This is a genomic window from Stenotrophomonas sp. 22LJNL06-5-1 (assembly GCF_056861455.1).
The window spans coordinates 1,071,558-1,183,551 of the sequence record NZ_JBSPUE010000001.1 but is presented as its reverse complement, the minus strand read 5'-3'; the positions used below and the strand labels follow the sequence as shown (position 1 = coordinate 1,183,551).

The following is a 111,994-nucleotide window of genomic DNA, read 5'->3' as shown; positions in this document are numbered from 1 at the left end:
GGTGATCTTCATTCAGGAGTCTTGGCCCGCAGGCGCTGGATGTTGGTGATGCGGTCGATGTAGCGGACGGTATCGCTGGCCATCATCGGCTCCAGCGGTGTGACCGAAACACCATTGAGATGGGCCTGCACGCGCGTGCCGTCGGCGCCGAACCAGCTGCCGCCCGCGGTATCGTGGATCACCCACGTACGGCCGTCGACGTGGCCGATGGCCATCATCACGTGGCCGGGAATGTAGACCAGATCGCCCACCTGCAGGTCGGTGACGGCACGGTCGCGCAGTGCCTTGCTGTCCTTGCTGGTGAACGGCAGGCGATCCAGCGCCGGGCTGACCGCCTGTGCACTGGTATTGCGCGGCAGCAGCACCCCGAAGCTGCGGTAGATCTCGGATACGAAACCGCTGCAATCGCGGGTGTCGTAGTCGTGGCCCCAGCCGTAGCGCTCGCCAAGGAACTTGAAGGCCTGCTGCAGCAGCAGGCGCGGGGTCAGCGGCAGGTAGTCGGCGGCGGTGTCCTGTGAGCGCGGCAGCAGGGCCGGTACCAGCTTCAACCGACCATCGGCCTCCCGCACTGGCAACTGCACCACCCACGAGGCGTGCGCCTGCTGGCCGTTCACCGGCTCTGACGCGGGCCAGTCGGCCAGCACCGGCAGGCGCACGCCCATATCCAGCTGCAGGCGCGAAACGCGCGGTTCTTCCGGGGTGTAGACGGTCTGTGCGGTAGCGCCGGTGATGATCCGGTACGGTCCCTTCGCGCCGTAACCGAGCACCGTGGCCTTGTCGCTGCTGGCGATGGCATCGGCTTCGATCCACGCGCTGTAGCGCTCGCTGTGCACGAACAGCCAGTGGCCATCGGTGCTGCGGTGGACCACGGCGACCTTGTCGCCAGGGAACAGTGCCGATTCCTGGAAGCGGTCGATGTCGGTGTCACCGACGGTGCTGAAGACGCGCTCGCGGGTGGGGAAGGTGCGCAGTGCCGCACGCTTCACCACCAGCCCGTAAGCCGGTGCCACCTGGGCGGGAATCGCATCGAGGCCGAGGTTGGCTTCGATCGCGCTGCGCAAAGCGGGCGCGATCACCTGGCCCTTGTCGTTGTAGAGGGCACGCGTGGGCCAGCTCGACAGCGCGGTGATGCTGGCACGCACCGCCGCCGCATCAAGCTGGGCTGGCAGTGCGGCGATGTCCTGGATGTGGCTGTCCTGTGCCCGCATCCGTGCGTTCTGTGCCTCGATCTGCGCGCGATCCAGGATCGGCGCATCGGCGTTGTCCAGGCGTGCGGCCCAGTACTGCGGTGTGAGATAGGCCTCGTGCAGGCCGATCACATAGGGCAGCGGCGCGCCGGGGTCAGGTGGCGGTGCAGCCTGGGCGAAGGCCGGGGCGGCCAGCAGGCACAGGGCCAGGGTCAACCGGCGCGGCCACTGCCGGTCCGGTGCGCGGGAAGCCAGGATCATGCGCTGCATACCCTCCTCGAATGCCTTTAGGAATATTTATTCCTTTTGACCGCGAAAGCAAGAATAAATTATTGACCGGCATCCCGGCCCGTGTTACACAGCCGTTACCACCCGCGCTGGGGAAGTGTCGCTGTGGATCCTGCCGTTCGCAAACCGCGTCTGCCTGTTGCTGCCGGCATGTGTGCCGCGCTGCTGCTGTGGGCGTCGTCGGCGGGCGCGGAGCCGCCGCCCTCGGCCATCCAGTTTGCACGGGTCGTGCAGATGATCGACGCCGGACGGTTCTTCGAAGCTCACAGCGAACTGAACACCTGGTCGGCCGCCGACGCGGCGGAGCCTGGCGTCAGTTTCGACGACATCGCGTTCCAGGAAGAACGCATGCGCCGCATCCGCCTGGATTTCAGCCTGAACCAGGCAGCCGCGAAGGCGGCCGTGCGCCGCTGGATTCCCGATCTGACCGACGAGGAATTCGCGCGCTGGGATCAGCTCGGCCTGATCGAGCATCTCGATATCGATGGCACGCGTTGGTATTTCAAGCGCGCACCGTCGAACCTGTTCCTGCTCAGTGACGAAGCACGCGCACGCCGCCGCGCGGATGCACCGATGTCACCGCCGGGCCCGAACGAGGTGCTCAACGCGCACCACGCGCGCGTGCTTGCCGCAGCCGAACAGAGTGGCAAGGCGGCGGTGCTGCCGCAGCGCATTGAATTCACCCAGTCGCTCACGGTGAAAGCCGATGCCGTCCCGGCCGGAGAAACCGTACGCGCCTGGATTCCGTACCCGCGCGAGATCCCGGGCCAGCAGGAGCAGGTGCAGTGGTTGGGCAGCACGCCCGGCAAGGCACGCGTGGCACCGGCCAGCACCCTGCAGCGCACCGCCTATCTGGAAGCCAAAGCGGTGGCCGGGCAGCCGACCCGCTTCGAGATCCGTTACGCGGTCACGATCCTCGCCCGGCATACCGCGATCGACCCGGCCAAGGTACAGCCAACCCCGGCTGATCCGGTCTTGAAGCCCTATCTGTCCGAGCAGCTGCCGCATGTGCGCTTCACCCCGGCGCTGAAGCTGTTCTCCGACCAGGTACTGCAGGGCGAGACACGTCCGTATGAAGTGGTGCGCAAGCTGTTTGCTGCCGTGGATCGCATTCCCTGGGCCGGTGCGCGAGAGTACTCCACGATCAGCAACATCAGCGATTACGCGCTGCGTGCCGGCCATGCCGATTGCGGGCAGCAGACCCTGCTGCTGATTGCGCTGCTGCGCATGAACGGCATTCCTGCGCGCTGGCAGTCGGGCATGGTGTTCTCCGACGATGGCAGCGGCTACAACAACCTGCATGACTGGGGACAGGTCTACCTGGCGCCATACGGCTGGCTGCCGATGGACGTGACCACCGGCGCACTGGCCAGCGATGTGCCTGCACTGCGTGATTTCTATCTGGGTGGCCTCGACGGCTACCGCATCGCCTTCAACGACGATTTCGGCCAGGCCTTTGTGCCGGCCAAGCAGCACTTCCGCTCGGAAACGGTCGACTCGCAGCGCGGCGAGGCCGAGTGGGCAGGCGGCAACCTGTACTTCGACCAATGGAGCTACGACTTCCAGTGGCGGGTACTGCCAGCCAGGCAACGCTAGCGCGACACCTCGCATTCCACACCATTCAATTCTTGCAGGAGAGAGCAGGGGATGAAGGCATACAGCATCAAGCGGGCGGCGTTGTGCGTCGCCCTCGGGGCGTGTCTGGGCGTGATCGCGCCCAGCGCATTCGCACAGGATGGTTCGGTGGTCGGCCGGTTGGTCACGGATTCGGGCCAGCGCCTGGAGGCCGCTACCGTGACCGTGCGCAATCCTGCCACCGGTTTCTCGCGTTCGGTGAAGGCCGACGCCAGCGGCAGCTACCGCATACCGCAGTTGCCGGTAGGCACCTACACCCTGGAGGTGGCGGTGGCTGGCGGCGCGCCTGCGCAAGTGGGTGAAGTGACGGTGTCACTGGGCAACGCCACCACGGTCAACGTGCCGGTCTCGGGTATCAGCACGCTGGGCGCCGTGCAGGTGCGTGCACCTCAGGTCATCTCGATGGTGGACGTAACTTCCACCGACTCGTCCATGAACCTCAGCCGCCAGGATATCGAGCGGTTACCGGTCGACCAGGATCTGAAATCAGTGGCGATGCTGGCGCCGGGCGTGGTCTCGGGCAAAGGCTCGCTGGGTGCGCAGGGGATCTCCTTCGGCGGTTCGTCGGTGGCCGAGAATGCGGTCTACATCGATGGCCTGAACGTAACCGACTTCTACAACCGTGTCGGCTTCTCGTCGGCACCGTTCGCGTTCTTCCAGGAATTCCAGGTGAAGACCGGCGGTTACTCGGTGGAGTTCGGCCGTACCACCGGCGGCGTGATCAACGCTGCGACCCGCTCGGGCAGCAACGATTTCCACGCTGGCGTCGAGTACACCTTCGAGCCGCGTGCCTGGCAGTCCAGCAAGAACGATCACTACACCGTTGACGGTACGCCGTACATCATCGGCAGCCAGGACAAGCACACCACCAACCGCCTCAACGTATGGGGTTCGGGTGCACTGGTGCAGGACCGCCTGTTCTTCTTCGGCATGTACGAGATCCGCGACAATCGCGCCCAGTACACCAACAACGATGGCAACGTCTTCAACCAGGGCAGCACCAACGACCCGTTCTGGGGCGGCAAGCTGGACTGGCAGATCAACGACAACCACCGCCTGTCGCTGATGGGGTTCTCGGACAAGGACAACTGGGCTTACGACGTCTACGGCTTCGACCTGGCCAAGGGCGAGCCCACTGCCAAGACCAACGAGATCTACACCACCAACGGCGGCAAGAACTGGGCCGCGTCCTACAACGGCCAGCTCACCGAAGGCCTGTCGGTGCGTGCGATGTACGGCAAGAACCAGCGCTATGCCTCGCAGCGCAGCATGACCGACCTGGAGTGCAACCGCGTGGTGGCCGAGAGCGGACTGGCGCCGGCAGGCGTACCGCTGGGCTGTACCACCAACTCTACCGTGCAGTCGCGCGTGGATGACCGCGAGCAGGCGCGGCTGGATTTCGAGTGGCAGCTGGGCGCCCATCTGCTGCGCTTCGGTGTGGACCACGAGAAGAACGTGTCCACCTATGACCGCTATTATCCGGGCCCCGGTGCGTTCTACTACAACGTCTACAAGACCACCCCTGGTTCGATCCTGGAGAACGGCGGCGTGGTGCCAGCGGGCACTACCGCCTACGTGCGTGCGCGGCGCAATGAAGTGGGGGGTGAGTTCGAAAGCACCAATTCGGCGTACTACCTGGAAGACAACTGGTCGGTCACTGACAACCTGCTGCTGAACCTCGGCATCCGCATGGAGACCTTCGACAACAAGGATGCCGAAGGTCGCAGCTACATCAAGATGGACAACATGTGGGCGCCGCGCGCCGGCTTCGCCTGGGACATCAAGGGCGATGGTGCAATGAAACTGTTCGGCAACATCGGCCGCTACTACCTGCCGGTGGCCAACGTCATTAACATCAAGCAGGCCGGTGGCCTGCTTGATGAGCGCACCTACTATGCCTTCAACGGCTGGGACATCCGCGAGATCAATGGCAGCCGCTATGCCGTGCCGCGCACCGGTGCGCAGATCGGGCCGGTGGACAACTCGCAGGGCGATGGCACCGTGGGTGACCTGCGCTCGGAAGTGGACCGTGACATGGATCCGGTCTACCAGGACGAGCTGATCCTGGGCTTCCAGCAGATGCTCAACGAGCGCTGGTCCTATGGGGTGCGTGGCATCTACCGCAAGCTGCACAACGCCATCGATGACATGCATATCACTGCCAGCGCGCAGTGCGGCAACGCCGAAGTGGGCTGGGTGATGGCCAACCCGGGCAGGAAGGTCACCGTGTGGGGGGATACCAACTGCGACGGCACCTCCGATGGCTGGTTGACCGTGGACACCAGCAAGGAAGGCTTTGCCCAGTACGATGACAAGGGCAATTACATCGGCCAGATCGGTTGGGACAAGCCGCGTCGCGACTACAAGGCACTGGAACTGCAGTTGGACCGTGGCTGGGACGGCAAGTGGGCGATGAATGCCTCGTACACATTGGCCTATGGGCGCGGCAACGCCGAGGGGCCGGTCAACTCCGATACCGATTTCGCCGATACCGGCCGCACCGAGAACTTCGATGATCCATGGGTCAACCGTGGAGGCTATGGTTACCTGGCCAATGATCGTCGCCATCAGTTCAAGCTGCGCGGCAGCTATGCGATCACCGAGAACCTGCTGGTCGGCGCCACGCTTGATGCCCGTTCCGGCGGCCCGGTCACCGGATTTGGTGTGGGCAACCCCAGCGGCAATACCAAACCCTTCCACAGCTACTACATCTGCGTGCAGAACTGCACGTCCAGTGTTCCCTCCGAGCGTGTCTACGAACATTCCCCGCGTGGCGGCTACGGGCGCATGCCGTGGACCTACGAACTGGGTGCGAACATCACCTGGAACAAGCAGTTCGGCGAGGCCGACCTGAAGGTCAAGCTGTCCATCTACAACCTGACCAACCAGCAGAAGAAGATGTCGGTTGACCAGGAGAAGGAAAACGCCATTGGTCACATCAGCGACACTTTCCTGTGGCCGACCAGCTTCCAGTCACCGCGCTATGCACAGCTGACCGTGAGCCTGAACTACTGAAGCACGATCTGCGCCGTCCCGATGGGCGGCGCGGGTGCCGGGTCGCACCCGTGAGGAACACCCATGCATCATCTGCTGATCCTTGCGGCCGCATTGGCCGCACCCTCGGCATCGGCGACCGACACCGCCTCGATCGATGCCGATGTCGCCGCCGTGGTCCGGGTCGAGCATCTGCCCGGGCTGGCGATGGCGGTGATCGAGAACGGACAGGTGGTCTATCGCCATGTGGAGGGTGCGCGTGGTGATGGCGGCCGCATCAACGAGGACACGCTGTTCAAGATCGCCTCCAACAGCAAGGCGATGACCGCCGCGCTGCTAGCGCGGCTGGTGCAGCAGGGCACGCTGCGCTGGGACGATCCGGTGCAGCGCCATCTGCCTGAGTTCCGCATGCACGACGCATGGGTGGGCCAGCAGATGCAGGTACGTGACCTGTTGATCCACAACAGCGGCCTTGGCCTGGGCGCCGGTGACTTGATGCTGTGGCCGGAGCCGAACACGTTCACCCGCGACGACATCATTGCCGGGTTGGCGCACCTGAAGCCGGTCAGCAGCTTCCGCAGCCACTACGCCTACGACAACCTGATGTACGTGGTGGCCGGTGAAGTGGCGGCGGCAGCGGGTGGAAAACCGTACGACCGGTTGATGCGCGAGCAGGTGTTCGAACCACTGGGCATGACGCGCTGCCAGGTGGGTGCGTGGTTGGTGAAACGCGTGGGCAACGTGGCGCAGCCGCATGCCTGGCGTGGTGAACGCAACGAGGTGGTGAACGCCGAGGCTGCGATCAGCCCGGACCTGCCTTCGATGGCAGCGGGCGGCATCCGCTGTTCACTGCGCGACATGACGCGCTGGATGCAGGTGCTGCTGGATCCCGCGCTGGTGCCGGACTGGCTGGGCAGCGAACAGCGGCGCACGCTGTGGACCCTGCACATGCCGATGCCGCTGGGTGAGCGCCAGCGGCGCTGGGACAATGCGCATTTCTACGGCTACGGCTATGGCTGGCGCGTGTCGGACATGGACGGGCAGTGGAAAGTGGCGCACACCGGCACGCTGTCGGGCATGTACTCGTCGCTGGCGCTGCTGCCCGACCGGAAGGTGGGTGTGGTGATGCTGATCAATGGCGAAGGTGAGGATGCACGCACGGCCCTGATGCAGGCCGCGCTGAAACGCTTCACCACACCCGATGATGCGCGCCCTGCGATGGAGTACCTGGCGGAACTGAAGGCAGACCAGGCCGCTCGTGCGGCAACCGGCCATTCGCGGCCGTCCACCGTTGCGGCGCAGGAGACGAGCCGCACGGATCTGCCACGCTGGCAGGGCCGTTACCGCGATCCTTGGCTGGGCCCGGCTTCGCTGTGCCCGGGCAAGGACGGCCTGCGCTTCAGCGTGGACAAGTCGCCCAGGCTGCAGGCGGCCGTGCTGCAACTGCAGGGGCGCTGGCTGCTGCGCTGGGATACGCTGGGTGACGAGGCGCAGGCGTGGCTGCAGCCGGGCGAAGGCCCGGCACCGACATTGGACCTGCGCGCCATCGATCCGGACATCGACTTCAGCTATGACTTCCAGGACCTGCATTTCACTCGTACTGGCGACTGCGCTGGCAGCGACCACCAGCGCCGCTGAGCCACCGCGTGTTTCACCGGCCACCGACGCGGCCAGCGCTGGCTTGGTGGAGATCCGCACGTTGTCGCCAGGCATCGACATGGACATCCGCTACGCCGGCGCCAACAATTTCACCGGCGCGCGCGTGCCCGGCTACGAGGCGCCGTCCTGCTACCTGCTGGCGCCGGTGGCGAAGGCGCTGGCACAGGTGGAACAGGATCTGCGCGCGCAGGGCTTGGGCCTGCGCCTCTACGACTGCTACCGGCCGGTGCGCTCGGTGCAGGCGTTCATGGCCTGGGTGAACGATCCGCGCGAGCGCTCGCGCAAGGCACAGCAGTACCCGGACCTGGACAAGCCACGGCTGCTGGCCGACGGCTACATCGCCGAGCGCTCCGGCCACAGCCGCGGCGCCACGGTCGATCTGGGCCTGCTGGATTGCCGCAGCGGTGCGTGTACGCCGTTGGACATGGGCACCGACTTCGATTTCTTTGGCCCGCGCGCGCATACCCGGACGAGCGGGCTGAGCGCTGCGCAGCAGGCGAACCGCCAGCAGTTGGTGCAGGCGATGGCGCGCCGTGGCTTCGTCAACTATCCGCAGGAGTGGTGGCACTACACCCTGCAGCCCGAGCCGGATCCCGGCACCGCGTACGACGTGCCGGTGCTTTAGGGGTTATCGGCAGGGCTGCGCCCTCGACAATTTCCCGCTGCTCCTGGTAGGTATCGATCTTGGTCGACACGGTTGATCCACGGCATGCGTGGATGAATCTCCATCGACATCGAATATCTCGAAAATTGAACGAAGAGCATCCACGCATGGCGTGGATCTACTGGGGCTACCGGATTGGGTCCGGGGCAGATCCCTTACACTGGCCGCCATCCCACCGTTTCCCACCCGATGAACCTACCCCTGCACTTCGGCCTGCTCGGTACCCTGGAAGCCGGCGCCATCGCCCTGCTGGTCGGGCTGCTGGTGTACGTCCTGTGGTCGCAGCTGTGCCGGCTGCTGCACTGGACAGTGGGTCACGCGATCGGCTGGTCCTGCGTCATCGCCGTGATCATCTCCGCCGGCATCGACGCATGGAAGCTGTTCTACATGGGCATCGTGCGGCTGGAGTCGCCGCTGTACGCGCGCCTGTTCCTGGCCACCATCCATGATCCGAACGAACTCGGCAGCCGCGTGGTGCTGGAAATCGCCGGAGCGCTCGCCGGTGTTGCCCTCGGCTGGGTGTTGTTCAGTTCGCGGTCATTGGAAAAAACCGTCGACTGACGCAGGTTTTTCGTTGGTTGCCGGTTAAATCCGGCAGCGCTGAATGCGCATCTTATGAGCTGCTCACTTGCTGCTAACCACCGCGCTAATGCATGCGTGGAGGCGAGTGGTTAATCGTGTGTGTGCACGCCGGTCGCAACGCAAAATCGATTCAGAAAGGCGGTGGCAGGGTAGGTGCCGTGCGGAGACAACACGCCGCGCAACACCACCCAATTGGTAGGAGACACCCCTGATGACTATTCGCAACCGCAAGCCCCTGATCGCCCTGATCGTCGCCGCCGGCAGCGTGCTGGCCATTCCGGCGATGGCCCAGTCGGCCAAGCAGCAGGCCGCGCAGGCACAGAACGAAGCCGCGCAGGCGCAGCAGTCGGCGGCACAGGCAGGGCAGGCGGCTGACCAGGCGACCAATGCGGCCGCGGCGGCATCGGCGCAGGCCAATGGCGGTGGCCAGACCTGGGCCAGCATCGATACCGATGGCAACGGCACCATCAGCAAGACCGAGGCACAGGTAAACGCGGGCCTGGCCCAGGTGTTTGACCAGGCCGATACCAACAAGGACGGCGAGCTGAGCGCCGATGAGTACAAGGCTTACGTGGCCGCGCAGCAGGCCGGTGCGGGTGCCGGCGCGGCCCAGGGCCGCTGATCCACACCTGATTCGGGAAGACTGGTGCATGGGGACCCGGGCGGCTGCGGCCGCCCGGGTTTTTATCGTCACCAGCACCCCTGTATCCTTGCACGATGAACACCTCCACGCCTGCGCCGTCGCGCGCCATCGGCCTGGTCGGTTTTGACGGTGACGACACGCTGTGGAAGAGCGAGGACTACTACCGCAAGGCCGAGCAGGATTACCTTGACCTGCTGTCGCGCTACGTCGACGTGCACGACACCCAGACCGCACGCCACCTGCTGGAAGTGCAGCAGCGCAACCTGGCCGTGTTCGGCTACGGCGTGAAGGGCATGGTCCTGTCGATGATCGAAGCGGCCATCGACATCACCGGCCAGCGCATCGACGCCAAGGACATCCAGCGCATGCTGGACATCGGCCACGACACCCTGCGCCACCCGGTCGATCTGATCGACGGCGTGCGCGAATCGGTGGCGGCCATCGCAGAGCACTACCCGGTGGTGCTGATCACCAAGGGCGATCTGTTCCACCAGGAAGCCAAGATCAACGTGGCCAACCTGCGCGAGCTGTTCCCGCGTATCGAGATCGTCTCGGAGAAGGACCCGGAAACCTACGCCCGCGTGCTGGCCGAGTTCGATCTGCCGATGCGGCAGTTCGTGATGGTCGGCAACTCGCTGCGTTCGGATATCGAGCCGGTAGTGACCCTGGGCGGCTGGGGCGTGCATACCCCGTATGCAGTGACCTGGGCGCACGAGACCCAGCATGGCGTGGCCGACGACGAACCGCGCATGGTCACTGCCGATACCGCCCACGATTGGCCGGCCGCACTGGCGGCGATCGAGGCCAAGGCCGCTGCGGCGGCCTGACAGGGCCCGGCGGCTGCGGCAGAATCGGGGCATGAACGTCCGACTTCGCGCGCTGTTGTTGTCCCTGCTGCTGGTGCCGGCCACCGTGCTGGCCCAGCAGACCGCCGAGCGTTCGGCGGACTACACGGTGGGAACCGGTGACCACTGGGTCGATGCCCAGCTGCAGGACATCAATCACTACGCCGAGCGCTACCCCGACGCCTTCCTCGACGAAGTGTCGCGCTATGCCGAGGTGCCGCGCGGTTACATCAGCGCGCTGTTCACCACCCATGGCTGGCAGGCCGGGGACATCTACTTCGCCTGTTTCTGGGCCAAGGCCAGCGGCCAGACCTGCCGCGACAGCGTGCGCGCCTTCAGCCAGGACCCGGAGGGTGGCTGGGAAGCGGTGGTGAAGCGCATGCCCACCAAGCCGGACAACCTGCATTACCGCGCCGTGCGCCACGCCATCGTGGCCAGCTACCAGCACTGGGACCGGCCGATCACCCTGGATGCCACCCTGAAGCGCCAGCTCAAGCGGTAGTGCCGGCCGCTGGCCGGCAACTGCACCATTCCAGGCATCCGGAGGTTGCCGGCCAGCGGCCGGCACTACCGATTTCTTTCATGTTGCTCTGCATATCGCCGCCGCGCCGCGCTCCGGCGACAATACGGGTCCGAGCTGTTCCCCGTTCCCGTAATCGAGTGACTGATGAGCGCCTCTTTCGTTTCGCCTGATGTGATCCGCCGCCTGTTCGCACAGGCCATGTCCCGCATGTACCGCACCGAAGTGCCGCTGTACGGCACGCTGGTGGAACTGGTGGAGCGGATCAACGCGCAGGTGCTGGAGCAGGACCCCGCTCTGGCCGCGCAGCTGCAGCGCAACGACGAGCGTGCGCGCCTGGACGAAGAGCGCCATGGCGCGATCCGCGTTGGTACGGTGCAGGAGCTGGCGACGCTGCGCCGCCTGTTCGCGGTGATGGGCATGTTCCCGGTCGGTTACTACGACCTGTCGGTGGCCGGCGTGCCGGTGCACTCCACCGCGTTCCGCCCGCTGACCGGCGCCGCGCTGGCGCAGAATCCGTTCCGCGTGTTCACCTCGCTGCTGCGCCTGGAGCTGATCGAAGACGAAGCGCTGCGTGCCGAGTCCGCGCGCATCCTCGAACGCCGCCGTATCTTCACCGAAGGCGCACTGGCGCTGATCGACCAGGCCGAGCGTGACGGTGGCCTGTCGCAGGCCGATGCCGGGCGCTTCGTCGACGAAGCACTGGAAACCTTCCGCTGGCACGGCGATGCCACGGTCGACCTGCCGACCTACCACGCGCTGCACAACGCGCATCGGCTGGTGGCCGACGTGGTCAGTTTCCGTGGCCCGCACATCAATCACCTGACGCCGCGCACGCTGGACATCGACGCCGCGCAGGCCGCGATGATCGAGCACGGCATGGCGGCCAAGGCGGTCATCGAAGGCCCGCCGCGCCGTGCCTGCCCGATCCTGCTGCGGCAGACCAGTTTCAAGGCACTGGAAGAGGCCGTGCATTTCCCGGACGCGGAAGGTGGCGATGCCGGCACCCATACCGCGCGCTTCGGCGAGATCGAACAGCGCGGCCTTGCGCTGACCCCGAAGGGCCGCGCGCTGTACGACCAGCTGTTGTCGCAGGCCCGCGATGCCGGTGGCGAAGGCAGCACCGGTGGCGACTACGGCCAGCGCCTGCAGGCGGTGTTCGCCAGCTTCCCGGATGACCACGACACGCTGCGCCAGGAAGGATTGGGGTATTACCGCTACCAGCTGACCGATGCCGGCCGTGCCGCGCCGGAGCGCGTGGCCGATCTGCCGGCTGAAGTGCTGGTGGCTGCGGGGCTGGCCACGGCCGACCCGATCGTCTACGAGGACTTCCTGCCGGTCAGTGCCGCGGGCATCTTCCAGTCGAACCTCGGCGGTGAAGAACAGCGCGCCTACGCCGCCCAAGCCAACCGCGAGGCCTTCGAGCAGGCGCTGGGCGTGGCGGTGAATGACGAGTTCGAGATCTACGAGCGGCTGCAGGCTGAATCGCTGGTGGCGCTGCGCGCCTGATCGGGACCGCTTGGGTGCGTGTGGTGGGTGCGGACCTTGGTCCGCACTGATGTATCCGGGCTCCAGAGCAAATGCAGTGCGGACCAAGGTCCGCACCCACCGGACGCTGGTAGCGCCGGGCCATGCCCGGCGAACCGACAATGATCAACCCTTCATCGTGCCGGTATCCAGCCAACGCTGGTGCCACGACAGCGCTTCCGGCAGCAGGTGCGGGGTGTGCTTGCCGTAGCTCTCGCGGCTGGCGCGGTCGAAGTAATCCTGCAGCTGCGGGCGGAAATCCGGATGCGCGCAGTTGTCGATCAGCACCTGCGCACGCTTGCGCGGGGTCAGGCCACGCAGATCGGCCAGGCCCTGTTCGGTCACGATCACCGACACGTCGTGCTCGGTATGGTCCACATGGCTGGCCATCGGCACGATCGCCGAGATGGTGCCGTTCTTCGCGGTGGACGGGCTCAGGAACGCCGACAGGAAACCGTTGCGGGCAAAGTCACCCGAACCGCCGATGCCGTTCATGATCCGCGTGCCCATCACGTGCGTCGAATTGACGTTGCCGTAGATGTCCACCTCGATCATGCCGTTCATGCCGATGCAGCCCAGGCGGCGCACCAGTTCCGGGTGGTTGGAGATCTCCTGCGTGCGCATGATGATGCGCTCGCGGTAGAAATCGATGTTGTCCTTGAACGTCTCGTTGGCCTGCGGGCTCAGCGCGAAGCCGGTGCATGAGGCGTAGCTCAGCACGCCATCGCGCAGCAGGTCGAGCATGCCGTCCTGGATCACTTCGGTGAACGCGGCCAGGTCGCGGAAACCGCTCTTGGCCAGGCCGGCCAGCACGGCGTTGGGGATGTTGCCCACGCCCGACTGCAGCGGCAGCAGGTTCGGCGGCAGGCGGCCCTTCTTCACCTCGTGCTTGAGGAATTCGATCAGGTGCGAAGCGATCTGTTCGCTGGTCGCATCGATCGGGCTGAACGGGCTGTTGCGGTCGGGGCCGTTGGTGCGCACCACCGCCACGATCTTGTCCGGGTCGCAGCGCAGCGCGGTGTCGCCGATGCGGTCGTTGGCGTTCACCAGCGGAATCGGCTTGCGGTGCGGCGGCAGCGCGGTGCCGTAGTAGATGTCGTGCATGCCGTCCACGCCGGCCGGCTGCCATTCGTTGACCTCGACGATCACCTTCTTGGCCAGGTCCAACCAGGTCTTGTTGTTGCCGACCGAGGTGGAGGGCACCAGCGAGCCATCTTCGCGGATGGCCGAGACCTCGATCACGGCGGTATCGATCTCGCCGTAGAAGCCGAACCACACGTGCTGGGCAACGTGGCTGAGGTGGATGTCGATGTAATCCAGCTTGCCCTCGTTGATGCGGTTGCGCGCATCCGGGTCGCTCTGGAACGGCATGCGCATGGCGATGCCATCGGCCTTGGCCAGCGCGCCATCGAGTTCCGGCGCGGTGGAGGCGCCGGTCATCAGGCTGATCTGGAAGGGCAGGCCCTGGGCATGCACCGTTTCGATGCGGCGGGCCAGTTCGACGGGAACGGCCTTGGGATACCCGGAGCCGGTAAAGCCGCTCATGGCCACGGTTTCACCGGGCTGGATCAGCGCGGCTGCGGCCTCTGCGGAGACCACGCGGTCACGGAGACGCGCGTTGGCGATGCGATCAACAGACATGACGACACGTGTTGCTGGGGGGAATTCCGATTATCGGCCATCCTCATCCGTACGGGGGGTTCTACCTTCGTGGAATGGCTTTTCCCGCAGGGGTCACCCAAACCCGCCGGTTTTGTTTTGCAGTGCAGCGTGCAAAGTGCTTTCGCAGCCCGCACGATGGCCCTGCATCCCGACGTGGGGGAGGGAGCAGAGCCCGCTGGCAGTTCGCTGCAAGCGGGCTTTTTTATTGCCTGTCGCCCAGTATGAATGCGCGGTTCCCATCGGGGATCGGATCCTTTTGCCACAGGCAAAAGGCTCTGATCCCGCCAGCGGCACCAACCGGCGGTATCTCGGGGTCAGAGCCCCTCGCCGTTGGCAAAGGGATCCGACCCCGCGAGAATCAGCCCATGACCCTCGCCCCCGCTGACCTGCCCGCCTCCCTGCAGCCTCTTGTCGACCGCGCCCTGGCGCGTCTGGCCCAGGTCCTGCCCGAGCCGATCCCGGCCGACCTGCTGCCGTTGCTGACCCGGTTGGCGGTGACCAGCGACTTCGCGCTGGACACCCTGGTGCGGCAACCGGCGCTGCTGGCGCAGCTGGCCGCGCCCGGCTGCCCGCCGATCCCGGCCCCGGTGCTCGATCCGCTGCAGCCCAGCGACTGGCCGGCGCAGATACGGCGCTGGCGCACCGCCATGTCCACGCGGCTGATCTGGCGCGACCTGACGAGTCTGGACGACGTGGCGCAGACCCTGGCCGGTGCCACCACCCTGGCAGAGGATTGCCTGCGGCTGGCACTGGATGCCCTGCAGCAGGAATTCGCCCAGCGCCACGGCGTCATCGCCGATGAACAGGGTGCGCCGCAGCAACTGGTCGTGTTCGGCCTCGGCAAGCTTGGCGGTGGCGAGCTCAACTTCAGTTCCGATGTGGATCTGGTCTATGCCTACTCGCAGGGCGGCGAATCGGACGGACCGCGCCCGTTGGCGGCGGAAGAATATTTCGCTCGTCTCGGGCAGCGCCTGGCCAAGCTGCTGGATGAAACCACCGTCGATGGCTTCAGCCACCGCGTCGACCTGCGCCTGCGTCCGTTCGGCAGCGCCGGCCGCGTTGCGCTGTCGTTCGCGGCGATGGACCAGTATTTCCAGCGCGAGGGCCGCGATTGGGAACGCTATGCCTGGCTGAAGGCGCGCGCGGTGGCTGGCGGCATCGAGGCGGGTGAAGCGTGGCTGCAGACCCTGCGCCCGTTCGTGTACCGCCGCTACCTGGATTTCACCGCGCTCGACGGCCTGCGCGAGATGAAAGCGGCCATCACCGCCGAAGTCGCGCGGCGGGAACTGCATGAAGACATCAAGCGCGGCGCCGGTGGCATCCGCGAAATCGAATTCCTGTGCCAGGCGCTTCAGCTGATCCGGGGTGGCCGTGAGCCGGCACTGCGCGAGCGTCGCCTGCTGGTGGCGCTGGAGGCACTGGTGGCTGCCGGGCAGATCGCGCCCGAGGACGGCAGTGCGCTGCGCGAGGCCTACCTGTTCCTGCGCCGGTTGGAGAACCGCCTGCAGATGCTGCGCGACGCGCAGACCCACGTACTGCCCAGCGACGCGCTGGACCGCGAGCGCATCGCCGTCGGCCTCGGCTATCCGGACTGGGAGGTGCTGCGCGCGGCGTTGGCTGTGCAGCAGCTGCGCGTCAGTACTGAATTCGCCGCGCTGCTGGCACCACGCAAGGGCCAGGCCGCGCCCGACGCGCTGGCCAACTATTGGCGCAGCCTGCCCGAAGGCAGCAACGCACCACTGCTGGCCGAAGCCGGTTTCCTCGATGCCAACGGCGCCGACCAGTCGCTGCGTGATTTCGCCCAGGGCACCGGCGTGAAATCACTGTCTGATGCCGCGCGTGCGCGTCTGGATCGCGTGCTGCCTGCGCTGCTGCATGCGGCCACGCGTTCACCGCAGCCGGATGCCGCGCTCAAGCGCGTGCTTGGCCTGCTGCAGGCGGTGCTGCGCCGGACCAGCTATCTCGCGCTGCTGGACGAGCAGCCCAGCGCGTTGGCGCGGCTGGTCGATGTGCTGGCGCGCAGCGCGCTGCTGGCCGAGCGCCTGGCGGCGTATCCGCTGCTGCTGGACGAACTGCTGGACGTGCGCGTGTCCGGGCCGATGCCGGATGCCGCTGGCATGCTGGCGGAGTGCCAACAGGTACTGGCAGTGGAGGATCCCGAATCCGCGCTGCGTTGGCTCAACGAGACGCGGCTGGCGCTCAGCTTCCGCATGGCGATGGCCACGTTGGATGGCCGCCAGGGCGCGGTGGACAGCACCCGGCAACTGGCCGAGCTGGCGCAGGCGGTGGTGGTCACCGTGTTGGCGATGGCCGAAGCGGACATGCACGCCGCACACGGCGAGATTCCCGGCGGGCGCTTCGCGATCATCGGCTACGGCAGCCTCGGTGGGCTTGAACTGGGTTTCGGTTCCGATCTGGACCTGGTGTTCCTGCACGACAACCCGGCCGGGGTGGACGCCAGCGATGGCGCGCGTCCGCTGGAGCCGGGACGCTGGTACGCGCGCCTGGCGCAGAAGGTGATGGCGCTGCTCGGTGCAGTCACTGCTGCCGGGCGTCTGTACGATATCGACGTGCGCCTGCGCCCCGATGGAGGCAAGGGTTCGCTGGTGTCTTCGTTGGCCAGTTACACCGAATACCAGCGTGAACGGGCGTGGACCTGGGAACACCAGGCGCTGGTGCGCGCGCGCGGCGTGGCCGGCGATGCGAGCTTGCTGGCCGACTTCGAGCAGGTGCGTGCGCAGACGCTGGGGCGTGAGCGCGATCCGGCCACGCTGTATGCCGATGTGCTGAAGATGCGCGGCCGCATGCGCACCGAACTGGACCGCAGCGATGCCGCGCGGCTGGACCTGAAGCAGGGCGCCGGTGGCGTGGTGGACCTGGAGTTCCTGCTGCAGACCGGTGTGCTGGCGCGCAGTGCGCAGCATGCGGCGCTGCTGCAGCCGCGCGATACGCCCTCGTTGATTGATGCGCTGGCGGTTGCCGGTTTCCTGCCGGATGCCACCGCGCAGGCGTTGCATGGAGCACATGCCACGTTGCTGGATGTTGGCCTGGCCTGCACGCTGGACCGCCGCCCGCGGTTGGCACCGACCACACCGGCGATTGATGACGCGTGTGCAGCGATTGCCGCAGCGTGCAGAGCGGCAGAGCTGCCGTTCGCCTGAGTGGCGGATGGCGGAGGTCTGCAGTTGGTAGATGCCAACCTTGGTTGGCACAACCCGTCAGCGTTCATGACCCCGGCAACAGCGTGCCAACCAAGGTTGGCACCTGCCAGAGCTATGGCCTGGCGATGACCTGCTGTTGGTGGGTGCCAACCTTGGTTGGCACAATCCGTCAGCGTTCATGACCCCGGCGACAGCGTGCCAACCAAGGTTGGCACCTACCAGAGCTATGGCCTGGCGATGACCTGCTGTTGGTGGGTGCCAACCTTGGTTGGCACAATCCGTCAGCGTTCATGACCCCGGCGACAGCGTGCCAACCAAGGTTGGCACCTACCAGAGCTATGGCCTGGCGATGACCTGCTGTTGGTGGGTGCCAACCTTGGTTGGCACAATCCGTCAGCGTTCATGACCCCGGCGACAGCGTGCCAACCAAGGTTGGCACCTACCAGAGCTATGGCCTGGCGATGACCTGCTGTTGGTGGGTGCCAACCTTGGTTGGCACAATCCATCAGCGTTCATGACCCCGGCAACAGCGTGCCAACCAAGGTCGGCACCCACCAGGGCAATGGCGGTCAGCTGGTGGTGCGCAGCGGCGCCATCTTCCACAGCAGCGCACGGAACGGCGCGAGCAGGCAGACGCCGATCGCCAGCTTCACCGCCAGGTCGCCGGCGGCCCAGCTCACCCACGGCAGCGCCGAACCGGCAAATGCGATCGACCAGAAAATGGTGGTATCCACCGTCGCACTGCAGGTGGTGGCCACCATCGGTGCGCGCCACCAGCTGCCACGGCGCAAGCGGTCGAACACGGTGATGTCCAGCAGCTGCGCCACGATGAAGGCCGAGCACGAGGCAACGGCGATGCGCGGCGTGGCCACCCAGATCGACAGCAGCACCGCCACCAGGAAGCCGATCCACGCCACGCGGCGCGCCGGGCCCGGGCCGAAGCGGCGGTTGATCAGGTTGCTGACCAGGAACGCGACCGGATAGCTGAAGGCACCCCAGGTCAGCCAATCGTTGATCGGGTACTGCACCAGTACGTTGGACAGCAGCACCACCGCGCCCATCGCCAGCACCGCCAGCACCAGGGCGCGGGCGGTCAGCGGGGCAAACACAGGGGCAGGACGCACGGACATGGCGAGCCAGGGGGACAAAGGGGATCGCCCATTATCCGCCCGGCCCGCGGCAAAGCCAAAACCGGTCGTTCAGCTTTACAGCACTTCGCTCATCACGTCGCCGGCGGCGTAGGCGGTCGGCACATAGGCCAGCGCCTGGCCCTGCGCGCTCTTCACGGTCCAGCCGGCACCCGCGTCGGTCGGGTCGAAGCGCACCTGCTGGCCAACGACGAAGCCGGCGATCGGGTCATCGCCTGCAGCCGCCGGCCATTGCAGCGTTGCGGTCTGGTCGGCCTTGCCGGGCACCTGCAGGTGCACCTGGCGATCACCGGCTGGCGTGGTGGCGACCTGCTTCACCTCCATCGGCGGCAGCGGCACCGCCGGCGTGCGTGCGGCGACCTTGCCGTTGCGCTCGCTGGCCTTGAACGGGGCCTTGGACAGTTCGGCCAATCCCATCGACGTGGCCAACGGAATCGACAGCACGATCAGCGACGTGACCAGCACGCTGGTCTGGCCGCTGTTCAACTGTGGCGCGGCGCCGGCATGGACGGTGGGTACCACCAGCGCCGAAAGCAGCAGGGCAGTGGCGGGAACGCGCAGGCAACGGAACATGGAGACCTCCTGGTCAGGGGGGGACGGCGGCTCAGCGCCGGGTATCGAAGATGTCGCGCGGGCCGGTGGCCTCGGGCAGGTATTCCAGCGGGCGGCCCTGGTTGTCCTTCAGCTGCCAGCCCTGGTCGGCGCCGGTCGGCTCGAAGTTCACGGTCTGGCCCACGGTGAACTGCACGGCGGGATCACCGATGCCGCGCGGGTACTGCATCGACGCGGTGTTCTGCGGGTCGTTGGCATCACGCAGCAGCACTTCGCGGCGGCCATCCACGGTGGTGGCGATGGCGCTTACCTGCATCTGCGGCAGCTTGATCTGCTGCGGGCGCGCCAGCGGCTGGCCAGCATCGGCGGCATCCTGGGCTTCCTTCGCCGCCGCCGCGCGTGCCGAGGTCACCATCTGCGTGGACATCTCCAGGCTCGGCCCCTGCGGACCCGGGTCATGGATGATCACGATGCGGCGCTCCGCATGGGCGGCCGTGGACCAGGCCAGGCTCGCGACGATCAGCATCGGCATCAGGACGGCGGGCAGGGTACGCATGTCGTTCTCCTTGCTGGATTCAGGGCGTGGCGGCGGCAGCACCGGCTACCGGCACATGGGGGATCACCAGTTCCTGCTGCAGCTGGCTGCGCTGGTGCAGGAAATCGAACACCGATTCCACCGTCACCACCGAATAGTTGCCGGAGATGCGTTCGCCGGCCGGATGGTCGGTGGTGGTGGCGTTGGCCACGAACAGGCGCGCACCCACGCGCTTGCCCAGGCCGATATGCAGCACGCTGGGCTGGTACTTCTGCTGGCGCAGCCATTGCTGCGCCTGTTCGCGCTTGACGATGGCCGGCGCGCCTTCGATTTGCGCCATCGCCGCGGCCAGCACTTCCAGCACCCACTGGTTGGAGTTCTGGTAGTCGGTGGCGAAGGGGTAGGCGACCACGTTGTACCTGGTCTCGTGCAGTGCCTTGGGCTGGATCGACGGCGACACCAGCATCGCCTTCAGTGCGGCACGCAGTGGTGCCGACGGCACGCCGATGCGCAGGTCGGTATGGCCGCCGCTCTCGCCGACGAAGTTGCCCAGCCCTTCGTGGTACAGCTGCGAGCTGTCGGTCTTGCAGCGGTTGAGCAGGTGCATCGCGCGCCAGCGGCCGTCGTCCTCGCGCAGCAGGAAGGCCAGGTGGCTGTGGCGCAGGCCATAGCGGCTCAGGTCCTGGCCACCGCGTGCGGCCACCACCACGTCAACATCAGGCAGCGCGTCCAGGCGCTCGGCGGTGGTCCAGGCCACGTCCAGCATCGCCGCCTGCGACGCCACGCTCGGGTAGCGCTCGCGGCACTCGGTGCTGTTGGCCCAAGCGGATGCGGTCGCCAGCAGGCTGGCGATCAGCAGCGCGGCGCGGGGCAGGCGGGAAAAACGATCCATGTCGGTACCTTCAACGGCGGGCAGGCCCGCGCGCCGATCATACGCTGCTCAGCGCAGCGGACGATCCACGCCCTTGCGCTGGAGCTCCTTGTCGCAGGCATCGCTGATCGGCGCGATCGGCAACGGCGGGCGCTCGCCAGTCTTCGGATCGCGCAGCGCCGGCTGCTCGCGGTAAGCGTCCAGCTGCTGCTGGCATTGATACGAGATCGGATCCAGTTCGGTGGGCGCGGTGGAACACGCGGCGAGCAGGGCCAGGGGCAGCAGGAGCAGGGTACGCATGAAGACGTTCGGAGTGATGGGGGAAACCGGACTCTAACTGTGCAAGCGGATTGAAATGTTCAGAAATCGCTGCGCAATCGGGTAGTGCCGGCCGCTGGCCGGCAATGTCAGGATCTTCGGTAGCGCGTAGAGCGTTGCCGGCCAGCGGCCGGCACTACCGTGATGCCAGGCGCCCCCGATTGCCGGCCAGCGGCCGGCACTACCCCAGTGCCAGGCGCTGCTTCACTTCTGCCGCCACCCGCGCGGTCTCGCGCAGTGGCTCGATGCGGTCGTACTGCCAGTCCAGCCAGTGCGCCTGCAGCCGCCCACGCTCGCGCAGTTGCTGCTGGAAGCGCGCCAGCCGGCCCTGCACGGTATCGGCCAGCGCCACCATCACCGGCATGCGCGTGGCGCAGGCTTCGGACAGCAGGTTCACCGAATCGGGCGAGACCACCACGCGGTTGGCCCAGCCGAGCAGGCCGCCATAAGGATTGGTGCCGTCGCCGCCGTCGCCCCAGATGACATGCGGCAGGTCGGCGAACGTCGCGCGCAGGATCTCCGCCAAGGCCGGCGGCGTGCGTCGCGAGGTGGTGGCCAGCAGGCTGCCGCCCTCGCTGCGGATCTGCTCGGCCAGCGCCTGGAACACGCCCACCATCGCGGTCTCGTCCCAGGGCGCCAGCGGCGTCGGCCCGCCCACCAGCAGCGCGGTGCGCGGGCCGGGCAGGGTACTGAAGCCAGCGAACGCGGCGCGGCCCCAGGCCAGCCAGTCATCGTCCACCGGGTTGAGGCTGCCGAGCAGGGTCAGCACGTTGCTGCCACGCAGGGCATCGTGTTCGGGCACCACCACCACATCCCAGTGGCGGGCGTTGATGCGCGGGTCGAGGATCTGCACCACCTGGCTGCCACGTGCGCGCAGCACGCGCAGTGCGCCGGCGGCCTGACGGCCACAGCCGATCGCCAGCGGCGGGGCGTCCGTGGCCAGCGTCGCGAATGCCTCGCCGTAGCCGTTCACATCACCGGGCAGCCGCCGCGGCGACAGCCAGCGCCAGGGTGCGCGGGGCTGCAGGACCAGCGGCCGATGGGTGCCCTGGCGCAGCGCAGAGGCCAGCGCGACCGCCTGGCGGACATTGCCGGCACGGCCGTCCGTGACCGTCCAGGGCGCACTCGATCGTTTCACCTGTGGCATTAATTCGTTTCAGCCCTGCTGGGTGTTGCAACAGTCGCGACACTCTACACTGCGGCTCGTCGTTTCGCCCCGCGCCGCCCGCGGGCACTGACTTCCCTTAGCCGCCCTGGAGATCCACCGATGTCCCACGCGCTCGACGCTGCTGCCCTCGACCAGCTGTTCCGCACTGCCCGCACCCAGAACGCTTTCCTCGACAAGCCGGTCCCGGCCAGCCTGCTGCAGGAACTGTACGACCTGGTGAAGTGGGGCCCGACCGCCGCCAACACCACGCCGGCCCGCTTCGTCTTCGTCACCTCGAAGGAAGCCAAGGCCAAGCTGGCCCCGGCCCTGTCCGAAGGCAACCACGACAAGACCATGGCCGCCCCGGTCACCGTCATTATCGGTTTCGACCTGGACTTCCACGAGAAGCTGCCGTACCTGTTCCCGCACACCGATGCCAAGGCCTGGTTCGACGGCCCGCAGGAAGGCCGCCACGAAGCCGCCATCCGCAACGGCAGCCTGCAGGGCGCCTACCTGATCCTGGCCGCACGCGCGCTGGGCCTGGATGCCGGCCCGATGTCGGGCTTCGATGCAGCCAAGGTGGATGAAGCCTTCTTCGCCGGCACCTCCATCAAGTCGAATTTCCTGGTCAACCTGGGTTACGGTGACTCGGCGGGCCTGTTCCCGCGTCTGCCGCGCCTGTCGTTCGACGAAGCGGCGCGCATCGCGTAAGTCGCTGTATCGGTTTCGGGCCTGCCGTCCCGTGGCAGGCTCTTGCTGCACCGTGTACCCACCCTACGATCCGGAGAGTTCCTCAGATGAGCGCCACCCGTAAACTGCTGCTGCCGCTGGCCCTGACCCTGGCCATCGCCGCCTGCTCCAAGCCGGCCGACACCGCTGCCCCGGCTGCCGATGCCGCCGCCCCGGCTACCACCGAGCAGGCTGCCACCCCGGCCGCCGACGCCGCTGCCGCCGCGCCGGCCGCCGAAGCGATCCAGATCGCCTCGGGCACCTACAAGCTGGACCCGACCCACACCGACGTGCTGGCCCAGTGGAGCCACTTCGGCTTCTCCAACCCGAGCGCGCACTTCGGCAACGTTGAAGGCACTCTGGTGTACGACGCCGCCGACGTGACCAAGTCCACCGTGGAAGTGAAGCTGCCGCTGAGCGGCCTGAACAGCTTCACCGCCAAGTTCGACGAGCACCTGAAGAGCGCCGACTTCTTCGACGCTGCCAAGTTCGCCGATGCCACCTTCAAGAGCACCAAGGTGGAAGCGGCTGGCACCAACAAGCTGACCGTCACCGGTGACCTGACCATCAAGGGCATCACCAAGCCGGTCACCCTGGACGTCACCGTCAACGGCGGCGGCGAGCACCCGATGGCCAAGGTTCCGGCCGCCGGCTTCGATGCCACCACCACCCTGAAGCGCAGCGATTTCGGCGTCGGCGCCTATGCCCCGAACGTCAGCGATGAAGTGAAGATCCGCATCACCACCGAAGCCACCGGCGAAAAGCCGGCTGCTTGATGCATCCCACTCACTCGTCGTGAGAAGGCAGAAGGCCCGCTGAAAAGCGGGCCTTCTTTTTGGAGCGCGGGTAGAGCCGGCCGCTGGCCGGCCGCATGCGAGGTGCCCGATGATGATGGTGTTGCCGGCCAGCGGCCGGCACTACCCGGTAGGTGCCAGCCTGCATCTGGTGGGCGTGGACCGTTGGTCCGCACGATCCCTCAGCGCAACGCGCCCAACCAAGCCACGCACGCTTCGCTCGGGCTCTGCTTGGCCTTCACCGCCAGCCCGCTCATGCGCGCGAAGGTCTGCGCGGTCTGCGCCACCACCTGGCGTGCGATCAGCGCCGCCTGCTTGGTCGCGGCCTGCTGCTTGCGCAGCTGCACGATGTTGATCGAAGGCCGGCCCACTGGCGCGTATTTCTGGTCGCGGCGCAGCACGTCGGCCACCTGTGCTACTTCGAATTCGGCCTGCAGGTAGCGGTGCTGGGCCTCCACCAGCTCACGCAGCGGCGTGCGCAGTGCGGCGGTGTCGGCGAACGCGGCCAGAGCCGCATCGCAGGCGGCGTCATCGGCGAAGCGGGTACGCAGCGCGTCCACGCTGGCCAGGGTCAGTTTGGCCATGTGGGCCTCGTTGCTGCAGGAAAGGAGCGCGATTGTCGCATTGCTTGGCGTGCTCCGGGCCGGGACGCTTCCGCTTTGGTAGAGTCGACTGTTAGTCGACTGCTCTTGGCGCGATACCGGAAACCCCCGCGCTGCGCGCGATAGTCGACTAACAGTCGACCCTACCTGGCTGGCATTTCAGGCGCAGCCGCACCCACGGAAGGAAGACCCATGCAGGACGCGCAGTACTGGTTGAATGAATTCTGGTCGGGCCTGAGCGTGCTCGATCTGGTGGGCGGCAGCGTGCTCGGCACGTTGCTTGGCCTGGTGCTGGGCATCGTCGCCTGGCGCGGGCTGCACCGCCGGGGTTGGTTGCAGCGGCGCAAGCGCTGGCATCACTGGCTGCTGGCCAGCTACGTGGTGCTGCTGCCGCTGGCCACCGCCTTCTTCGGCCTGCAGCTGGGCTTCACCGCCGGTGCGCACCGCGCGCTGTTCAAGCAGCTCGATCATTTCCAGCCGCACCTGCAGACCCTGGTGGAAGGCTGGAGCGAAGGCTTCACCGACTCGCTGGACGACCCGCGCATGCGTGAGGCATTGCGCAGCCAGGGCACGGTGGGTGATGTGGCCGACACCATTGCCTCGGCCTACCTCAGCGAACATCCGCTGCCCGGCCTTGATCGTCTTGGCAACGGCCCGTTGGCGCGCGGCACCGGCTGGGTGATCGGCAAAGTGCGCGAAGGCCTGCTGCGCGGCATGGTGGAAGACACGCTGGTGGACAAGGCCGGCACCCTCGGCCTGGAACCCAAGGTGGTGCGCGAGGCGCTGTCCATGCATGTGGATGAGCTGCTGCACACTCGTGGCGTGCTGCGGCTGGTGAAGGCGCAGATCAACGGCATGATGCCCGGCGTGTACTTCGGGCTGCTGTTGCCGCTGCTGATCATCGCGCTGCTGGTGGCGCTGGAGATCTGGGCCGCGCAGCGGTTCGGGTGGATGCGGCGGGTGGCGTCCCGCGCGGTAGTGTCGGCCGCTGGCCGGCAATTGCAGGTTCCTGCCGAGGGTTCATGAGGTTGCCGGCCAGCGGCCGGCACTACCTGTTGCAGGGCGTGCGGACCAACGGTCCGCACCCACCGCCTTTTGATCAATCGCCGTCGGTTTCGTCCGGGTGGGCCTTCCAGTAGCCGGTCGAACGGATCCAGTCGCGCGGCACGCCCAGGTGGCCTTCGATGAACTTGCGCATCATCCGCGCGCGGCGCGATTCGGTGGCGATCCAGTAGAAGACATCGCCGTCCGGTGCCTCGAAGTCGGTCAGCATGTCTTCCAGCAGCGTGCTGCTGGCCGCCGGGAAGCCATTGCGCTCCAGCCAGTGGATGCGCACGTTCTCGTACTGCGGCAGGTCCTGGCGTTCGGCTTCGTCGCTCACTTCGATGAAGGCCTGCACCTCGGCACCGTCCGGCAGCACGTCCAGCCAGCGGGCGATGGCCGGCAGCGCGGTTTCATCGCCAATCAGCACATAGGCATCAAAGCTGTCGGCCACCACGAAGGAGCCGCGCGGGCCGCCGATCACCAGCGTATCGCCAGCCTTGGCCTGCTCGGCCCACGGCCCGGCAATGCCCTGGTCGTGCAGCACGAAGTCGATGGCCAGCTCGCCGGTCTCGTGGTCCCACCAGCGTGGGGTGTAGTCGCGGGCCGGCGAGGGCTCCTTGCCGGCCGGATAGCTGCGGCCTTCGGCAGTGACCACCGGCAGCACCATCTCGCCGCTGGCATTGGGGAAGAACAGCTTGATGTGGTCGTCAGCGCCGGGCGAATCGAAGCCGGCCAGCTCGGCGCCACCCAGCACGATGCGGCGCATGTGCGGGGTGACCTCTTCGGTGCGCAGCACGGTCAGTTCACGGAAGCGCACATCCAGGCGCAGGCGCGTGTTGTTGTGTTCGGTCATGGAGTTACCTGTAAAGGTGTCGCGCGGGGGCGCGCGGCGTAGGGGAGACCTGGCTGGATTCAGTCTGGCTGGGTCGTTGAAATGGGTGGGCTCTCGCTACCGGCCGTACCGTTGAGCAGGGCAGACGCCCGCGTCAGCAGCGCCGCTACTTCTTCCGCTTCGCCCTCGGCCCAGCGGCCGTGGTGATGCACCAGCGCCCGCTTGAACTCGCGCAGGGCACCGGCCAGCGGCGGCGGCAGCGAGGCCTTGGTGATCTCGCGGGCACGGTCGAAGGCACGCCGCTGCGCCAGGCGCACCTGGGTGCGCTGCACCTTCAGCTCGAACTCGCCGGCGGCGGTGATGCGGAAGATCCGCTTCCCATCCACTTCCTCGGCCTCGATCCAGCCGGCCTGCTCGAAGCTGGCCAGCAGCGGATACATGGTGCCGGCGCTGGGCGTGTAGGCCTGCATGAACTGGTTGCTGATCAGCTGCATCAGCTCGTAGCCATGGCGGGGTTGCTCGCCGATCAGGGCCAGCACCAGCAGGCGCAGGTCGCCGCGGCTGAGCACCCGCGGCTGGCCGTTGCGGCGCGGCACGGATGGGTCGGTGGAACGGGTTCTGGGAGAAGCGGTACGGCTCATTTCGATATATCGGTAAACGAGTGTGCAAACGATATATCGATATATCGAAGACGACAATCACCGATCCGGCCACAAGCGGGTCAGTTTTGGGCCACGGCCAGCCCCGCGCACAGCAAAAGGGGCGCCCCCTGCGAGGCGCCCCGGGCAACACTGTGGAAGGGAGTGAGGCAGGGCCAGACGGCGGACCGAAGCGGGCGAGGCCAACACTCGAGGCCTACCCTGAGGGCAGGGCGGGGGGCGATCCAGAGGCAGGTGCGACACGTTGTCGCCGGTTCAGCGCCGGCACGCGCAGCCGATACTGGTGGGCATGGCGCTGCCCTACAACCGTCATCGGCAGCGGTAACACTGCGTCCTGCACATGGGCGCAGCGGCCCGCAAGCGACAGCCCGCGCAGCCACCAAGGCCCGCCGCAGGGCCTTCAGCGGGCCTGGCAAGCCCCTTGCGGACACTGGCTGGTTGCATCCATACGCCTGCGTAGCCAAGTGACGAAAGCCCTTGGTGCGCTACACTTTGCGGTCTAGAAATCTATACAACAGTCGCGCGCGTGCGTGCGGTTATGGGAGCGCTAATGAACTGGTTGAACGAGGTGCTGAACAACGACCCGAATCCTGTGGAAACCCAGGAGTGGATCGAGTCGTTGAAGGCCGTTATTGATGTCGAGGGCTCCGAGCGCGCGCATCAGCTGCTGGAAGGCATGGTGGAACTGACCCGTCGTTCGGGCGCCTACCTGCCGTTCTCTCCCACCACCGAGTACGTCAATACCATCGAGCCGCAGCTCGAGGCCAAGAGCCCGGGCAATGCCGAGCTGGAATGGCGCATCCGCTCGATCATCCGCTGGAACGCGATGGCCACCGTGGTCCGCGCCAACCGCAAGCCGGGTGACCTGGGCGGCCACATCGCCTCGTTCGCCTCCGGCGCCACCCTGTACGACGTGGGCTTCAACCACTTCTGGCGCGCCCCGAGCGAGAGCCACCCGGGCGACCTGCTGTTCATCCAGGGCCACAGCGCCCCGGGCATCTATGCGCGTTCCTTCCTGGAAGGCCGCATCAGCGAAGAGCAGCTGGACAAGTTCCGCATGGAAGTGGACGGCGGTGGCCTGTCCTCGTACCCGCACCCGTGGCTGATGCCGGAATACTGGCAGACCCCGACCGTGTCGATGGGCCTGGGCCCGCTGGCCGCCATCTACCAGGCGCAGTTCATGCGCTACCTGGAAAACCGTGGCCTGATCGAGAAGTCCGACCGCAAGGTGTGGTGCTTCATCGGCGACGGCGAAAGCGACGAACCGGAAACCCTGGGTGCCATCGCCCTGGCCGGCCGTGAAGGCCTGGACAACCTGATCTTCGTGGTGAACTGCAACCTGCAGCGCCTGGACGGTCCGGTGCGCGGCAACGGCAAGATCATCCAGGAACTGGAAGGCGTGTTCCGTGGCGGCGGCTGGAACGTGATCAAGCTGCTGTGGGGCGGTTACTGGGATGCCCTGCTGGCCAAGGACAGCGACGGCGTCCTGAAGAAGCTGATGATGGAAACCGTCGACGGCGAATACCAGAACTGCAAGGCCTTCGGCGGCGCCTATACCCGCGAGCATTTCTTCGGCAAGTACCCGGAAACCGCTGCGATGGTCGCCGGCCTGAGCGACGACGACATCTGGCGCCTGAACCGTGGTGGCCACGACCCGCACAAGGTGTACGCCGCCTACCACCAGGCCGTGAACACCAAGGGCATGCCGACCGTCATCCTGGCCAAGACCGTGAAGGGTTACGGCATGGGCAGCGCCGGTGAGGCACTGAACCCGACCCACCAGACCAAGAAGCTGGACGACGAAGCGGTGCGCCACTTCCGCGACCGCTTCAACATTCCGGTGACCGACGCGCAGCTGGCCGACGGCCAGGTGCCGTTCTACCACCCGGGCCCGGATTCGGCGGAAGTGCAGTACCTGCAGGAACGTCGTGCCGCGCTGGGCGGTTACCTGCCGCAGCGCCGCCGCAAGGCCGACAAGACCTTCGTGGCACCGAAGCTGGAAAGCTACGAGCGCCTGCTGAAGAGCAGCGGCGAGCGCAGCTACTCCACCACCATGGCCTTCGTGCAGAGCCTGAACATCACCCTGCGTGACAAGGAACTGGGCCCGCACATCGTGCCGATCGTGGCCGACGAAGCCCGTACCTTCGGTATGGAGGGCCTGTTCCGCCAGATCGGCATCTACGCGCCGTTCGGCCAGAAGTACAAGCCGGTCGATGCCGACCAGCTGATGTTCTACCGCGAAGACCAGAGCGGCCAGGTGCTGCAGCAGGGCATCAGCGAGCCGGGTGCGATCAGCTCGTGGATGGCCGCCGGTACCAGCTACTCGGTCAGCAACGTGCCGATGCTGCCGTTCTACATCTACTACTCGATGTTCGGCTTCCAGCGCGTGGGTGACATTGCCTGGCAGGCAGCGGACATGCGTACCCGCGGCTTCCTGCTGGGTGGCACCGCCGGCCGCACCACGCTGAACGGTGAAGGCCTGCAGCACGAAGATGGCTTCAGCCATCTGGTGGCCGGTGGCATCCCGAACGTGCGCAGCTACGACCCGACCTTCGGCTTCGAAGTGACGGTGATCCTGCAGCACGGCACCAAGGCGATGATGGAAGATCAGATTGACGAGTATTACTACGTCACCCTGATGAACGAGAACTACACCCACCCGGAAATGCCGGAAGGTGCGGCCGAAGGCATCGTCAAGGGCATGTACCTGCTGACCGACGCCGGCAAGCCGAAGAAGGGCGAGCTGCGCGTGCAGCTGCTGGGCTCGGGCACCATCCTGCGCGAAGCCATTGCCGCCGCCGAGCTGCTGGACAAGGACTTCGGCGTGACCGCCGATATCTGGAGCTGCCCGAGCTTCAACGAACTGCGTCGCGATGGTTTCGACGTGGAGCGTGCCAATCGCCTGCATCCGGAAGGTGAGCAGCGCAAGGCCTACGTGACCGAGCTGCTGGAAGGCCGCCAGGGCCCGGCGATTGCCGCCACCGACTATGTGCGTGCGTATGCGGACCAGATCCGTGCGTTCGTGCCGATGTCGTACACCGTGCTGGGTACCGATGGCTTCGGCCGTTCGGATACGCGTGCGAACCTGCGTCGGTTCTTCGAGGTTGACCGTTACTACATCGCGCATGCCGCGATTGCGGCGCTGGCGAAGGAAGGGAAGATGACCGCGAAGGATGTGGCCCGGGCGATCAAGCAGTACAAGATTGATCCGGAGAAGGCTAATCCTGTCGGGGTTTGATGAAGAGTTGCGGTTGAATGCAGAAAAGGGGGGCCTCGGCTTCCCTTTTCTGTGTCTAAGGTCCCGCACTTCCAGAATATATGCTGCGCGGTGGAATGAGAATTCGCTGCTTGGCACCTCAGTATTGATGAATCCATAACTGTCATTCTCAAAGGAGGAGAAGATGGTTTCAATCAGAACGGCGGAGGTGAGGGGTTGCCAGCTTGATTTGTACGGGGACTACCTAGGCGACAATCGGGTTACGCTAGTCACAGGTCCCAATGGAGCAGGTAAAACCCACCTGCTTACATCTATAGCGGCACGCATCAAAAATGATGACTTCTCTACCGGTCAGATTGACGGAACGGTCGCGAGGCTAATCTGCCAAACATACAGTCCTTTTTCCAGATTCTCGAGTAAAGGGGAAAGGGGAATGAGTGTGGTGAGCTCATATCGCGACGGGGCTGACGATCTGTCATTCTATATTCCGCTTGGAGTTACGGCTGACAAGGCGTTCAGACCGAGGAGGGTGACGATCGATGTCCTCGAGCGAGCAATAATAGGCGTAAGTCAGAGTGATGAGAGGGCTGAGCACTTCTTTACCTTCTTGAAGGCTGCTGGGTTTCTCGAAAAATGCGAGCTCGCCTTCAATTTCCTCCCAAAGGCGCAGCAGTTCCTTGAAGCACTAAAGAGGGATCCTCAACAAACCAGATGGTTGTTGGAGTCTACCGATGCGTTTGCGCCCCTGCGTGAACTAAAGCGCCAATGTGCTGGCGATGATTGGGGGGAACTCGCGAACGTTATCCAAACGTCCGTCGATACACTTGGTGAAACGGTTCGTAAGGGTACCTTTACAGTCCAGTTCGGCAGAGATGTAGCCAGCTCCTCGCTGACATTTGCGAGGTTCCAATCCCTAGCCGTACTCCGGCGCTTGAAACTTGTGAGGGTGTCAAAAGCGGCGGTATTTAGGGGGAGCGGCGAGGCTCTGAGTGTTGCATCGGCGAGCTCTGGTGAGCAGCAGCTTCTTTGCTCTCTGTTGGGCCTCGCCGGAACACTGAGGAACAATGCTGTGGTTCTCATAGATGAGCCGGAACTTAGTCTTCACCCCAAGTGGCAGATAGACTACGCAAAGCACATGGCTCAACTGATGAGTATTGTTAAAGATTGTCATGTAGTGATCGCGACCCACTCTCCGCTAATCGCTCAAGGGTTCTCAAGCTATGGGTGCAGGGTAACCAAGCTTGGTAGTGGCAGGCATGGTGAGTCGGCTGACCATCAATTTGGCTCCGTTGAGAAGATATTGGTCGATGTTTTTGAGTCGCCCGTTCCATCTAGCTTGTTCCTGGCGGATGAGATCATGCGTGCTATTTCAGAAGCCGAAGAACGTCCGGCGGCGGCAACGGATGCTATCGATCGTCTCAAGGAGCTTTCAAAAACATACAGCGGAAATTACGAAGATCAAAGCCTAATCAATGAAGCGATAAGGTTGATGAAGCAATGAACAATGGACTAGTTCGGCCGCCGAGCGGAATGGACATTGGGCTTAGTACTGCCAAATACTTTGCATTAGTCTGCGGACTTACTGATCGGGTCCACTGGGAGGCGCCTCCAGCGCACTTGGAGGCGGACCTGCAAGCATTAAAGGCGAGCCTCAAGGATCATTTCTACTACGGGCAAGCACGGCGCTGTTGCTACTGCGGCATTGAGTTGCCTAATAACAAGCTTGCATACCAGCTGGATCACGTAATATCCAGGAACGATAGGGCGGACTTCATGGTCTGCTTGCTGAACCTGGCCGTCGCCTGTGGACCTTGCAACGGGGCAAAGTCTAAGAAGGCAGCATTGGCGACCGGGATTGTTGCGGCCGAACTTGCCGTGGTTCCTATGTCGTCGGAAGCGTACGCAATTGTTCATCCCCAGTTCGACGAGTGGGGTCTTCATCTGAGGTTGGACGAGTTCAATCGCGTGCTGCATCGAACGGAAAAGGGGCGGTGCACGATCAGTATCTGTAGAATTGATAAACTGAATGCGGCTAGGCTCTCCGACCATTTCGCAGTTGGGGATCGGCCAAAGGTCGTAGACCTCGTGGTAAGGGTTGGTTCGTACAAGCAAAAGGGTCGGAAGATTGCGGCAATCCAGTTGCTCGAGAAGCTCGCTGGGCGGGGATCGCATAGGGCGCGGGTAGCCGTTGGCAGAATCTCGCTTGAAGTGATGTAACGTCTGAAGGCCCGTTAGGGGCGCAAACCGTCCACGGCACTCCAGTGCGAAATGCAATCAAGTGCGACTTGTGGGGGTGCCAAGCTTTTTTGCTCCTAAGCAGGGAGTGCATAAAGCAACGAGGAAGCACGGAATCTCGTGCGTTATCGATCCGCGTTCCAGTCTGTATGCCTACAGGAGCTGAGCCGTCTTGGGTGAGGTCGTGGTGCGCCGCGCTCAGCTTGAGGCAGAATTGGGGAAAACAGTGGTCCGCGGGCGGCGGCTAGCTCTTAGGCCTGGGGCCTGTCAAAATGTCGGTGACTGCGTCTAGCTAGCCTCGTGTGGGGTGGGGCGGGGCAGTACAAGTTTGTGCACCTAAAGGAGCAGCTTAGGTCGCAGCGGCACGAGGCTCTCCATTAGAGGCCCATGACATGCCGCGGGGCGAGCTGGCGAGGCCTTCTAGGAAAGTAATTAGGTTGCGCCAAGGTTGCCCCTTGGCGGGACGATTGGGGACGACCTTGCAAAAGAAATTCTTGAGCGTAGTAGATCTGTTCGCAGGTTGTGGCGGCTTCGGCCTAGGGTTGGAGGAGGCTGGCTTTACTCCGATCTTTGTGAACGAGCTCAACGACGACGCACGTAGTACGTACCTGGTGAATCGGCGCCAGCGTTACGAGCACTTTCGTCATGAGATGGACGAATCCCGCTGGTTGAATCCGTTCAGCTCCTCCGATGCGCGGAAGATGACAAAGAAGTCCTATCTGGACGAGCTCGAGGGGCGCTTCCATTCAGCGTTCGGTATCTCCCACGGCGAAATTGACCTTGTCGTGGGAGGCCCTCCCTGTCAGGGCTTCTCGGGAATTGGACATCGGCGATCGTACGCGGTGGACAAGCACGATGTGCCCTCAAACCATCTATTCAAAGACATGGCGAGCATTGTTCGCCATTTGCAGCCAAAGGCTTTCGTCTTCGAGAACGTGCGCGGTCTGCTTACAAGCCGTTGGACGCCCGACGGTGAGAATGGCGAAATCTGGCACGCGGTGAAAAGGTCCTTTGCGAGGATCGGAAACTACAGGCTTGCATCTCAGCTGGTGCATGCAAAGGACTATGGGGTCGCCCAGAATCGGCCCAGAATCATGCTGGTCGGCATTCGAGAGGATATCGGCGGTGCCGCTACGCGCACCAATGAGGTCGACTTCATCGACGACACTGCGGTCGGCCTTGGATTTCTTCCCCGGCCAAGCGGTGGCGCCCCAGATCTGATCGATCTGTTAGGTGATCTAGTAGATCCGTCCCATTTCAATGGTGGGCGAACCGATGTATATCCAAGTCCTGCACTGACTGATGTCCAAATTCAGTTGCGGACAAATCTCGCGGGTAAGCTGTCGGGAGTGGGCGAGCCAGTCACTGATCACGAGTACAGCAAGCACAGCGAGCAAGTCCGGGCAAAGTTCCAGGCGATGATCAACCAAGAGCACTACATCGGTACTAAGAAGTTCGCGCAGCGGCTTTTGCCGGCGACTTGGGGGCGAAATGGACCCATGATTACTGCAACGTCTTTGCCCGACGATTACGTGCATTTCAAGCAGCCGCGGACTCTGACCGTGCGCGAGTGGGCACGTTTGCAGGGTTTCCCGGACTGGTATGAGTTCCGTGGTAAGCGCACCACCGGGGGAATCCGAAGGGCAGGGAATCCGCTGGAAGGAATTCACTTCCGCGAGCTGCCTAAGTACACCCAGATTGGCAACGCAGTACCAGTGCCGCTTGCACGCGCAATTGGTAACAACCTGGCCGGAATTCTACGCTGCGATGGTTAGGTTGCGATGATTCGTCGCTCTTCTATGGACTGAGGAACAGGGAATTATGGGAACTCTTAGTGTTGATGCCGAACGAGGCGGGGATGAAGAGTCAGTTCGAGATGGGGTCAACCGCCTACAAAGGCGCGCATTCGGCGGAGAGGACGTAGCCGTCAGGCCGAGCACCGAAGATGACATTTGGTGGCCCCGGGCTCCGCTGGTCCCTGGGGTGCAAGAGGCGATTGATAGATTTATCGCGAACAGCGCTGCGGACACTGCGTTTGAAGTGATATTCCTTGTCGGCGGCGCGGGCAATGGTAAATCATTTGCGGCGAGGTATCTGGGAGACCAGCTGGGTCTCAAGAGCCATCCTTCCGATCCCCTAGCGCACCGGATCTACTCAGGCTCAATCAAGGGCGCTGAGTTCCATCTTTTGAATGACGCCACGATAGCCCCCAGTAAAGACTACGAGAATCAAGATGCCGCGCTTGCGGAGGATTTGGCTAAGTGGTGGAGTACCTCCAAAGACACTCCGGTACGCAGTTTCTGCTGCGTAAATCGAGGGATAATCTCTGACGAAATTCGTGCATTGCAACACATGGCCGGCAGTGCGGATCTGCTCTCCCTCTCAATCCTGCGTTGGCTTGCCAATCCTCAGGAGGGCCATTTTGAAGCACTTGGCGCAGAGGATCTTTGCTCCCCGGGAGCCGACGGTGGGCACGCTGCCCACAATATCGAATTCAATTTGGACGGAAGGCGGATTCGTTTAATCGCACTGGCAGTTGACTCACATTCGCTCTTCGCACCCGATGGATCCGAGACATCCCGCGCTCAGGTACTTTTTAGTGAGCTGATTAGTCGATTCGACGCCGTTCGCGGTCATCGCCCAGAGCTCTGCCCTATTCGTGCAAACATTGAACAATGGCAGACAGGCGAGGGTATTCACGCTTGGCAAGAGTTGCTGTCGTCCGCTGAGATCGCGTCTGGCCGACTGTATAGCTACCGGGACGTATGGGGGGCGGCGGCCCTCTCCGTGCTAGGCCCGCGGGTTGACTACGGATCAGTGCATGGAGAGTTGCTTGATCATGTAGATGAGCTGCTCGGGGTGGCGGCCGGAAATGGGGAGCTGAGCATACGGCTAGCAGCGCTCGTCCGACTCTCTCGACTCAGGGCTCACAGCGCTCTGTTCCGAGCTCCATCGCCCATAGTCGGGGCGATGGGGATAGAGTACCCGCCCGCGACTCCAATTCACGCCGGACTCGCTCTTGTAGATCCCGCCGTATGGAGATCTACGGACTCGCGGTCGGTGGAGGCTGCCATGCAGCGTGTCGCGATGGGCGATCTCCCTAGTGGGGATGCTCTCGGCCTCCTCTCCGGTTCGCTGGCATGGTCTCCGTTCGACGCCTACCTCGAGGAGACGCTCTTGGAGTTCTTGGAATCCCCGGGCTGCGGAGATATCGAGCGCCGCAGGCTGGTCTCCTGGTACGGGGCTTACGTGGCAAGGTTAGTGGGCATCGGCACGAGTACCTATGGCAATGCGGAGATCATCAAGCAGTGGCGTAGGTGCAAGCGTAGCTGTGCGAACAAGCCGGTTGCCTTGCCGAGCGACCTGGAACGATCGATACGCTCATTGATCTTCCCGCAGCACCCAGATGGACCAGCGAACAGCATGCTGATGCCAGCATTCTCTGTCCGTGCCGAGCCCATTTCATCCTTGAAGGATCAGGTTCACCCCCGGCTTGTTGAGGTGGTGCCAATCAGTGCTGTATCCCTCAGGGTTCGTACGATGGGTGGGCGCCTACTCATTGAGTGCTATACCTCGGAAAATGCGGGCGTAATTGGACAGCTCGCACTCGACTTCGCGCTTCTGCGCGAGGCGCAGTCGTTTAGCGAGGATCGCTCTGGGCAAACGGAATCTACGGCGTACATTGAGCCGCGAATTGAGCGCTGTAGGTCATCAAGCATCGCAGCAATTGACCATGCGCAGCAAACACTGGCAGTGGTCGCGAATGGAAGGCATGAGGAGCTTGCGATATGAGCAGCATCTACTTCCCCGAGCTGAAGCGGCCGCAATACCCGTCTAGTCCCGAGATCCTACTCTCAGCCTTGGCATGGTCGGTAGTTGAACGTCCATCCAGCGCTCCGGAGGCTGGCCTCATTTATGTTCGCAAGGAAAGCAAGGCGAAACGTGGCGTACAGATCCGACAGACAAAGCCTAAAGATGGCGATGAGCTAGCGAGCTTCACCGCCGCGTTGCTAAACGCTGGCGTACGAACGAAAGACGGTGGACTTCCTTCGCTCGTAGTCGATGCCATAGCAGACTCGCTGGTAGGCGTTAGGTCAGATAAAGGGGTTGGATACACCTCATCAGCGATTGGCCTTTGCGGTGCGCTCCTTCAAGACCCGATTGGCGGCCTCGGTGCGGCAAATCCTCCGAATTTCGCTAACCTGCTCAATACGATGTATGCGTTGGGGGGAGGGAGCGGTTCGGCCGCGGAGCGCTGGTTCGACGTTGCGTCTCATTATGCCGGTGATCCAGTGCTCAGTCGCATTGAGGAGGCTCTCGCGAGCACTTCTCTGTCGGAGTATCTTCCCCAGGGGTGGCCTCAGGCTAAGGCGGTCTTGGCTGAAGGAGCCAAATCAACGACTTTGCCGGATTGGTGGACGGCTGATGTCTTGAACCAGCAGCTTGGCACACCCTTCTCTTGGTTCCGCGATAGCTGGGACAGATTGTGTTCCGAGCAGTGGTACACCGCGCTGTCGCCACGGAAGTGGTCAGCCTGGGCGGTGTGTGTGCTGCGCAATGCGCTTGGCTTCGCCTTTCTCTGGGAGGCAAACTTCTTCGCGGAGCTTGCCCGTGGAGTCCGAGATGGCAGTCGCGACGCCGCTAATGTGGCGCGACTCTCCTTGCTGCCAAGCCGGCCTTTGATCCCGTACCAAAAGGGCAGCATTGCCCAGATGGACGTCATGCCAAGCATGAGGCAGAGCCTGATTCATGGTTCGACCTGTCGCAAGGCAATCGAGGCTGTGCTGAAGGACGAGAAGGCAGGTTGCAAGCAGCTCGCTGACGTCATCACCATGCTGCGAACCAAGCATTCGAATGAACTGAAGGAGCGGCTGGAGGCATTTGATGACTCGGGCACCACCAACCTTGTAGAGACAGTGAGGTACTCGCTGATCGCACGTACGGGATCTGACGTTCCCGACCACTATGCATTCCTCAGGCGAGTCAACCGCAACTTCACGCACGTATCGCCCGGACCCGAGTGGATCGTTGTCATGGCGGCAATGTCGTCGAGTTCACCAGGTAGTGAGCTTCGGTTGGGTGATGTGCAGCGGCAACTGGACGCGCTAGGCTTGAAACCGCGAATCGATTTCCTGCTGTCAGAGCTCGAACGCGCGGGTCTCTGCGCGGGCGCCGCTGACGGGGACGAGGGAATCGAGATCAATCTTGGAATCGGGGGGAAGTAACGTGCCATTGATCGGCAAGGCCATTGCGATTGTCGCTGCAAAAATGGGCGGACAACTCATGCTTGAGTTGCCCGATGATCTGCCGCCTGACTTCATCAAGGATGTCCTGCAGGGCGCGAATTCGACTTTCCACCAGGTGCCTAGTTTCGCGATGCTCGTGCACGAGGAAGTGGACGATCTCGTGGGAGTTGAGCCTCGAGTAGACTTCCGCGAGTTGGCGATGTATCGGCAAGGGCAGCATCTTGCGGTGACGTATGCCAGCAAGAATCGAGGTATGGCCACCTACAGTAGCGTCTATCCTCTTCTACTGAGTGCTGGATTCCCGTCCACTCAGTCCGGCGAGATGGGCGCAGGCGTCGCCACGCTTGTTGATCTGTCGGCCGCTATTGCAGCCGTGTTGCTAGAGCATTGCGCCGAACTGGAGATCGAGGTCGAGGAGCTAGATTCCGTAACGCAGGAGATCCTGAAGTTCTTGGCTGACGTCTACGAGATCACTAGCGGCGGTCAATCGAGCGTTGCTAAGGATTGGTGGATCCACGTCGAAAGCTGGGTGGATAATGTGATCGCCCATGCCCGTAATCGTGGGTCGGATACGGCCGCGTTCCTCTACGGCGCAGCCGGGCTGCCAAATCCTGGTCGCAAGAAGACGCTGGGCATCAAGCCAAAGAACTACGTCAAGATCTTGCAAGACCGATGGGTGGATGCCGATGGCATCAGTGCAGAACTTGCACGGCTGCAAACCGGGCTTGGGGAAGACCAAGAGACGAGTCCGCTCGACCGGATTGACTGGGCAGCGACGGTTGAGCACGCTCAGTACGATAGTGATTCGGCAGTAGCTAGAGTCGCGCTAGCCTCGCGAGCCGACCAGAAGTTGAAGACAGAAGGATGGGCCGCACTCGACCAGACCGCGTTCAGTGCGCCGGTGGTCGACGATCGTGCTCAACTCATCATCCAACGAACTGGGGTCCCATTGCCACGCCCGTTTCCGCAGTCTCCCCCGGTGCTGGTAGCGACGGCCGCTGATTTCCACGATGAAATCTCCCGTCAGTCCATCTATGTTGGGGTGGAGCTCGTTGTTCCCTTGGAGCAGGATAAAGAAATTCCTGATTCACTTAGGGATGGGAAGGGGGTTCCGCGAATTGAGGTGTCGGGCGTGGGTACTTGCCGAGCCTCACTTGAAGTCAAGAAATATGAGGTCACTGCAGGAACCATTACTCTGGTTGGCGATCTAACGCTAACCCCTAGCAAGGCAAAGCCAAACAGCTTGGCGATCACGGTGAAAGGTCCGGAGTACGTGCGGGCAGTAGAGCCGCTCATCTTGGTCCAGATACGCCCGGACGAATGTCTTTTTTGGGCTAGAGAAGAGTCGGCTGGCCGAGGCCGTAGCCGCGCGCTTGGACCTTGGGTTTGTAAGGCCCGGGCAAACGAGTCGACGGTTGCGTTGATTAATAAACCGTCTCGGTACGAGATGTACGCCGCCTGGGGTAGCGATCTGGAGCTTAGTCAAACTGGCTGGTCGCTGGACGGCCAGCCGATGGAGTGTCTGGCGTGGGGTGGGACTAATGGCCAGTTCGCTAGTGCTATTGAGGACCTCACCTCCTCCGTGGACCTTAAGGCGAACTCCAACATCTGCTTCGCGCTAGACATTGCGTCCACCAGTAGTAGACCGATATCACCCTTTACCGCAGCAGCGAGCGGTGCGCGACCCGCGACGGACAAGCTACTTGAACCCTCAGTTTTGGGCCAGCTCGAGCTGGAGATGCAGCATATCCTCACGGAGCTTGGGCCTTGGCATGCACTGGGAGCCATCTCCGCGACCACCTCCAAGCAGGCGGAAGCGTATGGCGGTTCAATTCCAGGGTGTAAGTCCGCAGTTAGCCTACAGGATAGGCTGGATCTTTACCCAAGTGCCCCGAGTGGCGATCTCCTTAACCTGCCGGCGTACGCCTCTCTCAGAAACGCGTACCAAGATCTAGGCGTGTTCGAGCTAGTTACCACAATCGAGCAGCGAGAGCGATCTGGCGAGCTCACTGTCTCTCGGATTCCGCTTGATGCTCTCGACAAGAAGCGTGTGCACGCTGTTCTTGCCGCTTACTCAGTGCTTCTCCGATCCATAGCCGAACTTTCTGCATCGGATCAGTTCTGGGCACGGAATCCATTCAGTGCCGTTGCGTTCTCCGAGAAGAGCGGCCTTCAGAGCGCATCTGCGGTACTACTCAGCCCACTCCATCCCATTAGGCTTGCATGGGCGTGGAAGGTTCAGGTGGGTCTGAGAGAAGCATATGCTGACGGCGCCTTGCCCGCGGCTACGCTGTCCCTACTCGACGGAACGAATTTTCCTGCATTGGTGGCGGCACTGGACGTTTTCGATCAAGAGACCCCGTTCTTGCCCGTTCCCGTGGACGCGCGACCAAAGGATTTATACATCGGTTGGCACGTAAGCGTTCCGATCCTGGACGGGTCTCCAGTGATTCCTGACTGGTTGCAGGGTGAGCGGTTTCCGGCCGAGGGCCTGTCGACGCTGACTCCTTCGTCCATCTCGTCTGCGGTCGACGACTTTTTGCGTGTCTCTCCAGAAGTGCAGACACTGCAGATTGCCCTAACAAGCTCGACACAGTCCCGTAGATCCGCTGCAATGGACGAAGGGTTAATTGTAAAGCTGAAGGACCTCGCTGCTTCGAGCTCAGAGCTTGCAGGGGTAGCGGGGGTCACGATTAGAGATTCGAAGCACCGACTGGGTGATATTCCGGCGCTCGGCAGGCTCGACGAGGGTCTCCTTTCAGCGAGGCCGGGCTTCAATCTCACGTGGCGCTCCGCCCCAGATGGCGACACCAGCGAAAGCCATATCACGTTTGTTGAAGGTGGCGCCGCAAAGGCGGTGCTGGTTAAAGGCGGCCGCTCGCAGGGTTGGTTGCCGAGCCTTCCGTTGCGACGTACGCCCATCAGAAGAAGCCCCGGTCGATTCACCACACTGGACTACAGTCTTGAGCACAGTGACGAAACAGACTCTGATCTCTCTACCTTGTTGACCTGCTACGAAGGAGCTATGGGTGAGGCCTACATGGTCAACGTCATGGCGAACTTCGCAGTGGGTAAGGCAAATCCCAATTGGCTAGTCGCTGGAGACTTTGGGGTGGACCCCCAGGCACTCGCACTTGCTGCGTCCAGCCATGTCGGTGGTAGTTATGTTCTATGGGACTGGAGGCCAGCAACCACGGTAGGTGCATTCCGCGGTGAAGAGGCGCGGGTCCAGCCCTATTTCGTTCTCGCTAACGTCCCAGCCGCGCTCAGTGGAGCTATACGAGAGCGGCTTAAGCGTCTCAACCCTGCGGCGACGAACGGGGAGATCGATTCAAGGGCTCGGCTTCTGGTGTCAACTCTCGCGAGGCGAGCAATCGGTCTCAATACTTTGCTGTCAATCGGTCATCATCAGGCGACCGGGGCCATAGGGTTCTTCTTTGCCCTCAGATCGCTGCAGCGATGGGTAGATGAAGCGCTTCCAGGCGAGCTGCGGCTGATCGTGCCTGTAGACGCAGTGGATCCGTTCTTACGGGATACCGTTGGCTACGCGCGAGGTGACAGTAGGCGGCGCGCTGACTTGCTGGGAATAAGCGCGGTTGGCAGCGACGATGGCTTTTCGTGCGTCAACCTTATTCCAATTGAGATAAAACACTACGGCCTAGTGAAGTCCGAGGTCGAGACGGCGTTTCCAAAAGCCGGCGAGGAAAGCCTAAGGGAGCATGCCGAACAGCTGAGGGACTACAGCAAGCAGCTAGTGGAGCTGTGCTCAAACATCAGTTCGGCGGCAGGAAGCAAAGCGTCCATTCTTGGGCAACGTCTTCTGGCCGTGCTTGACGCCGGCCTTCAGCTGAATAGCAAGAGTAGCGAGCACGCAGTTGGCATCCTTCGTTCTGTAGCCGAAGGAAAGGCAAAATTCGCCACTGGCATGGGAATTCTGATTTGGTATCAGGCTTGGGCGAGGACCGAACAAGGCGAAAGCGCATCTTGGGATGAGTTTGGCGGAGAGTACGGTGACGAAGGCGATCGGCGAATTGAAGTTCGGATTGACCCTGCCGCGTACGATGCAGTGCTCTGGGGGGAGGAAGGCGGGGACGCTGAGTGCCATAAAGTTGTGGTAGCTGCTCTGGCACATTCAGTTGAAGACTTGTGCTCCCAGGGAACGAGTCCAAGTGAGCTTCAGACTGACGTGAAAGAGATGTCAGAGGGCAAACCTGCGCGTCTCGGTCAATCGAAAGTTAATCAGGACGTTGACTCTGGAGCAGATCCGGTTCTGAACTCGAACCCCGTTCACGCGCCGGAAGAGCTTGTCCCCGAGGTAGAGGCTGCAACCCCGCAATCATCTCCGTCCAATAAGATCGATCAGAAGACCCTCGAGCAGCGATATGACAAGCTGATTTCCTACTTGTCCGAGTTTCACGTAAAGGTTAACCGGCCAAAAGCCGAGTCGCCCTACAAGGAGGGCCCTGCTTTCGTTGAGTATGCGGTAGTTCCGGCGTACGGAGTCTCAGTGAGCAAGATTGAGGCGCAGGTCCAGAACCTGAAGTTGAGGATGCGCCTTGCTGCAGACATGCAACTTGGTTGCTCCACTCACAATGGCAATGTTGTCATCACAGTACCAAAGGCTGACTCTGAACGTTACTTCGTGGACGCCGAGGAAATGTGGAATAGGTGGCAACGACCCTCTAAGGGGTTCGCCGTTCCGGTGGGCGAGGACTCTTCGGGGGAGATCGTTGAAATTGACTTCTCCAGCTCAAACTCCCCCCATCTGCTAATGGCTGGTGTAACAGGAAGTGGTAAGTCCGAGGCTCTCCTGACCATCCTTCATGGTGCTGCACACTTCTATTCGCCAGAGGAGTTGAGGCTGAAATTGATCGATCCGAAGGGTACGGAGCTCAATTCATTGGAGGACCTTCCGCATACGGATGGCCCCATCGGCACTATGGCCGAGGATGCAATTGCATTGCTGGAGGAGGGCGTTCAGGAGATGGAGCGCCGATATGCCTTGTTCAAGTCGGAGTCTGGAAACGTGCGTAGCATTGCGGAGTACACTGCCTCCGGGAAGATGCTGCCGCGGTGGATCATAGTCTTGGACGAGTACGCGGATCTGACGAATGACGACGACGAGCGGAAGAAGGTCGAGTCGAATTTGAAGAGGATCTCCCAGAAGGCCAGGGCTGCGGGAATACACTTGATCGTCTCGACCCAGAAGCCAGTTGTGACCGTTGTTAATACCGTGGTTAAGGGCAACCTGCCAGGTAAGATCGCCCTAAGAGTGAATACGCTAGCCGAGAGTCGAGTTGTCTTGGACGAAGGCGGAGCGGAACAGCTCGTCGGCAAAGGAGACGCCCTCATTAAGACGGGTAGTGGAAAGATCCGTGTCCAATTTGCGAGGTACAGCCTCGATGCCTAGGTAAATAACGGGTCATTGCTGAGTGGCGCGCAGTAGGCGCGCCACCTTGGCGATTGACTTCTCACGAAGCGCGGGAGTTCTCAGGTGACACTCCCAGATCTTGAAAACCCTCCAGCCATCTTTCCGGAGTGCTCGGGCTACACGCACATCCCGCCTTCTGTTGTTCAGGAACTTCTCTTTCCAAAACGCAGAATTTGTCTGAGGAACGCGTCCTTGTTGACAGCCGTGTGCGTGCCAAAAGCACCCATGCACGAAAATGACTGCGTGATACTTCGGAAGCACAATGTCCGGTTTGCCGGGCAAGGTTCGCGCGTGAAGTCGGAACCTGAATCCCAACTTGTGAAGGTCTCGCCTCACAGCCAATTCCGGCTTTGTGTCACTCCCCTTGATTAGAGACATGCGCTCGCTACGCAGCACCTTCGTCAATGTATCGGCCACCCTTCACCCCCCATATCGCGATGATTGGAGTATCCAGCTGGGGGCGTGAGGGGGCCGCATAATCGCTATCAACATGCCGTGGCTGGTGCAGCGATCCATGCGACGTCCCCACGAGATCGAGTAGCGAGCCGGCTTGGAGTCCAATCCTCAATGACAAGGTGATTGGACGTGAAGGAGCGCTTCACCGAAGAACAGATCATTTGCTTCCCGCGCGAAGCTGAGGCCGGCATGCCCATCAAAGACCTGTGCCGCCAGCACGGCTGCAGCGAGTCATCGTACTACGTGTGCGCAGCAAGTTCGGCGGCATTGCGCGTGCCGCCGAACGGCTCAAGGGCCTGAAAGCTGAGGACACGCGCCTAGAGAAACTACTGACAGGTCTTCACCAGCCGTGACTACACGCGGCTGGTGCGGAGCTACGGCCTGAAACAGGAATTCATTACACCCCACTGCCAGCAGCAGAACGGAATGGTGGAGCGCGTCATCCGGACACTCAAGGAGCAATGCGTGCATCGCCACCGCTTTGAGAGCCAAGTCGATGCCCTGCGGATCATTGGCGACTGGATTGGCTTCTACAACCAACAGCGCCCACATCAGGCGCTGAAGATGATGACCCCGGACGCGGCTTATGCCGCTACGTTAACCGCATGACCTGAGCAGAAACCGGTGGGTCATTACAGTCGAGGCGTCACTAGTTTCGATTCCGCCTCGACAGTCGGCCACGAGGCATCGCCTTGACGGCACCAAATGCCACTCACCAAACCTCCTGCGCAGGATCACACTTGCTACGCCACGCATCCTGCAGCAACCTCAGACCATCAAGCCCTCTCACACCACCACTGAAGGTAGTGATCAACAACTGCCCAGTCGTGTTGTCCACAACAATCGTCGGCTCGGCGCCAACACTCAACTCAAAGAACATTTCCCGGTCGTGGCCCAGGCTGATCGCGGCATCTCCCCCAGCCTCACGCGCAACGCATGCAGCCTCTGCCCGCAGATCAGCGAACTCAGCAGCAGATATCGCAGGAAATTCCTGGAACACAAGCCCAACTCCCGGCGGGCGCCCCTCCCCAAAGAGCGCGCCCAGCCCCGCACCTACCAACGCAACAACAAACATCAACGTCCTCATCCGATCTCCTCACTGCAAGCCCTGACGACAGCAAATGCGCCCCTGCGGCTGCTTGCCGGTCGCGCGCAACGTCACCTGCGATCAATGGCTGTTTGAAGGCCCGCGTCCCCACGCAGGCCGTCATACGGCTGACTGAAACGCCACCGCTACCCGTCAGTCTGCAACCGCTCCACCACCTGCGCGGTCAGCGCCACGCACGCCATCATCAGGCCCTCCATCACCCGATCCCCCAGGTACTCCTCGGGCGCGCCGTTCTGTCGAGTGCGCTCGGCCGCCAGCAGCACTTCCTGCACCACGCGCAGCCCGGCCAGCGCGCAATCGGCGTCGGCCAATTCCATGCAGCGTGCGGGCATCGGATGCCGCTCGGGCCAGGGCTGGCCGTCGGCGGCGGCGCCGCTGCCAACGCGGTGCAGCGTGGCAACAAAGGCGTTGGGGTCTGCGGTCGGTTCGCGCTCGGGCTCGGCCTTGGCCGGGTCGCGGGTAGCGTGCAAAGGGCGTAATTTCGGTGCGTTCATGGCAGTGCTCCGTGCAGTACAAACGGCAGCGCCACCGATAGAGGTGGCGGACGGTGCGTGGCTCGAAAACCGGTGAATACCTAAGCCGGCGGGCCCGAAGGCCCCCACGCACCGCCCGCCATTGAACGCGAACGGATTGCCAGCCGGCGCCACGCAGAGGTGACGCCGGCTGACAAGCGTAAAGCACTAGGTATTCAAACGGGTTTTCGAGGCCCGCGCCACCGGTGCTAGGTGGCACGCCAAGGTGTACCCGTGCAGCTGCGAAATGCCAAGAATCCGCAGGCCAGAAAGGCCGCAAGTGCTGACGCTTACGGCATTGTCGCATAGCCGCCGATGCAGGAAAGTCTTGCGCGACAAAGGTTCTGACGAATTCGATTGTGTTTGCCATTCGCAGGTCGAGAGCGGCGACGCGCAACAACACGACAGATCAATTACGACAGATTGACGCCGGGGCGAGCGTGCGAACCAGCAGACGCGAAACCAGCGCGGGCATCTCAAGCACAAGAACTAAAGCAGTCTTGATTCGTGGGGCGGGTCTGATGCACCGCCCCGGTCGCGGCCACAGCGCATCGTCGCGCTCCAGGTCGTAGTCGCTACCGAACGCCAGCGCCGCCTCGCGCGGCGGCAGGTCTGCGTAGCAGCCGAGCAGATAGTCGTCCATGCCGGCATCGCTATGGTCGATGGCAAACAGGTGAAGAAGTTCTTTGTCGAAGGCGTGCAGCCACTCGGTACTAAAGGCGGTCATGGGAGCCCGCAGCAGGGAAACGATTTGGAAACATCTCATACGCTCGTACAAGGCGGCCCCGCTCCAAGCTGGGGCCGCCGCCCATGTCGCACTTGGCCAAGATCAGCTGGTATGGCACGCCGCAGCGCAGGTCGCGCAGCCGTTCGACTTTCGGTACAACCTCTGTGCAGCAACAACAGCGGACCACGGTGCAAGCAACAGCTGTATCGATTACACGTGGGGCGCGTTGAACCACGCTGGCTTACACCGCACCAACGCGATTTTCATGCAGGACAAGGATTTCCAGGGGGGCTCAAGCCACTCAGTAACGTCGAGTACATCCGAAGCATACGTGCCCCGTTTCCCGAAAGTGAGCTGAATTCCGAGCATTACAACCGCATGCCGGATCGCAATTGGAAGCGGCGCCTCATCAGCGAAGAGGAATTGCCGGGGAAGGATCGTGACATGCTTGATTCAATCCTTAAGGGCGTTGCGAACGTTGATGAAAGACATGGCCGCTCTTATGACGAGACCAGTGAGCGTATCTCTGTAGGCTTGTTGGCTACCGCCAAGGAAAACGGGCTTGAGCGCGTCGATCATGTTGTATTGGGAAATACGCCAGCTGATGGCTCAGCACAGCGATTGTTCGTAGTGCAGGGAGAGCTCAACGACCCTGCGCAGGTGCGAGGCTCCATGACGGCAGAGGAAGCAGCCCGAACGCCAGTGGAGCAGTCGTTCGCCAAGGTGGAGCAGATTTCGCAAAGCCAGCAGGAACGCGCCTTGGCGGCACAGCAGGAGCCCGTGCTGGAGCAGAGCCGGGCTCCCATGCAGATGGGCTGACCCGGGTCGAGTACTGCATGGTAGATCACAGTTTCGGGGGCTTCGGCCCCTGTGCTGCTTTTCTCTCCACCTGCCCGCGAACCCACCTATGCGATCATCCGGCCAGGACCGCAGTACCCAACAAGGCTGAGCAGGCATGGAGCAAGCAGCACGCTACACGGTAACCCTCTTTCTGGCCGCGCCCGGCACCCCGCTGAACAGCGGCGGCAGCTCACCGCGCGGCCACATGTATTTCCAGACCACCGCCGGCGAGGAAGCGCACAGCTACGGCTTCGCACCGCCGCGCCTGCCGTCCGGTGATGGCGCTGTCGGTGTGCAGTACGCCGAAGTCGTTCACGACGACGCCGACGAGCACCGCGACCCGTACTACAGCCGCACCCTGGAGATCACCGAGGAGCACTACGGCTGCCTGCGTGATTTCGCGGAGGAACCGGCTGAGTTCGAATTCGATGTGGATCGCCCGGCCACCATCAACCGTTGCAGTGATTTCGTATGGGCAGCGCTGCACTATGCCGGCCTGCATCCGCTGCCGGCGCCGCTGGATGGGGGCAGCAACCTGGGCGCGTTCGCGGTGCTGTTCAACCTGCCGGAAATCCAGTGCATTGCCGCGCCGTTCCCGGGCAGCGATCTGAATGCCGAAGCCCATCACGCGATGCCCGAGCGCGAGGCTGAGCATCATCGCCAGGGCGACCGCGCCAGCGATGAGCCGCCGCCGACGCCGATTGAAGTGGCCGGTACGCTGTTGGACCCCTCGCATCCAGACCATCGCCTGTTCTCCCAGCTGATCCAGAAAGTGGCCGAGCTGGATGCGGCGCATGGGCGCCCGTTCGATGCGGCCAGCCAGCGCATCAGCGCCAGCCTGCTGGTGCTTGCCAAGCAGAACAATCTCTCGCGCGTGGACCACGTGCTGCTCAGCCAGCCGACCAAAAGCAGCCATGCGGCCGAGAGCATCTTCATCGTGCAGGGCGATCGCAACGACCCGGGGCACCGCCGGGCCAGCATCGCCACCGAGGTGGCGGCCAAGACCGATGTGGCCGATTCGCTGCGCTTGAAAGAGCAGTAATCCGCGCGCTTGCCATGCGCGCGCCGGCGCACGCCACGCCCCCCACCTGCTACCATTCCCCCGCTACCCAGCCAGCCCAGCCCGCGCAGACAGATGCGGTGCGGGCCGTCGTAGAACGGCCCAGCGAGCCAGGACACCCTCCCGTGCCCATTCAAGGACGCTCGCATGTTCCGTAATCCTCTCTTCCGCTCGGCCGCCCTGGCCGTTGCCGTTTCGCTCAGCCTCGGCGTGCCTTCCGCGTTCGCCGACAACGCCCCCACCGCCAGTGCCACCGCCGCCGTGCAGCGCCAGACCGTGGCCAAGGGCCTGTACGAGCTGGCCTACAGCCCGAAGCAGAACGCCGTGTTCGTGGCCTCCTCCGGCGGCTTCGGCGATGACGCCGGTCCGGCCCAGGTGCTGCACTTGAACCCGGCCACGCTGGCTGTGGAAAGCCGCATCCCGCTGGAGCGCAAAGCCTTCGGCGTGGTGCTGGATGACGCCCACAACCGCCTGTACGTGGGCAACACCGTGGACCTGTCGGTGACGGTGGTCGACACCGCGCAGAACAAGGCCGTCGGCACCATCCAGCTGATGGAGAAGAAGACCGGCAAGGATGGCAAGGCCGCTTACACCCATGACCTGCGCGAGCTGGTGGTCGACAGCGCCGCAAACCGCCTGTACGTGACCGGCCACAGCAGCCAGCCCGACGTGAGCAGCGTGCTGTTCGTGATCGACACCAACACGCTGAAGGTGATCAACACCATCGACGGCCTGGGCAATGCCAAGGCACCGGGCCTGGCACTGGATGCGGCCAACAAGCGCGTCTACACCAGCAACCTGCTGGCCGATCTGGTGGTGGTGGGCACCGATTCGAACAAGGTGGTGGCGCAGCACAAGATCGCCGCCGAGCAGCCGATGAACATCGCCCTGGATCCGGCCGGCAAGCGCCTGTTCGTGACCGACCAGGGCTCGGAATTCCTGCGTGGCTACCAGGCCAAGAGCAGCGGCCTGGTCAGCAAGCATCCGGGCCAGCGCGTGCTGGTGCTCGACCGCAGCACCGGCAAGGAACTGGCCAGCATCCCGACCGACGCCGGCCCGCTGGGCATCCTGCTGGATGCACCGCGCAAGCGCCTGTACGTGACCAACCGCGAAGCCGGTACGGTGACCGCGTACAACAGTGACAGCTACCAGAAGGTGGCGACCTACACGGTGCCGACCCACCCGAACAGCCTGGCGCTGGATGCGAAGAACAACGTGTTGTTCGTGAGCATCAAGAACGGCGAGAAGGACGACAAGAGCGCTGACGAGAGCGTGGCGCGGATTCAGCTGTGATGCGATGACGCCGGGCCACGCCCGGCGGCGTGCGGCGTGAAGAAGGCAGGGTGCTGACCCTGCCTTTTTCTTTGGCGGGTTGCGGCGCCAGCAGCCGGGGGCTACGGTTGAACCCCATGGCAGGGAGCCAAAGGATCTGAATCATGCTGGATATCCATCGCTGGTTGCACGCCGGCCTGTTCTTCATGCTGGCGGGCGCGCTTGGCGCCTGTTCCGGGGGGGATCCCATCCCACCCGAGCCACTGGACCTGGCGCAGCCGATCGCTGTGGATCAGACGGGCCAAGTGGTGAATTTCGAGTTCGAGATGAATGCTCGAAACTACATTCCGCATCGCACCTATGCAGTGGAGTTGGAGTTGCGGCGCCGGGAGACCCAAAGGCCCGACGGGCCTGACGTGGGCACATTGAGGGTCCCGTTCGAGGTGACCCTGCAGCAATGGGTCGCCGATGCCTGGAAGGATGTTCCTACCTACGACAGCTACCAGGCCGGGGTACTTAATGCAGGTGAGCCGCTTCCAGAATGGCATGCATCCAGCGAATGGCGGTATACGTCGCCACACATGGGGGGTGACGGCCAATACACGCTGAGCCTGGTTGCTCTGCCAGTGGAGCCTGATACCCGCTATCGCGTACAGGTTCGCACTGTACGGGCCACGCCTGAACTGCAGCATTACTCGGCTCAGTTGCGGGTACATGCAGCCCGACTGCCAGGCAAGTAGTCAACCTCACCACGGGAAGGAACGAAGGAATCAACTTATGGACAAGCCACGCTATACCGTAGAGATCGTTATCGCCGCACCCGGCACACCGCTGATTGATCCCAGGACGCGCAAGCAAGCGGTCGACGCTGAGGGTATTCCGCAGACGTCGTCACCCGGTCATATGTTCTACGTCCTGCACGCACCAGGCGAGCCTGCAAGGAGCTATGGATTTGCTCCCAAGGAGCACGGAAGCATGAATGGCCCTGGTAGCATCATGGAGGATGACGCAAAGGTCTATAAAGACCCGCGCTATACGCGCACCCTCGAGATCAGCGAAGAGCAGTACAGAAAGCTCCAACAGTTCGGCTCGGACCCGGAAAAGTTCGGCTTCAGCAAGCACTATCAGGACGTGCGCCACAACTGCGTTGACTTCACCTGGGAAGCCCTGAACCACGCGGGCATCGAGCGGAAAAAGAGCATCGACGTGAACGCGCTGGGAGGTGGGATCGGCCAATTGCTTCCCGATGTCCGTATTCCCTTGGAGAGCAAGGGCGCAGGCAAGGATGGGTTCCGACCGCTGCGCAACATCCATGGCGTGGACAGCATTGATCCGCCGTTCCCCAACAGTGAGCTCAATCAAAGGAAAACCAATCCCCTGCCGGAGCGTAGTTTTCGACAACGCATCCTGAGCGATGCTGAGGGCATGGGCGAACGAAGCGATGATCGTCTGGCCCGCCACAGCAATGATCCGCTCCTATCGCAGATTCACCAGGGTGTGGCCCTGCTTGATGCAGAACGGGGCCGCACCTTCGATGCCACCAGCGAGAACATCAGCGCCAGCCTGTACGCCCTGGCCAAGGCAAGCGGCCTGACCCAGGTCGACCACGTGCTGTTGAGCGATCGCACGGCGCAGGCCGATGTGGCGCAGAACATCTTCATCGTGCAGGGCGAGCGCGACGACCCGGCACAGCTGCGTGCCAGCATGCCAACTGCGGTGGCCGCGCAGACACCGGCGGAAACCTCATTCGAGCGTGCCGAGCAGCTGTCGCAGTCTGCGCAGTCGCGCACGCAGGATGAGCTGCAGCAGCGCCAAGTGCAGGAGCAGTCCGGGCCGCGTATGGCCTAGGGCGGCAAGCGCCACGGCGAGCCAGCATTCTCGCGCTGGGCCGCCAGCAACGCTGGAGCCGGCTCAGCCCAGGCGGTGTGCCGGGTTCTGCTGCTGTTCCTGCTCACGGGCCTGCTGTTCGGGCAGCTGCCCCATGGCGTGCTGCTGCGGGGCAATGCCTAGCTTCTGCATCGATTGCTCCACCGGCGTCTGCGCCGCCACCGCGGTCGGCATCATCGCCCGCAGATGCGCGGGGTTGGCCGGGTCGCCCTGCACCACGAAGATGTTGTGCCCGGCCGGCTGGTTGGCCGTGGCGTTGCTGACCAGCACATGGTCGACCTGCTGCAGGCCCTGCTCGCGGGCGAGCACAGTCAGGCTGGCGGTCAGTCGCTCGCTGGTCTGGTCGAACGGACGGCCGTGCTGCGCGTCCAGTGCGGCCACGCCCTGGCGGACCTGCTGATTGAGGCCGTAGTCGGGGTGGTTGGGGGTGATCTCTGCCATGGCGATCGAACGGTAGCGGTGGGTCGTGGTGGGCCCGGTCAGTATAGATCCGGCCCGTGAAGCGCGCCCGAGGGGTCAGTCCGCCGGTCGATGGTCATAGCTGATCACCCGCTCGGCCAACCAGCGCCCGTCCACGCGACGCCAGATCTGGATGAAGCGGGCCTGGCCCACCCAGCGCTCCACGCCGTCCTTGCCGCGTTCATGGAAGCGGTGGTCGCCGATCTCCAGCGCCCGCTCGTCGTGCAAGGGGAACACCTGCAGCGAAGGCTCCATCAGCTCGCGGCGCAGGCTCCAGCCGCCCTTGCGTGCATTGCTGCACATGTTGGCGACGCTGCGACGGAAGTCTTCGCGATTGCTGGCCGACTTGCCGTCCTTGTCATGGAAGAACTCCATGTCTTCGGTGGTCATCGCGGCGGCCTTGTCGGCATCACAGGCCTCGAAGGCCACGGCGAACAACTGGGTGTCGGCCTGGCGGATCTGCTCGCGCAGGTCATCGGAGGACGCGGGTGCGGCGGCGAGGCCGGCGGCCAGCAGGGGCAGGGTGAGCAGCAGCATGGCGAGGCTCCAGGGATGGTTCACGCAGGCTCGCATGGCGTTTGGGCCGCTGCAGCCGGCGTCCGACGAAACGGTCCTTCCACGGAGTGAATGCCCGCATTGACGGCCCGGTTTCAGCGTCGGGGCTACCGTCTGTGCAGGCGATGTCATGGCAACCGGTGATTCCATCACGGTCGCGATAGGCGGCGGCCCATAGCCTGAAATCCTCCCCTTCCACAGGAGCTCCCATGCCTGCTTCCCGCATCCGCCTGCACGTTGAAGACACTGGTGGCGACGGCCGCCCGGTCATTCTGATCCACGGCTGGCCGCTGTCCGCCGATGCCTGGAAGACGCAGGTGTCGATCCTGCGCGATGCGCAGCACCGGGTGATCAGCTACGACCGTCGTGGCTTCGGCCGTTCTGACAAGCCGGCCGAGGGCTATGACTACGACACGCTGGCAGCGGACCTGGCCGGGGTGATCGAGGAGCGTGACCTGCGCGACGTCACTCTGGTCGGCTTCTCGATGGGCGGCGGCGAGGTGGCGCGGTATGTGGCCAACCACGGGCAGGAACGCCTGCAAAGCGTGGTGTTTGCAGCTGCGGTGCCGCCTTACCTTCTGCGCAGTGATGACAACCCGGAAGGCCCGCTCACCCAGAACAAGGCCGATGAGATGCGCAGCGGTCTGGAGAAGGATCGCGAGGCGTTCTTCGATGGCTTCACCCAAGATTTCTTCAGCGCGAATGGCCAGCTGATGGTGACCGAAGAGACGCGTCAGGCGGCGATTGCACTGTGCCATCAATCCGACCAGACGGCGGCGCTGGGGTGCATGCAGGCGTTTGCCACTACCGACTTCCGCGAAGACCTGAAGAAGATCACGGTGCCAACCCTGATCCTGCACGGTGACAGTGATGCCATCGTGCCGTTTGAAGGTTCTGGCCAGCGCACGCACCGGGCCATTCCAGGCAGCGAAGTGGTGATCCTTGAAGGCGCACCGCATGGGTGCAACACCAGTCATGCTGACCACTTCAACCTGGCGCTGCTGAACTTCCTGAAGCGGTAAGCATGCGGCCATGCGTGAGCCGAAGACACCGCCGTGGAAGAAGCCCAACCCCAAGGGCCAGACCTCGCAGCCGCTGTCGCCTGCGCAGAAAGAAGCGGCGCGACGGCGTGCAGAAGAGAATGGGCGGCGTTACCCGAATCTGGTGGACAACATGTGGGCGGTGAAGCTGCCTCGCGGGTCCTGATCTGTAGAGCTGAGCCATGCTCGGCTTGCGCGCGTAGCGCGTGCTTTTTCACGGGACAGCAGCCGAGCATGGGCTCGGCTCTACAGGTCGGCCAGCGGCTTCCAGCCGGGTTCCTGCCAGGGTGAGATCTCGCGCTGGCGGACGGTGATTGCCTCCGTCGGCAGCCCAGCCAAGCGCGCTAGCTCTGCACGCAGCAGCTCGGCATCCACCGACACGGCCGTAGCCACCTGCAGCCGATCACCTTGGTGCCTCACCTGTACCGGTAGTGTGGCGTGCGCGTCATGCTCGCCGCCGGTGCGACCGATCGGGTAGCGCATCGTTACCGGCCGCGACAGCTGCGCCAGTGCTGGCTGCCACGCCTGCAGCACGAGGGGCTGCCGGGCAGCGGGAACATGTACCTCAGCAATCGTGGCCGGGTAGCCGGTGATGCTCTCGACCATGACCTGGAAGCGCGCCCCATCCGGCATGACCAGCACGGCGGCAATCAACGCAGAGAACGAAACGAACACCGCCGCGAGGTTCCAGCTGCGCGGCGCGGTGGCCGGGCGCGTTGCGGTGCGCAGGCCCGGTTTGCGCCGCAGCTTGCGCGCGTAGATGCGCCGGTCCTTCCGGCGCGGGCTGCTGCTGTGCTCGGGCAGGTTCAAGGGAACGCGTGGAAGGCGCGCCACGCGGGCCTTGATCAGGCGCGACAGCAGCATCCAGGCGATCACGAACGCCAGCAGCGGAAGCAGCGTTCGCACCCACAGATACAGCGTGACCATCCACAACACCTCTACATACGACCATCCATGCTCATCCACATCCTACCGGGACCACGCGGCGGTTGTCGTATCCGCCAGCCGACAAGCACAGGGCGCTTGGTTAGGATGGTCCTTTGTTGTCACGGATGAACCGATGGTCTCTGCTGCTACCCGCTTCTGTCGTATCTGTGGTCCTGGCCCGATCCTGCTGGCCCTGCAGGTGGTGGCGCTGCTGGCGGTAGCCCTTGCAGCTGGTTTCTTCCACTACCGTGTGGGATTGCTGCTGGAGCCAGTGGATGACGCATGCGGTGGGCCCGACCCGGTCGCACGCATGCAGGTGGCCGAACAGCTGCTGGCGCGGTCCACTGCGCTTGCACCATGGCAACCGTTGCAGTGGATTCCGATGGCGGGCGTGGTACTGGCGCTGCTGGGCGCGATGTCGATCAGCGTCTACCGCCTGGGTCGCCTGTCGGAACGCCTGCGACGCGCCAACTGGGGCGTGATGGCCCTGCACGCCGCGATCCTGGCGCTGGCCCTCAGGGCATTGCACCTGTACGACAGGGCGTGGACCAGCGTAGCCAAGCTGTCCCCGGCGGCATGCCTGGTTGAACTGGGCGAGCAGGGCCGGCTGCCGCTGGCACAGGCGCAGCAGGTGGTGTTCGAGATCCTCACCCATGAGCATGCGCCGCTGTTGCGCAATCCCGATGATCTTGCCCTCGTGCTGGTCGCATTGATGCTGATGGCGATGGCAGCAGGATTCATGCTGTGGCGGGCGATCGTGCGCGAACGTCAGGTGCAGTCGCCCAGCTCATAACGGGTGTGTGACCGACCACGCGCCCGCAATCGCGCTACAGTCTGCGCTTCGCCCCTGCAAGGATGTGCTGATGCGTTGGTTGCTGCGTGCTGTGCCATTGCTGCTGTGTTCGTTGGCGGTGCACGCCGCTGAAGTGGATCGCCGGCTTGCGGTGACCATCGACGACCTGCCCTGGGCGCGGGTGGACGAGATCGTTCCGCCGGATCTGAAGTCGCGGCACGAAGCGCTGATGGCGCAGCTGCATCAGGCAGGCGTGCCGGTGGTCGGCTTCGTCAACGAGAACAAGCTTGAGATCGACGGGCAGGTGCAGCCGGCGCGGGTGAAGATGCTGCGCGACTGGCTGGATGCTGGCTATGTGCTGGGCAACCACACCTACTCGCACATGGATCTGAACGCCAAGGGCGTGCCTGCGTTCCAGCAGGATTTCCTGCGTGGCGAGACGGTGCTGCGGCCGCTGCTGGCCGAGCGCGGACTGAAACCGCAGTGGATGCGCCACCCCTATCTGCGTGCTGGGCGCACGCCGGAAGAACGTGTGGAGATGGACGCGTTCTTCAAGACGCATGGCTACCGCGTGGCACCGGTGACCGTCGACAACGGCGAGTGGGTGTGGGCGTTCGCCTATGCCAACGTGATGAACGAGCAGCCGGATTCCCCGGCGCGTGAAGCGACGCTGGCACAGCTGCGAAAGGGCTATGTGCCGTACATGCTGAACAAGCTGGATTACTACGAGAAGCAGTCGCAGGCGCTGCTGGGCTACGCGCTTCCGCAGGTCTGGCTGATGCATGCGAACGAACTCAATGCAGCCGCGTTTGCCGAACTGGTGGCGGCGACGAAGCGGCGCGGCTATCGCTTCATTTCGTTGGACGAAGCGATGCGTGACCCGGCCTATGCACGTGGTGCCGAAGGCTACAGTGGCCGTTACGGCCCGAGCTGGCTGCACCGCTGGGCGATGGCGGAGAAGAAGCCGAAGGACTTCTACGCCGGAGAACCGGAAGTGCCGTCGTGGGTGATGAAGCTGGCGAAGGTAGACTCGGAATGAGGCTCAGCGCTTGACGGCCAGCACGCCGTCAAGCGCCAGTTCGGCCTTGAAGCCGGCCTTTTCCAGGCGCTTGGCCACTTCACGCGGCACATCGCGGCCGCTGGTCAGCTTGTTCGGCGCGCCGGTGTAGTGGAACAAGCGCCCGCCCTTGCGGATGACGCGGGCGAGGTGGTCGTAGAACACCTGCGAGTACAGTTCGCCGGCGATGCCGAAGCGCGGCGGGTCGTGCAGGATCGCGTCGACGCTGTTGCTGGCCACCTGTTCGATCTGCTGCGAGACATCGCCGTTGCTGAACTGCAGGCGGCCACCGGCCGCAGCCGATTCCGGATCCGGTGACCACGGGTTGAGCGTGCGCAGCCACATCACGTCGGCATTCTTCTCGAACGAGCGGATCTGGCCAACACCGGCCTCCAGTGCGCAGGCGGCGAAGTAGCCCAGGCCGCCGCAGGTATCGAGGATGACCTTGCCGGCCGGGGCGACCAGCTCGACCTTGCGGCGCGCGTCCTCGAACGGTGACAGCTTGGAAGTCGGCAGCATCTTGATGCCGTCGATCTCGAAGGTCGGTGCGCCCCATTCGGTCGGCACCAGCTTGATCAGCGAACCGCTGTAGCGCGAGATCCGCGCGAAGTCCTCGCCGTCCCAGTAGTACAGCGTGCGGTCCTTAAGCTTGCCCGGCCACGGGTAGCGCTGGCCACGGAAGTGGAAGCCGTCGGCATCCAGCGCCACGCCGTCCTCGCTGCGGCCAAGGTCGAGCGAGCCCTGCCATTCAGCAGCGCCTTTGTCATGGGCACGGCGCAGGGTGTCAGCGCTGTCGCGGGTCAGCAGGGGGCCGGTGTAATGGGGCACGGCGGGTACCGGGGCGGTTCGGGGGAGGGCATGGTACCGCAGCTGTTGCCGGGGCCACGCGTGGCTGCTGCAGTAGATCCACGTCATGCGTGGATGTAGACGGGAGGAGCCGAGCGTGGGCTCGGCTCTACCGCTGGCTGGTGCAGCTGAAGCCGTGTGTGGCTCCTTCTCCTGAGATCATGCCGACGCCACGTGATGGCTGCATGCCCTGCAGCGCGCACGACCGACGATGGACGTCCTGAGTTTCCGGTGGCTGCCGATCAAAGTCGTAGCGCAGGCTGCCGTCTTCCTGCAGCAGCCAATGCACGGTAACGCGTTCGTAGCGACCATCACCGAGATCCCAGTCCAGGGTGCGCATGATCAGGGTCTGGCCATCGGGCAGCTGCCGGACTTCGTCATAGGCACCCTGGGTCTTCGGTGCGCTTACCGCAAGCAGCAGAAACAGCAGCATTGGCATCGCTCCTCAAAGAAGACAGGATGTGCCCTTAGTGCCCTGAGTCGCCATCAGAATCATTGCGTCTTACGGGCATTTGACCGCATACACCGGCCCAGCCCCGATCAGCATCAGCGCCATGTAGTCACTATCACTGGCCTTGCCCTTCAACGTCGCGTCCTTGTTGAAGTGGAAGATGCCGAAGCCACCAGCCATGCGGATCAACGCGCTGTCGATCTGCTCGGCGTCATCGCGGAAGTAGCGGCTGATCTCGCTGCGGGTGGCCTTGTGCAGGGCATTCGGCTCGCGCTGCCACTGCTCGCCGCGGCTGAAGGAGACGAAGTACTGGCCGCCTTCCTTGTCGATGCGGAAGTCGGCCGGTTTGCGCGCGCCGGTGGCGAAGCAGCCCTGCAACGGGTCGGCGCTGAAAGGAAGCCCGGCATCGCCACCGCAGGCGGCGAGCAGCAGGACGGCACCGGGCAGCAGCAGGCGGAGCGTGCGCATGGGATGTCCCGACGGGGCAGGTGCGACTAGTGTAGGCAGCACACGGGCGTGGTCCGTACAGAAATTCGGCAAGGACACAGGGGTTTTCGGATGGCGCAGGGCAAGGCACCGTGGTGCGGCATGGCCAGTTGGCTGGGGATCGTGGTCGGCTGGGGGGCAGGCAGCCTGGCTGCGCAGGCGGCGGTGGCCGCAGGCGGTAATGGCATGGCCGCAGGGCTGGGTGTGGGCGTGCTGGGCGCGGCACTGGTGGGCTGCGGTCTGGCGGTGGCCTCGCGCGTGCGCGGCGAGCGCTGGCCGTGGATCGGCATCGGTGGTGCGGTGCTGAGCGCGCTGCCGCTGCTGATGTACCTGCTGCGGATGATGCTGAAGCTCTAGCGGTAGTGCCGGCTGCTGGCCGGCAACGCTGGATTGTTTCCGGAGCCCATGAGGTTGCCGGCCAGCGGCCGGCACTACCGGATGCGGGTCACGCGCTGCGGTGGATCTCCACCGTTACATGCACCAGCTCTTCGTGGATGGCCAGTGCATTGCGCACGGTATCGGCATCCAGACGGGCGTCGCTGGTGACCACGCTGGCGCTGACCGCGTACTTGCCGCGACCGACCTGCCAGACGTGCAGGTCGGCCAAACGTGCCGGCCACGGACCTTGTTCGATCACTTCGCGCACTTCGGCCACCACCGGTGCGTCCATCTGCGCGTCGAGCAGGATGCGGCCACTGTCGCGCAGCAGGCCCACCGCCCACACCGTGACCAGCACGGCGCCGACCAGGCCCATCACCGGGTCCAGCCAGGTCAGGCCCAGCAGCTTGCCGCCGAGCAGGGCGACGATGGCCAGCACCGAGGTGGCGGCGTCGGCAAGCACGTGCACGTAGGCCGAGCGCAGGTTGAGGTCGTGACCGTGCGCGTGGCCGTGTTCGTGGTCATGCCCGTGATGATGGCCATGGTCATGCCCGTGGTGGTGATGCGCGTGGCCCGGGCTGTCGTGCAGCCACCATGCGCAGAGCAGGTTCACGCCCAGGCCCACCGCAGCGATGGCGATGGCTTCGTTGTAGTGGATCGGCGCCGGCACCCACAGCCGCTCCAGTGACTGCACGGCCATCAGCGCGGCGACGCCGAGCAGGGCGATGGCGCTCGTATAGCCGGCCAGGATCTCGATCTTCCAGGTGCCGAAGGCGAAGCGCGGATCGTGCGCGTAGCGGCGCGCGCAGCGGTAGGCGAACACCGAGAGGCCCAGCGCCAGCGCGTGCGAACTCATGTGCCAGCCGTCGGCGAGCACGGCCATGGAGTTGAACCACCAGCCGCCGACGATCTCCACCAGCATCATGCCGACGGTGAGCCACAGGGCGCGGCGGGTATTGCGTTCGGCCAGCGGATTGCCGTCGTCGAAGCGGTGTTCGTGGCGACGGGCGGCGGCGAGGGCGTCCAAGTGCATGGCGGCGGGAGCTGGAGTGGATACCCCCATAGGGTATATGATCCCGCCATGGCGCATGTACACAAGAATCGAAAGCAGCTGCTGACCCGGGTGCGCCGCATCGCGGGTCAGGTGGCGGCGTTGGAGCAGGCGCTGGACCAGCCCGAGGGTAAAGCCGGCGACTGTGCGGACGTGCTGGTGCAGGTTGCCGCCGTGCGCGGTGCCGCCCACAGCTTGCTGATGGAGCTGCTGCACGAGCACCTGCAGGAACACGTAGTGGGTGCCGATGACCCGCAGCAGCGGGCGGACGAGGCCGCGGTGCTGGTGGAGCTGCTGCGCCGCTACGGCAAATAGCAGGGGGATTGCCGGCCAGCGGCCGGCACTACCCGTGGCGTCCGAAGTTCATGCGGTTGCCGGCCAGCGGCCGGCACTACCCGTGACGGTGCCGCGCGTTCCAGATATGCGTGGCGGCCAGCAGCAGGCTGCCGGTGACGGTCATCGGCGTTTCCCAGTCATGTGAGGGCAAGGCCAGCGCGCCGGCCAGCAGCAGGCCGAGCCCGGCGCCGGCGGTGGCCCAGGCCAGCACCGGCAGCGGGTGACGGCGCTCGGCCCGCCACAGCGCGTAGCCGGTCAGCGGCAGGGCGATGGCCACGAACAGCAGGTGCACCCATTCCGCTTCGGCCCACGTGCCGAACAGGGGGAGCGCGGCGGCCAGCAGGGGCAGCGCCAGGCAGTGCAGCAGGCACAGGCTGGACAGGGCGACCGCGCCAGCATCAAGCAGGGCGGCAGAAGGCGACTTCATCGGGGGAGGTTCCTTGCGCAACAATTGTTATACAGTAACATTTCCGTTCCGCAGCCAACCCGCTCCGACATGAACACTGTTTCCCGCGCCGACCGTCGCCTTCCGGTCACCGTGCTGTCCGGCTTCCTGGGGGCCGGCAAGACCACCCTGCTCAACCAGATCCTGCGCAACCGCGAGGGCCTGCGTGTGGCGGTCATCGTCAACGACATGAGCGAGGTCAACATCGATGCGCAGCTGGTGCGAGAAGGTGGCGCCGAGCTGCGCCGCACTGAAGAGACGCTGGTGGAATTCAGCAACGGCTGCATCTGCTGCACGCTGCGCGATGACCTGCTGCAGGAAGTGCGGCGCCTGGCCGATACGGGCCGCTATGACTATCTGCTGATCGAATCGACGGGCATCGGTGAACCGATGCCGGTGGCGGCCACCTTCGCGGTGCGCGACGAGCATGGCTTCAGCCTGAGTGATATCGCGCGGCTGGACACGATGGTGACGGTGGTCGACGGCAGCGCGTTCCTTGCCGACTTCGGCTCGACGTCGCGACTGGCCGAGCGCGGCCAGCAGGCCGGCCCGGAGGACGATCGAGGTGTGGTTGACCTGCTGTGCGAGCAGGTCGAATTTGCAGACGTGATCGTGGTCAGCAAGGTGGACCAGGTGGATGACGAAGTGCTGCAGGACACGCTGGCCGTGTTGCGTGGCCTGAACCGCGACGCGAAGCTGCTGTTGTCCAGCTTCGGCGATGTGCCGCTGGCCGAGCTGCTGGATACCGGTCGCTTCGACATGGAGCGTGCGCAACGTGCGCCGGGCTGGGTGAAGGAACTGCGGGGCGAGCACACACCGGAAACCGAGGAGTACGGCATCGGCAGCTTCGTCTACCGCTCGCGACGTCCGTTCCACCCCGCGCGCTTCGCCCGCGCGCTGCAGTCCGGCATGCCGGGCGTGATCCGCAGCAAAGGCTGGTTCTGGCTGGCCAATCGCATGGACTGGGTGGGTGAGCTGAACACCGTGGGCGCCGCGACGCGCACGCAGGCGGCGGGCTTCTGGTATGCCGCGCGCGACCGCGTGCGTGCCGGGCTGGAAGACACCGCGCCGTTGTTACCGCCGACACCGCTGCCTTACAGCGACCTGGGATGGGCGCGACAGCAGGCCGATTGCTGGAGCGCGCCGCTGCCGGGGCTTGAGGAATTTCCGGACTCGGCCGCGCATACGGCGATGCAGCGGCTGTGGCACCCGTTGTGGGGGGATCGGCGCCAGGAGCTGGTGGTGATTGGCGTGCACATGGATGAGCGCGCCGTGCGTGCGGAGCTGGATGCCTGCCTGCTCAATGACCAGGAGCTGCGTGCGGGGCCATTGCTGTGGCAGCAGTTGCCGCAGGCGTTCCCGGTGTGGAAGCGCTGAGCGGGCGCTGAGGGTTTGGGGTGTGCCGGCCAGCGGCCGGCACTACCCGTCCTGCATCGATCCACCCATGGCGCGGATCTACAAGGCGTCACGCCACTGCCAACCCCCGGTGCTCACCTGCAGCACGTGGGTCGGTCGCAATGCCTGCAGCAGGTGCCGGTCGTGGCTGACCATCACCAGCGCGCCCGGCCACGCCGCAAGCAGTTCCTCCAACGCCTGCAGCGCGCTCAGATCCAGCGCGTTACCGGGCTCGTCCAGCAGCAACAGTTGGGGCGCGGGATCGGCATACAACACGCTGGCCAGCGCACCCTTCACCCGTTCGCCATCGCTGAGGCTGTGGGCTGCCCGCTGGATGCGCTGTGCATCCAGCCCGAGCAGGGCCAGCCGCGTGCGCAGCTCGCCTGGGTCCGCGCGCGGGTTGGCGGCCTGCACGGTGTCGAGGATGCTGCGCTCGCCGGACAGCCCCAGCAGCTGCTGGTCGAGCAGGGCCAGTGGAGCATGCCGTTGCACGGTGCCGCTGCCCGCAGGCAGCTGGCCGGCCAATACACGCAGCAGGGTCGATTTTCCGCTGCCGTTGTCACCGACCACGGCGATGCGCTGCCCCCGGCGGATCTCCAGCTGCAACGGTGCGCTGCAGCCATGGGGCAGGACCAGCGAATCCGCCTGCACCAGCCGCGCGCTGCCACGCTCGCCTGAACCGGCAAACAGTGCCAGTTCCGGGGCGGCATGCATTGCGGATGCCGCTGCGCGCAACTGCTCTGCGCTGGCCTGCAGGCGCTCGGCCTGCACCTGCTGTGCGCGGCCGTGGCTGGCCTCGGCGCGCTGCTTCTGCCGGCCGAGCAGGATCGGGGCCTGGTTGGCCTGCTTCGCATCGCGATTGCCACGTGCCTGGCGTTGCTGCTGGCGTTCGTGTTGTTCGCGCGCGCTGCGTTGCTGCTGCCGGTGCTGGGCGCGCGCATGGTCGAGCTGTGCAGTAGCGGCTTCGCGTTCGGCGGCGCGCGTGTCGGCGTAGTGCTGCCACGGCCCACCATAGCGATGCAGCCCGCGCCCATCGAGCTCGACGATCTGCTGCATGTGCGCCAGCAGTTCGCGATCATGACTGATCGCAAGCAGGCCACCGCGCCACTGCTGCAGCTGTTCGTACAGCTGTTGACGATGGCGTGCGTCGAGGTGGTTGCTGGGTTCGTCCAGGATCAGCCAGTCCGCACCGCTGGCCCAGGCACCGGACAGCGCGACCTGCATGGCCTGGCCACCACTGAGGCGCGCGGCCGGCTGGGCGGGATCGAGGTCGTCGGGAAGCTGCAGCGCCCGCCATTGCTGCTGCAGGCGTTCGCGCAGATCCCAGCGGTCGCCGACGCAGGCGAAGTCGGCCTCGTCCACGCTGCCAGCTTCGATGCGTTGCAGCGCGGCCAGTTCCGCGCCGACACCGGCCAGTTCACCGACCGTGCCGGCGGGTGGATAGCCGGGCGTCGGCAACAGGAACACGCGGCCACTGCCGCGAACCTGGCCGTTGTCGGGCAACAACCGGCCGGCCAGCAGGCGTGCGAGCACGCTCTTGCCGGCGCCATTGGCACCGACCAGGCCGGTGGCGACCGGTTCGAAAGAAAACGTCAGATCGGAAAACAGCGGGCGGCCGTCGGCCAATCGATACGACACGCGATCGAGCGTGAGGGAATGCGGGGTCATGCGACCTCCATGGATGCCGGGTTCTCCCCTGCGCGCAGGGGCGGGAAGAGTCAGGCCGTCTAGTGGGAAGACGGCGGCATCAATGGCGCATTGGTCGCGAGCCTCTGGGAGGAATGAGGGGAGATTATACCGCCCGCAGGGCAGGCGAATTGTAGAGTCGAGCTTGCTCGACTGTTTTTGAGGAGCAGTCGAGCAAGCTCGACTCTACGTGGCACGGCCATCGAGCGCGGATCTACCGGCCTACGGCACGGTTTCCAGGCGCGCGCTGACGAAGTCGATGAATACCCGCAGCTTCGGAAGCACGTGGCGGCCCGAGGGCCACAGCAGGTGGAAGATGCCGCAGGAATGCACATGCTCGTCGAGCACGGTTACCAGCCGGCCGTCGGCCAGTGCATCGCGCACCGAGTGCACCGGCACGAAAGCCAGGCCGATATCGCGCAGTGCCAGCGCTACCCGCGCTTCGATGGTGTTGGCCACCATGTGCACAGGCAGCTCCTGCGGTGTTTCATGGTCGGGCCAGTGGATCGGCCACAGTTCCAGCTTGCCGGTGCTGGGGAAGCGATAGTGCAGCAACGTGTGCTGCAACAGGTCGGCCGGCGTGCGTGGCGTGCCGCGGCGCTGCAGGTACGCCGGCGAGGCAACGATGCGGCGTGGAAAAACGCCCAGGCGACGTGCGTTCATGCGTGAATCGCTGGGTTCGCCGACACGCAGTACAGCGTCAAAACCTTCCTCGATGACATCGACCAGCCGATCGCTGAAATCGAGGTCGAGGCGGATGTCCGGATACGCGGCCATGAACTCGGCCATCAGCGGCAGGGTCAGGTCACCCACCAACGGCAGGCCGATGCGCAGCGTGCCGCGGGGCGTGGCGTGCGGCTGCGCCAGCTCGGTGCGCGCGGCATCGCGCTCGTCGAGGATGCGCCTGCAGCGTGCCAGGAACAGCTGGCCTTCGGCAGTGAGGGTGATGCTGCGCGTGCTGCGGTGGAACAGGCGCACGCCCAATGCCTGTTCCAGCCGCGCAACGCATTTGCCGGCGGCCGAGGCCGAGATGCCCTGCAGGCGCCCGGTCTCGACGAAGCTGCGGGTATCGGCCGCGTGCACGAAGGTCTGCAGATTGGCGAGGTTGTCCAGGACTGACATGGGCGTGCGGGCAATGAAAGCGGCAGGGTAGATTGGCGCGGCCGTAGCGGGCGGTTCCGCCATCGCAACACTGTGGTGCGGGGTGGCGTGGAGACCGTTGCGGCCTTGCGGTTCCGGCCATCATGCCGATTGCGGACTGCACGGTCCATGATGCCCGGAGCGGCAACCGGCTTTTTGCGCTGGGCCGTGCTGCCTAACGTGGCGGGCCTCTCCCCACGGATTCCCACGATGAATGCCGCTCCTTCCCTTGAACCCACGCCGACGCTGCCATCGGTGCAGCGGCTGCTGCAGCAGGTGCACCCGCAGCGCCTGGTCGGTGCGGTGGTGCTGGTGCGCGAACACGGTGTGCTGCGTCATGCCAGCGCCAGCGGCCTGGCCGATCGTGAGTCGGCCACGCCGATGCAGCGCGACCAGCTGTTCCGGCTGGCATCGGTCAGCAAGCCGCTGCTGACCACGGTGATCCTGCGCCTGGTAGCAGAGGGCGCGCTCGACCTCGATATGCCGGTGCAGCGCTGGCTACCGGACTTCCGCCCGGCACTGGCCGATGGCAGCACGCCGGCGATCAGCCTGCGTCAACTGCTCAGCCACAGCAGCGGGCTGGGCTATCGCTTCCTCGAAGCCGATGCCGACGGCCCGTATGCGCGTGCTGGGGTCAGCGATGGCCTGGACGCGAACCCGCTCTCCCTGGCCGACAACGTGCGCCGCATCGCGCAGGCACCGCTGCTGTTCGCGCCGGGCAGCCAGTGGCTGTACTCGTTGGGCGTGGACGTTGCCGGCGCCGTGGCCGAAGCAGCGACGGGTGAAACCCTGCAGGCACTGTACGAGCGCGTGCTGGCCGCACCGCTGGGCCTGCGCGACACCGCCTTCGCTACGCGCAACGCGGCACGGTTGGCCACGCCCTATGTAAGCGACGCGCCGCAGCCGCATCGCCTGCAGGAAGGCGAGGTGGTCGCTCCGTTCGCGGGTACGGTTGGCATCGAGTACAGCCTCGCGCGCGCCACTGATGCGAGCCGTTTCCCTTCGGCCGGGGCCGGTCTGGTCGGTACCGCCGATGACGTGATGGCGGTGCTGGAAGCCTTGCGTGACGTGCAGCGTTCAGGCCTGTTGCCGCCCGTACTGGCAGCGGAGATGGCCAGCCCGCAGGTAGGCGAACAGGGACCGCCGGAACCGGCCGGCTGGGGCTTCGGCCTTGGCTTTGCGGTGCTGCGCGATGCGGCCGCAAGCGGCACGCCGCAGAACACAGGTACATGGCGTTGGGGCGGTGCCTACGGGCACAGCTGGTTTGTCGATCCTGTGCGCGGGCTGAGCGTGGTGGCGCTGACCAACACGCTGTACGAAGGCATGGACGGTGCCTTCGTCGATGAGCTGCGTGATGCGGTGTACGCCGATCTGGAGACTGCCTGATGAGCGGCCATGCCATCGATGCGGCCAGCCCGGCCGGTGAAGCCACGCGCCTGCCGTGGGCGGGACTGCTGGCGCTGGCCGGTGGCGGCTTCATCACTCTGCTGACCGAGACCCTGCCGGCCGGTGTCCTGCGGCCGATGGGCGAAAGCCTCGGCGTGAGTGATGCGGCGGTCGGCCAGTTGGTCAGCGTGTATGCGCTTGGCTCGGTGATGGCCGCATTGCCGATGACCGCGCTGACCCAGCGCCTGCCGCGCCGTCCCTTGCTGCTCGCTGCGATTGCCGGCTTCGTGCTGGTCAACACGCTGACCGCGCTGAGCAGCAGCTATCCACTGATCCTGGCCGCACGTTTCCTGGCCGGCGTGAGTGGTGGCCTGCTGTGGTCGCTGGTGGCCGGTTACGCGGCGCGGATGGTGGTGCCGTCGTTGCAGGGCCGGGCCATTGCGGTGGCGATGGTCGGATCGCCGTTGGCGCTGTCATTGGGCGTACCGGCGGGCACGCTGCTGGGCCAGCAGATCGGCTGGCGCTGGGCATTCGCGCTGATGAGCGTGCTGGCGGTCGTGCTGCTGGCCTACGCGCGCTGGGCGTTGCCCGCGTTGCCGGCGGCGGCTGCCGGTCAGCGTACGTCGTTGGCTACGGTGTGGCACATGCCCGGCGTGCGCAGTGCGTTGGCGGTGATGGTGCTGTACGTGCTGGCGCACAACGTGCTCTACACCTACATCGAACCGCTGGCGGTGGAGGCCGGCGCCGGCCCGTGGCTGGACCGCCTGCTGCTGGCCTTTGGCGTGGCCGCCATCGCCGGCATCGGCCTTGCCGGCTGGGGCGTGGACCGTCATCTGCGCACGCTGGTGTGGGCGGCGGTGATCGGTTTCATCGTGCCGGTGCTGACCCTGCTGTTGTGGCCGGGCCAAGCGACGCCGCTGCTGCTGGCAACGATCCTGTGGGGCGTGGCCTTCGGCGCGGTGCCCACGTTGTTCCAGACCGCATTGGCACGGCGTGCGGGTGCCGCCGCGGATCTGGCGCAGTCGATGCTGGTGACCGGTTGGAACCTGGCCATTGCCGCCGGTGGCGTTGCAGGGGGTGTGCTGCTGCAGGCGGGCGGCCCGAACCAGTTGGGATGGCTGCCGTTGCTGCTGCTGGCGGTTAGCGTGGCGTGGCTGCTGGCACGGCCGAAGGCCTGGGCGTAGGCGGCGATCAGTGATGGCGCGGTGCCGGCCAGCGGCCGGCACTACCGTGGTCCACGCCATCCACGCATGGCGTGGATCTACCGAGCGCATCGACCCGCGTTTGCCTTTGCTTTTGCTTTCTTCCGTTGATTCCGTGGCGGGACGCCGCCGCAATGTGTCCGTGGCCGGGTGGGTGGGTTGCGCAGGGGCGTGAGCCGCATGGATGCGGCGACCGAGCTTACATGGACGTACTTGCAGCGCCCCCTGCGCGACCCATCCACCCGGCCCCAACTGATGGATTCACCGGGCGCGACCCACCACGAGGGGCTCCGCCGTTCGCCGTCCTACTCCACTCCCTCACGCTCGATCGGCACGCTGCGCGGATTCTGCATGTGCTCCCGCGCCGCGCCATAGCGCTGCTGCCGCTTGTGATGGAACACCACGAACTCATCCCGCGGCAGCGGCCGCGAGAACAGCCAGCCCTGCGCGAACTCGACCTTCCGGGTATGCAGATACGCCAGCTGTGCCTCGGTTTCCACGCCCTCGGCCACCACCCACAGGCCCAGCTCCTTGGCCATGTCGATGATGTGTGGCGTCACCGGGCTGGTCGCGCTCTCGGTGCCGATTGCATCGATGAACGACTTGTCGATCTTCAGCGCATCCAGTGGCAGCTGCTCCAGGTACTGCAGGCTGGAGAAGCCGACGCCGAAATCGTCAATGGCCACGCTGTGCCCGGCGCGACGTGCCTGCGCCAGCATCGTGCGGGCGCGGTCCAGATCGAGGAAGCCGCGCTCGGTGGCCTCCATCCAGATCTGCTGCGGCAGGATGCCGCTGCCGGCCATGTGCTTGGATATCATCTTCAGCGCACGGCCGCTGCTGATGTCTTCGGCAGCCAGGTTGATCGCGATGTGCGCGCTGCGGTCGGCCACCAGCAGCTCGCGCATGTCACGCACCACGTTCTCGATCACCAGATCGGTGACCGCGCCGATCATGCCGGCCTCTTCGGCCAGCGGAATGAACAGGTCCGGCCGCACCTGGGTGCCATCCGGGCGCTGCCAGCGCACCAGCGCTTCGGCGCCGACGCAGATGCCGGTATCCAGTTCGATGATGGGCTGGTAGTGCAGGTACAGTTCGCGGCGGCGGATCGCCGTGGCCAGCTCGCCGCGCAGGGACAGGCGGCGACGCGACAGCCAGATCACCAGGCCGGCACCGACAGCGGCCAGCAGAACGCCGATCGGCACGAACAGCCACGCCTGCTGGCGGAAGGTCGCGGCGAGCGCGGTACGCGGCGTGGTCGCGATCGCCAGCCACTCTTCGTTGCGGGCGGTGGCGTACAGGGTGTTGTGGTCCAGGCCTTCACCGGGCGCGCGCAGCAGGGTCTCCAGCAATGCCGGATCCATCCCGTCCTGCCTGGCCAGGAGGCGGCCGTCCGGACTGGCCAGGGCAAGGCGCACGTTCGGGTCGGCGATGACATCGACGAAGCGGCGCGGATCGACCAGCACGTCGTAGTTGCCATACAGGATCGACAGGACCTGGCGCCGTCCGCTTGCCTCGGGGCGCACATCCACGGCGATGCCGGCGCCATCACTGGTGACGTGGTCGGACTTGGGCTGGTTGACGTCTGACAGGAACGGCCCCCACGACGTGCAGCGCAGCTTGCCACCCTCGAAGTAGCCCATCTGGTCGACCGACGGCGAGGTCATCACCAGCGTCTGCATGCGCCGGATATGGTCGGGCCCGCAGGCGTCGTGGGCACCGACCTCGGCCGACTGCAGTGCCGCCAGTGCTTCCTGGTAGGACTGGTCGGCGCGGCGCAGGGCGCGGCCGGCGATGTCGCGCAGGCGCTGCTGCTCGACGCTGACCGCACGGTCCCAGGTGGCATAGGCCATCACCGCGATCGGCACGGCCGCGGCCAGCAGCGCCAGTGCGGTGCCACCAATGATGACGCGCAGCCGGCTCATGGCCGGGGCTCCAGCGGGGCGGGCAGGGCAGGGCACATGGTCGGGCCGATCCTTGGGCAGGTGCGGCTATCTGAGCATGGCGCCGGGCCGGGCGGAATGGGATGAATCCGGTATTCGGTCACATTGTGATGAAAGCGGCCAAGTTTGACGGGATTGGCCCATCCGACGCTGGCGCTCCGGCCTGTGGAGGACTACCGTCGAACGCTTCGCCCGCCATTTGCCCGCGCCCATGACCGAGCCCGCAACGCCCCCCGAGCACCTGCGCCGCAGCCTGTCCAACCGCCACCTGCAACTGATCGCCATCGGCGGTGCCATCGGCACCGGCCTGTTCATGGGGTCGGGCAAGACCATCAGCCTGGCCGGCCCGTCCATCGTCTTCGTCTACCTGATCATCGGCGCGATGCTGTTCTTCGTGATGCGCGCGATGGGCGAGCTGCTGCTGTCCAACCTGCAGTACAAATCCTTCATCGATTTTTCCACCGATCTGCTCGGCCCCTGGGCCGGCTTCTTCTGTGGATGGACGTACTGGTTCTGCTGGATCGTCACCGCCATCGCCGATGTGATCGCCATCGCCGCCTACGCGCAGTTCTGGTTCCCCGGGCTTGAAGCCTGGAAACCGGCGCTGGCGTGCGTGATGCTGCTGCTGTCACTGAACCTGGTGACGGTGAAGCTGTTCGGCGAGATGGAATTCTGGTTCGCGCTGATCAAGATCGTGGCGATCTGCGCGCTGATCATTACCGGCGCCGGGCTGGTGGCGTGGGGCTTCACTTCACCCAGCGGCCACACCGCGTCGCTGTCGAACCTGTGGAATGACGGCGGCATGTTCCCGATGGGGCTGGTCGGCTTCTTCGCCGGTTTCCAGATTGCGGTGTTCGCCTTCGTCGGCATCGAGCTGGTCGGCACCACCGCCGCCGAAACGGCCGACCCCGAGCGCAACCTGCCCAAGGCGATCAACTCGATCCCGGTGCGCATCATCATCTTCTACGTGCTGGCGCTGATCGCGATCATGGCCGTCACCCCGTGGCGCCAGGTGGTGCCGGACAAGAGCCCGTTCGTGCAGCTGTTCGTACTGGCCGGCATTCCCGCCGCGGCCAGCCTGATCAACTTCGTGGTGCTGACTTCGGCCACGTCCTCGGCCAACAGCGGCATCTTCTCCACCAGCCGCATGCTGTACGGTCTGGCCGAAGAGGGCCACGCCCCGCGCGGGCTGTCGAAACTGTCGCGCGCCGCCGTGCCGGCCCGTGGCCTGCTGTTCTCGTGCCTGTGCCTGCTGGGCGGCACGCTGCTGATCTACCTGATTCCGAACCTGGTGACCGCCTTCACCCTGGTGACGACGCTGGCGACGGTGCTGTTCATCTTCGTCTGGTCGCTGATCCTGGTGGCCTACATGGCCTATCGCCGCCGCTACCCGGAGCGCCACGCTGCCTCGATCTTCAAGATGCCTGGCGGCGTTGCCATGTGCTGGGCCTGCCTGGTGTTCTTCGCCGCCGTGCTGGTGCTGCTGAGCCTGCAGGCCGATACCCGCCAGGCGTTGATCGCCAGCCCGGCGTGGTTCGTGCTGCTGGGCGTGGGGTATTGGGTGCGTCGGAGGACCGCGAAGTAGCCCGGCGTTTTCGTTCCATTGATTGATCCATTGTCTCCAGACGTTTCATCCACGCATGGCGTGGATCTACTGTCAGCCGCAGGAAACTGTCGAGGGCGGGCGGGTATGGCCCGGCAGGACCGTTGGCGCCATGGATGGCGCCATCGAGCCCCCATGGGTGAGGGCGCTTTGCTTGCGAAGCACTGCTTCGCAAGCGCCCGAACGCACAGCCGCCGGCGGCTGGGCCGGACCGCGGAGCGGGGTTTACGGCGCAGCCCTGCCGGCCCCCATTCACCCAGCATTAGCGGGCGCAGCCGGATGATCCGGCCGCCATGCCCCGTCACCCTCTCCTGCTTGCGCTGTTGCTGCTGCCCAGCCTGTGGCCCGGGCTGGCCGCCGCGCGCACCGTCTACCGCTGCGTGCAGGGCAACACCGTCAGCCTGGCCACCGCGCCGGAACCCGGTTCACGCTGCACGCCGAAGGAAATCGACGACAACGCCATCCAGACCCCGAACCTGTGGGGCAACATGGGCGTGTTCAGCGGCGTACTGTACGAGCGCGAGCAGGATGGCGCGCTGGTCTACTCCACCCGCAACCTGCCCGGCTCGCGGGTGTTCCTGAAGTTCACCATGGCCACGCCGCCGGGCGAACCTGCCCACGAAGGCCTGGGCAAGGTCGGCAAGCCGCAGCTGGCGCAGCATGCCAAACAGTTCAAGGCTGCCGCCAAGGCCACGGGTGTCGATGACGCATGGCTGCGCGCGATTGCCCATGCCGAAAGCAACTTCGATGCGCTGGCGGTGTCCAGCAAGGGTGCACAGGGCGTGATGCAGCTGATGCCGGACACTGCGCAGGAGTACGGCGTGAATGATCCGTTCTCGCCGCAGCAGTCGATCGATGGCGGCGCCCGCTACATGCGCGCGCTGCTGCGTCGCTACAACGGTGACCGGCCGCTGGCAGCGGCTGCCTACAACGCTGGCATCGGGGCGGTCACCCGCTACAAGGGCGTGCCGCCCTATGCCGAAACCCTGGCCTACGTGGACAAGGTGATGGCCCTGTACGCACGCTACCGCGAGGCGATGGGCATCCGTACCGAGGTGCCGGCGCGCTAGGCGGGCGGTGCTGCACGCACGTGGCGTTGTGGAGCCGAACCCATGCTCGGCTCCACAGGACATCCGCTCAGCGCGAGGTGGAGGTGCTGACCAGTTCGTAGCGTTCGATGCGGCCCAGGCGGGCAACCTCGGCCTGCACGTCGGCGCGCTGCTTCAGCGCACGCCAGGCTGCATCGATCTTCACGTCACCGGGCAGCGACGGATAGGTGCGCATGTCCTGCAGGGAGGCCAGTGTCTCGCCGCGCTCGACGGGTGAGCGCAGCTGTTCGATCAGCACGGCTGCGGCGCCATCGAGATTGCCCTCGTCCAGCAGCATCTCACGCTGGAACAGGCGCGCGTCATCGCCCTGGGCCAGGATCGCTGCACGCGCGGCCTGTTCGGCCTTGGCATCACCACGTTCACGGGCGGCAACGAACTGCAGCAGTGCCTGGGCCGCCTTGCCGTAACCGGCCAGGCCCGGCATGTCATTCACCGCGGTGGCGGCATCCTGCATGCGGCCCAGCGAACTGAACACGAAGCCGACGTTGAACTGGTGCTCGGCACCATCCGGGCCCAGTGCGCCGATGCGTGCGGCCAGCTTGGCTGCGGCCAGCGCATCATCGGTACGGCCCAACCGGCGCAGCGCCGTAAGCCGGCTGTTGAGCAGCCACGCCACCCATTCGGCTTCCGCCGCCGAAGGCGACTCACCTTCGGCCGCCGCATCGGCCATGCCATCGGTCAGTGCCAGCACTTCCTCGTTGCGGTCCAGCATCAGCAGCGTGCTGCTGAACTCGGCCATGCGCGCGTCCAGCGCCCGGTCGAGCAGGCCGGAAACCCGCAGTTCGTCGAGGTGCTTCTGTGCAGCCTGCACCGGATCGAAGCGGGCATCGGCGCGGTCGACATAGCGATCAAACCGCTTGTCACTGCGCAGGCGGATGATCTCGGCGGGGCCGGTGATGCGCGCCAGCGTGGCGGGAATGTCGTCGCCACGGCCGTTGTCGGCCTGCAGCGTGGCCAGTGCCAGCCACAGTCCGGTGGGTTCCAGGCCGCCGCTCTTCCAGCCGTTGTCGAACAGCGCCTGCAGCAGTTCCATGCGCTGCTGCGGCTGGTCACGCAGGCGGAACTGCAGGTAGTTGATCGCGTGGCGGTCCACCGGCAACGGCGCGTCGGCATGCTTCAGCGCCTGCACCAGGTGCTTCGTGGCAGGTGCTGGTTGGTTCTCGGACAGTTCCACCGAGACCAGGGTCAGTAGGATCTGCGCATCGTCCGGCAGTGCTTCCTGTGCGCGCTGCAGGTAGCGGCGGGCCTGGTCCGGCTTCTTCTGCACCATCGCGGTCCAGCCGGCCACCTGCGCGGCGCGGCCGCGATGTTCGGCATCGAAGTCATCCAGCATCGGATCTTCCATCAGCCGTTCCATCGCGATCAGCGCGCCCAGCGTGTTGCCACTGCGCGACTGCTGGATGGCTTCATCCCATCGCGTGGCATAGGCCTGGTGCATCGCATCGGCGGTGACGGACGGCTTCTGTGGCGCCACCGTGATCGAAGCGGTGGCGGATGAACTGGCCAATGCGGCAATCAGCAGGGCGGCGAGGGGGAGGATGCGGGGCATGGAGGATCTCCATCCGTGGGAACCGCATTGAACCTGCTGGAGCCAGCGAGAACAAGCGCGATGGATGGAACTCTGGCGTTTGACCGCACGATTGGCCATGGCGGATCGTGCGTTCAGCGTCTATTGTCGGTGCCTCTTCAGACAGCAGGCAGGCAGCGCAGCACGATGGCACGGTGGCAATGGATGGCGGCAGGCGTAGCGTTGGCGACGGTAGTGGCATTGGCTGCGACCTGGTGGGAGACACCGCTGCATACGCTGGCTGAACCGGCGGGTCCGGTTCCAACGCCGTTGGCGTGGACCGCGCAGATCGAACCGCTGGCCGGCGATGGCCAGCCGGGTGACCGCGATGGCGCGTCCGCGCAGGCACGTTTCGCCGATCCGTACGCGCTGCTGCGCGGCGCCGATGGCAGCGTCTATTTCACCGATGCCGGTGACAACAACCGGATCCGCCGCCGCTTGCCCGATGGCCGCGTTGAAACGGTGGCCGGGCAGGGCGAGGGGCGCGTTGATGGCCCGGCACTGCAGGCCAGTTTCAACACGCCCTCGGGCATTGCCGCCGACGCGCAGGGCAACCTGTATGTGGCCGACACCGGCAACCATGCCATCCGCCGCATCGGCACCGATGGCCAGGTGACCACGCTGGCCGGTGGCGAACAAGGCTACGCCGATGGCCCTGCCGCGCAGGCACGCTTCGATGCGCCGATGGGCATCGCAGTGGATGCGCAGGGCCAGGTCTACGTGGCCGATACCTTCAATGACCGCATCCGGGTGATCGGTACCGATGGCAACGTACGCACCCTGGCCGGTGGCGATCGGCCGGGCCTGGCCGATGGCACGGGCGCCGCTGCGCGCTTCGATACGCCTGTGGCCCTGGCCTTCGATGCGCAGGGCGCGCTGCTGGTGGCCGATCTGTTCAACAACGCGGTACGCCGCGTAGGCGCCGACGGTACGGTCAGCACCGTGGTCGCCGCCGGTGGCGTGATCAATGGGCCGCTGTCGCTGGCCACCACCCACGACGGCGTGCTGTACGTGGGCGATCTTGATGGCCGCATCGTGCAGGTGACGCCGCAGGGCCACCAGATCGCGCTGGTCGGCAATGGTCGCCTGCCGCGCCTGGCCCGCCCCAGCGGATTGGCGATGGATGCCGATGGCAGCGTGCTGGTGGCCGACGCCGCCAGCTACCGTCTGCATCGCCTGCGGCCGCTGCCGGTGGGCGAGCTGCCGGCACCGGCACTGGTCGGCCCGGCCGCCGATGCCGCGTTGCCGAAGACGGGCGGCCGCTGGCCGCTGGCACCGCAGGACGGTTGGCATGAAGTGGTCGGTACGCTGGGTGAGGTACGCGGCAACTTCACCGGCGAGAGCCGCCACCACCTGCATGGCGGCTTCGACGTGCGCGGTGATGTGGGCCAGACCGTGCTGGCGATTGCCGAGGGCAAGATCAGCAGCCCGGTGGCTGCCTGGAACCTGGGCGAGCAGGCCGAGGGCCTGGCGGTGGACCGCCTCAAGTACATCCACATGCGGGTCGGCCGCACCCCGCGCGATGAACCCTACGATGCGCGCTGGCAGGCGCTGTATGACGAGCAGGGCAAGCTGCAGCGGATGCGCGTGCGCCGCGGCATGCGCATCCACGTCGGCGATCGCCTGGGCAGCATCAACAACCAGGCGCACGTGCACCTGGCGGTGGGTACCGGCGGCTTCGAGACCAACGCGGTGGCGCTGGGCTTCCAGGGCTACGCCGACCACTTCGCGCCGCGCATCACCGATGTAGCGTTGCTGGACGACAACGACCAGCCGATGACCGCCGGCACCGATGGCGTGGTGATGGTGGCGCGCCAGGGCCGCGGCGTGCAGATCGTGATCGAGGCCTGGGACCAGGTCGACAACAACCTGCCGCGTCGTCGCCTGGGCATGTACCAAGTGGGTTACCAGATCCTCGATGCCAGTGGCCGGGCGTTGCAGGGCTACGAACAGCCGCGCTGGAACATCGTGTTCAACCGCATGCCGCCGCAGAAGGAAGCGGTGCGCGTGGCCTACGCACCGGACAGCGGCATCACCGTGCATGGCAGTGCAGTGACCCGGTTCCGTTACCTGGCCACCAACACCGTGCGTGATGGCCTGATGGAAACCGGGCGCTGGCAGCCGGCGGCGCTGCCAGCGGGCGAGTACATCGTGCGCGCCAGCGTGCGCGACTACAGCGGCAACGAAGGCGTCGGCCCGCGCGAGATCAGAGTACGGCTGCTGCCATAGCCGCAGCCGGGGCGCCGCAGCGTTCGCGCTCGGCGTCCATGTCTTCCAGCGGCCGCACTTCGATGCTGCCGAAGCGTGCCCACGGGAAGTCGCGGGCGATGCGCATGGCTTCGTCGCGATCGCGAGCCACGATCAGGTTGAAGCCGGCCAGCAGTTCGCGGGTTTCGGCGAACGGGCCATCCAGTACACGGCTGTGGCCATCGCGCACGCGCAGGGTCTGCGCGGTGTCGACCGGCTGCAGCTTCTGCGCCGCCAGCAGCGTGCCCTCGGCCTGCAGCTTGTCGGCGTGGGCCAGGCAGTCGCGCATCAGCGCGTTGAATTCTTCGGTGGGCAGGGCCTGCAGGAGGGAAGGCTCGATGTAGATCAGAAGCAGGTACTGCTGCATGGCACGGTCCTGGCGGGGGCGGGGGTCCATGATCGCGCAGGTTTGCGCACGGGCATGTTGCAGCGCGGGAGGCGGCGCCTTCGGCGGGGATCGGCGAACGGCGGAGCCCCTCCGTGGTGGGTTGGGTTTGGTCGCTGAAAGCTGGGTTCCTGGCGGTTGGCCGGGTGGGTAGGCGGGTCGGGGGACGCCGTAAACCCATCCTTGGGGGCTTGGCCGCGGCATCCATGCCGCGGACACCCCCGCCCCGCCTACCCACCCGGCCTTGGACAGATCTCTGCAGCTGATCCACCACGGAAAATCACAAACAAGAGCAAAAGCGGGTCGCTCCGCTCGCAAAGCCGAGGCCGCCAGCCAACCGCGGTTGCTGTTGCCTTTGCTTCTGCCTTTTCTCTTGATTTTCCCGTGGTGCGTGCCGGAGGCAGGAAACTGTCCAAGGCCGGGTGGGGAGGCAGGGCAGGGGCGTGAGCCGCATGGATGCGGCGACCGAGCTTACATGGACGTACTTGCAGCGTCCCCTGCCCTGCCTCCCCACCCGGCCAAACCCATGAACCCGAGCTTTCAGCGACCAAACCCAACCCACCACGGAGGGGCTCCGCCGTTCGCCGACCTCCGCCGAAGGCACGCTTTCCGCGGAAGAAAAAATTTCCAAAAGACGTGTCGATTCCCAGCCCCCTGGTTCGTTGTACCCAGTGAAGGGCACGCACCACGCGTCCCCACGGGAGACCGCAATGAAAGTGATGGTGATCGTGAAGGCCAACGCCGACTCCGAAGCCGGCCGCATGCCCAGCGAACAGGAATTGTCCGAAATGGGCGCCTTCAACGAACAACTCGTGGCCGCCGGCATCATGCTGGCCGGTGAGGGCCTGCATGCCACCCAGCGTGGCCGCCGCATTCACTTCGGCGGCGGCACACCCAAGGTCGAGGCCGGTCCGTTCGGTCCTGCCAGCGAACAGATCGCCGGCTTCTGGCTGTGGGATGTGCGGTCGCTGGATGAGGCCGTTGAGTGGGCCAGCCGCGCGCCGTTCGGCAGCGGCGGCACGCTCGAACTGCGTCCCTTGATCTCCGCTGAAGACTTCGGTGAAGCCTTCACCCCCGAATTACAGCAGCAGGAACAGCGTCTGCGTGCACAGCTGGAAGGTTGACCCGATTCATCTCCCTGCCGGGCACGCCCCGGCGTTACTGCCCTGAACCACACAACGGAGTATTGCCATGAAACTGATTCCCTTCCTCGGCTTCAGCGGCCAGGCCCATGAGGCGATGGCGTTCTACGCCAAGGCACTCGGTGGCCAGGTCACGTCGGAAATGAAGTACCGCGACATGCCGCCCTCCGATGGCTCGCCGGGCTGCAATGAAATGCCACCGGAAACCCTGGACCACGTTGCGCACAGCCAGCTGGAAATCGGCAGCGCCATCGTGATGGCGGCCGACGGTCCCGGCGGTGGCGAGGGTGGTTCGACCACCATCAATGTCGACGTCGACAGCATCGAAGAAGCCGAGCGCGTGTTCGCGGCGCTGGCCGAAGGTGGCCAGGTGCAGATGCCGATCGCTGAAACGTTCTGGGCGCACCGCTGGGGCATGTTGATCGACCGCTACGGCAAGCCGTGGATGGTCAACTGCATGAAGCAACCCTGATTCCTCTCTTTCTTTCATCCACAAGGAGCTTCACCGATGAGTGCACCGCAACCGCAGATGATCTTCGTCAACCTGCCTGTGCAGGACCTGGAGAAGTCGAAGGCGTTCTTCACCGCGTTGGGATACAGCTTCAATCCAACCTACACCAATGACGATGCGGCTGGCATGGTCATCAGCGAGAGCATCTACGTGATGCTGCTGACCCAACCTTTTTTCCAGCAGTTCACCAACAAGCCGATTGCCGATGCGCACACCCACACGGAAGTGATCAATGCGCTCTCTGCACCCAGTCGCAAGGCAGTTGACGAGTTGGTGGACAAGGCACTGGCCGCCGGCGCCAGCGAACCGCAGCCGGCGCGCGACCTGGGCTTCATGTACCAGCGCGGCTTCCAGGACCTGGATGGCCATCTCTGGGAAATCGCACACATGGACGGCGAGCCGGGCTGACGGCCGCCGCAAGGGAGAACCCTCATGGCTTACGTGGATGCTTACGTGCTGCCGTGCCCACAGGACAAGGTGGCGGCCTACCGCCGCCTTGCCCGCAAGGCCGGTGCGGTGTGGAAGGACCATGGCGCGCTGCAGTACATGGAATGCGTGGGTGACGATGTGGAACCGGGACAACACACCTCGTTCCCGCGTGCGGTCAAGGCAAAGCCCGGCGAAACGGTGATCGTCGCCTTCGTGGTGTTTCGTTCGCGCGCGGCGCGCGACCGCATCAACGCCAGGGTGATGGCCGACCCGCGGCTGGCGTCGCTGGGCCCGAAGGACATGCCGTTCGATACCAAGCGCATGTTCTGGGGCGGCTTCAAGCCGATTGTTGAAGCGTGAGCTGCGGCGCTTGTGCGGGCCGGGCGTGCGTGCTGTGATCGGCGCATGCTCGATCCCGCACTGACGCAGCGTCTGGAAACCCTCTGGCGGATGGAGTCGCCGGTGTTGATCGCGCGCCTGGCGCGGCTGCTCGGGGGCGATGTCGGCCGTGCCGAGGAGCTGGCCCAGGACACCTGGCTGGCCGCGCTGGAGCGCTGGCCGGAGCAGGGCATCCCGGACAACCCCGGAGCCTGGCTGATGACCACTGCGCGCAACCGTGCCATTGATGTGCTGCGACAGCACCAGCGGGTGGCGCAGCAGCATGCGCAGTGGGGCGAGGAACTGCATCCAGCGGCGCTGCCGGCACCAGATGACAGCCAGGCGCTGGAGGATGACCTGGGTGACGATCTGCTGCGGCTGATGTTCGTGGCCTGCCATCCGGTGCTGCCGGCCGACGCGCGGGTGGCACTGACCCTCCGCCTGCTCGGTGGCCTGACCACCGTCGAGATCGCACGTGCGTTCCTGCAGCCGGAGCCGACCATCGCCCAGCGCATCGTGCGCGCCAAGCGCACCCTGGCGCAGAAGCAGGTGCCCTACGAGGTCCCTCGCGCAGACGCGATGCCCGAGCGGCTCGGCTCGGTGCTGGAGGCGATCTACCTGGTGTTCAACGAAGGTTACGCGGCCAGTGCCGGTGACGACTGGATGCGTCCGGCGCTGTGCGAGGAGGCATTGCGGCTCGCGCGCATTCTGGCGCACCGGCTGCCGGTGCCGCCGGTGCTGGGCCTGCTGGCGCTGATGGAGCTGCAGGCCTCGCGTGCCGCAGCACGGACCGATGCGCAGGGCGTGCCGGTGCTGCTGGACCAGCAGAACCGCGCGCGCTGGGACTGGCTGCAGATTGAACGCGGGCAGCAGGTGCTGGCGGGCGCGCTGGCCGCCGGTGGTGCTGATGATCCCTATGTACTGCAGGCGCGCATCGCAGCGTGCCATGCAGCGGCGCGTCGCCCCGAGGATACCGACTGGCCGCGCATCGCAGCACTCTATACGCAGCTGCTGCAGGTGCAGCCCTCGCCAGTTGTCGCATTGAACCGCGTGGTGGCGATACTGCGCAGCGACGGTGCCTTCGCGGCGTGGGCGCAGCTGCAGCCGTTGCTGGTGGATGCGCGACTGCGAGAGTACGCGCCGCTGCAGGTGGTGCGCGGGGAGCTACTACAGGCGCTGGGACGCGACCTGGATGCACGTCACGCTTTTGCGGAAGCCGCCAGACTCAGCCAGAACCAGGCAGAGCGCGGCCTGTTGCGGCAAAGGGCCGGTCTGCCCCCCACGGAGTGACCTCGACGAAGGCAGCACTTGTCGGCGGGCCCGCGAGCCGTTATGTTTCGCGCCCAGCGGACGCGTCAGCGTCCACTTTCCATGCGTATTGACCGAGGAGCGGTTGGATGTATTCAAGGACGAAGAGCGCATCGCGCGCTTTTGCGCGCCTGCTTGCCTGTGCCCTGTGCCTGGTCGTATGGCCGATGGCCGTGCAGGCAGCAGACAAATCACAGCAGGCCTATTGGGCCGGTTTTGCCTATACCGCTGATGCCGCTGCCGTGCAGGCGACCACGCCGCATGCGCATGCGGTGCTGGAACAGCGCGGCTTGATCCCGTTGAACCAGGCGCTGGCACAGTCGCTCAAGCGCCGCGCCCCGGCCCACCTGCAGCTGATCGACCAGCCGGTGGCGATGCTCGACGGCACCACCAGCGCGACCGTGCTGGCCGCGGCACTGGACCGCGAGCTGGTGTCGGTCGAACCGATCGGCAACCAGTACAAGGTGCTGGTGGAAGTGGCGCTGCAGGCGCTGTTCTTCGACTTCCGCGAACGCCAGGTGATCGCGTCCTATCCGCTGACCCTGCAGCGCATCGACGTGCAGGATTACCGGCCGGACAACGACGATATCGACGCGATCGTCGCCGATCTGCTGTACGGCAACGCTGCGACCAGCCTGTCGCAGGTACTCGCGGCCAGCCTCGCCCAGGCCAAGCTGCCCGACGCGGCGGTGCGCCGGCTGCAGGTCGGTGGCGTGACCCTGTCCGACGCGGTCCGCGCCAAGCTGCCCGACCCGAAGTGGGAAGCCCCGCTGCGCGCCACGCTGGCCCATGAGCTGTCCAAGACGCTGTCGTCCAATACCGGTGTCGGCCTGCTGCCGCCGGCCTCGGGCCAGGCGATCGGTGGTGCGATGGCGGCGCGCTTTGCCGACGGCAAGGTCTACCAGCTGAAGATCCCCGAGCCGGACTACGTCATCAACCTGCAGGTGGATGCGTTGAAGAACGGCGTGATCGAAGAAACCCCGGCGATGAAGACGATGCTGTTCGGCGCGTTCTTCACCGCCAAGGTGACCGAACCGTTCTCCGGCAAGGTCTATTTCGAACAGCCGCTGCGCAAGGGGGCCACCAAGGTGGTGCCGGTCACGCAGTGGCAGGTTGACCAGTGGTCGGCCAGCTACGAAACCCTGCTGGCCGGCTTCGACGCCTTCGCCGGCGCTGCCGCCAAGCGCGCCGATTCGCGCGGCTGGCTGGACGAACAGAAGCCGGGCGGCCGCCCGTTGCAGCAGCAGACCCAAGCCCTTCAGGAGTTGATCAAGTCATGTCGTTGATGCGTACCATCCTGCTCATCCTCATCGCCCTGGTGGTTGCCTCGCCGGTCGCTGCACAGACTGCCAGTTCGCGCGGTACCGGTTCGGCCAGCTACGGTCTGCGCCTGAGTGCCGACACCCGCGCCCAGGCCCTGAACAAGGCCAAGGTCAATGCACTGGAGGCGTACATCGCCGAAACCGGTGCGGCCAAGCTGCGCCTGTTCGAAGCGCGTCGCGACGAGTTCATCGGCGAGATCGACCGCTACGTGCTCAGTGCCGTGCAGCTGTCGGACACCGAAGACAAGAAGGCCAAGACCTACACCGTCACCGTCCGCGCCGAGATCAACACCACCCTGCTGCAGACCAAGCTGGATGCAGGTTCGGCCGTGGCCGGTGCCACCGCCGCCCAGCGTTCGCTGCTGACCTTCCTGTTCATGGCGCGCTCGCAGGACACCGTGCAGTCGTTCCAGGACAAGGAATACCGCCGTGTCGACGCCAGCAGCAGCTACAGCGAGAACACCCGTGAAGGCGACAGCTTCCGCGGCAACTCGGTGAGCACCAACGGCAGCATCAACCAGAACGGTTCGATGTCGGTCACCAGCGGTGGCAGCACCACCCAGCGCAGCGACAACATCAGCTGGAAGGTGGCCAACGCCGCCGAAGTGAACACCGCGATGACCGGTGCCTTCAGCGCCGCCGGCTACGAAGTGGTCGAAGCCGAATACGTGGAAGGTGAGTCGCGCGGCCTGCTCAGCATCGAGCGCATCCGCAAGGACTTCAGCACCGGCAACGACCTGGCCCCGGCCACCCTGCGTGATACCGCCAACGGCATCCGTGCAGCCAACATCCCGTACATCGCCGTCGGCACCCTCGACGTCGGCATGCGCGACCGCGATCCGGCCAGCGGCAACACCCGCGTGTTCGTCACGGTCACCGGCAAGGTGCTGGACGTGACCGGTCGTTTCCCGCGCACCGTGTCGTCGGTGGGCCCGGTGCAGTTCTCCGGTACCGGTCCGAACGAAACCGTCGCCCGTACCAACGCGCTGCAGCTGGCGGCTGAAAAGGCTGCCCAGCAGATGATCAACGAACTGAACGTCAAGGCGGTCCGCTGATCCGCCACCCCGGTGGGTGCCGAGCTCGCTCGGCATCGCCCTGGGGTTACCGATTCCCACGTGCCGCTTCGCGGCCGTCTCTCCCAAAGGACACTCATATGATCCGCAATACTGCTCTTGTCGTGGCCATCGCTGCCGCCACCCTGTCGATGCCGGCCCACGCTGGCCTGGGCAAGCTGAAGGACCTGGCCGGTGCCGCCACCGGCACCTCCAGCAGCAGCGCTTCCAGCGCCGCCGCCCCGGACGAAGCCGCGCAGGAAGCGCTGGTGCGTCGTTTCGTTACCTCGCAGTCGCACTCGCTGCAGGCCCAGACCTCGTTCGCCCGCGCCTTCGGTCTGGCCGAGCAGGTGCAGCTGCTGGAAGCCGAGCGCCAGGCGCTGTCGTCGGGTTCGGTCAGCGTCGATGCGATGAAGAAGTCGGTGTCGGTCAGCGAAGCTGCGCAGGCGGCGATCAATGAGCGCCAGGCCGCACAGCCGGAACTGAACGCTGAATCCAAGCAGCACTACGCCGAAGGCCTGGTCTCGCTGCTGTCCTCGGCGGCCGAAGCACAGAAGCTGGGCGGCGAAGCCAGCAACTTCACCGCCGGCATGAAGAACCTGGGTGCGACCCAGCTGGCCACCGTCGGCCGCAAGCTGGCGGCAGGTGCATGGGTGGCCAAGGAATCGCCGGGCTTCATCCAGGGCCTGTACGGCTCGACCAAGTCGGCCGTGACCTTCGCCAAGAAGAGCAAGGTGAAGGTGCCGTCCAACGCCGATTCGATGCTCGACAAGCTCTGATCCGAGGCGAATCTCCATGCGTATGACCTACCGTTTGATCGGCCTGGGCCTGGCTGCCACGCTGCTTGCAGCCTGTGGCAAGCAGGACACCCCGGCCGCCGCGCCCGCCAAGGACAAGGCAACCAGTGCACTGGCCAGCAATGCGCCAGTGGAAGCAGCGCCCCTGCGTGGCACGCCGGATTTCGGCGGCACCACCCAGGTCGCGCGCGAAGCCGACGGCATCGGCAGCACCCCGGAACTGGCGGTGCTGGCGGCATTGCAGTCGGCGGTGGCGCAGGTCAACGGCGTACGCGTGGCCAGCCAGATGCAGAGCCTGCGTGCAGGCCTGCATGTGGATGTGGATGGCGAACACGTCGGCGATATCCGCGCCGACGCGTTCACCCAGCAGATGATTGCCGGCTCGCAGGGCGCGGTGCTGGGCTATGAAATCCTGTCGCAGGATGAAGTGCGTCAGCTGGACGAGGAAACCATCGCCCGCGTGCGCGCCAGCGATGAAGGCTGGAGCTTCAAGGGCTCGGCGTCGGCCAGTGCGTCCGGCGAAGCCTCGGCCAAGGGCGGCTCTGCTTCGGCCAGCGTCAAGCAAAGCTACGACGAGAAGGTGAGTGTCGATGCCAAGCGTGGCGCCAGCTCCTACGATTCCGATGTGACCCATCGCAGCATGCGCAGCTACTGGAAGGTGCGCGTGCGCGCGCAGATCGCCCAGTACCGCGCACCGGACGAGCAGGGCAAACCGAAGATCGTGGTCGCCCTGCCGCGCACCAAGGCCGGCAGCTACGCCGTGGGCGACGGCCGCGTGGACGCCGATGAAGTGGCCGACGCGATCCGCGCACGCCTGTCCGACACGCTGACCCAGACCCAGCGCTTCATCGTGCTGGACCGCGAGTTCGGCGACGAGCTGCAGGCCGAGATCGACCACATCAACAGCGGCAACGTGCGCCTGCAGGACACCGCACGCGTGGGCCAGCAGCTGGCGACCGACCTGATCCTGATCCCGACCATCGAGCGCTTCGAATACCCGCGCAGCGTGCGCAACCTGCGCATGTCCGACCGCCAGGTGACCTCGTACTCCGGTGGCGGCCGCATCACCCTGCGCCTGATCAACGCCACCACCGGCCAGGTGGTGATGTCCGACAGCTTCGACCACCAGCTGGCCTCGACCGGCCCCAGCACCCTGCCGCGCGTGGTCAACGGCCGCAACATGGCCGCGGCGATGATGGAGTCGCTCTCGGGCCAGATCGGTACCACCATCGTCACCACCCTGTTTCCGGTGTCGGTGGTTTCTGTGGACGGTGACCAGGTAGTGCTGAGCCAGGGCGGTGACACCGTGCAGGCCGGCCAGCGCTGGCAGGCCGTGCGCCTGGGCGAAGAACTGAAGGACCCGCAGACCGGCCGCTCGCTGGGCCGCAGCGAACACCCGTGCTGCACCATCCGCATCGACCGCGTGGCCGCACAGACCTCGTACGGCACCATCGAAGACGGCGTCGACGCGATGCGCGGCGGCTTCCGTCCGGGCCAGATCGAACTGCGCCAGAAGCTGGGCAGCAAGCCGGCTGCCGCCGCCTCAGGTGCGACCGCCTCGGCCGCTCCCGCCGCCGCCGCACGCCCGGCCGCCAAGCCGAAGCCCAAGCCCGCTGCCGCCCCGGCCGAAGACCCGAACTGGTAACACGCCCAAGCAACACACAGATGGGGTCAGATCCCTTTCCCGCCGGGAAAGGGATCTGACCCCTTCGTGTTTCCGTGCGTGTCGACCAAGGTCGACACCTACCAACAGCGATGTGTCGACCAAGGTCGACACCCACTAACAGCAGCGGGAAGCTGTCGAAGGCGGGGTGGGTCCGGTTGCGGGGGCGTGAGCCGCATGGATGCGGCGACCGAGCTTACATGGATGTACTTGCAGCGTCCCCCGCAACCGGACCCACCCCGCCATCCCACGGAATGCCGCTGTTGCTGTTGCTTCGGCTGTTGCCGTTGTTTCGGCAGGTGCAGGGCGCAGCCCTGCCGAATCCCATTACACTCCAGAAGGATTTCCCTGCTGGAGAGAGCAATGAAACGAGTGGTACTGGGCGTGCTGGCTCTGTCGGTGTCGAGCGCACTGATGGCGGCCACCCCGAAATTCGATGGCGCGCGGATCTCCGCCGACGTCAAGGAACTGGCCTCCGACGCCTACGAAGGCCGCTCCCCGGCCACCGCCGGCGAAGAGAAGACCATCGCCTTCCTCAGCAAGCAGTTCGCTGACGCCGGCCTGCAGCCGGGCGGCGACCTCAAGGACGGCAAGCGCCTGTGGACCCAGGCCGTGCCGCTGCGCAAGGGCGACATCGTCGGCGCACCGCAGCTGGCGCTGCACCAGGACGGCAAGACCGTCGCGCTGGAGCAGGGCAAGCAGATTGCCGTGCGCGCCGCCATGAACGGCGCCAGCAACGTCGACATCAGCAAGGCGCCGCTGGTGTTCCTTGGCTACGGCGTGAAGGCCCCGGAGCGCAACTGGGACGACTTCAAGGGCGTGGACCTGAAGGGCAAGATCGCCGTCGTGCTGATCAACGACCCGGACTTCGAGACGGGCCAGGGTGATTTCGACGGCAAGGGCATGACCTACTACGGTCGTTGGACCTACAAGTACGAAGAAGGCGCCCGCCAGGGCGCGCTGGGCGTGCTGATCGTGCACGAGACCGCCCCGGCGTCGTACGGCTGGGCCACCGTGGCCGGCTCCAACACCAACACCATGTTCGATGTGGTGCGCGACAACCCGGCCGACAGCCACCCGCTGCTGGAAGGCTGGATCCAGCGCGACCTCGCGGTGGAGCTGTTCCGCTCGGCCGGGCAGGACTTCGAGGCACTGAAGAAGAAGGCGCAGCAGCGCGACTTCACCCCGGTGCCGCTGACCGGCGCCAGCCTGGACGCGAAGTACGCGGTGAAGACCGAAGTGATCACCTCGCACAACGTGGCCGCGCGTCTGGAAGGCAGCCGCCACCCGGACGAGACCATCGTCTACAGCGCGCACTGGGACCACATCGGCGTGGGTGAGCCGGACGCACGCGGTGACCGCATCTTCAACGGTGCACTGGACAACGCCAGTGGCACCGCATCGCTGATCGAACTGGCCCGTGGCTTCGCCAAGGCCAAGCGTCCGGAGAGGTCAGTGCTGTTCCTGGCGGTCACCGCCGAGGAAAAGGGCCTGCTGGGTTCGGAGTACTACGCCACCCATCCGCTGTATCCGCTGGAAAAGACCGTGGCGGTGATCAACATGGATGGCATGGCGCCGTTCGGGCCGTCGCGTGACTTCGGCATCTACGGTGCCGCGCGCTTCGAGCTGCTGGACCAGCTGAAGGACGTGGCCAAGGGCTGGGATATCCGCTACACGCCGGACCCGAAGCCGGAAGCGGGCCTGTTCTTCCGCTCCGATCACTTCCCGTTCGCCAAGCGTGGCGTGCCGGCGCTGTCCTGGTCGGCCGGCCAGGACTGGGTGGACGGTGGCGTGGCCGCAGGCAAGAAGGCCTCCGACGACTACACCGCCAAGCGTTACCACCAGCAGGGCGACGAGTGGCAGCCGGACTGGGTGTTCGCCGGTGCCGCCCGCGACCTGGAAGTGCTGTACACGCTGGGCAACCAGCTGGCCAACGCGCGCAGCTGGCCGAACTGGAGCAAGGACGAGTCGTTCCGCGCCGTGCGTGACGCCAGCGCTGACCAGCGCAAGTAAGGGCATGCGCCGGGTTCGCCCGGCGCCTCCCGGGTAGTGCCGGCCACTGGCCGGCATCCCTGCGAGGCTTGCGGAGGTAACGCGGAGCCGGCCAGCGGCCGGCTCCGCCAGAACGGCTTCCATCCCCGCTTTTCCCCCCTTCGTCGCAGCCCGCTTGTTTGCCCGGCGGGCCGCCCTATGCTCGGCTCACCCCCTTCATTCAAGGCGCCGCCGTGTTCGCCAGCCTCTCCCTCCTGCTTCGTCACCTGCTGGCCTGGGCTGCGGCGCTGTTCGTCGCCGGCATGGTCTGGAGCGGCATCTTCAGCGGCATGAACGATGGCCCGGGCTGGATCTTCGGCCTGCTGGCGATGTTCCTGATGATCTCCGCGCTGGGCAGCGCAATCACCCATATCCGCCGCGTCTGGCTGGTTGCCGGCCGGCTGGATTCGACCACGCTCTCCGGCCGCCAGCGCCGCCAGGTGGAACTGCCGATGGATGCTGGCCAGGCATTCTCGGTGGTGGAAGCGGCCATCGCCGAACTGCCGCGCGTTGAAGACGTGGAAAGTTCGGCTGGCAGCCTGCAGGTGCGGGCCTACGTGCGACGCGTGGATGCCTGGAACGGCCGCCAGCCGTCGCGCTGGAACCTGCCGGCTCGGCTGGCGATCAAGCGCAACAGCGTGCTGGCGACGGTCACGCCGGGGCAGGGCACCAGTACCGTCACCCTGCTGTTTGAACCGGATGCCGGTTGGTGGGCCGACCTGCTGGCACTGGATGAGGGCAGCAACTTCGAGAACGCCGAAGCGGTCACCCGCGCGATCAGCCGCCGTGTTGCCGACCAGCGTCGCGACGAGCAGGCTGCGGCCGAGCAGACCCAGGTGGAAAAGGAACTGTCGGTGGCCCGGTTGAACCTGCTGCACGCGCAGGTGGAACCGCACTTCCTCTACAACACGCTGGCCAACGCGCAGGTGCTGACCCGCACCGACCCGGCACGTGCCGACCAGATGCTGGGCCACCTGATCCAGTACCTGCGCAGCTCGTTGCCACAGGTGGACGAATCGCTGTCCACGCTGGGCGTGGAGCTGGAGCGCACCCGTGCCTACCTGGAGATCCTGCGGATCCGCATGGGCGCACGGCTGGGGGTGGAGGTGCAGGTGCCGAACGAACTGCACGGCGTGCAGTTGCCGGCGATGGCGCTGCAGACGCTGGTGGAGAACGCGATCAAGCATGGCCTGGAACCCAAGCCCGGCGGTGGCACGATCTGGATCCTGGCGCGTGGCTTCGATGACCATGTGACGGTGACGGTGGCCGACGATGGCCTCGGCTTCGGCCAGGGCACCAGCGGTACCGGCATCGGCCTGAAGAACCTGCGCGAGCGCCTGCGCCTGACCTGCGGCGAGCAGGCCGGCGTGGCGATCGTCGCCAACTTCCCCAGCGGCGTGGCCGCGACCATGACCCTGCCGCAGTCGAGCAAGGAGCGCAGCCATGCCGCTTGAGGCGCTCATTGCCGAAGACGAGGAACTGCTGCGGCAGTCGCTGGTCGAGCAGCTGGGCCGGTTGTGGCCGGACCTGAAGCTGGTGGCCGAGTGCGAGGATGGCGCCAGTGCACTGGAGCAGCTGGCCGAGAAGCAGCCGGACATCGCCTTCCTCGATATCCGCATGCCCGGCATCAGTGGCATTGAAGTGGCGCGTTCGCTGTCCGAGCTGAGTCCGCGTACCCAGGTGGTGTTCGTGACCGCCTACGACCAGTACGCCATCGACGCGTTCGAGCAGGGCGCGATGGATTACCTGTTGAAGCCGGTCAGCGATGAGCGCCTGCTGGCCACCCGCGAACGCATCCTGTCGCGGCTGCCATCAACGCGCCAGGACGATGCTGTACTCGAACGCCTGCTGCGGCGCCTGGGGCCATCGCAGGGTGCGGCAGAGCGCCCGCCATTGGCCTGGATCACCGCCAGCAACGGCCGCGAGACGCAGCTGATCATGCTGGAAGACGTGGCTTACTTCCGCGCCGACAACAAGTACACCACCGTGGTGACCGCGGCCGGTGAGAGCCTGTTGCGCACGCCGTTGCGCGAACTGCTGGAAGTGCTCGATCCGCAGCACTTCCGCCAGATCCATCGCTCGACCATCGTCAACATGAAGGCGGTGGCGGCGGTCAGCCGCGACGATACCGGGCGCGGTGTACTGCGGCTGCGGGGGCGTGCCGAGACACTGGTGGTCAGCCAACCGTTCATGAGCCTGTTCCGCGGCATGTAGCCGCATCCTGGAGGCACCATGCGCCTGTTCCTGTTTGCCTGCGTTGCTGCGCTGTCATTGGCCGGCTGCGAGAAGTCCAGCGAAACCTCGATCACCCGTACCAATGCCAACGGCGTGGACACGCTGTACAGCAAACGCACCGTGGTCGAGGGCGAGGCGCGGTTCCAGTGCATCGCCAGCAGCAGTGGCCACTGCCATTACGTGGTGCTGGACCCTGCATGCAGCAGCGAGGCCGCGTGTGCCACGCCGCCATTGCGCCGGTTTGCCGTGGCGGTGGGAAAGACCGAGGCGATGCGTGACCTGCCCAGGGGCTTCCACCAATGCGTCAGCCAGGACCCGATAGAACAATGCCACCGTGAGTGATCACGGTGGCATTGTGGGTCCCCCCGCTTCCCTGAAGGGTCAGTAGGCAGGCTGCAGTGTCAGGTCGTGATGGTGCTCGTTCTCGCCCACATGGTTCAGGCGGCCGACCAGTTCGGAGTGCTGCTTCATGCGCCCGATCTCGGTCATGATGCGGATGTCCTCGTGACGCAGCTCGCGCTTGGCGGTGACCGCCTGCTTGTAGTCCAGCACTTCCGGGTAGTGCTCGGCCAGGTCCAGGGCCTCGGCCACGTTCTCGACACTGTCGGCCTTGGAGCTGATGCGGGCGCGGCTGTTGAAGGCCTTCATCCAACGCTCGAAACCGGCGGTGCGGTCGAACATGTTGGCCATGAACCAGATCACGAACAGGATCGAGATCCATGAGCCGAACACCACGACCACGCGGGTGAAGGTGATGTGGTAATCGTCGCGCCACAGGTAGTTGGTGATCAGCCCGAGGATCAGCAGCGAGGCCGCCTGCCAGCCGACGATCGAGGCGATCAACCACTGGCACTTGGCCTGGGCCAGCACAGCCACTTCATCGCGGATCTGCTGCTCGCTGAGGCTGCGCCAGTGCGCGACCTGTTTTTCGAACGGGCTGCTGTAGAGCTCGTTGTCGCGAAGCAGTAGTCCCAAACCCTTGAACAAAGCAATCATGGCTGGCTCCTTGTGGAACGTGCGTCGATCAGCGTTGGACGGTGTGGCGGGTTCAGTTCTAGCACTTCCAGCGAGCCGTGCAATGGGCGCAATGCCTAGCGGCGTAAGGGTTTTGTCTGAATGGGTGAATGTTGCTGCATCGCAACATCATGGCCGCAGCCTGCGACAGGATGTCGCAGGGTGAAACGTGCTGCGGCTGCACATGAAACCGCCGCTGAGCGCGGAGGCTCGCCGCCGGCGTCGCGATCGCCCAGAATCGGGGCCGACCGCGCAACCTGCGGCCGCTCTTCCGCCTTTCCTGGACCTGTGATGCCGGCTCTGCTGCAGCGACTCTCCCGCCCCGTCACCGCGCCGATCCGGCGCTGGGTACTGGAGGCCTTCCCGCGTGGCCAGAGTGGCATCGATTACGACCACCCGCTGGGCGACCCGGGCTGGTTTGGACCTGGCAGCGTCACCTGGCGCCTGCACGCCGAGTTCCCCTCGATGCTGGCCGGTGGCCTGTGTGCGCTGATGCTGCAGACCCTGCACCCGCGCGCGCTGGCCGGGGTCTACGACCACTCCAATTTCCGCCAGGACCTGGTGGGACGCCTGCGCCGCACCACCGCCTTCGTTGCCGGCACCAGCTATGCGCCCACCGGCGAGGTGGAGGCGCTGGTGGCCAAGGTACGCCGCATCCATGCGCAGATCCGCGGCCAGACCGCGCAGGGCGAGCCCTACGCGGCGGACGATCCGCAACTGCTGACGTGGGTGCACGTGACGGAAGCATTTGGTTTCCTGCAGGGTTTCCGTCGCTACGGGCGCGAGGTGCCGGTGCACATTGCCGACTGCTACTACGACGAACACCGCTGCGTGGCCGAGGCGCTGGGCGCGGTGGATGTGCCACGCAGCGAAGCGGAAGTGGCGGCATACTTCTGCGCGCGGCAACCGGAACTGCGCGTGGATGAGCGCTCGCGCGAAGTGCTGGAGGTGTTGTCCGGCGTTCGCCTGCCGGTACCGGTGCCGGGGCTGTCGCGCGAAGTGTTCCTCGGCGCCGGTGCGGCGCTGCTGCCGGATTGGGCCGAGGGCATGCTGGAACGCAGTGGCCGCCAGCGTGCGCAGGCGGCAGCTTCAGCGAAGCTGATGCAGGGCATGGCGCCGCTGTTCCGCCGCGCGCTGCCCGATGGCCTGGCCAGCCGCGCCTGCACGCGCATGGGCGTGCCGGTGGAAACCCTGCGCGAGTGGCCCGCGATTGCCTGGTAGGTGCCAACCTTGGTTGGCACGCGTCGCGCGATAGAGCTTCATCCACGCATGGCGTGGATCTACTGACACCATGATTCTGGTGGGTGCCAACCAAGGTTGGCATCTACCGGAGCGGATTCCGCAGTAGATCCATGCCATGCATGGATGCATGTCACCGCGCCGACTTCAACCCACGCAACAGCATCTCCAGCGCCGCCGTCGCCTGCCGCAGGCGCGCGTCGCCATCCTCGCCCTCGGCGATCCAGAACGCGGCCTCGGCCAGGCTGCCGTAGATCAACGACGCCAGCGCCTGCGCATCCACCGGCGCGACCACGCCCTGCGCAACCAGATGTTCGATCAGGTGCTGCATCGAGTGCACGCAGTGGCGTTGCGATTCCGGTGAGGCGCCACCCAGCACTGCGCGCGCATCTCGCAGCACGATGCGCTGGATCTCCGGCTCCAGCGCCATCTCAAGATAGGCGCGGCAACGCTGCACGAAGCCCTCCCAGGCATCGTCGGCGGTATCACTGATCGCCTGCAGGCGCTGGTCGGTCTCGGCATCAAGCTGGGCGACGACAGCCGCCAGCAGACCCTTCTTGTCGCCGAAGTGGTGGTACAGCGCGCCGCGGGTCAGCCCGGCCTGGGCGGTCAGGTCGTCCATGGAGGTGGCGGCATAGCCATGCGCGCTGAACACCCGGCGGGCGGTGGCCAGCAGGGTGGCGCGGGTTTCTTCCATCTCGGCGCGGGTGCGACGAACCATCCGGAGCTCCTTACATACACAGTGCATGATTATTTACATACGGTGCGTATGAATGTAGCCTCTTATTCATACGCTCTGTATGTATTGTCATGGCGCCCCGTGCGCCAGGCAAGTCGCTGCCCTGGAGAACCTGATGGCCACCCCCTATCGCGACCTGTTCGCGGCCCCCGGCACCGCCGGCCTCGCCCTGGCCGGGCTGCTGGCACGCCTGCCGCTTCCGATGACCGGTATCGGCATCATCACCCTGCTGTCCCAGCTGCGCGGCAGCTATGCATTGGCCGGTGCGGTGTCGGCCACCTTCGTGCTGACCTACGCGTTGCTGTCGCCGCAGGTGTCGCGCTGGGTCGACCGGCGCGGGCAGGGCGGGGTGCTGCCATGGGCCACGGCGGCCAGTGCGGCCGGTCTGCTGTTGCTGCTCGCGTGCACGCTGCTGGCCGCGCCGGACTGGACGCTGTTCATTGCGGCGATGCTGGCCGGCTGCATGCCCAGCGTGTCGGCGATGGTGCGCGCGCGCTGGACCGCGATCCATCGCGGACGACCGCAGCTGCAGACCGCGTATTCGCTGGAGACTGTGTTCGACGAGGTGACCTTCATCGCCGGGCCACCGTTGTCCGTCGGGTTGTCGGTGGCGGTATGGCCACAGGCTGGTGTACTGGCGGCCGCCCTGCTGCTGGTGGTCGGCGTGGCCGCACTGGTGCTGCAGCGGGGCACCGAGCCACCGCTGCAGCACCACGAAGGTGCAACGCCCTCGCGCTCGCTGTTGCGGCAACCGGAGATCCGCCTGCTGGCGTTGCTGATGCTGGCGATGGGCGTGATCGTCGGTACGGTCGACATCACCAGCGTGGCCTTCGCCGAACAGCGGGGGCAGCCCCTTGCCGCCAGCGCGGTGCTGTCGGCCTATGCGCTGGGCAGCTGCGCGGCCGGCCTGTTGTTTGGTGCATTGAAGCTGCAGGCACCGTTGCCGCGCCTGTTGCTGGCCGGCGCAGCTGCCACCGCGCTGACCACGTTGCCGTTGCTGTGGGTCGGCAACCTGCCAGCACTCGCCGTTGCCGTGCTGCTGGCCGGGGTGTTCTTCGCGCCGACGATGATCGTGGCGATGTCGCTGGTCGAACAGCACGTGCCCGAATCGCGCCTGACCGAGGGCATGACCTGGTTGCTGGCCGGATTGAACATCGGCGTGGCGCTGGGCGCGGCGCTGTCCGGGCAGAGCGTCGATGCGGGGGGCGTGCGCAGCGGCTTTGTCGTTGCGCTGGTGGCAGGCGGTGGCGTGCTGCTGTTCGCCGTGCTCGCGCAACGTGCACTGCGCCCGTCTGCTGCATCCACATCCCCTGAAGGAATCATCCCGTGAGCGCTTCATCGCCTGCGCATGCCGCGCCTGTGCCCCGTCATCCGTGGTGGGCGGTTTCCGCCGTCGGCCTCGCCACGTTCTCGGTGGTCACCACCGAAATGCTGCCGGTTGGCCTGCTGACCCCTGTCGCCGAAGATCTCGGCGCGTCCACCGGCACCGCCGGCCTGATGATCTCGCTGCCGGCCCTGTTGGCGGCAGTGTTCGCGCCGCTGGTGGTGATCGCAGCCGGTGGCATCGATCGTCGCCGCATCCTGTGCGCACTGCTGGGCCTGCTGCTGGTCGCCAACCTTGCGTCCGCACTGGCACCGGGCATTGGCTGGCTGTTGGCCGCGCGTGTGCTGGTGGGGTTCTGCATGGGCGGCATCTGGGCCATCGCAGGCGGTCTGGCAGCGCGCCTGGTGCCGGCTCACCGCATCGGCATGGCCACCTCGATCATCTTCGGTGGCGTGGCTGCTGCTTCGGTGCTGGGCGTTCCGTTGGGCGCGCTGATCGGGGACGCATTGGGCTGGCGCAGCGCGTTCGTGGCGATGGCGTTGTTCAGTGCGGCGGTGATGCTGCTGCATCTGCGGGTGGTTCCTGTGTTGCCGGTCAGTACATCGGTGCGGCTGCGGCAGTTCGTGCAGCAGCTTGGCCAGCGCGACCTGCGGCGTGGCCTGTGGCTGACCGTGCTGCTGGTGTCCGGGAACTTCATCGCCTTCACCTACGTGCGGCCACTGCTGACGTCCGTCTCGGGCGTGGATGCGTCGTGGATCGGTGCGTTGTTGTTCGCCTACGGTTTGGCTGGCATTGCGGGCAACTTCATCGCCGGGCCACTGGCGGCGCGGCATCCACGTGGCACGGTGCTGGCGATCGCATCGGGCCTGCTGCTGACGCCGTTGTTGTTCCTTTGGTTGGGCAGCACGCCAACCGGCGGTACTGCGGTGCTGCTGCTGTGGGGCCTGGCCTATGGCGGTGTGTCGGTGGGCCTGATGAGCTGGATGATGAAAGCGGTGCCGCAGGCCGTGGAGATCGCCACCGCGTTGTATGTGGGTGTGTTCAACATCGGCATCGCAATGGGCGCGTGGAGTGGTGGCCGGCTGCTGGATGGCGTGGGCCTGCATGCGAATCTGTGGGCCGCGGCCGGGCTTGCCATGGTCGCCACGCTGGTGATTGCCACAACGCGCCGGTAGATCCACGCCATGCGTGGATGGTTTGTAGGCTTGTAGATATGCCGACCAAGGTTGGCACCCACCAGAGCGAGGCATTCGCCAACCAAGGTTGGCAGCTACCAGAGCGAGGCATGTGCCAACCAAGGTTGGCACCTACCCATCGCAGGTGAAACGGGCGCCTTGCGGCGCCCGTTCCAGTTACATCACCACACCTTGACCCGCTTGTCCGGGGCCAGGTACAGCTTCTGGCCTTCCTTCACGTCGAACGCCGGGTACCAGGCGTCGATGTTGCGCACGGTGAGTGCGCGGAACTGGCCCGGTGCATGCACATCGGTCAGCAGCGAGTTGCGCAGCGCCTGCTCGCGGCTCTTGCTGCGCCACGCCTGGGCGAAGCCGAGGAAGAAGCGCTGGTCCGGGGTGAAGCCTTCCAGGGTCTGGCCCGGCTTGCCCTGCAGCGACAGCTGGTAGGCATCGTAGGCAGTGCCCAGGCCGGCCACGTCGGCGATGTTCTCGCCCAGGGTCAGCTTGCCGTTCACATGCACGCCCGGGAACGGCTCGTAGCTGCTGAACTGCGCGGCCAGCGCATCACCGGCGGCGTTGAACTGCTTCAGGTCTTCGGCGGTCCACCAGTTGTGCAGCTTGCCGGTCTCGTCGAACAGCGCGCCGGCGTTGTCGAAGCCGTGGCTGATCTCGTGGCCGATCACTGCGCCGATGGCGCCGTAGTTCACCGCGTCGTCGGCGGCGCCGTCGAAGAACGGCGGCTGCAGGATCGCGGCCGGGAACACCAGGCGGTTCTCCAGCGGCACGTTCATCGCGTTGATGGTCTGCGGCAGCATCGCCCACTCGCTGTGGTCGACTGCCTTGCCCAGCTTGGCGATGTTGCGCTGGTACTCGAACAGTTCGGCGCGCTGCGCATTGCCCAGCGCGTCATCACGGCGGATCTCCAGGCCGGTGTAATCACGCCACTTTTCCGGGTAACCCATGCCCACGGTCAGGCCGGCCACCTTGGCCTTGGCGCTGGCCTTGGTCTGCGGCGACATCCAGGCGAGTGCGTCGATGCGCTTGGCGAAGGCGGCGATGATGTTCTTCGCCATTTCGTCCGCGCGTTCCTTGGTCTTGGCGTCGAAGTGCTTCTCGACGTAACGCTTGCCGATCGCTTCGCCGACTGCATGGTTGGCGTCGTCCACCGCACGCTTCCAGCGGTCGCTCTGCTGCGGCGTGCCGCTCAGCGCGGTGCCGTGGAAGGCGAAGCGGGCATCGGCGAATTTCTTCGGCAGGTAGGCAGCAGCGCGGTCCAGCGCGTGGAAGGCCAGATAATCCTTCCAGGCGTCCAGCGGTTCGGTGGCGACCAGCTTTGAAAGGCCGGCCACGGCCTTGGGCTGCCAGACAATGAAGTCCTGCTGCTTGCCCAGCGCGGCCGCGTCGAGGAAGGCGTTCCAGTCCATGCCCGGTGCCTTGGCATTGAAGTCGGCCTGGGTCCACGGATTGGCACCCTTGGTCACGTCATTGGTTTCTTCCTGGGTGGCGTGCGCCTGCGCGATCTTCGTTTCCAGCGCGAGAATGCGCTGCGCCTTGCCTGCCGGGTCGGCAGCGCCGGCCAGCTGCAGCATCTGTGCGATGTAGGCCTGGTACTGCTTGCGCAGCTCGGCCATGCGGCCGCCGCCCAGGTAGAAGTCGCGGTCGGGCATGCCAAGGCCGCCCTGCACCAGGTACGGCGCGTTGCGGTCCGGCTGCAGCAGGTCCACCGACACCCACAGGCCGAACAGGCGGTCGGTGTAGAAGTTGGTCGCATTGAGCAGGTCGACGTCGGCACGCACGTCGCCGCCCAGGGCACGGGCCAGGCCGGCCTTGTCGGCGATCGCATCGATGGCCTTCAGCTGCGGCTGCACCGGTGCGATGCCGTGCTGCTCGATGCCGGCCTCGTCCATATAAGCAGCGTAGTAGTCGCCGATCAGCTTGTCGTCACCGCTGGCCTGGGTGTTGCCGGCGGCGCCTTCGAGAATGGCGCGGGTGTCGGCCAGGGTCTTCTCGGCGATGACGTTGAAGCTGCCGAAGCGCGAGCGGTCGGCCGGGATCTCGGTGTTCTTCACCCAGGTGCCGTTGGCGAAGCCGAAGAAGTCGTCACCGGCGTTGATGCTGCGGTCCATGCCGCTGGCATCGAAGCCGAAGCTGCCCAGCATCGGCTTGGCGGCCGCAGGTGCGGCATCGGCCGGCGCGGCGGTGCCGGCAGCCGGTTCGGCCGGGCGGTCGCAGGCGGCCAGGGACAGGCTGGCAACAATGGCCAGTGCCAGGGTGGGACGGCGCAGCTTGGACATGGACTTCTCTTGCAGCGGAAAACCCCAAGTCTAATCCGCTCCGCCCCGGCTGGCCCTCCCGTTGTGGCACCTGCCCTGTGCGGGATCTGGCTGAACGCGCGGAAGCGATCTTCACGTCGTCACCGGGGTGGTGCATGCTGGGCCCAGGAACCCTGCGCGGACACGGGGAGGTGGCCATGCGGGGTGGGGTCAGGCGTCAAGAATGGCGTCCGCCGGCCGTTGAGGTCGGGGACGTTGAGGATTCGTTCGCGCATGAAGCCAGCCGACTGCACAAGGAAGACCAACCGATGCCCGCGCTGAAACGGGCGTTGGCCCGGCCGCTGCGCGCCATTACCTGGGGCGGGGTGTTGCTGGGCATTCTGTTGGTGGCCGGGTTGGCCACCATGCTGGCCAACGACCATCACCGCCGGCTGGAGGCCGCACAGCGCCAGAGCCGTGCGCTGGCGGTGGGCAGCGAACGCCTGCTGGCGCTGGAGCTGCGCAACCTGGAGCGGGCGATGTCCGGCATCGCCGCCGATGCCGTTGAGGTGTTCCGCAGCGTGCCCGCGCAGGCGCCGGCGCTGCTGGATGCCTCCATCGGCGGCGTGCTGCGCCGGCATGCCGAGCTGCACAGTATCGTGGTGCTGGACAGCTATGGCCGCGCCCTGACGGCCGGCAAAGGTGACCTGAACCTGCCGCTGTGGACCGATCCGCAGCGCCGCGGCCTGGGCAGTTCGCTGTACATCGGCCCGCCGCTGCGCGCCAGCGACGGTGGCTGGGTGGTGCCGCTGGCGCTACCGATGGCCGGTGACCGCTGGTTGCTGGCGCGGCTGCGCTGCGGCGAACTGCAGCGCATCGTCGGCGGGCTCGATGTTGGCCCGAACGGGCTGGTCTCGATCAGCGATGCGGAAGGCTACATGCTGGCCCGCGTGCCAGACCCGCACGGCACGGTCGGTCGTCGCTACGATCTCCCGCATCGCGACCTGCTCGGCAAGCAGGCCGTGGTCGAGCTGGGCAGCCTGCCGGGCGTGGTCGATGGCGTTCCGCGCATCATTACCATCAGCACGCTGGAGCGCAGCCCGCTGGCGGTACAGGTGGGCCTGGCCGACGAAGATGTGCTGGCACCGTGGTGGCCCTACCTGCAGGCATCGGTGGCCATCGTGCTGGCCTACATCGTGGTGTTGATGGTGCTGTTGTACGCGGTACGCCGCAGTACCCGCCGCCAGCAGTCGATGGCCGAGGAACTGAAGACCGGGCATGCCGAACTGCGCCTGGCCCACCAGGTCGGGCGCGTCTGCACCTGGTACGTGGACGAGGATGCCGCGCTGTTGCGCTGGTCACCGCTGGCGCGCGAGATCTTCGGCGTGCAGACAGATGCACTGCCGGTGGCTGATTTCTTCGCGCGCGTGCATCGTGATGATGCGGCGCGCCTGCAACAGGCCTTCGACCAGGCCTTCGCCGGTGGCGCGGTGCTCGACCAGGTGTTCCGCCTGGTACTGCCCGGGGGCGCAGTGCGCTGGGTGGGCGCACGCGGGCAGCGGGTGGAGGTGGCCGACAGCGAGCGCCGCATGATCGGTGCGCTGACCGACCTGAGCGAACGCTACCAGGCCCGCGAGCAGATGAGCGAAGTGGAACGCCGCTTCCGCCTGTTGTTCGACCGCAATCCAGCGCCGTTCTGGGTGTTCGATCCGGACACGCTGCGCTTCATCGAGGTCAACGATGCCGCCGTGCGCCAGTACGGTTACAGCCGCGAGGAATTCCTGGCGATGAGCATCCTCGACATCCGCCCGCGCGAAGGCTGGGACGAGGTGAAGGGTGCGATCGCCAAGGCCCGTGTCGGCGAACTGCAGGATGCCACCGTGCGCCTGCACCGGCGCAAGGACGGCAGCGTGTTCGAAGTGCGCGCACATCTCTCCAAGCTCGATTTCGATGGCCAGCCCGCCTGCCTGGTGCTGGCCGAGGATGTGAGCGAACGGCTGGCCTACGAGCGCGACCTGGCCTACCAGGCGCGGCACAACCCGGCCACCGGCCTGCTCAACGTGCGTGCGTTGACCGAACAGCTGGACGAGCAGGAACAGGGCTACACCATCGCCTTCGTGCAGCTGCGCGGACTGCAGCTGGTGGCCGATACGCTGGGCCGCGAGATCGGCGATGCGGTGCTGCAGTCGATGGCGACCCGGCTCGGTGGCCTGGGTGCGCGCTGCGGCACGCTGGCGTTCCAGCCGGCGGAGGACTTCGTGTTCGCCATCGGTGCCGAGCACGATACCCAGCGCGTGCTGGACGATCTGCTGCAGATCGTGTCGGCGCCGATGCGTGGCAAGGATTCGCTGCACCAGTTCGAACCGCGCATTGGCGTGGCCGTGCACATTGCCGGCGACGGCCACAGTGCCGAGCAGGTGATCGGCATGGCTGCACAGGCCGCGCATGCAGCGCGCGCCGAGGGCAACGTGGTGGTCTGGTTCGACGCGGCGGTGACCACGCGGCTGGCCGACCGCCTGCGCCTGGCCGGGCGCATCCACGCGGCCATCGACAACGAATTCCAGCTGTACTTCCAGCCGATCCGGCACGCCAGCGATGGCAGCCCGGCGGCGTTGGAGGCGTTGCTGCGCTGGCCGCAGGCCGATGGCAGCTTCATTCCGCCCAACGAGTTCATCCAGCTGTGCGAGGACACCGGGCTGATCCTGGCGCTGGGCCGCTGGGTGATCCGCGCGGCGGCCAAGGCGCAGCGCCGGCTGGTCGAGGCCGGTTGGGGTGAGCTGCCGATCGCAGTCAATGTATCGGCCGTGCAGTTCTTCAACAGCGACCTGGTGGCCGAGTTCACCCGCGCCCAGCAGGAGTTCGGCCTGGCCCGCGGCGCACTGCACGTGGAGCTGACCGAGAGCAGCCTGATGCGCAAGCCGGCGCAGGCGATGCAGACCATGCAGCGCCTGCACGAGCAGGGCATCAGTGTGTCGCTGGATGACTTCGGTACCGGCTACTCCAGCATGTCCTACCTGCAGCACCTGCCGCTGGACATCCTGAAGATCGACCGCAGTTTCGTTGCCGATGTGGAAACCAACCCGCGTAATGCCTCGATCTGCCGCGCGCTGCTGTCGCTGGGCCACAGCATGGGCCTGACCATCATCGCCGAGGGCGTGGAAACGCCGGGGCAGCTGGACTGGCTGGCTGCGCACGGCTGCGACCAGGTGCAGGGTTACCTGCTGGGGCGGCCGGCGCCGCTGGAACGGATCATCGAGGCGCTGGATGAGGTGGCCGCCTAGGTGGTAGTGCCGGCCGCTGGCCGGCATTCGTCCAGGACCGGGATGTGTCTGATTGCCGGCCAGCGGCCGGCACTACCGGCAAACGCCAGGCTCGGCTACACCCCGGCCTCCACCAGGTGGTCGATGAAACTGCGTACCTTCGGCGCCAGGTGGCTGCGACTGGTATAGACCGCGAAGATGCCGATCGGCGAGGCCTCCCACTCCGGCAGGATGCGTACCAAGCGGCCATCGGCCAGCGCGTCTTCCAGCAGGAAATCCGGCTGCAGGATCACGCCCATGCCAGCAATCGCGGCCTCGCGCAGCACGTCGCCGTTGTTGGCATGCAGCAGGCTGCTTACCGCCACCTTCACTTCACCGCCTGGCCCCTGCAGCGGCCAGTTGTTGCCGGCGGCCCAGTAGCTGTAGCTCAGGCACGCGTGTGCCTGCAGGTCCTGCGGGGTCTGCGGGGTGCCGTGTGCGGCCAGGTAGGCCGGCGCGGCGCACAGGCTCACCCGCGATTCGCCCAGACGGCGCGCGATCAACGTCGGCCCCGGCTCGCGGGTGATGCGGATGGCCACGTCGTAGCCTTCCTCGACCATGTCCACCAGGCGGTCGGACAGGGCCAGGTCCAGTTCCACCTGCGGAAAGCGTTCGCGGTAACTGGCCAGCAGCGGACCGAGGCGGGCGATGCCCCAGCTGACCGGTGCGTTGATGCGCAGCGTGCCTGAAGGCTCCAGCGCCTGCGCGCCGATACTGGCTTCCAGCGCGTCGAATTCGGCCAGCAGGCGCACGCACTGGGCGTAGTAGGCCGCGCCGGCACTGGTCGGGCTGACCCGGCGCGTGGTGCGGTGGAGCAGGCGGGTGGACAGGCGCTTTTCCAGCGCCGCGACCTGGCGGGTGACGCCGGCGGTGGACATGTCCAGGGCCTGGGCGGCGGCACTGAAGCCGTTGCGCTCGACCACCGCCACGAACACGCGCATCGCCTCGAGGGTGTCCATTGTTGCACCTTTTGAAATAAATACGGTCAAACGATCGTATTTATCGGCCCGTGAAGGCGCAATAACCTGCGCCCACTCCCTTCAAGTTGCTTTCCGATGCACACCACGACCGCTCCTGTTTCGCCGCTGGCGCCGTATGGCGCCACCCTGCTGCGCCTGGCCCTGGGCGTGCTGTTCCTGGTCCATGCGCTGACCAAGCTGCTGGTGTTCACCCCGGCCGGTACGGCGGCGTTCTTCGAGTCGCTGGGGCTGCCCGGCGTGCTCGGCTACCTCACCATCGGCGTAGAACTGGTGATCACCGCCGCGCTGCTGCTGGGCATCTACGCGCGCTGGGTGGGCCTGGTCGGCGTGCCGCTGCTGCTGGGCACCATCGTTACCGTGCACGGCGCCAACGGCTTCGGTTTCGCCAATGCCGGCGGTGGCTGGGAATACCCGGCGTTCTGGGCGCTGGCGCTGGTGGTGCTGTTCCTGGTCGGCGACGGCAAGTGGCCCCTGCGTTCGCGCTGATCGCCGCCTGATCCTGCAACTGGAGAATTCCATGTCCCGCCTGCCTTCGCTGTACATCTCCCATGGTTCGCCGATGACTGCCCTGCATCCGGGCCAGGTTGGCGTGCGCCTGGCCGAGCTGGCGCGCGATCTGCCGACGCCACGCGCCATCGTGATGGCCTCGGCGCACTGGCTGGGCCGGCAGCCGCTGGTCGGCGCGCATCCGCAGCCGCCGACCATCCACGACTTCGGCGGCTTCCCGCGCGCGCTGTTCGAACTGCAGTACCCGGCGCCGGGTGATCCGGCGCTGGCCGAAGAGGTGGCCGGCCGCATCGCCGCCGCCGGTCTGCCGGTGGCGCTCGACCCGCAGCGTGGCCTCGACCACGGCGCGTGGGTACCGCTGCGGCTGTTGCGCCCGCAGGCAGACATCCCGGTGGTGCCGGTGTCGATCCAGCCATTGCTCGGCCCCGAGCATCAGTTCGCGCTGGGCCGTGCGCTGGCGCCGCTGCGCGAGCAGGGCGTGCTGCTGGTGGGCTCGGGCAGCATCACCCACAACCTGCACGACTGGGGCGACTACCAGGACGGCAAGGAAGCGCCGTACGTGCGGCCCTTCATCGAGTGGGTGGAGCAGCGCCTGGCCGCCGACGACCGCCAGGCCTTGCTCGATTACCGCCGGCAGGCGCCGTTCGCCGAACGCGCGCACCCGACCGACGAGCACCTGCTGCCGCTGTTCTTTGCGATGGGCGCGGCCGGCGAGGGTGGTTTCGGCGCACGCCGCATCGATGCCGGCATCGATGCCGGCTTCCTGGCCATGGATCTGTACCGCTTCGACGGGGCATGAGCCGGGGCTGACGCGCGGCGGCCCCGGCCGTCGCGGCCGTGGCCGCATGTGGTAGTTTTTTCCGGGTTTCCGGCGCTGGCCTTCGAGCCTCCCCGCGCGCCGCTTCCTGGAAGAAGCATGCATACCATTGAAGTCGTCCTGGCGATGCTGGTAGCCGTTGTCGCCAGCGGCTACCTGGTTCGCGTCCTGCCGTTCTCGTTGCCGCTGCCGCTGGTGCAGATCGGCCTGGGCGCGGTCATCGCCGGGGTGTTCAACCGCGGCCATGCGCTGGAGCCGGAGGTGTTCTTCCTGCTGTTCCTGCCACCGCTGCTGTTCCTGGATGGCTGGCGCATTCCCAAGCAGGGCCTGTTCCGCGACAAGGGCGCGATCCTCGAGCTGGCCTTCGGCCTGGTGGTGTTCACCGTCATCGGCGCCGGCTTCCTGATCCACTGGCTGATTCCGGTGATGCCGCTGGCGGTGTGCTTCGCGCTGGCGGCGATCGTGTCACCCACCGATCCGGTGGCAGTGGGTGCGATCGCCTCCAAGGCGCCGATTCCCAAGCGCCTGATGCACATCCTGGAAGGCGAGTCACTGCTGAATGATGCATCGGGCCTGGTCTGCTTCCGCTTCGCGGTGGCGGCAGTGATGACCGGCACCTTCTCGCTGGCCACGGCCTCGCTGACCTTCGTGTGGGTGGCGGTGGCTGGCCTTGCCGTGGGCGTGGCGGTGACGCTGGGTGTGTCCACGTTCCAGCGCTGGCTGTGGCGCCGCTTCGGCGAAGAGCCGGGCGCGGCGATGCTGGTCAACCTGCTCATTCCGTTCGCGGCCTACCTGCTGGCCGAAGAGATCCATGCCTCGGGCATTCTCGCCGCGGTCGCCGCCGGTATCGCGATGAGCTATGTCGAGCTGACCGGCCGCGTCTCCGGCAGCATGCGCGTGCAGCGCGCCGGGGTCTGGAACATGCTGCAGTTCAGCTTCAACGGCATCATGTTCGTGCTGCTGGGCGAGCAGCTGCCGGGCATCGTCGAACGCGCCACCACCACCATGAACGAGACCGGCCACCAGAGTGCGTGGTGGCTGCTGGTGTATGTGGTGGTGATCAATCTGGCACTGGTCGTGCTGCGCCTGTTGTGGGTGTGGTTGTCGCTGCGCTGGAACCTGCTGCGCGCGCGCCGTCGCGGGCTGGAGCGGGGCGAGGCGCCGAACTGGCGCATCGTGGTGGCGACCTCGGTGGCCGGCGTGCGCGGTGCGATCACTCTGGCCGGTGTGTTGACCCTGCCGCTGTTCCTGCCCGACGGCAGTGCGTTCCCGGCGCGTGACCTGGTGATCTTCCTGGCCGCATCGGTGATCCTGTTCTCGCTGCTGGGCGCCAGCATCGCGTTGCCGCGGCTGTTGAAGGGCCTGCAGCTGCCGTCCGATTCGGGTGAACGCAAGGAAGAGGATCTGGCGCGTCGGCTGTCATCGAAGGCCGCACTGGCCGGGGTCGAGCGCATGCGCCAGCAGATGGTGATGAACCAGAACACCGAGAACGTGCAGCTGTACAACGACGCCGCCTCGCGGGTCAGCCTGCTGTACCAGCGCCACCTGGAGAAGGACAGCGACGGGCCCGACGTGGACCCGGAGAAGGTGCGGCGCATGGAAATGGGGTACCGCCAGCTGCGCAGCGCGGGCCTGAATGCCGAGCGCGAGGAGCTGTTCCGGCTGACCCGGCGCGGGGTGATCTCCGACGAGATCTCGCGGCGCCTGATCCGCAACCTGGACCTGCTGGAATCGCGCAAGCGCGAATGACCGTGTACCCCGGGTGGGTGCGGACCTTGGTCCGTGTTGATCGGGGTCAGATCCCTTTCCGCAGGAAAGGGATCTGACCCCAGGATCCGGAAGCCGTGCTTACTCCGGCTTCGTTTCCAGGAAATACGCCTCGACCTTGCCCTTGACCTTGATGGTCATCGGGTTGCCGCGGCGGTCGCGGGCCTTGCCGGCCTGAACGCGGATCCAGCCTTCGCTGACCGAGTATTCCTCGACGTTGTCGCGCTCGACGTCGTTGAAACGCACGCCAACGCCGCGCTCCAGCGCCTGCGCATCATGGAAGGGGCTGGCCGGGTTGATTGCCAGGTGGTCGGGAGGGGTATCGCTCATCGCTTCATTCACAGTGACGGCCACCAAGGCCGGCTTCAGCGGCACAGGATAAACCGTAGAATGCCGGCCTGCCCCAGAGGAAGTTCCGCCATGCCCGACAACAGCGACTATTTCGACTTCGAGGAAGACATCCACGACTTCGACGAAGACGGCTTCGAGGCGCGGGTCTGGAACCTGCTGGTGCTGATCAACCCGGGCGACGAAGAGCTGGCCCTGCAGCAGTTCAACCGCTGGCGCGAGCACCTGGCCGAGGACGGGCAGCCGCTGGAAGCGGACAGCGACTGGCTGCCGGCCCTGTTCACGGCCATCGCCTGGCAGTCCGGTTTCGAGGTGGAACGTGATGATCTGGAATCGCTGCAGTCGGCGGTGAACGAGCTGTCGGCGCGCTTCAACCTGCAGCTGGACTGGGGCGGCGACCTGGATGACGAGGACTTCGCCGAAGACCTGGACGGCGTGCAGCTGATGTCCACCGCCTTCGACCGCCTGCGCGAGCACAACTACACGCTGTGGAGCGTGGATGCCGGCAGCGACGGCTTCACCGGCGTGATGGCGCTGACCCGCGACGACGACGCGATGCTGGCGCTGTGCTCGCTGCTGAACGTGGAAATCCGCCTGGGCAGCGACCCGTTCTGAGCAGGGCAGGTGGGTGCGGAGCCCGCCTGTGGGTGGATGCCAACCTTGGTTGGCATGCCCTGTGCCTGATGTGCGGACCAAGGTCCGCACCCACCACAGCAAGTGGTAGCCCCACCCAAAGTGGTAGCCCCACCCACCACAGCAAGCGGTAGCCCCCAACGCCTGCCTACGGCCGGTACTGCGCCCTGGCGTTGGCAATCACCGTTTTGACCAGGTCACGGTCGGTGTGCCGTGAGATCGCCCGCGCACCGAGCGCGATGGCCTGCGCGCGCAGCTCGGCGGTGACGTCGTAGTGGGCACCGCTGGCCTTGTTCTGGAAGGCCCGCGGGGGAATGCCGAGCTGCGCCGCCATCGCGTGCAGCTCGGCCAGGGTGTCGGCCATCAGGTGCGCCCAGCGCTGTCCGCGCCAGGGATGCACCGCGTCATCAACGTAGACCGTCACCGCCGCGGCCGGTTCAGGCCTGCGGCTTGCTGTCGCTGTCAGCGGCCGGAGCGGCCTCGGCAGCGGCGTCTTCGGCCACGTCGCCCTCGGCGGCTTCGCCTTCCTCGCCTTCAGCAGCGTCGACGCCTTCGAACTCGGCGACCAGCTTGTCCAGGTACTCGTCAGCGGTCTGCTCGGATTCGGCCGCCAGGGTATCCAGCAGCTTCTGCAGCAGTTCGGAGTACTCCAGGTTGACCTTGCGGCCTTCCTTCTCCTGCACGTTGGCCAGGTGCTTGAGCATGGCCAGCATCGGCACCGGGTTTTCGGCGTTGCCCATGGTCTGGCCGCCGATGGCCAGCAGCCACTCACGGCCCTGCAGACCGATGGCCGCGACCACCTGGCCGTCTTCACTGGTCAGCACGGCATGGTTCTGCACCTGCTGCTGGGCGTTCAGGCGGAGGAACGGGCGCTTGGCCTGCTGCTTCTTGCGCTTGTCGCGCTTGGCCTTGGAGTTCTGGGACATGGGGTGGGGTCACCTGGAAACGGAAAGACCGCCATTGTAGCGGGTGCGCCGGGTGATGCCCCTGGTGCGTGCGGACCTTGGTCCGCACGCTTTCCCGGATGTGCGGACCAAGGTCCGCACCCACCGTTTACTTTGCAGGCCCCTGTGCAGCCTGCACGTCCGGGTCGGCGCTGGGCGCCGACAGCCCCACCTGCGGGCCGGCACCGGCCAGTGCGGCCGCTTCGGCGGCCTGGGTCATCACCACGATGCTGATGCGGCGGTTGATCGGGTTCTGCGGGTCGCCCTTGTCGAACAGCACCGACGAAGACAGGCCGACCACGCGGGTGATCTTGCTGTCCTCCAGGCCGCCGTCCACCAGTGCGCGGCGTGCGGCATTGGCACGATCGGCGCTCAGTTCCCAGTTGCCGTAACCGCGCGCGGCGGAATAGGCGGTGATGTCGGTATGGCCGGTCAGGCTGATCCGGTTCGGCACGTGGTTCAGGTACTCGGCCAGCTCGTGCAGGATCTGCTGCGTGTACGGCTTCAGCGTGGCGCTGCCGAGGTCGAACATCGGCCGGTTCTGCTTGTCCACGATCTGGATGCGCAGGCCTTCCGGGGTCAGGTCCAGCAGCAGCTGGTCCTTGAACGGCTCCAGTGCCTGGCTCCTGCTGATCGCTTCCTGCAGCTCCTTCATCAGCGCTTCCAGCTGCTGCTTGTCGCGCTGCTGCTGGTCCACCGGCTGCGGCACCGCTTCCTTCTGGTTCTGGAAGGGATCGTTGCTGCTGCCCCGCGAGATGTCGGTGGCACCGCCGAGTTTGATCATCGAGGTGCTGGCGCCGCCCGGGCCGGCCATGCCGGGGGCCGGCGTGGCGTTCTGTCCGCTCAGCGGGCTGGGGTTGCGGAAGTACTCGGAAATGGCCGCACGGTCGTTCTTGTTGGTGGTGGCCATCAGCCACAGCACCAGGAAGAACGCCATCATCGCAGTTACGAAGTCGGCATAGGCCACCTTCCACGAACCGCCATGATGGGCGGCGTGGCCGGCCTTCTTGACCCGGCGGACGATGACGGTGGGCTTGGTCTCGGCCATGGCTTACTTGACCGTCTTCAGGTGCTGCTCGAAATCGGAGAAGGCCGGGCGCACGTTCGACGGCAGCGTCTTGCGGGCGAATTCCAGCGCGATCTTCGGGTTGTAGCCGCGCAGGCAGGCCAGCAGGGCGGTCTTCACCGATTCGTAGATGCGGCTGTCCTGCTCGGCGCGGGCCTCCATCGCGGCCGCCATCGGGCCGACGAAACCGTAGCCCAGCAGGATGCCGAGGAAGGTGCCGACCAGCGCGCCGGCCACGTGGCCACCCACTTCGACGATGTCGCCGCCGATCGAGCCCATGGTGATGACGATGCCCAGCACTGCCGCCACGATGCCGAAACCGGGCAATCCGTCGGCGACCTTGTTCATCACCTGCGACGGTGCCATCGCCTCGGCGTGGTGCTTTTCCAGTTCCAGTTCCAGCAGCGGTTCCAGCTCGTGCGGCTCGATGTTGCTGCCGATCATCAGGCGCAGGCAGTCGGTGATGAAGTCGATCAGGTGGTGGTCGGCCTGCACCTTGGGGTAGTTGCCGAACAGCGCGCTCTCGGCCGGGCGCTCGACATGGTCTTCCAGTGCCATGAAGCCTTCGCGGCGGGCCTTGTTGAGCAGTTCATAGAGCAGGCTGAGGACATCGATGTAGTCCTGCTGCTTGTAGCGCGGGCCCTTGAACACGCCGACCATGGCCTGCAGGGTCTGCTTGACCGTCTTGGCCGGGGTACCGACCAGGAAGGCGCCGAGCGCGGCGCCGCCGATGATGACCAGCTCGTAGGGCTGCCAGAGGGCACCCAGGCGTCCGTGGGCCCCGAGGTAGCCCCCGAGCACGCTGATGATGACGATCAGGAATCCAACGATGATGAGCATGGGGCGACGCAAGGAGAGGGGATATCTCCTTGTCGGCCCATCGCCCGGATTTCTGAAGAGGGAATTCTGTGAAATCGGTCAGCGGGGTGTTTCAGCCCGCCACACCGCTTTCCGCACCGCCACGCTGCAATGGATCGGGCCAGGGCTCGCCATTGCCGGTGAACGAAAGTGAGACGGAGTTCAGGCAGTGGCGCTCGTAGGTGGGCGGTGGACCGTCCGGAAACACGTGGCCCAGGTGGCTGCCGCAGCGCGCGCAGGTGATCTCGGTGCGGACCATGCCGTGGCTGGTATCGCGGATCTCGCGCACGTGCGCCGGGTCGAACGGCGCGAAGAAGCTGGGCCAGCCGGTGCCGGAATCGAACTTGGTGCTGGAGCGGAACAACGGCAGCGCGCACAGCCGGCAGCAGTAGACGCCCTCGCGCTTGTTGTCGAGGAATACGCCGCAGAACGGCGCCTCGGTGCCGTGCTGCAGCAGCACGCGGCGTTCCTCGCTGCTGAGGCCGGCGACCAGCGCCTCGGTCTGGGTGGCAGTGGGGGGCGTCAGGTCGAAGGCGGTCATGGCGGCGCTCCGTGGGGTCGATGGCCTGGGGATGCCGGAAAACGTGGGGGTGCCGGCGCGTGCTTGCAAGTGTGATGGCCGTTCATGGCCGGCACACAGGTGCAGGCGCAAGGTGAATGCGATCCACGCCGGAGCGTGACATGAAACCGACCCTTTCCCTGCTGTTGATGGCCCTGCTGCCCCTGATCGCGCAGGCCCAGGTACCGACGTCGTCGAGCCCGACCGCCACCCGCAGTGCCACCACCGTGGCACCGCAACCGGTGGTGCCGCCGCCACAGGCTGCGCGCCCGCAGCCGCAGGTACTGCCCTCGCCGCAGCCGGCACAGCCGATCAAGTCCACCGGTCCGGCCCAGGCCGCGCCGGCGCCGGTCCCGAAGCCGGCCGACAAGGTCTATGACCGCAATGGCCGCATCGTTCCCGGGGTGCGCCCGGCCGGCCCGAACCGCGTGTTCGACTCGCGCACCGGCCGCTATTACGACAGCGTGCCGGCCGGCGATGGCCAGCAGATCAAGCGCTGACCTCTGGTGCCAGACAAGGTTGGCAGCTACTGCGAGCCGTGCGGGCTGAACGCACGAAAACAGCTTCCTGGCGATCACTGCTTTTTCGCCTGCGATTAACCGTTCCGGGACCACCGTGGCCCTGCGCCGGCATTCCGCCGCCGCATGTCCTTCGTCCACTGGATCGCGATCATGAAAAACCAGCAGAACCGTCATCCCGGCAAGGAACCGCAGGGCCGTAACCCGCAGCAGCAACAGCAGCAACAGCAGATGGACCCGCAGCAGCCGCACAAGGGCGGCAAGCAGCAGGAACAGCGCTCGCAGAAAAATCCGCAGCAGCGTTGACGGACTCCGGGGTCGGATCCCGCATGGCGGGCTCTGACCCCATCCTGCAACCGCCTCAATCCGGAATCGGCAGGCTCAGCGTTTCCTTCACCTCTTCCATCACGATGTAGCTCTTCGACTCACGTACGTGCGGCAGTGTCAGCAACGTGCTGCCGAGGAGCTTGCGGTAGGAGGCCATTTCACTGATCCGTGCTTTCAGCAGGTAATCGAAGTCGCCCGACACCAGATGACACTCCAGCACGTTCGGCAGCTTCAGGGCCGCACGCCGGAACTCCTCGAAGATGTCGCCGGACTTGTAGGCCAGGCTGATCTCCACGAACACCAGCAGGCTGGCCTTCACTGCGGCCGGGTCGAGGTGGGCGTGGTAGCCGGTGATCACCCCTTCGCGCTCCAATCGACGCACGCGCTCGGTGCACGGGGTGGTCGACAGGCCGACCCGCTCGCCAAGCTCGGTGAAGGAGATACGGCCCTCGGCCTGCAGGATGCGCAGGATCTTGCGGTCGATCTTGTCCAGTTCGCGGGTACGGGTGGCCATGGCCGTCAACCTTGGGGAATGAATTGCAGGAGAACATCCTGCCGGTTGATTTCAAAACAGGCAAATCAACTGGGAATGGCTGTCTATACTTCCCCAATTATGGTCCCGGCACGCTCCAGTGCAGGGAATGATCGGGTTGGAGAAGTCCCATGCGAGTCCTAGTTCTCGGCAGCGGCGTGATCGGCACCACCAGTGCCTGGTACCTGCGACAGGCCGGGTTTGAAGTCACGGTCATCGACCGCCAACCCGGACCGGCGCTGGAAACCAGCTTCGCCAATGCCGGCCAGCTGTCGTTCGGCTACACCTCGCCGTGGGCGGCCCCGGGCGTGCCGAAGAAGGCCATCGGCTGGCTGTTCGAGAAGCACGCGCCGCTGGCGATCAAGCCGGGCATGGACCTGGCCCAGTACCGCTGGCTGTGGCAGATGCTGCGCAACTGCACGCATGAGCGCTACGCGATCAACAAGGCGCGCATGGTGCGCATGTCCGAGTACAGCCGCGACTGCCTGAACGAACTGCGCGCGCAGATCGGCATCGAATTCGAAGGCCGCGACCTGGGCACGACTCAGTTGTTCCGCACCCAGCAGCAGCTGGATGCCTCGGCGCAGGACATCGAGATCCTGGCCCAGTACGGCGTGCCGTACGAGGTGCTGGACCGCGCCGGCATCATCCAGGCCGAACCGGCCCTGGCCCATGTCGATGGCCTGGTCGGCGCGCTGCGCCTGCCGCGTGACCAGACCGGCGACTGCCAGCTGTTCACCCGCCGCCTGGCGCAGATGTGCGTGGATGCCGGTGTCGAGTTCCGCTTCGACCAGGACATCACCGGCCTGGAGGTCGATGGCGACCGCATCACCGGCGTGCGCATCGACGGCAAGCTGGAAACCGCCGACCGCTTCGTGGTCGCGCTCGGCAGCTATTCGCCGGCGCTGGTCGCATCGCTGGGCATGCGCCTGCCGGTGTACCCGCTGAAGGGCTACTCGCTGACCCTGCCGATCACCGACCCGGCGATGGCGCCGACCTCGACCATCCTCGATGAGAGCTACAAGGTGGCGGTGACCCGTTTCGATGACCGCATCCGCGTCGGTGGCATGGCCGAAGTGGCCGGCTTCGACCTGTCGCTGTCGCAGCGCCGCCGCGAGACCCTGGAGCTGGTGGTCAGCGACCTCTACCCGAAGGGCGGTGACCTGTCGCGCGCGCAGTTCTGGACCGGCCTGCGCCCGGCCACGCCGGACGGTACGCCGGTGATCGGCGCCACGCCGTTCCGCAATCTGTACCTCAACACCGGCCACGGCACGCTGGGCTGGACCATGGCCTGCGGCTCGGGCCGCTACCTGGCCGACCTGATGAGCGCGCGCCAGCCGCAGATCAGCACCGAAGGCCTGGATATTTTCCGCTACGGCCAGTACGGTCACGCGCCGCAACAAGAGAACCGCACATGCGTCCTGCCCGCGCGCTGATCGATCTGGGCGCCCTGCGCAGCAACTACCGGCTGGCCCGTGAACTGGGCGGTGGCAAGGCCCTGGCGATCATCAAGGCCGATGCCTACGGCCATGGCGCGGTGCGCTGTGCGCAGGCGCTGGAAGGCGAGGCCGATGGTTTCGGCGTGGCCACCATCGAAGAGGCACTGGAACTGCGCCAGGCCGGCATCCGTGCGCCGATCCTGCTGCTGGAAGGCATCTTTGAGCCCAGCGACATGGCGCTGGTGGCCGAGCATGACTTCTGGTTCGCCGTCGGTTCGCCGTGGCAACTGGAGGCCGTTGCTGCCTTCGACAGCCCGCGCCCGTTGACGGTGTGGCTGAAGCTGGACAGTGGCATGCATCGCCTCGGCCTGGACGTGGACAGCTTCCGTGCCGCGCATGCACGCCTGTCGGCGCTGCCGCAGGTCGAGCGCATCGTGCTGATGACCCACCTGGCGCGCGCCGATGAGCTGGACAGCGAACGCACCCACGAACAGGCGGCGACCTTCGCGCGGGCCATCGACGGCCTGGAGGGCGAGACCAGCGTGTGCAATTCGCCGGCGCTGCTGGGCTGGCCGGATGTACGCAGCGACTGGGTGCGCCCGGGCCTGATGCTGTACGGCGCCAATCCGTTGCCGGACAACACCACGCTGACCGAGCGCCTGCGCCAGGTGATGACGATGCAGTCGAAGGTGATCGCCGAGCGCTGGATCGAGGCGGGTGAGCCGGTGGGGTATGGCGCGCGCTTCGTGGCCAAGGCGCGCACCCGCGTGGGTGTGGTCGCGCTCGGCTATGCCGACGGTTATCCGCAGTTCGCCCCGAATGGCACCCCGGTGCTGATCGACGGCCAGCCGGGAGCCCTGATCGGCCGCGTGTCGATGGACATGCTGACCGTGGACCTGACCGCGCATGCGCAGGCCGGCATCGGCAGCGTGGTGGAACTGTGGGGTTCAGCGCCGACGCTGTCCGAACTGGCGCCGCGCTGCGGCGTGAGCGCGTACCAGCTGCCGTGCGCGGTCAAGCGCGTGGCGAAGGTGTACGTGTAGCGCCGAGCCCACGCTCGGCTTCGGTAGCGGCCGACCTGGGTCGGCACCGTGTAATGCGTGTCGACCAAGGTCGACACCTACCGAGGGGCCTAACGCGCAGCGGTGGCCTGGCTGGCCAGCTGGCGCTTGACCCAGTCATCGATCAGGCGCTTCTCGTAGCGCAGCGGATCACTGTCGCTCTTGAGCCCCAGGTTGTGCAGGTAGCCGGTATCGCTGAGGCGCGCATCGCCCTCGCTGACGATACGGCCGCTGGCGTCCTTCAACGTGTACTGCAGGCTGATCCGCGGCGGATAGATGTCGCGCATGATCCGGATGTCGCGGCCACGCGGGCCGTGCCACGGCTCGTAGTCACCGGCACGCTTGATGTCCACCAGGGTCACATCGAGGGTCTGCCCTGGCTGCAGTGGCTTGGCAGCGGTGGTCTGCAGGTAGCGGGCCAGCTGCTGTACCCAGTCACCGCGTTCGGCCTCAAACCGGTTGGTGCTCTGGCGGATCTCGGTGAATTTGGCCGGATCCTCCCATTTCACGCTGACCGGGCCATCGGCCTGCAACGCGCGCGGCGCGTCCGCATCGGTCACGGTACGCGGTGCAGCGTTGGCGCCGCCCGCCACCAGGGCGCCTGCCAGCAGGGCAATCGCGAGTGAGCGTTTCATGACGGTCTCCTGCGTCCCCG

At 65.5% G+C, this 111,994-nt stretch carries 103 protein-coding genes and 2 pseudogenes (1 of these 105 running past the window's edge); 64 read left to right on the top strand and 41 right to left on the bottom strand.

Translation table 11 applies throughout. The annotated features are described in order from the left end of the window. Positions 1-12 carry the beginning of a dipeptide epimerase gene (locus AC13GF_RS05495; RefSeq protein WP_005412042.1) on the bottom strand. It extends 1,083 nt beyond the left edge of the window, so 12 of the gene's 1,095 nt are visible here — the first part of the coding sequence; it begins with the start codon at positions 10-12; the stop codon falls past the left edge of the window. After that, positions 9-1,448 carry an SH3 domain-containing protein gene (locus tag AC13GF_RS05490; protein ID WP_483003633.1) on the bottom strand — a complete coding sequence of 480 codons (1,440 nt, stop codon included), beginning with the start codon at positions 1,446-1,448 and terminating at the stop codon, positions 9-11. Before AC13GF_RS05490 ends, AC13GF_RS05495 begins: the two co-directional genes overlap by 4 nt. 132 nt (positions 1,449-1,580) lie before the next feature. Between AC13GF_RS05490 and AC13GF_RS05485 the strand changes: the two genes are divergently transcribed. From AC13GF_RS05485 to hglS, 9 genes are all read left to right on the top strand, one after another. Beyond that, positions 1,581-3,071 carry a transglutaminase-like domain-containing protein gene (locus AC13GF_RS05485; protein WP_483003631.1) on the top strand — a complete coding sequence of 497 codons (1,491 nt, stop codon included), beginning with the start codon at positions 1,581-1,583 and terminating at the stop codon, positions 3,069-3,071. 51 nt (positions 3,072-3,122) lie between these two features. After that, complete coding sequence (locus AC13GF_RS05480) at positions 3,123-6,125, top strand: TonB-dependent receptor (protein WP_483003629.1); 3,003 nt, start codon at positions 3,123-3,125, stop codon at positions 6,123-6,125. Positions 6,126-6,188: 63 nt separating this feature from the next. Further along, entirely contained in the window at positions 6,189-7,742 is a 1,554-nt protein-coding gene (locus tag AC13GF_RS05475) for a serine hydrolase domain-containing protein (protein WP_483003628.1), read from the top strand. After that, positions 7,675-8,388, top strand: a complete 714-nt coding sequence (locus tag AC13GF_RS05470) for a M15 family metallopeptidase (protein WP_483003627.1) — start codon at positions 7,675-7,677, stop codon at positions 8,386-8,388. The genes AC13GF_RS05475 and AC13GF_RS05470 overlap by 68 nt, the downstream gene beginning before the upstream one ends. Positions 8,389-8,616: 228 nt before the next feature. Further along, on the top strand, positions 8,617-8,988 hold the full coding sequence (locus AC13GF_RS05465; protein WP_483003626.1) for a hypothetical protein: 372 nt from the start codon (positions 8,617-8,619) through the stop codon (positions 8,986-8,988). A gap of 232 nt (positions 8,989-9,220) precedes the next feature. Further along, positions 9,221-9,631 (top strand): EF-hand domain-containing protein, encoded by a 411-nt coding sequence (locus AC13GF_RS05460; RefSeq protein WP_004139214.1) that lies wholly within the window; start codon positions 9,221-9,223, stop codon positions 9,629-9,631. 95 nt (positions 9,632-9,726) lie between these two features. After that, the gene (locus AC13GF_RS05455; RefSeq protein WP_483003625.1) at positions 9,727-10,479 is read left to right on the top strand and encodes an HAD family hydrolase; all 753 of its coding nucleotides are present in this window, start codon (positions 9,727-9,729) and stop codon (positions 10,477-10,479) included. A 31-nt stretch (positions 10,480-10,510) separates the two neighbouring features. Continuing rightward, positions 10,511-10,999 carry a hypothetical protein gene (locus tag AC13GF_RS05450; RefSeq protein ID WP_483003623.1) on the top strand — a complete coding sequence of 163 codons (489 nt, stop codon included), beginning with the start codon at positions 10,511-10,513 and terminating at the stop codon, positions 10,997-10,999. 165 nt (positions 11,000-11,164) lie between these two features. Next, entirely contained in the window at positions 11,165-12,526 is a 1,362-nt protein-coding gene (gene hglS, locus AC13GF_RS05445) for a 2-oxoadipate dioxygenase/decarboxylase HglS (RefSeq protein ID WP_483003621.1), read from the top strand. Positions 12,527-12,670: 144 nt separating this feature from the next. Here the strand turns inward: hglS and AC13GF_RS05440 are convergent, their stop codons facing one another. After that, complete coding sequence (locus AC13GF_RS05440; RefSeq protein ID WP_483003620.1) at positions 12,671-14,185, bottom strand: acetyl-CoA hydrolase/transferase family protein; 1,515 nt, start codon at positions 14,183-14,185, stop codon at positions 12,671-12,673. A gap of 386 nt (positions 14,186-14,571) precedes the next feature. On the opposite strand from AC13GF_RS05440, the gene glnE reads away from it, so the two are divergent. Beyond that, entirely contained in the window at positions 14,572-17,367 is a 2,796-nt protein-coding gene (gene glnE / locus AC13GF_RS05435; RefSeq protein ID WP_483003619.1) for a bifunctional [glutamate--ammonia ligase]-adenylyl-L-tyrosine phosphorylase/[glutamate--ammonia-ligase] adenylyltransferase, read from the top strand. Positions 17,368-17,936: 569 nt separating this feature from the next. Here the strand turns inward: glnE and AC13GF_RS05430 are convergent. From AC13GF_RS05430 to AC13GF_RS05405, 6 genes are all read right to left on the bottom strand, one after another. Then, positions 17,937-18,497 carry a queuosine precursor transporter gene (locus AC13GF_RS05430; RefSeq protein WP_126928824.1) on the bottom strand — a complete coding sequence of 187 codons (561 nt, stop codon included), beginning with the start codon at positions 18,495-18,497 and terminating at the stop codon, positions 17,937-17,939. A gap of 75 nt (positions 18,498-18,572) precedes the next feature. Then, positions 18,573-19,088, bottom strand: a complete 516-nt coding sequence (locus AC13GF_RS05425; protein ID WP_329892829.1) for a hypothetical protein — start codon at positions 19,086-19,088, stop codon at positions 18,573-18,575. Between the two features lie 31 nt (positions 19,089-19,119). Then, positions 19,120-19,623 carry a hypothetical protein gene (locus AC13GF_RS05420; protein ID WP_004139502.1) on the bottom strand — a complete coding sequence of 168 codons (504 nt, stop codon included), beginning with the start codon at positions 19,621-19,623 and terminating at the stop codon, positions 19,120-19,122. 19 nt (positions 19,624-19,642) lie between these two features. Next, complete coding sequence (locus tag AC13GF_RS05415; RefSeq protein ID WP_483003618.1) at positions 19,643-20,494, bottom strand: DUF2145 domain-containing protein; 852 nt, start codon at positions 20,492-20,494, stop codon at positions 19,643-19,645. 48 nt (positions 20,495-20,542) lie between these two features. Beyond that, the gene (locus AC13GF_RS05410) at positions 20,543-20,773 is read right to left on the bottom strand and encodes a hypothetical protein (RefSeq protein WP_483003616.1); all 231 of its coding nucleotides are present in this window, start codon (positions 20,771-20,773) and stop codon (positions 20,543-20,545) included. Positions 20,774-20,972: 199 nt separating this feature from the next. Further along, positions 20,973-21,938 (bottom strand): mitochondrial fission ELM1 family protein, encoded by a 966-nt coding sequence (locus AC13GF_RS05405; RefSeq protein WP_126928820.1) that lies wholly within the window; start codon positions 21,936-21,938, stop codon positions 20,973-20,975. Positions 21,939-22,058: 120 nt separating this feature from the next. Between AC13GF_RS05405 and AC13GF_RS05400 the strand changes: the two genes are divergently transcribed. Together AC13GF_RS05400 and AC13GF_RS05395 are read left to right on the top strand one after the other, a co-directional pair. Further along, on the top strand, positions 22,059-22,649 hold the full coding sequence (locus AC13GF_RS05400) for a malonic semialdehyde reductase (RefSeq protein WP_004139510.1): 591 nt from the start codon (positions 22,059-22,061) through the stop codon (positions 22,647-22,649). 86 nt (positions 22,650-22,735) lie between these two features. After that, entirely contained in the window at positions 22,736-23,443 is a 708-nt protein-coding gene (locus tag AC13GF_RS05395; RefSeq protein WP_126928819.1) for a YceI family protein, read from the top strand. Between the two features lie 200 nt (positions 23,444-23,643). On the opposite strand, the gene AC13GF_RS05390 is transcribed toward AC13GF_RS05395, so the two are convergent. Beyond that, complete coding sequence (locus tag AC13GF_RS05390; RefSeq protein ID WP_483003614.1) at positions 23,644-24,045, bottom strand: hypothetical protein; 402 nt, start codon at positions 24,043-24,045, stop codon at positions 23,644-23,646. A gap of 210 nt (positions 24,046-24,255) precedes the next feature. On the opposite strand from AC13GF_RS05390, the gene AC13GF_RS05385 reads away from it, so the two are divergent. Further along, the gene (locus AC13GF_RS05385; RefSeq protein WP_483003613.1) at positions 24,256-25,089 is read left to right on the top strand and encodes a hypothetical protein; all 834 of its coding nucleotides are present in this window, start codon (positions 24,256-24,258) and stop codon (positions 25,087-25,089) included. A gap of 73 nt (positions 25,090-25,162) precedes the next feature. Here the strand turns inward: AC13GF_RS05385 and AC13GF_RS05380 are convergent, their stop codons facing one another. Beyond that, on the bottom strand, positions 25,163-25,960 hold the full coding sequence (locus AC13GF_RS05380) for a siderophore-interacting protein (protein WP_180883408.1): 798 nt from the start codon (positions 25,958-25,960) through the stop codon (positions 25,163-25,165). A 59-nt stretch (positions 25,961-26,019) separates the two neighbouring features. Beyond that, on the bottom strand, positions 26,020-26,580 hold the full coding sequence (locus AC13GF_RS05375; RefSeq protein ID WP_483003612.1) for a PadR family transcriptional regulator: 561 nt from the start codon (positions 26,578-26,580) through the stop codon (positions 26,020-26,022). A gap of 568 nt (positions 26,581-27,148) precedes the next feature. Here AC13GF_RS05375 and aceE point away from each other — a divergent pair. From aceE to AC13GF_RS05340, 7 genes are all read left to right on the top strand, one after another. Next, positions 27,149-29,836 carry a pyruvate dehydrogenase (acetyl-transferring), homodimeric type gene (aceE, locus tag AC13GF_RS05370; RefSeq protein ID WP_483003611.1) on the top strand — a complete coding sequence of 896 codons (2,688 nt, stop codon included), beginning with the start codon at positions 27,149-27,151 and terminating at the stop codon, positions 29,834-29,836. Positions 29,837-29,999: 163 nt separating this feature from the next. Continuing rightward, positions 30,000-31,316, top strand: a complete 1,317-nt coding sequence (locus AC13GF_RS05365) for an ATP-binding protein (RefSeq protein ID WP_080398661.1) — start codon at positions 30,000-30,002, stop codon at positions 31,314-31,316. After that, entirely contained in the window at positions 31,313-32,032 is a 720-nt protein-coding gene (locus tag AC13GF_RS05360) for an HNH endonuclease (protein WP_158684090.1), read from the top strand. The genes AC13GF_RS05365 and AC13GF_RS05360 overlap by 4 nt, the downstream gene beginning before the upstream one ends. A gap of 473 nt (positions 32,033-32,505) precedes the next feature. Beyond that, positions 32,506-33,825, top strand: a complete 1,320-nt coding sequence (locus AC13GF_RS05355) for a DNA cytosine methyltransferase (protein ID WP_483003610.1) — start codon at positions 32,506-32,508, stop codon at positions 33,823-33,825. Between the two features lie 1,297 nt (positions 33,826-35,122). Then, positions 35,123-35,842: a hypothetical protein gene (locus AC13GF_RS05350; RefSeq protein ID WP_059036076.1), complete on the top strand. Its 720-nt coding sequence runs from the start codon at positions 35,123-35,125 to the stop codon at positions 35,840-35,842. Continuing rightward, positions 35,839-37,275: a hypothetical protein gene (locus tag AC13GF_RS05345; RefSeq protein WP_144435303.1), complete on the top strand. Its 1,437-nt coding sequence runs from the start codon at positions 35,839-35,841 to the stop codon at positions 37,273-37,275. Before AC13GF_RS05350 ends, AC13GF_RS05345 begins: the two co-directional genes overlap by 4 nt. A 58-nt stretch (positions 37,276-37,333) precedes the next feature. Further along, positions 37,334-42,706 carry a DNA translocase FtsK gene (locus AC13GF_RS05340; protein WP_483003608.1) on the top strand — a complete coding sequence of 1,791 codons (5,373 nt, stop codon included), beginning with the start codon at positions 37,334-37,336 and terminating at the stop codon, positions 42,704-42,706. 12 nt (positions 42,707-42,718) lie between these two features. Here AC13GF_RS05340 and AC13GF_RS05335 read toward each other — a convergent pair whose 3' ends face one another. Then, positions 42,719-43,144, bottom strand: a complete 426-nt coding sequence (locus AC13GF_RS05335) for a very short patch repair endonuclease (protein ID WP_483003607.1) — start codon at positions 43,142-43,144, stop codon at positions 42,719-42,721. Positions 43,145-43,312: 168 nt separating this feature from the next. On the opposite strand from AC13GF_RS05335, the pseudogene AC13GF_RS05330 reads away from it, so the two are divergent. Further along, positions 43,313-43,515 (top strand): annotated as a pseudogene (locus AC13GF_RS05330) (transposase); the annotation flags it as partial. Positions 43,516-43,549: 34 nt separating this feature from the next. Further along, positions 43,550-43,792: an integrase core domain-containing protein gene (locus AC13GF_RS05325; protein ID WP_260834356.1), complete on the top strand. Its 243-nt coding sequence runs from the start codon at positions 43,550-43,552 to the stop codon at positions 43,790-43,792. A gap of 103 nt (positions 43,793-43,895) precedes the next feature. On the opposite strand, the gene AC13GF_RS05320 is transcribed toward AC13GF_RS05325, so the two are convergent. The 3 genes and pseudogenes from AC13GF_RS05320 to AC13GF_RS05310 all read right to left on the bottom strand — a co-directional run. Beyond that, entirely contained in the window at positions 43,896-44,270 is a 375-nt protein-coding gene (locus AC13GF_RS05320) for a hypothetical protein (protein WP_483003606.1), read from the bottom strand. 146 nt (positions 44,271-44,416) lie between these two features. Beyond that, complete coding sequence (locus AC13GF_RS05315) at positions 44,417-44,785, bottom strand: hypothetical protein (protein ID WP_059036085.1); 369 nt, start codon at positions 44,783-44,785, stop codon at positions 44,417-44,419. Positions 44,786-45,332: 547 nt separating this feature from the next. After that, positions 45,333-45,530: pseudogene (locus AC13GF_RS05310) on the bottom strand (hypothetical protein); the annotation flags it as partial. 444 nt (positions 45,531-45,974) lie between these two features. On the opposite strand from AC13GF_RS05310, the gene AC13GF_RS05305 reads away from it, so the two are divergent. The 5 genes from AC13GF_RS05305 (at position 45,975) to AC13GF_RS05285 (ending at position 50,550) form a co-directional block, all read left to right on the top strand. Continuing rightward, complete coding sequence (locus tag AC13GF_RS05305) at positions 45,975-46,349, top strand: XVIPCD domain-containing protein (protein ID WP_483003605.1); 375 nt, start codon at positions 45,975-45,977, stop codon at positions 46,347-46,349. 136 nt (positions 46,350-46,485) lie between these two features. Further along, positions 46,486-47,412 carry an XVIPCD domain-containing protein gene (locus AC13GF_RS05300; RefSeq protein WP_483003604.1) on the top strand — a complete coding sequence of 309 codons (927 nt, stop codon included), beginning with the start codon at positions 46,486-46,488 and terminating at the stop codon, positions 47,410-47,412. A 165-nt stretch (positions 47,413-47,577) separates the two neighbouring features. Continuing rightward, positions 47,578-48,723 carry a YncE family protein gene (locus AC13GF_RS05295; RefSeq protein ID WP_483003603.1) on the top strand — a complete coding sequence of 382 codons (1,146 nt, stop codon included), beginning with the start codon at positions 47,578-47,580 and terminating at the stop codon, positions 48,721-48,723. Positions 48,724-48,866: 143 nt separating this feature from the next. Continuing rightward, entirely contained in the window at positions 48,867-49,442 is a 576-nt protein-coding gene (locus tag AC13GF_RS05290) for a hypothetical protein (protein ID WP_483003602.1), read from the top strand. Positions 49,443-49,479: 37 nt separating this feature from the next. Next, complete coding sequence (locus AC13GF_RS05285) at positions 49,480-50,550, top strand: XVIPCD domain-containing protein (RefSeq protein WP_483003601.1); 1,071 nt, start codon at positions 49,480-49,482, stop codon at positions 50,548-50,550. Positions 50,551-50,613: 63 nt separating this feature from the next. Here AC13GF_RS05285 and AC13GF_RS05280 read toward each other — a convergent pair whose 3' ends face one another. Beyond that, positions 50,614-51,030 carry an XVIPCD domain-containing protein gene (locus AC13GF_RS05280; RefSeq protein ID WP_483003600.1) on the bottom strand — a complete coding sequence of 139 codons (417 nt, stop codon included), beginning with the start codon at positions 51,028-51,030 and terminating at the stop codon, positions 50,614-50,616. A gap of 75 nt (positions 51,031-51,105) precedes the next feature. After that, positions 51,106-51,585: a nuclear transport factor 2 family protein gene (locus AC13GF_RS05275; RefSeq protein WP_483003599.1), complete on the bottom strand. Its 480-nt coding sequence runs from the start codon at positions 51,583-51,585 to the stop codon at positions 51,106-51,108. A 227-nt stretch (positions 51,586-51,812) separates the two neighbouring features. Here AC13GF_RS05275 and AC13GF_RS05270 point away from each other — a divergent pair, with 227 nt between their 5' ends. Then, a complete protein-coding gene (locus AC13GF_RS05270; protein ID WP_483003598.1) occupies positions 51,813-52,625 on the top strand; it encodes an alpha/beta fold hydrolase in 813 nt (270 codons plus the stop codon). Between the two features lie 10 nt (positions 52,626-52,635). After that, entirely contained in the window at positions 52,636-52,809 is a 174-nt protein-coding gene (locus tag AC13GF_RS05265) for a hypothetical protein (protein ID WP_483003597.1), read from the top strand. Between the two features lie 80 nt (positions 52,810-52,889). Here AC13GF_RS05265 and AC13GF_RS05260 read toward each other — a convergent pair whose 3' ends face one another. Beyond that, on the bottom strand, positions 52,890-53,570 hold the full coding sequence (locus AC13GF_RS05260; protein WP_483003596.1) for a hypothetical protein: 681 nt from the start codon (positions 53,568-53,570) through the stop codon (positions 52,890-52,892). A gap of 133 nt (positions 53,571-53,703) precedes the next feature. Between AC13GF_RS05260 and AC13GF_RS05255 the strand changes: the two genes are divergently transcribed. Together AC13GF_RS05255 and AC13GF_RS05250 are read left to right on the top strand one after the other, a co-directional pair. Further along, positions 53,704-54,363: a hypothetical protein gene (locus AC13GF_RS05255; RefSeq protein WP_483003595.1), complete on the top strand. Its 660-nt coding sequence runs from the start codon at positions 53,704-53,706 to the stop codon at positions 54,361-54,363. 70 nt (positions 54,364-54,433) lie between these two features. Continuing rightward, positions 54,434-55,402 (top strand): polysaccharide deacetylase family protein, encoded by a 969-nt coding sequence (locus tag AC13GF_RS05250; protein ID WP_483003594.1) that lies wholly within the window; start codon positions 54,434-54,436, stop codon positions 55,400-55,402. A gap of 3 nt (positions 55,403-55,405) precedes the next feature. Here the strand turns inward: AC13GF_RS05250 and AC13GF_RS05245 are convergent, their stop codons facing one another. The 3 genes from AC13GF_RS05245 to AC13GF_RS05235 all read right to left on the bottom strand — a co-directional run bounded on the left by AC13GF_RS05245 (position 55,406) and on the right by AC13GF_RS05235 (position 57,185). After that, positions 55,406-56,248: a class I SAM-dependent methyltransferase gene (locus tag AC13GF_RS05245; protein ID WP_483003593.1), complete on the bottom strand. Its 843-nt coding sequence runs from the start codon at positions 56,246-56,248 to the stop codon at positions 55,406-55,408. Between the two features lie 127 nt (positions 56,249-56,375). Then, entirely contained in the window at positions 56,376-56,699 is a 324-nt protein-coding gene (locus AC13GF_RS05240) for a hypothetical protein (protein ID WP_483003592.1), read from the bottom strand. Positions 56,700-56,768: 69 nt separating this feature from the next. Beyond that, entirely contained in the window at positions 56,769-57,185 is a 417-nt protein-coding gene (locus AC13GF_RS05235; RefSeq protein ID WP_483003591.1) for a hypothetical protein, read from the bottom strand. A gap of 90 nt (positions 57,186-57,275) precedes the next feature. Here AC13GF_RS05235 and AC13GF_RS05230 point away from each other — a divergent pair, with 90 nt between their 5' ends. Next, positions 57,276-57,560, top strand: coding sequence for a hypothetical protein (locus tag AC13GF_RS05230; protein WP_208044070.1), 285 nt, complete (start codon positions 57,276-57,278; stop codon positions 57,558-57,560). Positions 57,561-57,648: 88 nt separating this feature from the next. Here the strand turns inward: AC13GF_RS05230 and dmeF are convergent, their stop codons facing one another. Beyond that, on the bottom strand, positions 57,649-58,614 hold the full coding sequence (gene dmeF / locus AC13GF_RS05225; protein WP_483003590.1) for a CDF family Co(II)/Ni(II) efflux transporter DmeF: 966 nt from the start codon (positions 58,612-58,614) through the stop codon (positions 57,649-57,651). Between the two features lie 48 nt (positions 58,615-58,662). Between dmeF and AC13GF_RS05220 the strand changes: the two genes are divergently transcribed. After that, entirely contained in the window at positions 58,663-58,947 is a 285-nt protein-coding gene (locus AC13GF_RS05220; protein WP_005407873.1) for a metal-sensing transcriptional repressor, read from the top strand. 76 nt (positions 58,948-59,023) lie between these two features. Here the strand turns inward: AC13GF_RS05220 and AC13GF_RS05215 are convergent, their stop codons facing one another. Beyond that, the gene (locus AC13GF_RS05215; RefSeq protein ID WP_014645760.1) at positions 59,024-59,395 is read right to left on the bottom strand and encodes a MerC domain-containing protein; all 372 of its coding nucleotides are present in this window, start codon (positions 59,393-59,395) and stop codon (positions 59,024-59,026) included. Positions 59,396-59,464: 69 nt separating this feature from the next. On the opposite strand from AC13GF_RS05215, the gene AC13GF_RS05210 reads away from it, so the two are divergent. After that, positions 59,465-60,790 carry a GTP-binding protein gene (locus AC13GF_RS05210; protein WP_483003589.1) on the top strand — a complete coding sequence of 442 codons (1,326 nt, stop codon included), beginning with the start codon at positions 59,465-59,467 and terminating at the stop codon, positions 60,788-60,790. Between the two features lie 78 nt (positions 60,791-60,868). Here the strand turns inward: AC13GF_RS05210 and AC13GF_RS05205 are convergent, their stop codons facing one another. Then, positions 60,869-62,476 carry an ATP-binding cassette domain-containing protein gene (locus tag AC13GF_RS05205; protein WP_483003588.1) on the bottom strand — a complete coding sequence of 536 codons (1,608 nt, stop codon included), beginning with the start codon at positions 62,474-62,476 and terminating at the stop codon, positions 60,869-60,871. 240 nt (positions 62,477-62,716) lie between these two features. Next, positions 62,717-63,616 carry a LysR family transcriptional regulator gene (locus tag AC13GF_RS05200; RefSeq protein ID WP_012478999.1) on the bottom strand — a complete coding sequence of 300 codons (900 nt, stop codon included), beginning with the start codon at positions 63,614-63,616 and terminating at the stop codon, positions 62,717-62,719. Positions 63,617-63,844: 228 nt separating this feature from the next. Between AC13GF_RS05200 and AC13GF_RS05195 the strand changes: the two genes are divergently transcribed. Both AC13GF_RS05195 and AC13GF_RS05190 read left to right on the top strand, forming a co-directional pair. Then, entirely contained in the window at positions 63,845-65,020 is a 1,176-nt protein-coding gene (locus tag AC13GF_RS05195; protein ID WP_483003587.1) for a serine hydrolase domain-containing protein, read from the top strand. Then, positions 65,020-66,204, top strand: coding sequence for an MFS transporter (locus AC13GF_RS05190; RefSeq protein ID WP_483003586.1), 1,185 nt, complete (start codon positions 65,020-65,022; stop codon positions 66,202-66,204). The genes AC13GF_RS05195 and AC13GF_RS05190 overlap by 1 nt, the downstream gene beginning before the upstream one ends. 323 nt (positions 66,205-66,527) lie before the next feature. Here AC13GF_RS05190 and AC13GF_RS05185 read toward each other — a convergent pair whose 3' ends face one another. Next, positions 66,528-68,144, bottom strand: a complete 1,617-nt coding sequence (locus AC13GF_RS05185) for an EAL domain-containing protein (protein WP_126930346.1) — start codon at positions 68,142-68,144, stop codon at positions 66,528-66,530. 229 nt (positions 68,145-68,373) lie between these two features. On the opposite strand from AC13GF_RS05185, the gene cycA reads away from it, so the two are divergent. After that, positions 68,374-69,747, top strand: coding sequence for a D-serine/D-alanine/glycine transporter (gene cycA / locus AC13GF_RS05180; protein WP_126930345.1), 1,374 nt, complete (start codon positions 68,374-68,376; stop codon positions 69,745-69,747). Between the two features lie 311 nt (positions 69,748-70,058). Next, positions 70,059-70,835, top strand: a complete 777-nt coding sequence (locus AC13GF_RS05175) for a lytic transglycosylase domain-containing protein (protein WP_483003585.1) — start codon at positions 70,059-70,061, stop codon at positions 70,833-70,835. 67 nt (positions 70,836-70,902) lie between these two features. On the opposite strand, the gene AC13GF_RS05170 is transcribed toward AC13GF_RS05175, so the two are convergent. Next, positions 70,903-72,423, bottom strand: a complete 1,521-nt coding sequence (locus AC13GF_RS05170; RefSeq protein WP_483003584.1) for a tetratricopeptide repeat protein — start codon at positions 72,421-72,423, stop codon at positions 70,903-70,905. 165 nt (positions 72,424-72,588) lie between these two features. Between AC13GF_RS05170 and AC13GF_RS05165 the strand changes: the two genes are divergently transcribed. Then, positions 72,589-74,670 carry an NHL repeat-containing protein gene (locus AC13GF_RS05165; protein ID WP_483003583.1) on the top strand — a complete coding sequence of 694 codons (2,082 nt, stop codon included), beginning with the start codon at positions 72,589-72,591 and terminating at the stop codon, positions 74,668-74,670. On the opposite strand, the gene AC13GF_RS05160 is transcribed toward AC13GF_RS05165, so the two are convergent. Continuing rightward, the gene (locus AC13GF_RS05160) at positions 74,648-75,055 is read right to left on the bottom strand and encodes a YciI family protein (protein WP_483003710.1); all 408 of its coding nucleotides are present in this window, start codon (positions 75,053-75,055) and stop codon (positions 74,648-74,650) included. The two genes, AC13GF_RS05165 and AC13GF_RS05160, sit on opposite strands and share 23 nt — an antisense overlap. Positions 75,056-75,783: 728 nt before the next feature. Here AC13GF_RS05160 and AC13GF_RS05155 point away from each other — a divergent pair. The 13 genes from AC13GF_RS05155 (at position 75,784) to AC13GF_RS05095 (ending at position 88,283) form a co-directional block, all read left to right on the top strand. Next, complete coding sequence (locus tag AC13GF_RS05155) at positions 75,784-76,197, top strand: YciI family protein (protein ID WP_483003582.1); 414 nt, start codon at positions 75,784-75,786, stop codon at positions 76,195-76,197. Positions 76,198-76,264: 67 nt separating this feature from the next. Then, on the top strand, positions 76,265-76,687 hold the full coding sequence (locus tag AC13GF_RS05150; protein ID WP_005407887.1) for a VOC family protein: 423 nt from the start codon (positions 76,265-76,267) through the stop codon (positions 76,685-76,687). 36 nt (positions 76,688-76,723) lie between these two features. Then, complete coding sequence (locus AC13GF_RS05145) at positions 76,724-77,134, top strand: VOC family protein (RefSeq protein ID WP_021202152.1); 411 nt, start codon at positions 76,724-76,726, stop codon at positions 77,132-77,134. Between the two features lie 24 nt (positions 77,135-77,158). Next, entirely contained in the window at positions 77,159-77,515 is a 357-nt protein-coding gene (locus AC13GF_RS05140; RefSeq protein ID WP_483003581.1) for a DUF1428 domain-containing protein, read from the top strand. A 45-nt stretch (positions 77,516-77,560) separates the two neighbouring features. Further along, positions 77,561-78,823, top strand: a complete 1,263-nt coding sequence (locus AC13GF_RS05135) for an RNA polymerase sigma factor (RefSeq protein ID WP_483003580.1) — start codon at positions 77,561-77,563, stop codon at positions 78,821-78,823. A 107-nt stretch (positions 78,824-78,930) separates the two neighbouring features. Beyond that, positions 78,931-80,127, top strand: a complete 1,197-nt coding sequence (locus tag AC13GF_RS05130; RefSeq protein WP_483003579.1) for a hypothetical protein — start codon at positions 78,931-78,933, stop codon at positions 80,125-80,127. Then, positions 80,118-81,218, top strand: a complete 1,101-nt coding sequence (locus AC13GF_RS05125) for a hypothetical protein (RefSeq protein ID WP_483003578.1) — start codon at positions 80,118-80,120, stop codon at positions 81,216-81,218. Before AC13GF_RS05130 ends, AC13GF_RS05125 begins: the two co-directional genes overlap by 10 nt. Before the next feature lie 98 nt (positions 81,219-81,316). Then, the gene (locus tag AC13GF_RS05120) at positions 81,317-81,994 is read left to right on the top strand and encodes a hypothetical protein (RefSeq protein ID WP_010484141.1); all 678 of its coding nucleotides are present in this window, start codon (positions 81,317-81,319) and stop codon (positions 81,992-81,994) included. Positions 81,995-82,010: 16 nt separating this feature from the next. Continuing rightward, positions 82,011-83,657 (top strand): CsgG/HfaB family protein, encoded by a 1,647-nt coding sequence (locus AC13GF_RS05115; protein WP_483003576.1) that lies wholly within the window; start codon positions 82,011-82,013, stop codon positions 83,655-83,657. 381 nt (positions 83,658-84,038) lie between these two features. After that, the gene (locus tag AC13GF_RS05110; protein ID WP_483003575.1) at positions 84,039-85,688 is read left to right on the top strand and encodes a M28 family metallopeptidase; all 1,650 of its coding nucleotides are present in this window, start codon (positions 84,039-84,041) and stop codon (positions 85,686-85,688) included. A 212-nt stretch (positions 85,689-85,900) separates the two neighbouring features. Further along, positions 85,901-87,160: a sensor histidine kinase gene (locus tag AC13GF_RS05105; protein WP_126928754.1), complete on the top strand. Its 1,260-nt coding sequence runs from the start codon at positions 85,901-85,903 to the stop codon at positions 87,158-87,160. Then, the gene (locus AC13GF_RS05100; RefSeq protein WP_483003574.1) at positions 87,150-87,920 is read left to right on the top strand and encodes a LytR/AlgR family response regulator transcription factor; all 771 of its coding nucleotides are present in this window, start codon (positions 87,150-87,152) and stop codon (positions 87,918-87,920) included. The genes AC13GF_RS05105 and AC13GF_RS05100 overlap by 11 nt, the downstream gene beginning before the upstream one ends. Before the next feature lie 18 nt (positions 87,921-87,938). Next, the gene (locus AC13GF_RS05095) at positions 87,939-88,283 is read left to right on the top strand and encodes a hypothetical protein (protein WP_483003573.1); all 345 of its coding nucleotides are present in this window, start codon (positions 87,939-87,941) and stop codon (positions 88,281-88,283) included. Between the two features lie 39 nt (positions 88,284-88,322). Here AC13GF_RS05095 and AC13GF_RS05090 read toward each other — a convergent pair whose 3' ends face one another. Further along, on the bottom strand, positions 88,323-88,937 hold the full coding sequence (locus tag AC13GF_RS05090) for a hypothetical protein (RefSeq protein WP_032128761.1): 615 nt from the start codon (positions 88,935-88,937) through the stop codon (positions 88,323-88,325). Positions 88,938-89,246: 309 nt separating this feature from the next. Between AC13GF_RS05090 and AC13GF_RS05085 the strand changes: the two genes are divergently transcribed. After that, a complete protein-coding gene (locus AC13GF_RS05085; RefSeq protein WP_483003572.1) occupies positions 89,247-90,176 on the top strand; it encodes an oxygenase MpaB family protein in 930 nt (309 codons plus the stop codon). Positions 90,177-90,327: 151 nt separating this feature from the next. Here the strand turns inward: AC13GF_RS05085 and AC13GF_RS05080 are convergent, their stop codons facing one another. Then, positions 90,328-90,915, bottom strand: coding sequence for a TetR/AcrR family transcriptional regulator (locus AC13GF_RS05080; protein WP_483003570.1), 588 nt, complete (start codon positions 90,913-90,915; stop codon positions 90,328-90,330). 133 nt (positions 90,916-91,048) lie between these two features. On the opposite strand from AC13GF_RS05080, the gene AC13GF_RS05075 reads away from it, so the two are divergent. Both AC13GF_RS05075 and AC13GF_RS05070 read left to right on the top strand, forming a co-directional pair. Continuing rightward, positions 91,049-92,263, top strand: a complete 1,215-nt coding sequence (locus AC13GF_RS05075) for an MFS transporter (protein ID WP_483003569.1) — start codon at positions 91,049-91,051, stop codon at positions 92,261-92,263. Then, positions 92,260-93,432: an MFS transporter gene (locus AC13GF_RS05070; protein WP_483003568.1), complete on the top strand. Its 1,173-nt coding sequence runs from the start codon at positions 92,260-92,262 to the stop codon at positions 93,430-93,432. The genes AC13GF_RS05075 and AC13GF_RS05070 overlap by 4 nt, the downstream gene beginning before the upstream one ends. 182 nt (positions 93,433-93,614) lie before the next feature. Here the strand turns inward: AC13GF_RS05070 and AC13GF_RS05065 are convergent, their stop codons facing one another. Further along, positions 93,615-95,726: a M13 family metallopeptidase gene (locus AC13GF_RS05065; protein ID WP_483003567.1), complete on the bottom strand. Its 2,112-nt coding sequence runs from the start codon at positions 95,724-95,726 to the stop codon at positions 93,615-93,617. A gap of 176 nt (positions 95,727-95,902) precedes the next feature. On the opposite strand from AC13GF_RS05065, the gene AC13GF_RS05060 reads away from it, so the two are divergent. Continuing rightward, positions 95,903-98,965, top strand: a complete 3,063-nt coding sequence (locus AC13GF_RS05060; protein WP_483003565.1) for a bifunctional diguanylate cyclase/phosphodiesterase — start codon at positions 95,903-95,905, stop codon at positions 98,963-98,965. Positions 98,966-99,060: 95 nt separating this feature from the next. Here AC13GF_RS05060 and AC13GF_RS05055 read toward each other — a convergent pair whose 3' ends face one another. Further along, positions 99,061-99,942, bottom strand: a complete 882-nt coding sequence (locus tag AC13GF_RS05055) for a LysR family transcriptional regulator (RefSeq protein WP_483003563.1) — start codon at positions 99,940-99,942, stop codon at positions 99,061-99,063. 96 nt (positions 99,943-100,038) lie between these two features. Between AC13GF_RS05055 and AC13GF_RS05050 the strand changes: the two genes are divergently transcribed. The 3 genes from AC13GF_RS05050 to AC13GF_RS05040 all read left to right on the top strand — a co-directional run bounded on the left by AC13GF_RS05050 (position 100,039) and on the right by AC13GF_RS05040 (position 103,036). Further along, positions 100,039-100,449, top strand: a complete 411-nt coding sequence (locus AC13GF_RS05050; RefSeq protein ID WP_483003562.1) for a DoxX family protein — start codon at positions 100,039-100,041, stop codon at positions 100,447-100,449. Positions 100,450-100,480: 31 nt separating this feature from the next. Then, positions 100,481-101,269: a dioxygenase family protein gene (locus AC13GF_RS05045; RefSeq protein ID WP_049443501.1), complete on the top strand. Its 789-nt coding sequence runs from the start codon at positions 100,481-100,483 to the stop codon at positions 101,267-101,269. A gap of 117 nt (positions 101,270-101,386) precedes the next feature. Beyond that, positions 101,387-103,036, top strand: coding sequence for a Na+/H+ antiporter (locus AC13GF_RS05040; protein WP_094000537.1), 1,650 nt, complete (start codon positions 101,387-101,389; stop codon positions 103,034-103,036). A 99-nt stretch (positions 103,037-103,135) separates the two neighbouring features. Here the strand turns inward: AC13GF_RS05040 and AC13GF_RS05035 are convergent, their stop codons facing one another. Next, complete coding sequence (locus AC13GF_RS05035; RefSeq protein ID WP_012509930.1) at positions 103,136-103,384, bottom strand: DUF3297 family protein; 249 nt, start codon at positions 103,382-103,384, stop codon at positions 103,136-103,138. 90 nt (positions 103,385-103,474) lie between these two features. Here AC13GF_RS05035 and AC13GF_RS05030 point away from each other — a divergent pair, with 90 nt between their 5' ends. Next, positions 103,475-104,017 carry a DUF6630 family protein gene (locus AC13GF_RS05030; protein ID WP_005407911.1) on the top strand — a complete coding sequence of 181 codons (543 nt, stop codon included), beginning with the start codon at positions 103,475-103,477 and terminating at the stop codon, positions 104,015-104,017. A 166-nt stretch (positions 104,018-104,183) separates the two neighbouring features. On the opposite strand, the gene AC13GF_RS05025 is transcribed toward AC13GF_RS05030, so the two are convergent. From AC13GF_RS05025 to msrB, 5 genes are all read right to left on the bottom strand, one after another. Next, entirely contained in the window at positions 104,184-104,459 is a 276-nt protein-coding gene (locus AC13GF_RS05025; RefSeq protein ID WP_126928767.1) for a DUF4031 domain-containing protein, read from the bottom strand. A 13-nt stretch (positions 104,460-104,472) separates the two neighbouring features. Then, positions 104,473-104,961, bottom strand: a complete 489-nt coding sequence (locus AC13GF_RS05020; RefSeq protein WP_412704845.1) for a hypothetical protein — start codon at positions 104,959-104,961, stop codon at positions 104,473-104,475. A 127-nt stretch (positions 104,962-105,088) separates the two neighbouring features. Continuing rightward, the gene (motB, locus tag AC13GF_RS05015) at positions 105,089-106,027 is read right to left on the bottom strand and encodes a flagellar motor protein MotB (protein ID WP_483003561.1); all 939 of its coding nucleotides are present in this window, start codon (positions 106,025-106,027) and stop codon (positions 105,089-105,091) included. Between the two features lie 3 nt (positions 106,028-106,030). Then, the gene (motA, locus tag AC13GF_RS05010) at positions 106,031-106,885 is read right to left on the bottom strand and encodes a flagellar motor stator protein MotA (RefSeq protein WP_483003560.1); all 855 of its coding nucleotides are present in this window, start codon (positions 106,883-106,885) and stop codon (positions 106,031-106,033) included. Between the two features lie 91 nt (positions 106,886-106,976). Further along, complete coding sequence (gene msrB, locus AC13GF_RS05005; protein WP_005412124.1) at positions 106,977-107,444, bottom strand: peptide-methionine (R)-S-oxide reductase MsrB; 468 nt, start codon at positions 107,442-107,444, stop codon at positions 106,977-106,979. Positions 107,445-107,584: 140 nt separating this feature from the next. On the opposite strand from msrB, the gene AC13GF_RS05000 reads away from it, so the two are divergent. Both AC13GF_RS05000 and AC13GF_RS04995 read left to right on the top strand, forming a co-directional pair. Next, positions 107,585-107,962: a classical arabinogalactan protein 4 gene (locus tag AC13GF_RS05000; RefSeq protein WP_483003559.1), complete on the top strand. Its 378-nt coding sequence runs from the start codon at positions 107,585-107,587 to the stop codon at positions 107,960-107,962. Positions 107,963-108,106: 144 nt separating this feature from the next. Further along, the gene (locus tag AC13GF_RS04995; protein ID WP_483003557.1) at positions 108,107-108,286 is read left to right on the top strand and encodes a lana protein; all 180 of its coding nucleotides are present in this window, start codon (positions 108,107-108,109) and stop codon (positions 108,284-108,286) included. Positions 108,287-108,341: 55 nt separating this feature from the next. On the opposite strand, the gene AC13GF_RS04990 is transcribed toward AC13GF_RS04995, so the two are convergent. Next, positions 108,342-108,821 (bottom strand): winged helix-turn-helix transcriptional regulator, encoded by a 480-nt coding sequence (locus AC13GF_RS04990; RefSeq protein WP_005407919.1) that lies wholly within the window; start codon positions 108,819-108,821, stop codon positions 108,342-108,344. A gap of 149 nt (positions 108,822-108,970) precedes the next feature. Here AC13GF_RS04990 and AC13GF_RS04985 point away from each other — a divergent pair, with 149 nt between their 5' ends. Together AC13GF_RS04985 and alr are read left to right on the top strand one after the other, a co-directional pair. Further along, positions 108,971-110,275, top strand: a complete 1,305-nt coding sequence (locus AC13GF_RS04985; protein ID WP_010484119.1) for a D-amino acid dehydrogenase — start codon at positions 108,971-108,973, stop codon at positions 110,273-110,275. Continuing rightward, positions 110,254-111,321: an alanine racemase gene (gene alr, locus AC13GF_RS04980; RefSeq protein WP_483003555.1), complete on the top strand. Its 1,068-nt coding sequence runs from the start codon at positions 110,254-110,256 to the stop codon at positions 111,319-111,321. The genes AC13GF_RS04985 and alr overlap by 22 nt, the downstream gene beginning before the upstream one ends. A gap of 89 nt (positions 111,322-111,410) precedes the next feature. Here the strand turns inward: alr and AC13GF_RS04975 are convergent, their stop codons facing one another. Then, complete coding sequence (locus tag AC13GF_RS04975) at positions 111,411-111,974, bottom strand: DUF3016 domain-containing protein (protein WP_010484117.1); 564 nt, start codon at positions 111,972-111,974, stop codon at positions 111,411-111,413. Positions 111,975-111,994: the final 20 nt, after the last annotated feature.

What these genes read in the sequence shown, in the direction of transcription:
- AC13GF_RS05490 (WP_483003633.1), bottom strand. Translation starts at nt 1,448, where the DNA reads ATGATCCTGGCTTCCCGCGCACCGGACCGGCAGTGGCCGCGCCGGTTG.
- AC13GF_RS05480 (WP_483003629.1), top strand. Translation starts at nt 3,123, where the DNA reads ATGAAGGCATACAGCATCAAGCGGGCGGCGTTGTGCGTCGCCCTCGGG.
- AC13GF_RS05475 (WP_483003628.1), top strand. Translation starts at nt 6,189, where the DNA reads ATGCATCATCTGCTGATCCTTGCGGCCGCATTGGCCGCACCCTCGGCA.
- AC13GF_RS05470 (WP_483003627.1), top strand. Translation starts at nt 7,675, where the DNA reads ATGACTTCCAGGACCTGCATTTCACTCGTACTGGCGACTGCGCTGGCA.
- AC13GF_RS05465 (WP_483003626.1), top strand. Translation starts at nt 8,617, where the DNA reads ATGAACCTACCCCTGCACTTCGGCCTGCTCGGTACCCTGGAAGCCGGC.
- AC13GF_RS05460 (WP_004139214.1), top strand. Translation starts at nt 9,221, where the DNA reads ATGACTATTCGCAACCGCAAGCCCCTGATCGCCCTGATCGTCGCCGCC.
- AC13GF_RS05455 (WP_483003625.1), top strand. Translation starts at nt 9,727, where the DNA reads ATGAACACCTCCACGCCTGCGCCGTCGCGCGCCATCGGCCTGGTCGGT.
- AC13GF_RS05450 (WP_483003623.1), top strand. Translation starts at nt 10,511, where the DNA reads ATGAACGTCCGACTTCGCGCGCTGTTGTTGTCCCTGCTGCTGGTGCCG.
- hglS (WP_483003621.1), top strand. Translation starts at nt 11,165, where the DNA reads ATGAGCGCCTCTTTCGTTTCGCCTGATGTGATCCGCCGCCTGTTCGCA.
- AC13GF_RS05440 (WP_483003620.1), bottom strand. Translation starts at nt 14,185, where the DNA reads ATGTCTGTTGATCGCATCGCCAACGCGCGTCTCCGTGACCGCGTGGTC.
- glnE (WP_483003619.1), top strand. Translation starts at nt 14,572, where the DNA reads ATGACCCTCGCCCCCGCTGACCTGCCCGCCTCCCTGCAGCCTCTTGTC.
- AC13GF_RS05430 (WP_126928824.1), bottom strand. Translation starts at nt 18,497, where the DNA reads ATGTCCGTGCGTCCTGCCCCTGTGTTTGCCCCGCTGACCGCCCGCGCC.
- AC13GF_RS05425 (WP_329892829.1), bottom strand. Translation starts at nt 19,088, where the DNA reads ATGTTCCGTTGCCTGCGCGTTCCCGCCACTGCCCTGCTGCTTTCGGCG.
- AC13GF_RS05420 (WP_004139502.1), bottom strand. Translation starts at nt 19,623, where the DNA reads ATGCGTACCCTGCCCGCCGTCCTGATGCCGATGCTGATCGTCGCGAGC.
- AC13GF_RS05415 (WP_483003618.1), bottom strand. Translation starts at nt 20,494, where the DNA reads ATGGATCGTTTTTCCCGCCTGCCCCGCGCCGCGCTGCTGATCGCCAGC.
- AC13GF_RS05410 (WP_483003616.1), bottom strand. Translation starts at nt 20,773, where the DNA reads ATGCGTACCCTGCTCCTGCTGCCCCTGGCCCTGCTCGCCGCGTGTTCC.
- AC13GF_RS05405 (WP_126928820.1), bottom strand. Translation starts at nt 21,938, where the DNA reads ATGCCACAGGTGAAACGATCGAGTGCGCCCTGGACGGTCACGGACGGC.
- AC13GF_RS05400 (WP_004139510.1), top strand. Translation starts at nt 22,059, where the DNA reads ATGTCCCACGCGCTCGACGCTGCTGCCCTCGACCAGCTGTTCCGCACT.
- AC13GF_RS05395 (WP_126928819.1), top strand. Translation starts at nt 22,736, where the DNA reads ATGAGCGCCACCCGTAAACTGCTGCTGCCGCTGGCCCTGACCCTGGCC.
- AC13GF_RS05390 (WP_483003614.1), bottom strand. Translation starts at nt 24,045, where the DNA reads ATGGCCAAACTGACCCTGGCCAGCGTGGACGCGCTGCGTACCCGCTTC.
- AC13GF_RS05385 (WP_483003613.1), top strand. Translation starts at nt 24,256, where the DNA reads ATGCAGGACGCGCAGTACTGGTTGAATGAATTCTGGTCGGGCCTGAGC.
- AC13GF_RS05380 (WP_180883408.1), bottom strand. Translation starts at nt 25,960, where the DNA reads ATGACCGAACACAACAACACGCGCCTGCGCCTGGATGTGCGCTTCCGT.
- AC13GF_RS05375 (WP_483003612.1), bottom strand. Translation starts at nt 26,580, where the DNA reads ATGAGCCGTACCGCTTCTCCCAGAACCCGTTCCACCGACCCATCCGTG.
- aceE (WP_483003611.1), top strand. Translation starts at nt 27,149, where the DNA reads ATGAACTGGTTGAACGAGGTGCTGAACAACGACCCGAATCCTGTGGAA.
- AC13GF_RS05365 (WP_080398661.1), top strand. Translation starts at nt 30,000, where the DNA reads ATGGTTTCAATCAGAACGGCGGAGGTGAGGGGTTGCCAGCTTGATTTG.
- AC13GF_RS05360 (WP_158684090.1), top strand. Translation starts at nt 31,313, where the DNA reads ATGAACAATGGACTAGTTCGGCCGCCGAGCGGAATGGACATTGGGCTT.
- AC13GF_RS05350 (WP_059036076.1), top strand. Translation starts at nt 35,123, where the DNA reads ATGCAGCGTGTCGCGATGGGCGATCTCCCTAGTGGGGATGCTCTCGGC.
- AC13GF_RS05345 (WP_144435303.1), top strand. Translation starts at nt 35,839, where the DNA reads ATGAGCAGCATCTACTTCCCCGAGCTGAAGCGGCCGCAATACCCGTCT.
- AC13GF_RS05340 (WP_483003608.1), top strand. Translation starts at nt 37,334, where the DNA reads ATGCTTGAGTTGCCCGATGATCTGCCGCCTGACTTCATCAAGGATGTC.
- AC13GF_RS05320 (WP_483003606.1), bottom strand. Translation starts at nt 44,270, where the DNA reads ATGAGGACGTTGATGTTTGTTGTTGCGTTGGTAGGTGCGGGGCTGGGC.
- AC13GF_RS05315 (WP_059036085.1), bottom strand. Translation starts at nt 44,785, where the DNA reads ATGAACGCACCGAAATTACGCCCTTTGCACGCTACCCGCGACCCGGCC.
- AC13GF_RS05305 (WP_483003605.1), top strand. Translation starts at nt 45,975, where the DNA reads ATGCTTGATTCAATCCTTAAGGGCGTTGCGAACGTTGATGAAAGACAT.
- AC13GF_RS05300 (WP_483003604.1), top strand. Translation starts at nt 46,486, where the DNA reads ATGGAGCAAGCAGCACGCTACACGGTAACCCTCTTTCTGGCCGCGCCC.
- AC13GF_RS05295 (WP_483003603.1), top strand. Translation starts at nt 47,578, where the DNA reads ATGTTCCGTAATCCTCTCTTCCGCTCGGCCGCCCTGGCCGTTGCCGTT.
- AC13GF_RS05290 (WP_483003602.1), top strand. Translation starts at nt 48,867, where the DNA reads ATGCTGGATATCCATCGCTGGTTGCACGCCGGCCTGTTCTTCATGCTG.
- AC13GF_RS05285 (WP_483003601.1), top strand. Translation starts at nt 49,480, where the DNA reads ATGGACAAGCCACGCTATACCGTAGAGATCGTTATCGCCGCACCCGGC.
- AC13GF_RS05280 (WP_483003600.1), bottom strand. Translation starts at nt 51,030, where the DNA reads ATGGCAGAGATCACCCCCAACCACCCCGACTACGGCCTCAATCAGCAG.
- AC13GF_RS05275 (WP_483003599.1), bottom strand. Translation starts at nt 51,585, where the DNA reads ATGCTGCTGCTCACCCTGCCCCTGCTGGCCGCCGGCCTCGCCGCCGCA.
- AC13GF_RS05270 (WP_483003598.1), top strand. Translation starts at nt 51,813, where the DNA reads ATGCCTGCTTCCCGCATCCGCCTGCACGTTGAAGACACTGGTGGCGAC.
- AC13GF_RS05265 (WP_483003597.1), top strand. Translation starts at nt 52,636, where the DNA reads ATGCGTGAGCCGAAGACACCGCCGTGGAAGAAGCCCAACCCCAAGGGC.
- AC13GF_RS05260 (WP_483003596.1), bottom strand. Translation starts at nt 53,570, where the DNA reads ATGGTCACGCTGTATCTGTGGGTGCGAACGCTGCTTCCGCTGCTGGCG.
- AC13GF_RS05255 (WP_483003595.1), top strand. Translation starts at nt 53,704, where the DNA reads ATGGTCTCTGCTGCTACCCGCTTCTGTCGTATCTGTGGTCCTGGCCCG.
- AC13GF_RS05250 (WP_483003594.1), top strand. Translation starts at nt 54,434, where the DNA reads ATGCGTTGGTTGCTGCGTGCTGTGCCATTGCTGCTGTGTTCGTTGGCG.
- AC13GF_RS05240 (WP_483003592.1), bottom strand. Translation starts at nt 56,699, where the DNA reads ATGCTGCTGTTTCTGCTGCTTGCGGTAAGCGCACCGAAGACCCAGGGT.
- AC13GF_RS05235 (WP_483003591.1), bottom strand. Translation starts at nt 57,185, where the DNA reads ATGCGCACGCTCCGCCTGCTGCTGCCCGGTGCCGTCCTGCTGCTCGCC.
- AC13GF_RS05230 (WP_208044070.1), top strand. Translation starts at nt 57,276, where the DNA reads ATGGCGCAGGGCAAGGCACCGTGGTGCGGCATGGCCAGTTGGCTGGGG.
- dmeF (WP_483003590.1), bottom strand. Translation starts at nt 58,614, where the DNA reads ATGCACTTGGACGCCCTCGCCGCCGCCCGTCGCCACGAACACCGCTTC.
- AC13GF_RS05220 (WP_005407873.1), top strand. Translation starts at nt 58,663, where the DNA reads ATGGCGCATGTACACAAGAATCGAAAGCAGCTGCTGACCCGGGTGCGC.
- AC13GF_RS05215 (WP_014645760.1), bottom strand. Translation starts at nt 59,395, where the DNA reads ATGAAGTCGCCTTCTGCCGCCCTGCTTGATGCTGGCGCGGTCGCCCTG.
- AC13GF_RS05210 (WP_483003589.1), top strand. Translation starts at nt 59,465, where the DNA reads ATGAACACTGTTTCCCGCGCCGACCGTCGCCTTCCGGTCACCGTGCTG.
- AC13GF_RS05205 (WP_483003588.1), bottom strand. Translation starts at nt 62,476, where the DNA reads ATGACCCCGCATTCCCTCACGCTCGATCGCGTGTCGTATCGATTGGCC.
- AC13GF_RS05200 (WP_012478999.1), bottom strand. Translation starts at nt 63,616, where the DNA reads ATGTCAGTCCTGGACAACCTCGCCAATCTGCAGACCTTCGTGCACGCG.
- AC13GF_RS05195 (WP_483003587.1), top strand. Translation starts at nt 63,845, where the DNA reads ATGAATGCCGCTCCTTCCCTTGAACCCACGCCGACGCTGCCATCGGTG.
- AC13GF_RS05190 (WP_483003586.1), top strand. Translation starts at nt 65,020, where the DNA reads ATGAGCGGCCATGCCATCGATGCGGCCAGCCCGGCCGGTGAAGCCACG.
- AC13GF_RS05185 (WP_126930346.1), bottom strand. Translation starts at nt 68,144, where the DNA reads ATGAGCCGGCTGCGCGTCATCATTGGTGGCACCGCACTGGCGCTGCTG.
- cycA (WP_126930345.1), top strand. Translation starts at nt 68,374, where the DNA reads ATGACCGAGCCCGCAACGCCCCCCGAGCACCTGCGCCGCAGCCTGTCC.
- AC13GF_RS05175 (WP_483003585.1), top strand. Translation starts at nt 70,059, where the DNA reads ATGCCCCGTCACCCTCTCCTGCTTGCGCTGTTGCTGCTGCCCAGCCTG.
- AC13GF_RS05170 (WP_483003584.1), bottom strand. Translation starts at nt 72,423, where the DNA reads ATGCCCCGCATCCTCCCCCTCGCCGCCCTGCTGATTGCCGCATTGGCC.
- AC13GF_RS05165 (WP_483003583.1), top strand. Translation starts at nt 72,589, where the DNA reads ATGGCACGGTGGCAATGGATGGCGGCAGGCGTAGCGTTGGCGACGGTA.
- AC13GF_RS05160 (WP_483003710.1), bottom strand. Translation starts at nt 75,055, where the DNA reads ATGCAGCAGTACCTGCTTCTGATCTACATCGAGCCTTCCCTCCTGCAG.
- AC13GF_RS05155 (WP_483003582.1), top strand. Translation starts at nt 75,784, where the DNA reads ATGAAAGTGATGGTGATCGTGAAGGCCAACGCCGACTCCGAAGCCGGC.
- AC13GF_RS05150 (WP_005407887.1), top strand. Translation starts at nt 76,265, where the DNA reads ATGAAACTGATTCCCTTCCTCGGCTTCAGCGGCCAGGCCCATGAGGCG.
- AC13GF_RS05145 (WP_021202152.1), top strand. Translation starts at nt 76,724, where the DNA reads ATGAGTGCACCGCAACCGCAGATGATCTTCGTCAACCTGCCTGTGCAG.
- AC13GF_RS05140 (WP_483003581.1), top strand. Translation starts at nt 77,159, where the DNA reads ATGGCTTACGTGGATGCTTACGTGCTGCCGTGCCCACAGGACAAGGTG.
- AC13GF_RS05135 (WP_483003580.1), top strand. Translation starts at nt 77,561, where the DNA reads ATGCTCGATCCCGCACTGACGCAGCGTCTGGAAACCCTCTGGCGGATG.
- AC13GF_RS05130 (WP_483003579.1), top strand. Translation starts at nt 78,931, where the DNA reads ATGTATTCAAGGACGAAGAGCGCATCGCGCGCTTTTGCGCGCCTGCTT.
- AC13GF_RS05125 (WP_483003578.1), top strand. Translation starts at nt 80,118, where the DNA reads ATGTCGTTGATGCGTACCATCCTGCTCATCCTCATCGCCCTGGTGGTT.
- AC13GF_RS05120 (WP_010484141.1), top strand. Translation starts at nt 81,317, where the DNA reads ATGATCCGCAATACTGCTCTTGTCGTGGCCATCGCTGCCGCCACCCTG.
- AC13GF_RS05115 (WP_483003576.1), top strand. Translation starts at nt 82,011, where the DNA reads ATGCGTATGACCTACCGTTTGATCGGCCTGGGCCTGGCTGCCACGCTG.
- AC13GF_RS05110 (WP_483003575.1), top strand. Translation starts at nt 84,039, where the DNA reads ATGAAACGAGTGGTACTGGGCGTGCTGGCTCTGTCGGTGTCGAGCGCA.
- AC13GF_RS05100 (WP_483003574.1), top strand. Translation starts at nt 87,150, where the DNA reads ATGCCGCTTGAGGCGCTCATTGCCGAAGACGAGGAACTGCTGCGGCAG.
- AC13GF_RS05095 (WP_483003573.1), top strand. Translation starts at nt 87,939, where the DNA reads ATGCGCCTGTTCCTGTTTGCCTGCGTTGCTGCGCTGTCATTGGCCGGC.
- AC13GF_RS05090 (WP_032128761.1), bottom strand. Translation starts at nt 88,937, where the DNA reads ATGATTGCTTTGTTCAAGGGTTTGGGACTACTGCTTCGCGACAACGAG.
- AC13GF_RS05085 (WP_483003572.1), top strand. Translation starts at nt 89,247, where the DNA reads ATGCCGGCTCTGCTGCAGCGACTCTCCCGCCCCGTCACCGCGCCGATC.
- AC13GF_RS05080 (WP_483003570.1), bottom strand. Translation starts at nt 90,915, where the DNA reads ATGGTTCGTCGCACCCGCGCCGAGATGGAAGAAACCCGCGCCACCCTG.
- AC13GF_RS05075 (WP_483003569.1), top strand. Translation starts at nt 91,049, where the DNA reads ATGGCCACCCCCTATCGCGACCTGTTCGCGGCCCCCGGCACCGCCGGC.
- AC13GF_RS05065 (WP_483003567.1), bottom strand. Translation starts at nt 95,726, where the DNA reads ATGTCCAAGCTGCGCCGTCCCACCCTGGCACTGGCCATTGTTGCCAGC.
- AC13GF_RS05060 (WP_483003565.1), top strand. Translation starts at nt 95,903, where the DNA reads ATGCGGGGTGGGGTCAGGCGTCAAGAATGGCGTCCGCCGGCCGTTGAG.
- AC13GF_RS05055 (WP_483003563.1), bottom strand. Translation starts at nt 99,942, where the DNA reads ATGGACACCCTCGAGGCGATGCGCGTGTTCGTGGCGGTGGTCGAGCGC.
- AC13GF_RS05050 (WP_483003562.1), top strand. Translation starts at nt 100,039, where the DNA reads ATGCACACCACGACCGCTCCTGTTTCGCCGCTGGCGCCGTATGGCGCC.
- AC13GF_RS05045 (WP_049443501.1), top strand. Translation starts at nt 100,481, where the DNA reads ATGTCCCGCCTGCCTTCGCTGTACATCTCCCATGGTTCGCCGATGACT.
- AC13GF_RS05040 (WP_094000537.1), top strand. Translation starts at nt 101,387, where the DNA reads ATGCATACCATTGAAGTCGTCCTGGCGATGCTGGTAGCCGTTGTCGCC.
- AC13GF_RS05035 (WP_012509930.1), bottom strand. Translation starts at nt 103,384, where the DNA reads ATGAGCGATACCCCTCCCGACCACCTGGCAATCAACCCGGCCAGCCCC.
- AC13GF_RS05030 (WP_005407911.1), top strand. Translation starts at nt 103,475, where the DNA reads ATGCCCGACAACAGCGACTATTTCGACTTCGAGGAAGACATCCACGAC.
- AC13GF_RS05020 (WP_412704845.1), bottom strand. Translation starts at nt 104,961, where the DNA reads ATGTCCCAGAACTCCAAGGCCAAGCGCGACAAGCGCAAGAAGCAGCAG.
- motB (WP_483003561.1), bottom strand. Translation starts at nt 106,027, where the DNA reads ATGGCCGAGACCAAGCCCACCGTCATCGTCCGCCGGGTCAAGAAGGCC.
- motA (WP_483003560.1), bottom strand. Translation starts at nt 106,885, where the DNA reads ATGCTCATCATCGTTGGATTCCTGATCGTCATCATCAGCGTGCTCGGG.
- msrB (WP_005412124.1), bottom strand. Translation starts at nt 107,444, where the DNA reads ATGACCGCCTTCGACCTGACGCCCCCCACTGCCACCCAGACCGAGGCG.
- AC13GF_RS05000 (WP_483003559.1), top strand. Translation starts at nt 107,585, where the DNA reads ATGAAACCGACCCTTTCCCTGCTGTTGATGGCCCTGCTGCCCCTGATC.
- AC13GF_RS04995 (WP_483003557.1), top strand. Translation starts at nt 108,107, where the DNA reads ATGTCCTTCGTCCACTGGATCGCGATCATGAAAAACCAGCAGAACCGT.
- AC13GF_RS04990 (WP_005407919.1), bottom strand. Translation starts at nt 108,821, where the DNA reads ATGGCCACCCGTACCCGCGAACTGGACAAGATCGACCGCAAGATCCTG.
- AC13GF_RS04985 (WP_010484119.1), top strand. Translation starts at nt 108,971, where the DNA reads ATGCGAGTCCTAGTTCTCGGCAGCGGCGTGATCGGCACCACCAGTGCC.
- alr (WP_483003555.1), top strand. Translation starts at nt 110,254, where the DNA reads ATGCGTCCTGCCCGCGCGCTGATCGATCTGGGCGCCCTGCGCAGCAAC.
- AC13GF_RS04975 (WP_010484117.1), bottom strand. Translation starts at nt 111,974, where the DNA reads ATGAAACGCTCACTCGCGATTGCCCTGCTGGCAGGCGCCCTGGTGGCG.